Source organism: Pontibacillus sp. ABV4_188, from assembly GCF_056311905.1.
Window position 1 is genome coordinate 2306229 of sequence record NZ_CM149975.1, and the last position, 113557, is coordinate 2419785.

General features: G+C 40.2%; 123 protein-coding genes, 1 riboswitch and 1 other annotated feature (2 of these 125 only partly in view). Of the genes, 32 read left to right on the forward strand and 91 right to left on the reverse strand.

Annotated features, from left to right (window positions below; translation table 11 throughout):
* The 6 genes from ACYX4O_RS11830 to ACYX4O_RS11855 form a co-directional block, all read right to left on the reverse strand.
* A protein-coding gene (locus ACYX4O_RS11830) for an MFS transporter (protein ID WP_476351128.1) crosses the window boundary here: on the reverse strand, positions 1-860 show its 5' portion. Its footprint begins 346 nt before the window's first position; only the first 860 of its 1206 coding nucleotides appear in the window; its start codon is at positions 858-860; the stop codon falls past the left edge of the window.
* Positions 861-1209: 349 nt separating this feature from the next.
* The gene (locus ACYX4O_RS11835) at positions 1210-1824 is read right to left on the reverse strand and encodes a spore coat protein (RefSeq protein ID WP_476351130.1); all 615 of its coding nucleotides are present in this window, start codon (positions 1822-1824) and stop codon (positions 1210-1212) included.
* 196 nt (positions 1825-2020) lie between these two features.
* Positions 2021-3148 carry a M20/M25/M40 family metallo-hydrolase gene (locus tag ACYX4O_RS11840; RefSeq protein ID WP_476351132.1) on the reverse strand — a complete coding sequence of 376 codons (1128 nt, stop codon included), beginning with the start codon at positions 3146-3148 and terminating at the stop codon, positions 2021-2023.
* 88 nt (positions 3149-3236) lie between these two features.
* On the reverse strand, positions 3237-4784 hold the full coding sequence (locus ACYX4O_RS11845) for an acyl-CoA carboxylase subunit beta (RefSeq protein ID WP_476351134.1): 1548 nt from the start codon (positions 4782-4784) through the stop codon (positions 3237-3239).
* Complete coding sequence (gene mce, locus ACYX4O_RS11850; RefSeq protein WP_476351136.1) at positions 4784-5611, reverse strand: methylmalonyl-CoA epimerase; 828 nt, start codon at positions 5609-5611, stop codon at positions 4784-4786. The genes ACYX4O_RS11845 and mce overlap by 1 nt, the downstream gene beginning before the upstream one ends.
* Positions 5612-5632: 21 nt before the next feature.
* Positions 5633-7282 carry an acyl-CoA mutase large subunit family protein gene (locus ACYX4O_RS11855; protein WP_476351138.1) on the reverse strand — a complete coding sequence of 550 codons (1650 nt, stop codon included), beginning with the start codon at positions 7280-7282 and terminating at the stop codon, positions 5633-5635.
* Positions 7283-8107: 825 nt separating this feature from the next.
* Here ACYX4O_RS11855 and prli42 point away from each other — a divergent pair.
* Positions 8108-8260, forward strand: a complete 153-nt coding sequence (prli42, locus tag ACYX4O_RS11860) for a stressosome-associated protein Prli42 (protein ID WP_188655359.1) — start codon at positions 8108-8110, stop codon at positions 8258-8260.
* Between the two features lie 57 nt (positions 8261-8317).
* On the opposite strand, the gene ACYX4O_RS11865 is transcribed toward prli42, so the two are convergent.
* Positions 8318-10390 carry a thioredoxin domain-containing protein gene (locus tag ACYX4O_RS11865; RefSeq protein WP_476351140.1) on the reverse strand — a complete coding sequence of 691 codons (2073 nt, stop codon included), beginning with the start codon at positions 10388-10390 and terminating at the stop codon, positions 8318-8320.
* 165 nt (positions 10391-10555) lie between these two features.
* Here ACYX4O_RS11865 and ACYX4O_RS11870 point away from each other — a divergent pair, with 165 nt between their 5' ends.
* Complete coding sequence (locus tag ACYX4O_RS11870; RefSeq protein ID WP_476351142.1) at positions 10556-10882, forward strand: RNA-binding protein; 327 nt, start codon at positions 10556-10558, stop codon at positions 10880-10882.
* Between the two features lie 36 nt (positions 10883-10918).
* On the opposite strand, the gene ACYX4O_RS11875 is transcribed toward ACYX4O_RS11870, so the two are convergent.
* Complete coding sequence (locus tag ACYX4O_RS11875; protein WP_476351144.1) at positions 10919-11335, reverse strand: Lrp/AsnC family transcriptional regulator; 417 nt, start codon at positions 11333-11335, stop codon at positions 10919-10921.
* Positions 11336-11453: 118 nt separating this feature from the next.
* Here ACYX4O_RS11875 and ACYX4O_RS11880 point away from each other — a divergent pair, with 118 nt between their 5' ends.
* Positions 11454-12212, forward strand: coding sequence for an MBL fold metallo-hydrolase (locus tag ACYX4O_RS11880; RefSeq protein WP_476351146.1), 759 nt, complete (start codon positions 11454-11456; stop codon positions 12210-12212).
* Positions 12213-12271: 59 nt separating this feature from the next.
* Here ACYX4O_RS11880 and ACYX4O_RS11885 read toward each other — a convergent pair whose 3' ends face one another.
* Complete coding sequence (locus tag ACYX4O_RS11885) at positions 12272-12724, reverse strand: GNAT family N-acetyltransferase (RefSeq protein ID WP_476351148.1); 453 nt, start codon at positions 12722-12724, stop codon at positions 12272-12274.
* A 113-nt stretch (positions 12725-12837) separates the two neighbouring features.
* Positions 12838-13128, reverse strand: coding sequence for a hypothetical protein (locus ACYX4O_RS11890; RefSeq protein ID WP_476351150.1), 291 nt, complete (start codon positions 13126-13128; stop codon positions 12838-12840).
* A 248-nt stretch (positions 13129-13376) separates the two neighbouring features.
* Here ACYX4O_RS11890 and spoIIP point away from each other — a divergent pair, with 248 nt between their 5' ends.
* Positions 13377-14510: a stage II sporulation protein P gene (gene spoIIP, locus ACYX4O_RS11895; RefSeq protein WP_476351152.1), complete on the forward strand. Its 1134-nt coding sequence runs from the start codon at positions 13377-13379 to the stop codon at positions 14508-14510.
* 280 nt (positions 14511-14790) lie between these two features.
* Here spoIIP and ACYX4O_RS11900 read toward each other — a convergent pair whose 3' ends face one another.
* Positions 14791-15387 carry a membrane lipoprotein lipid attachment site-containing protein gene (locus tag ACYX4O_RS11900; protein WP_476351154.1) on the reverse strand — a complete coding sequence of 199 codons (597 nt, stop codon included), beginning with the start codon at positions 15385-15387 and terminating at the stop codon, positions 14791-14793.
* A 196-nt stretch (positions 15388-15583) separates the two neighbouring features.
* Between ACYX4O_RS11900 and ACYX4O_RS11905 the strand changes: the two genes are divergently transcribed.
* Positions 15584-15967 (forward strand): VOC family protein, encoded by a 384-nt coding sequence (locus ACYX4O_RS11905; protein ID WP_476351156.1) that lies wholly within the window; start codon positions 15584-15586, stop codon positions 15965-15967.
* Positions 15968-16400: 433 nt separating this feature from the next.
* Here ACYX4O_RS11905 and ACYX4O_RS11910 read toward each other — a convergent pair whose 3' ends face one another.
* The gene (locus ACYX4O_RS11910) at positions 16401-16955 is read right to left on the reverse strand and encodes a cysteine dioxygenase (RefSeq protein WP_476351158.1); all 555 of its coding nucleotides are present in this window, start codon (positions 16953-16955) and stop codon (positions 16401-16403) included.
* Position 16956: 1 nt separating this feature from the next.
* Complete coding sequence (locus ACYX4O_RS11915; RefSeq protein WP_476351160.1) at positions 16957-17871, reverse strand: DMT family transporter; 915 nt, start codon at positions 17869-17871, stop codon at positions 16957-16959.
* 221 nt (positions 17872-18092) lie between these two features.
* On the opposite strand from ACYX4O_RS11915, the gene ACYX4O_RS11920 reads away from it, so the two are divergent.
* The gene (locus tag ACYX4O_RS11920) at positions 18093-18845 is read left to right on the forward strand and encodes a class I SAM-dependent methyltransferase (protein ID WP_476351162.1); all 753 of its coding nucleotides are present in this window, start codon (positions 18093-18095) and stop codon (positions 18843-18845) included.
* 213 nt (positions 18846-19058) lie between these two features.
* Here the strand turns inward: ACYX4O_RS11920 and ACYX4O_RS11925 are convergent, their stop codons facing one another.
* Both ACYX4O_RS11925 and ACYX4O_RS11930 read right to left on the reverse strand, forming a co-directional pair.
* Complete coding sequence (locus ACYX4O_RS11925; protein WP_476351164.1) at positions 19059-19382, reverse strand: hypothetical protein; 324 nt, start codon at positions 19380-19382, stop codon at positions 19059-19061.
* 63 nt (positions 19383-19445) lie between these two features.
* Positions 19446-20645: a helix-turn-helix domain-containing protein gene (locus ACYX4O_RS11930; protein ID WP_476351166.1), complete on the reverse strand. Its 1200-nt coding sequence runs from the start codon at positions 20643-20645 to the stop codon at positions 19446-19448.
* A 122-nt stretch (positions 20646-20767) separates the two neighbouring features.
* Between ACYX4O_RS11930 and ACYX4O_RS11935 the strand changes: the two genes are divergently transcribed.
* From ACYX4O_RS11935 to ACYX4O_RS11950, 4 genes are all read left to right on the forward strand, one after another.
* The gene (locus tag ACYX4O_RS11935) at positions 20768-22018 is read left to right on the forward strand and encodes an MFS transporter (protein ID WP_476357107.1); all 1251 of its coding nucleotides are present in this window, start codon (positions 20768-20770) and stop codon (positions 22016-22018) included.
* A 61-nt stretch (positions 22019-22079) separates the two neighbouring features.
* Positions 22080-22700, forward strand: a complete 621-nt coding sequence (locus tag ACYX4O_RS11940) for a hypothetical protein (protein WP_476351168.1) — start codon at positions 22080-22082, stop codon at positions 22698-22700.
* A gap of 96 nt (positions 22701-22796) precedes the next feature.
* Positions 22797-23414, forward strand: coding sequence for a hypothetical protein (locus ACYX4O_RS11945; RefSeq protein WP_476351170.1), 618 nt, complete (start codon positions 22797-22799; stop codon positions 23412-23414).
* A gap of 211 nt (positions 23415-23625) precedes the next feature.
* On the forward strand, positions 23626-24480 hold the full coding sequence (locus tag ACYX4O_RS11950) for an STAS domain-containing protein (protein WP_476351172.1): 855 nt from the start codon (positions 23626-23628) through the stop codon (positions 24478-24480).
* Positions 24481-24522: 42 nt separating this feature from the next.
* Here ACYX4O_RS11950 and ACYX4O_RS11955 read toward each other — a convergent pair whose 3' ends face one another.
* Both ACYX4O_RS11955 and ACYX4O_RS11960 read right to left on the reverse strand, forming a co-directional pair.
* A complete protein-coding gene (locus ACYX4O_RS11955; protein ID WP_476351173.1) occupies positions 24523-24915 on the reverse strand; it encodes a ferritin family protein in 393 nt (130 codons plus the stop codon).
* Between the two features lie 244 nt (positions 24916-25159).
* Positions 25160-26542 carry a DUF2254 domain-containing protein gene (locus tag ACYX4O_RS11960; protein WP_476351175.1) on the reverse strand — a complete coding sequence of 461 codons (1383 nt, stop codon included), beginning with the start codon at positions 26540-26542 and terminating at the stop codon, positions 25160-25162.
* A gap of 193 nt (positions 26543-26735) precedes the next feature.
* Between ACYX4O_RS11960 and ACYX4O_RS11965 the strand changes: the two genes are divergently transcribed.
* Complete coding sequence (locus tag ACYX4O_RS11965) at positions 26736-27560, forward strand: restriction endonuclease (protein ID WP_476351177.1); 825 nt, start codon at positions 26736-26738, stop codon at positions 27558-27560.
* Positions 27561-27756: 196 nt separating this feature from the next.
* Here the strand turns inward: ACYX4O_RS11965 and ACYX4O_RS11970 are convergent, their stop codons facing one another.
* Positions 27757-28752 (reverse strand): hypothetical protein, encoded by a 996-nt coding sequence (locus ACYX4O_RS11970; protein WP_476351179.1) that lies wholly within the window; start codon positions 28750-28752, stop codon positions 27757-27759.
* On the reverse strand, positions 28739-29248 hold the full coding sequence (locus ACYX4O_RS11975; RefSeq protein WP_476351181.1) for an RNA polymerase sigma factor: 510 nt from the start codon (positions 29246-29248) through the stop codon (positions 28739-28741). The genes ACYX4O_RS11970 and ACYX4O_RS11975 overlap by 14 nt, the downstream gene beginning before the upstream one ends.
* A gap of 758 nt (positions 29249-30006) precedes the next feature.
* Here ACYX4O_RS11975 and ACYX4O_RS11980 point away from each other — a divergent pair.
* Positions 30007-31653, forward strand: coding sequence for an SLC13 family permease (locus ACYX4O_RS11980; protein WP_476351183.1), 1647 nt, complete (start codon positions 30007-30009; stop codon positions 31651-31653).
* Positions 31654-31746: 93 nt separating this feature from the next.
* Here the strand turns inward: ACYX4O_RS11980 and ACYX4O_RS11985 are convergent, their stop codons facing one another.
* The 17 genes from ACYX4O_RS11985 to ACYX4O_RS12065 form a co-directional block, all read right to left on the reverse strand.
* Positions 31747-33615, reverse strand: a complete 1869-nt coding sequence (locus tag ACYX4O_RS11985; protein WP_476351185.1) for an alpha/beta hydrolase family protein — start codon at positions 33613-33615, stop codon at positions 31747-31749.
* A gap of 218 nt (positions 33616-33833) precedes the next feature.
* Complete coding sequence (locus tag ACYX4O_RS11990; protein ID WP_476351187.1) at positions 33834-34649, reverse strand: alpha/beta fold hydrolase; 816 nt, start codon at positions 34647-34649, stop codon at positions 33834-33836.
* Between the two features lie 367 nt (positions 34650-35016).
* Complete coding sequence (locus ACYX4O_RS11995) at positions 35017-35790, reverse strand: class I SAM-dependent methyltransferase (RefSeq protein ID WP_476351189.1); 774 nt, start codon at positions 35788-35790, stop codon at positions 35017-35019.
* 256 nt (positions 35791-36046) lie between these two features.
* Positions 36047-37966, reverse strand: a complete 1920-nt coding sequence (gene thrS, locus ACYX4O_RS12000) for a threonine--tRNA ligase (protein WP_476351191.1) — start codon at positions 37964-37966, stop codon at positions 36047-36049.
* A 308-nt stretch (positions 37967-38274) separates the two neighbouring features.
* Positions 38275-38492 (reverse strand) — a binding site (T-box leader).
* 55 nt (positions 38493-38547) lie between these two features.
* On the reverse strand, positions 38548-38985 hold the full coding sequence (locus ACYX4O_RS12005) for a cell wall hydrolase (RefSeq protein ID WP_476351193.1): 438 nt from the start codon (positions 38983-38985) through the stop codon (positions 38548-38550).
* A gap of 246 nt (positions 38986-39231) precedes the next feature.
* A complete protein-coding gene (locus ACYX4O_RS12010) occupies positions 39232-40893 on the reverse strand; it encodes a long-chain fatty acid--CoA ligase (RefSeq protein ID WP_476351195.1) in 1662 nt (553 codons plus the stop codon).
* 47 nt (positions 40894-40940) lie between these two features.
* Positions 40941-41915, reverse strand: coding sequence for a quinone oxidoreductase family protein (locus ACYX4O_RS12015; RefSeq protein WP_476351197.1), 975 nt, complete (start codon positions 41913-41915; stop codon positions 40941-40943).
* A gap of 12 nt (positions 41916-41927) precedes the next feature.
* On the reverse strand, positions 41928-42713 hold the full coding sequence (locus ACYX4O_RS12020; RefSeq protein WP_476351199.1) for an enoyl-CoA hydratase/isomerase family protein: 786 nt from the start codon (positions 42711-42713) through the stop codon (positions 41928-41930).
* An 18-nt stretch (positions 42714-42731) separates the two neighbouring features.
* Complete coding sequence (locus ACYX4O_RS12025; protein ID WP_476351201.1) at positions 42732-44501, reverse strand: acyl-CoA dehydrogenase family protein; 1770 nt, start codon at positions 44499-44501, stop codon at positions 42732-42734.
* Positions 44485-44730, reverse strand: a complete 246-nt coding sequence (locus tag ACYX4O_RS12030) for a 2-phosphosulfolactate phosphatase (RefSeq protein WP_476351202.1) — start codon at positions 44728-44730, stop codon at positions 44485-44487. The genes ACYX4O_RS12025 and ACYX4O_RS12030 overlap by 17 nt, the downstream gene beginning before the upstream one ends.
* On the reverse strand, positions 44714-45214 hold the full coding sequence (locus tag ACYX4O_RS12035; protein WP_476351204.1) for a 2-phosphosulfolactate phosphatase: 501 nt from the start codon (positions 45212-45214) through the stop codon (positions 44714-44716). The genes ACYX4O_RS12030 and ACYX4O_RS12035 overlap by 17 nt, the downstream gene beginning before the upstream one ends.
* 23 nt (positions 45215-45237) lie before the next feature.
* Positions 45238-46290 (reverse strand): phosphotransferase family protein, encoded by a 1053-nt coding sequence (locus ACYX4O_RS12040; protein ID WP_476351206.1) that lies wholly within the window; start codon positions 46288-46290, stop codon positions 45238-45240.
* A gap of 15 nt (positions 46291-46305) precedes the next feature.
* A complete protein-coding gene (locus ACYX4O_RS12045) occupies positions 46306-46701 on the reverse strand; it encodes an acyl-CoA thioesterase (RefSeq protein WP_476351208.1) in 396 nt (131 codons plus the stop codon).
* 15 nt (positions 46702-46716) lie between these two features.
* A complete protein-coding gene (locus tag ACYX4O_RS12050; protein ID WP_476351210.1) occupies positions 46717-47595 on the reverse strand; it encodes a 3-hydroxyacyl-CoA dehydrogenase family protein in 879 nt (292 codons plus the stop codon).
* 13 nt (positions 47596-47608) lie between these two features.
* Positions 47609-48172, reverse strand: a complete 564-nt coding sequence (locus ACYX4O_RS12055) for a TetR/AcrR family transcriptional regulator (protein ID WP_476351212.1) — start codon at positions 48170-48172, stop codon at positions 47609-47611.
* Between the two features lie 36 nt (positions 48173-48208).
* Entirely contained in the window at positions 48209-48988 is a 780-nt protein-coding gene (locus ACYX4O_RS12060; RefSeq protein WP_476351214.1) for an SDR family oxidoreductase, read from the reverse strand.
* Positions 48989-49000: 12 nt separating this feature from the next.
* Positions 49001-50209 carry an acyl-CoA dehydrogenase gene (locus tag ACYX4O_RS12065; RefSeq protein ID WP_476351216.1) on the reverse strand — a complete coding sequence of 403 codons (1209 nt, stop codon included), beginning with the start codon at positions 50207-50209 and terminating at the stop codon, positions 49001-49003.
* A 230-nt stretch (positions 50210-50439) separates the two neighbouring features.
* On the opposite strand from ACYX4O_RS12065, the gene ACYX4O_RS12070 reads away from it, so the two are divergent.
* A complete protein-coding gene (locus ACYX4O_RS12070; protein WP_476351218.1) occupies positions 50440-50649 on the forward strand; it encodes a hypothetical protein in 210 nt (69 codons plus the stop codon).
* A 65-nt stretch (positions 50650-50714) separates the two neighbouring features.
* On the opposite strand, the gene ACYX4O_RS12075 is transcribed toward ACYX4O_RS12070, so the two are convergent.
* Positions 50715-51065, reverse strand: coding sequence for a hypothetical protein (locus ACYX4O_RS12075; RefSeq protein WP_476351220.1), 351 nt, complete (start codon positions 51063-51065; stop codon positions 50715-50717).
* A gap of 175 nt (positions 51066-51240) precedes the next feature.
* Positions 51241-52200 (reverse strand): alpha/beta hydrolase, encoded by a 960-nt coding sequence (locus ACYX4O_RS12080; RefSeq protein WP_476351222.1) that lies wholly within the window; start codon positions 52198-52200, stop codon positions 51241-51243.
* Positions 52201-52447: 247 nt separating this feature from the next.
* On the opposite strand from ACYX4O_RS12080, the gene ACYX4O_RS12085 reads away from it, so the two are divergent.
* Positions 52448-52825: a carbonic anhydrase gene (locus ACYX4O_RS12085; RefSeq protein ID WP_476351224.1), complete on the forward strand. Its 378-nt coding sequence runs from the start codon at positions 52448-52450 to the stop codon at positions 52823-52825.
* A gap of 8 nt (positions 52826-52833) precedes the next feature.
* Here the strand turns inward: ACYX4O_RS12085 and ACYX4O_RS12090 are convergent, their stop codons facing one another.
* The 4 genes from ACYX4O_RS12090 to ACYX4O_RS12105 all read right to left on the reverse strand — a co-directional run bounded on the left by ACYX4O_RS12090 (position 52834) and on the right by ACYX4O_RS12105 (position 57091).
* Positions 52834-53385: a GNAT family N-acetyltransferase gene (locus ACYX4O_RS12090; RefSeq protein WP_476351226.1), complete on the reverse strand. Its 552-nt coding sequence runs from the start codon at positions 53383-53385 to the stop codon at positions 52834-52836.
* A gap of 186 nt (positions 53386-53571) precedes the next feature.
* Complete coding sequence (locus ACYX4O_RS12095) at positions 53572-55152, reverse strand: BCCT family transporter (RefSeq protein ID WP_476351228.1); 1581 nt, start codon at positions 55150-55152, stop codon at positions 53572-53574.
* A gap of 279 nt (positions 55153-55431) precedes the next feature.
* On the reverse strand, positions 55432-56508 hold the full coding sequence (locus tag ACYX4O_RS12100) for an SDR family oxidoreductase (RefSeq protein WP_476351229.1): 1077 nt from the start codon (positions 56506-56508) through the stop codon (positions 55432-55434).
* A 154-nt stretch (positions 56509-56662) separates the two neighbouring features.
* Positions 56663-57091: a DUF1801 domain-containing protein gene (locus tag ACYX4O_RS12105; RefSeq protein ID WP_476351231.1), complete on the reverse strand. Its 429-nt coding sequence runs from the start codon at positions 57089-57091 to the stop codon at positions 56663-56665.
* A gap of 129 nt (positions 57092-57220) precedes the next feature.
* Here ACYX4O_RS12105 and ACYX4O_RS12110 point away from each other — a divergent pair, with 129 nt between their 5' ends.
* A complete protein-coding gene (locus ACYX4O_RS12110) occupies positions 57221-57784 on the forward strand; it encodes a glutathione peroxidase (RefSeq protein ID WP_476351233.1) in 564 nt (187 codons plus the stop codon).
* A 96-nt stretch (positions 57785-57880) separates the two neighbouring features.
* Here ACYX4O_RS12110 and ACYX4O_RS12115 read toward each other — a convergent pair whose 3' ends face one another.
* A complete protein-coding gene (locus tag ACYX4O_RS12115; RefSeq protein ID WP_476351235.1) occupies positions 57881-58606 on the reverse strand; it encodes a polyphosphate kinase 2 family protein in 726 nt (241 codons plus the stop codon).
* A gap of 288 nt (positions 58607-58894) precedes the next feature.
* Between ACYX4O_RS12115 and ACYX4O_RS12120 the strand changes: the two genes are divergently transcribed.
* Together ACYX4O_RS12120 and ACYX4O_RS12125 are read left to right on the forward strand one after the other, a co-directional pair.
* Positions 58895-59587 (forward strand): bacteriorhodopsin, encoded by a 693-nt coding sequence (locus tag ACYX4O_RS12120; protein WP_476351237.1) that lies wholly within the window; start codon positions 58895-58897, stop codon positions 59585-59587.
* Positions 59588-59697: 110 nt separating this feature from the next.
* On the forward strand, positions 59698-61254 hold the full coding sequence (locus ACYX4O_RS12125) for an ABC-F family ATP-binding cassette domain-containing protein (protein ID WP_345239216.1): 1557 nt from the start codon (positions 59698-59700) through the stop codon (positions 61252-61254).
* 147 nt (positions 61255-61401) lie between these two features.
* Here ACYX4O_RS12125 and ACYX4O_RS12130 read toward each other — a convergent pair whose 3' ends face one another.
* Positions 61402-62727 carry a short-chain fatty acid transporter gene (locus ACYX4O_RS12130; protein ID WP_476351239.1) on the reverse strand — a complete coding sequence of 442 codons (1326 nt, stop codon included), beginning with the start codon at positions 62725-62727 and terminating at the stop codon, positions 61402-61404.
* Positions 62728-62877: 150 nt separating this feature from the next.
* The gene (locus tag ACYX4O_RS12135; protein WP_476357109.1) at positions 62878-63390 is read right to left on the reverse strand and encodes a M15 family metallopeptidase; all 513 of its coding nucleotides are present in this window, start codon (positions 63388-63390) and stop codon (positions 62878-62880) included.
* Positions 63391-63653: 263 nt separating this feature from the next.
* On the opposite strand from ACYX4O_RS12135, the gene ACYX4O_RS12140 reads away from it, so the two are divergent.
* Positions 63654-63854, forward strand: a complete 201-nt coding sequence (locus ACYX4O_RS12140) for a hypothetical protein (protein ID WP_476351241.1) — start codon at positions 63654-63656, stop codon at positions 63852-63854.
* A gap of 461 nt (positions 63855-64315) precedes the next feature.
* Here the strand turns inward: ACYX4O_RS12140 and ACYX4O_RS12145 are convergent, their stop codons facing one another.
* Entirely contained in the window at positions 64316-64522 is a 207-nt protein-coding gene (locus ACYX4O_RS12145) for a hypothetical protein (RefSeq protein WP_476351243.1), read from the reverse strand.
* A gap of 204 nt (positions 64523-64726) precedes the next feature.
* On the opposite strand from ACYX4O_RS12145, the gene ACYX4O_RS12150 reads away from it, so the two are divergent.
* On the forward strand, positions 64727-66100 hold the full coding sequence (locus ACYX4O_RS12150) for a hypothetical protein (protein WP_476351245.1): 1374 nt from the start codon (positions 64727-64729) through the stop codon (positions 66098-66100).
* Positions 66101-66163: 63 nt separating this feature from the next.
* Here the strand turns inward: ACYX4O_RS12150 and ACYX4O_RS12155 are convergent, their stop codons facing one another.
* The 6 genes from ACYX4O_RS12155 to ACYX4O_RS12180 form a co-directional block, all read right to left on the reverse strand.
* Complete coding sequence (locus ACYX4O_RS12155) at positions 66164-66721, reverse strand: hypothetical protein (RefSeq protein WP_476351247.1); 558 nt, start codon at positions 66719-66721, stop codon at positions 66164-66166.
* A gap of 21 nt (positions 66722-66742) precedes the next feature.
* Positions 66743-67228 carry a PaaI family thioesterase gene (locus ACYX4O_RS12160; RefSeq protein WP_476351249.1) on the reverse strand — a complete coding sequence of 162 codons (486 nt, stop codon included), beginning with the start codon at positions 67226-67228 and terminating at the stop codon, positions 66743-66745.
* Positions 67229-67470: 242 nt separating this feature from the next.
* Positions 67471-67845, reverse strand: coding sequence for a nuclear transport factor 2 family protein (locus tag ACYX4O_RS12165; RefSeq protein WP_476351251.1), 375 nt, complete (start codon positions 67843-67845; stop codon positions 67471-67473).
* A gap of 57 nt (positions 67846-67902) precedes the next feature.
* The gene (locus tag ACYX4O_RS12170; RefSeq protein ID WP_476351252.1) at positions 67903-68841 is read right to left on the reverse strand and encodes an exonuclease domain-containing protein; all 939 of its coding nucleotides are present in this window, start codon (positions 68839-68841) and stop codon (positions 67903-67905) included.
* Positions 68842-68963: 122 nt separating this feature from the next.
* Positions 68964-70055 carry an ethanolamine utilization protein EutH gene (gene eutH, locus ACYX4O_RS12175; RefSeq protein ID WP_476351254.1) on the reverse strand — a complete coding sequence of 364 codons (1092 nt, stop codon included), beginning with the start codon at positions 70053-70055 and terminating at the stop codon, positions 68964-68966.
* Between the two features lie 138 nt (positions 70056-70193).
* The gene (locus ACYX4O_RS12180; RefSeq protein ID WP_476351256.1) at positions 70194-70922 is read right to left on the reverse strand and encodes a ZIP family metal transporter; all 729 of its coding nucleotides are present in this window, start codon (positions 70920-70922) and stop codon (positions 70194-70196) included.
* A 139-nt stretch (positions 70923-71061) separates the two neighbouring features.
* Here ACYX4O_RS12180 and ACYX4O_RS12185 point away from each other — a divergent pair, with 139 nt between their 5' ends.
* Positions 71062-71589 carry a hypothetical protein gene (locus tag ACYX4O_RS12185; protein ID WP_476351258.1) on the forward strand — a complete coding sequence of 176 codons (528 nt, stop codon included), beginning with the start codon at positions 71062-71064 and terminating at the stop codon, positions 71587-71589.
* Between the two features lie 51 nt (positions 71590-71640).
* On the opposite strand, the gene ACYX4O_RS12190 is transcribed toward ACYX4O_RS12185, so the two are convergent.
* From ACYX4O_RS12190 to ACYX4O_RS12200, 3 genes are all read right to left on the reverse strand, one after another.
* On the reverse strand, positions 71641-72147 hold the full coding sequence (locus tag ACYX4O_RS12190) for a L,D-transpeptidase (RefSeq protein WP_476351260.1): 507 nt from the start codon (positions 72145-72147) through the stop codon (positions 71641-71643).
* A gap of 51 nt (positions 72148-72198) precedes the next feature.
* Positions 72199-73149, reverse strand: a complete 951-nt coding sequence (locus tag ACYX4O_RS12195; RefSeq protein WP_476351262.1) for an aromatic acid exporter family protein — start codon at positions 73147-73149, stop codon at positions 72199-72201.
* A 77-nt stretch (positions 73150-73226) separates the two neighbouring features.
* Positions 73227-73658 (reverse strand): BrxA/BrxB family bacilliredoxin, encoded by a 432-nt coding sequence (locus tag ACYX4O_RS12200; RefSeq protein ID WP_036785285.1) that lies wholly within the window; start codon positions 73656-73658, stop codon positions 73227-73229.
* A 199-nt stretch (positions 73659-73857) separates the two neighbouring features.
* Here ACYX4O_RS12200 and ACYX4O_RS12205 point away from each other — a divergent pair, with 199 nt between their 5' ends.
* The gene (locus ACYX4O_RS12205) at positions 73858-74280 is read left to right on the forward strand and encodes a hypothetical protein (protein ID WP_476351264.1); all 423 of its coding nucleotides are present in this window, start codon (positions 73858-73860) and stop codon (positions 74278-74280) included.
* A gap of 99 nt (positions 74281-74379) precedes the next feature.
* Here ACYX4O_RS12205 and ACYX4O_RS12210 read toward each other — a convergent pair whose 3' ends face one another.
* The gene (locus ACYX4O_RS12210) at positions 74380-74505 is read right to left on the reverse strand and encodes a hypothetical protein (RefSeq protein ID WP_476351266.1); all 126 of its coding nucleotides are present in this window, start codon (positions 74503-74505) and stop codon (positions 74380-74382) included.
* An 84-nt stretch (positions 74506-74589) separates the two neighbouring features.
* Positions 74590-75111, reverse strand: coding sequence for a hypothetical protein (locus ACYX4O_RS12215; RefSeq protein WP_476351268.1), 522 nt, complete (start codon positions 75109-75111; stop codon positions 74590-74592).
* A gap of 106 nt (positions 75112-75217) precedes the next feature.
* Here ACYX4O_RS12215 and rarD point away from each other — a divergent pair, with 106 nt between their 5' ends.
* On the forward strand, positions 75218-76114 hold the full coding sequence (gene rarD / locus ACYX4O_RS12220) for an EamA family transporter RarD (RefSeq protein ID WP_476357111.1): 897 nt from the start codon (positions 75218-75220) through the stop codon (positions 76112-76114).
* Positions 76115-76249: 135 nt separating this feature from the next.
* Here the strand turns inward: rarD and ACYX4O_RS12225 are convergent, their stop codons facing one another.
* From ACYX4O_RS12225 to ACYX4O_RS12240, 4 genes are all read right to left on the reverse strand, one after another.
* Positions 76250-78004: an ABC transporter ATP-binding protein gene (locus ACYX4O_RS12225; protein ID WP_476357113.1), complete on the reverse strand. Its 1755-nt coding sequence runs from the start codon at positions 78002-78004 to the stop codon at positions 76250-76252.
* A 191-nt stretch (positions 78005-78195) separates the two neighbouring features.
* Positions 78196-78366: a hypothetical protein gene (locus tag ACYX4O_RS12230; RefSeq protein ID WP_476351270.1), complete on the reverse strand. Its 171-nt coding sequence runs from the start codon at positions 78364-78366 to the stop codon at positions 78196-78198.
* Positions 78367-78464: 98 nt separating this feature from the next.
* Positions 78465-79580: an NAD(P)/FAD-dependent oxidoreductase gene (locus ACYX4O_RS12235; RefSeq protein ID WP_476351272.1), complete on the reverse strand. Its 1116-nt coding sequence runs from the start codon at positions 79578-79580 to the stop codon at positions 78465-78467.
* 68 nt (positions 79581-79648) lie between these two features.
* The gene (locus ACYX4O_RS12240) at positions 79649-79813 is read right to left on the reverse strand and encodes a hypothetical protein (protein WP_188653964.1); all 165 of its coding nucleotides are present in this window, start codon (positions 79811-79813) and stop codon (positions 79649-79651) included.
* A 97-nt stretch (positions 79814-79910) separates the two neighbouring features.
* On the opposite strand from ACYX4O_RS12240, the gene ACYX4O_RS12245 reads away from it, so the two are divergent.
* Positions 79911-81098, forward strand: a complete 1188-nt coding sequence (locus tag ACYX4O_RS12245) for a cytochrome P450 family protein (protein WP_476351274.1) — start codon at positions 79911-79913, stop codon at positions 81096-81098.
* A 92-nt stretch (positions 81099-81190) separates the two neighbouring features.
* Here the strand turns inward: ACYX4O_RS12245 and ACYX4O_RS12250 are convergent, their stop codons facing one another.
* The 3 genes from ACYX4O_RS12250 to ACYX4O_RS12260 form a co-directional block, all read right to left on the reverse strand.
* Positions 81191-82099: a cupin domain-containing protein gene (locus ACYX4O_RS12250; protein WP_476351276.1), complete on the reverse strand. Its 909-nt coding sequence runs from the start codon at positions 82097-82099 to the stop codon at positions 81191-81193.
* A gap of 88 nt (positions 82100-82187) precedes the next feature.
* A complete protein-coding gene (nhaC, locus tag ACYX4O_RS12255) occupies positions 82188-83579 on the reverse strand; it encodes a Na+/H+ antiporter NhaC (RefSeq protein ID WP_476357115.1) in 1392 nt (463 codons plus the stop codon).
* 241 nt (positions 83580-83820) lie between these two features.
* Positions 83821-84261, reverse strand: coding sequence for a hypothetical protein (locus ACYX4O_RS12260; protein WP_476351278.1), 441 nt, complete (start codon positions 84259-84261; stop codon positions 83821-83823).
* Between the two features lie 161 nt (positions 84262-84422).
* Between ACYX4O_RS12260 and ACYX4O_RS12265 the strand changes: the two genes are divergently transcribed.
* Complete coding sequence (locus tag ACYX4O_RS12265; protein ID WP_476351280.1) at positions 84423-85061, forward strand: YczE/YyaS/YitT family protein; 639 nt, start codon at positions 84423-84425, stop codon at positions 85059-85061.
* A gap of 31 nt (positions 85062-85092) precedes the next feature.
* Here the strand turns inward: ACYX4O_RS12265 and ACYX4O_RS12270 are convergent, their stop codons facing one another.
* Positions 85093-85635 (reverse strand): GNAT family N-acetyltransferase, encoded by a 543-nt coding sequence (locus tag ACYX4O_RS12270; RefSeq protein ID WP_476351282.1) that lies wholly within the window; start codon positions 85633-85635, stop codon positions 85093-85095.
* 123 nt (positions 85636-85758) lie between these two features.
* A riboswitch (SAM riboswitch) is annotated at positions 85759-85874 on the forward strand.
* A gap of 95 nt (positions 85875-85969) precedes the next feature.
* Between ACYX4O_RS12270 and ACYX4O_RS12275 the strand changes: the two genes are divergently transcribed.
* Positions 85970-87019: a homocysteine S-methyltransferase family protein gene (locus ACYX4O_RS12275; RefSeq protein WP_476351284.1), complete on the forward strand. Its 1050-nt coding sequence runs from the start codon at positions 85970-85972 to the stop codon at positions 87017-87019.
* Between the two features lie 84 nt (positions 87020-87103).
* On the opposite strand, the gene ACYX4O_RS12280 is transcribed toward ACYX4O_RS12275, so the two are convergent.
* The 10 genes from ACYX4O_RS12280 to ACYX4O_RS12325 all read right to left on the reverse strand — a co-directional run bounded on the left by ACYX4O_RS12280 (position 87104) and on the right by ACYX4O_RS12325 (position 94811).
* On the reverse strand, positions 87104-87475 hold the full coding sequence (locus tag ACYX4O_RS12280; protein WP_476351286.1) for a VOC family protein: 372 nt from the start codon (positions 87473-87475) through the stop codon (positions 87104-87106).
* Positions 87476-87679: 204 nt separating this feature from the next.
* Positions 87680-87865, reverse strand: coding sequence for a hypothetical protein (locus tag ACYX4O_RS12285; protein WP_476351288.1), 186 nt, complete (start codon positions 87863-87865; stop codon positions 87680-87682).
* 132 nt (positions 87866-87997) lie between these two features.
* Positions 87998-88336: a hypothetical protein gene (locus ACYX4O_RS12290; RefSeq protein WP_476351290.1), complete on the reverse strand. Its 339-nt coding sequence runs from the start codon at positions 88334-88336 to the stop codon at positions 87998-88000.
* Positions 88337-88442: 106 nt separating this feature from the next.
* Complete coding sequence (locus ACYX4O_RS12295; RefSeq protein ID WP_476351292.1) at positions 88443-88883, reverse strand: hypothetical protein; 441 nt, start codon at positions 88881-88883, stop codon at positions 88443-88445.
* Positions 88884-89070: 187 nt separating this feature from the next.
* Complete coding sequence (locus ACYX4O_RS12300; RefSeq protein WP_345239247.1) at positions 89071-89340, reverse strand: 2Fe-2S iron-sulfur cluster-binding protein; 270 nt, start codon at positions 89338-89340, stop codon at positions 89071-89073.
* A gap of 97 nt (positions 89341-89437) precedes the next feature.
* Positions 89438-91363 (reverse strand): ATP-dependent DNA helicase, encoded by a 1926-nt coding sequence (locus tag ACYX4O_RS12305; protein WP_476351294.1) that lies wholly within the window; start codon positions 91361-91363, stop codon positions 89438-89440.
* Positions 91364-91438: 75 nt separating this feature from the next.
* Positions 91439-92242: a metallophosphoesterase gene (locus ACYX4O_RS12310; protein WP_476351296.1), complete on the reverse strand. Its 804-nt coding sequence runs from the start codon at positions 92240-92242 to the stop codon at positions 91439-91441.
* 151 nt (positions 92243-92393) lie between these two features.
* Positions 92394-93347 (reverse strand): LCP family protein, encoded by a 954-nt coding sequence (locus ACYX4O_RS12315; RefSeq protein ID WP_476351298.1) that lies wholly within the window; start codon positions 93345-93347, stop codon positions 92394-92396.
* Positions 93348-93627: 280 nt separating this feature from the next.
* Complete coding sequence (locus ACYX4O_RS12320; protein WP_476351300.1) at positions 93628-94518, reverse strand: RluA family pseudouridine synthase; 891 nt, start codon at positions 94516-94518, stop codon at positions 93628-93630.
* Between the two features lie 20 nt (positions 94519-94538).
* Positions 94539-94811, reverse strand: coding sequence for a hypothetical protein (locus ACYX4O_RS12325; protein ID WP_476351302.1), 273 nt, complete (start codon positions 94809-94811; stop codon positions 94539-94541).
* A gap of 147 nt (positions 94812-94958) precedes the next feature.
* Here ACYX4O_RS12325 and ACYX4O_RS12330 point away from each other — a divergent pair, with 147 nt between their 5' ends.
* Complete coding sequence (locus ACYX4O_RS12330; RefSeq protein WP_476351303.1) at positions 94959-95810, forward strand: STAS domain-containing protein; 852 nt, start codon at positions 94959-94961, stop codon at positions 95808-95810.
* Between the two features lie 107 nt (positions 95811-95917).
* On the opposite strand, the gene ACYX4O_RS12335 is transcribed toward ACYX4O_RS12330, so the two are convergent.
* The 10 genes from ACYX4O_RS12335 to ACYX4O_RS12380 form a co-directional block, all read right to left on the reverse strand.
* Entirely contained in the window at positions 95918-97327 is a 1410-nt protein-coding gene (locus tag ACYX4O_RS12335; protein ID WP_476351305.1) for a dihydrolipoyl dehydrogenase family protein, read from the reverse strand.
* Complete coding sequence (locus ACYX4O_RS12340) at positions 97328-98569, reverse strand: dihydrolipoamide acetyltransferase family protein (protein ID WP_476351307.1); 1242 nt, start codon at positions 98567-98569, stop codon at positions 97328-97330.
* A gap of 15 nt (positions 98570-98584) precedes the next feature.
* Entirely contained in the window at positions 98585-99580 is a 996-nt protein-coding gene (locus ACYX4O_RS12345; RefSeq protein ID WP_476351309.1) for an alpha-ketoacid dehydrogenase subunit beta, read from the reverse strand.
* Positions 99580-100650: a pyruvate dehydrogenase (acetyl-transferring) E1 component subunit alpha gene (gene pdhA, locus ACYX4O_RS12350; RefSeq protein WP_476351311.1), complete on the reverse strand. Its 1071-nt coding sequence runs from the start codon at positions 100648-100650 to the stop codon at positions 99580-99582. The genes ACYX4O_RS12345 and pdhA overlap by 1 nt, the downstream gene beginning before the upstream one ends.
* A gap of 13 nt (positions 100651-100663) precedes the next feature.
* Positions 100664-101770, reverse strand: coding sequence for a Leu/Phe/Val dehydrogenase (locus ACYX4O_RS12355; protein WP_476357117.1), 1107 nt, complete (start codon positions 101768-101770; stop codon positions 100664-100666).
* A 50-nt stretch (positions 101771-101820) separates the two neighbouring features.
* On the reverse strand, positions 101821-102225 hold the full coding sequence (locus tag ACYX4O_RS12360) for a thioesterase family protein (protein WP_476351313.1): 405 nt from the start codon (positions 102223-102225) through the stop codon (positions 101821-101823).
* A 16-nt stretch (positions 102226-102241) separates the two neighbouring features.
* The gene (locus ACYX4O_RS12365; protein ID WP_476351315.1) at positions 102242-103036 is read right to left on the reverse strand and encodes an ABC transporter ATP-binding protein; all 795 of its coding nucleotides are present in this window, start codon (positions 103034-103036) and stop codon (positions 102242-102244) included.
* Between the two features lie 2 nt (positions 103037-103038).
* A complete protein-coding gene (locus ACYX4O_RS12370) occupies positions 103039-103992 on the reverse strand; it encodes an ABC transporter permease (RefSeq protein ID WP_476357119.1) in 954 nt (317 codons plus the stop codon).
* Positions 103993-104126: 134 nt separating this feature from the next.
* Positions 104127-105167 carry an ABC transporter substrate-binding protein gene (locus ACYX4O_RS12375; RefSeq protein WP_476351317.1) on the reverse strand — a complete coding sequence of 347 codons (1041 nt, stop codon included), beginning with the start codon at positions 105165-105167 and terminating at the stop codon, positions 104127-104129.
* A gap of 358 nt (positions 105168-105525) precedes the next feature.
* Positions 105526-106497: an NAD(P)H-dependent flavin oxidoreductase gene (locus ACYX4O_RS12380; protein ID WP_476351319.1), complete on the reverse strand. Its 972-nt coding sequence runs from the start codon at positions 106495-106497 to the stop codon at positions 105526-105528.
* A 68-nt stretch (positions 106498-106565) separates the two neighbouring features.
* On the opposite strand from ACYX4O_RS12380, the gene ACYX4O_RS12385 reads away from it, so the two are divergent.
* The 3 genes from ACYX4O_RS12385 (at position 106566) to ACYX4O_RS12395 (ending at position 108018) form a co-directional block, all read left to right on the forward strand.
* Positions 106566-107075, forward strand: a complete 510-nt coding sequence (locus ACYX4O_RS12385) for a gamma carbonic anhydrase family protein (protein WP_476351321.1) — start codon at positions 106566-106568, stop codon at positions 107073-107075.
* Between the two features lie 401 nt (positions 107076-107476).
* Positions 107477-107665 (forward strand): YjzC family protein, encoded by a 189-nt coding sequence (locus ACYX4O_RS12390; RefSeq protein WP_207527502.1) that lies wholly within the window; start codon positions 107477-107479, stop codon positions 107663-107665.
* 164 nt (positions 107666-107829) lie between these two features.
* A complete protein-coding gene (locus ACYX4O_RS12395; RefSeq protein WP_036785372.1) occupies positions 107830-108018 on the forward strand; it encodes a YjzC family protein in 189 nt (62 codons plus the stop codon).
* A 419-nt stretch (positions 108019-108437) separates the two neighbouring features.
* Here the strand turns inward: ACYX4O_RS12395 and ACYX4O_RS12400 are convergent, their stop codons facing one another.
* The 3 genes from ACYX4O_RS12400 to ACYX4O_RS12410 form a co-directional block, all read right to left on the reverse strand.
* Positions 108438-108836: a VOC family protein gene (locus ACYX4O_RS12400; RefSeq protein WP_476351324.1), complete on the reverse strand. Its 399-nt coding sequence runs from the start codon at positions 108834-108836 to the stop codon at positions 108438-108440.
* A 1-nt stretch (position 108837) separates the two neighbouring features.
* Positions 108838-109194, reverse strand: coding sequence for a hypothetical protein (locus tag ACYX4O_RS12405; protein ID WP_476351326.1), 357 nt, complete (start codon positions 109192-109194; stop codon positions 108838-108840).
* Between the two features lie 134 nt (positions 109195-109328).
* A complete protein-coding gene (locus ACYX4O_RS12410) occupies positions 109329-109802 on the reverse strand; it encodes a hypothetical protein (RefSeq protein ID WP_476351328.1) in 474 nt (157 codons plus the stop codon).
* A 160-nt stretch (positions 109803-109962) separates the two neighbouring features.
* Here ACYX4O_RS12410 and ACYX4O_RS12415 point away from each other — a divergent pair, with 160 nt between their 5' ends.
* The gene (locus tag ACYX4O_RS12415; RefSeq protein ID WP_476351330.1) at positions 109963-110355 is read left to right on the forward strand and encodes a hypothetical protein; all 393 of its coding nucleotides are present in this window, start codon (positions 109963-109965) and stop codon (positions 110353-110355) included.
* 13 nt (positions 110356-110368) lie between these two features.
* Positions 110369-110836 carry a flavodoxin gene (locus ACYX4O_RS12420; protein WP_476351332.1) on the forward strand — a complete coding sequence of 156 codons (468 nt, stop codon included), beginning with the start codon at positions 110369-110371 and terminating at the stop codon, positions 110834-110836.
* Positions 110837-110904: 68 nt separating this feature from the next.
* Here ACYX4O_RS12420 and ACYX4O_RS12425 read toward each other — a convergent pair whose 3' ends face one another.
* Positions 110905-111123 (reverse strand): hypothetical protein, encoded by a 219-nt coding sequence (locus ACYX4O_RS12425; protein WP_476351334.1) that lies wholly within the window; start codon positions 111121-111123, stop codon positions 110905-110907.
* Positions 111124-111306: 183 nt separating this feature from the next.
* On the opposite strand from ACYX4O_RS12425, the gene ACYX4O_RS12430 reads away from it, so the two are divergent.
* Positions 111307-111939 (forward strand): hypothetical protein, encoded by a 633-nt coding sequence (locus ACYX4O_RS12430; RefSeq protein ID WP_476351336.1) that lies wholly within the window; start codon positions 111307-111309, stop codon positions 111937-111939.
* Between the two features lie 47 nt (positions 111940-111986).
* On the opposite strand, the gene ACYX4O_RS12435 is transcribed toward ACYX4O_RS12430, so the two are convergent.
* Together ACYX4O_RS12435 and ACYX4O_RS12440 are read right to left on the reverse strand one after the other, a co-directional pair.
* Entirely contained in the window at positions 111987-113006 is a 1020-nt protein-coding gene (locus tag ACYX4O_RS12435) for a S66 family peptidase (RefSeq protein ID WP_476351338.1), read from the reverse strand.
* Between the two features lie 65 nt (positions 113007-113071).
* A protein-coding gene (locus ACYX4O_RS12440; RefSeq protein WP_476351340.1) for a hypothetical protein crosses the window boundary here: on the reverse strand, positions 113072-113557 show its 3' portion. The gene runs 87 nt beyond the window's last position; only the last 486 of its 573 coding nucleotides appear in the window; the start codon falls outside the window, past its right edge; the stop codon is at positions 113072-113074.

Genomic DNA, 113557 nt, shown 5'->3' on the forward strand with positions numbered 1-113557 from the left:
AACATCCAAAATAGTGCTTTAAGTGGATTTTTGTTAGATGCTTTCCCACCAATTGTGTTACCTATTGCAACCGCAAGGCCATAAAGAACTAGGATCATACTTACCCAGTTTGCACTGAATCCAGTAATATCTTCTAATATTGGAGATAGATACGTGAACGCAACGAACGTACCTCCATATCCTAAACCTGTAATAACAAAAGCTAATATTAATTTACCATTTGTTAAGATCTTAAGCTGTTCACTAAATTTCGCCGGTGGTGCTTCTTTAAGGTCTTTAGGAACTAATATGGCACTAGATAGAACGCCAATGAGTCCAAGTAACGCTACCCCCCAGAATGTTGCTCTCCAACCAAAGGCTTGTCCAATAAATGTCCCAAGCGGAACACCTGTTACTGTCGCAACTGTCAGCCCTGTGAACATGAAGGCAATCGCACTAGCCCGCTTATGTTGCGGAACTAAATCGGCAGCAATTGTTGCCCCAATAGAGAAGAATATTCCGTGTGAGAAAGCTGTAATAAAACGAGCTATAAATAAGACTGTAAAACTCGTTGATAACGCTGCTACTGAATTACCAACTATAAACAAAACCATTAAAGACATGAGAAGCGTTTTTCGATTCATGTTCGACGTTAATGCGGTAAGAACCGGTGCACCAATAGATACACCAATAGCATAACCAGAAATCAATAAGCCTGCCAACGTAATCGATATTGATAAATCATCAGCAATCGATGAGAGAAGTCCTACTGGAACAAATTCTGTTGTTCCAATACCAAAAGCACTAATCGCTAGCGCTAAGAGCGCCAGAGTGCCTCCTTTATTTTGAGTTTGATTTGCAGATTGTGTGTTAGAACTCATGAAAGAGATCCTCCTTTAAAATGTTTTTCAACTAAAAGGTAAGGCGCCATTACCTTTTTTAATGTGTACATCACATTATGCAATGTACACTTTCATTAAGGAAGTACGTACTTTAAAGTATGGTAGGTACTAAAAAGTACCTGTAGTTGTTTCATAACTAGAGGTTTGCCTATTGGCTTACCTCTTTTGCAACAATTGTTATTATGCCGTGTAGGGGTAAAAGAAAAAAGTACGTACTTTCTTGTAGCATAGGTACTTCGAAGTAACAATTTAGAGCTGCCAAGGGGTGTAAGAGGTAATTTTTTTGGAACAAAAAAAAGACCACCTGTATGGTGGTCCTTTTTAATCGTTATTGCATTTGTTGTTGATTTGTTTGAGCATAGCTTTGTAGCATCTGGTTCATATCTTGTGGAGCTAATTGAGGGACTTGATAGTACCCGTGCTTGTTTTGGTATAGGAAGATTTCATAAGACATTTCGATTAAGTTCGGTACGCTGTCTGCAATAACACGTCTAAGCACTGGATTGGTCATTTCTAAAGCCGTCATGGAGAACAACGTGGCAAGTGATTTTGTCTGACCTAACATGTATGCGGATAACCCTTTATCTGATAGTTCTTGTACAGATTGATTTGGTTTTTTGGGCTGTCCAGGTTTTAATCCGTATACAGTTGTATGATCTTCTTCCATTTTATACACCTGCGTTGAAACCGAGGGCTTATTCCCCGTATTGAAGCTCTCAACGATTGTATTATACATGGTCTCGATAAACGTGTATTGCCGATTTAGAATATCCTTTAACCTCTGATCTTGAATATGCTGCTCATACATTTGGTATTGATCCATTAAACTAATAACAGAAGCTATTACTTCATGCGCGTCAAATAGTTCATGGCCTCCATGATTTGTAGATGGAGCCATTGTTTTTCCGCTATTATTTGGATTTGGCTGTTGTTGCTGTTGCATGAAACCCCTCCTGTAAATTGAATCAATTGTTAGTGTGCGCTTATAATAGAGTTCTATGTACAAATAGAGGGCGTAAATTCCCGTGAAATAGAGCAACTAAACCAGATACCTAACATGTCCAAACGTCACAATATGAAAAACATTTTATTTCCAGACAAAAAAAGACTTCCATCCTTAAGGACAGAAGTCTTTTGCATTAATTATTAGCCGTTTCTTGTACGATCGCTGCTACAAGTTCAGCTGTTTTCTCCAATTCATCAAGAGGCATACGTTCATTCGTCGTATGAATCTCTTCGTACCCTACGCAAAGGTTGACCGTAGGAATTCCGTGTCCTGCAATAATATTCGCATCACTGCCTCCGCCGCTAGTTAGAAGTTCCGTAGGACGTCCAATTGCTTTCGCTGCACGACGAGCAACCTCTACAACTTCTTCTCCTTCACTATGCTTAAAACCTGGGTACATGACTTCTGTTTCGATATCAACACTTCCACCCATTTCAGCTGCAGTTTCTTCAAGTGCTTTCTTCATCTTCTCTACTTGTGCTTCCATTTTTTCAGGCACAAGAGAACGTGCTTCTGCTAAGATCTCAACGTGGTCGCACACAATATTTGTCTTCTGACCACCCTCAAAACGTCCAATGTTAGCAGTTGTTTCTTCATCGATTCGACCTAAAGGCATTTTGGAAACAGCACGTGCTGCAAGTGTAATGGCAGAGATTCCTTTTTCAGGCGCAACTCCTGCGTGAGCTGTTTTCCCCTTCACGACGGCGTTCAGCTTCGCTTGTGTAGGTGCAGCCACTACAATATTACCGACTTTCCCATCACTATCAAGAGCGTAACCGTATTTCGCAGTTAAATGCTCAGGCTTTAGCGCTTTAGCTCCAACTAGACCAGATTCTTCTCCGACTGTGATAATAAATTGAATATCTCCATGTGCTACTTCATTTTCCTTAAGAGTTTTGATCGCTTCAAAAATGGCAGCTAGGCCTGTTTTATCATCCGCGCCAAGAATCGTGGTCCCGTCAGTAACAACATACCCATCTTTAATAGTTGGTTTTACGCCGTTGCCTGGAACGACTGTATCCATATGGGAAGTGAAATAAATAGTGTCAACGCCTTCTTTATTTCCTTTAAGCGTACAAATTAAGTTTCCTGCTCCATGACCCGTTACTTCTTTCGCATTATCTTCAACCACTTCGACACCAAGGTCTGTAAACTTGGTTTTTAATACTTCGTTTATTTTCGCTTCGTCTCCGGTTTCAGAGTCGATTTGTACCAATTCCAGAAATTCTTCAATCAAACGATCACGATTCACTGTAAGCATGTTTGTTGCCTCCTTCAATTATGTAAAAAAGAGATGACTCTCTATTAGTACGTTAGCGAAAGCCATCTCAAGTGTCAAACGATGTTTATTATAATGGAATATTTCCGTGCTTTTTCTTCGGACGATCTTCTTGTTTATTCTTTAGCATATCAAGAGCTTGGATAAGTGAGATTCGAGTTTCTCTTGGATCAATAACATCATCCACCATACCTAGTCCAGCTGCAACATAAGGATTTGCAAACTTTTCCCGGTATTCATTGATTTTAGCTTGCCGTGTTTCTTCAGGATTCTCGCTTCCTTTAATCTCTTTAGCAAATATAATATTCGCCGCTCCCTCTGGCCCCATGACGGCTATTTCAGCATTTGGCCATGCATAGACGAGATCAGCACCAATTGATTTACTATTTAATGCAACATACGCACCACCATATGCTTTCCGGGTAATGACCGTGATTTTAGGAACTGTTGCCTCTGAATAGGCATATAAAATTTTGGCGCCGTGTCTAATAATGCCCCCGTGTTCTTGTTTGACACCAGGGAAAAATCCAGTCACATCCTCAAAGGTAATGAGAGGGATATTAAACGAATCACAAAAACGTATGAATCTTGAGGCCTTATCAGACGAATCGATATCAAGTCCGCCAGCCATGACTTTTGGCTGGTTACACACAAGACCCACCGTTTTTCCTTTTATACGAGCAAACCCAACAACGATATTCTTGGCAAAGTCAGGATGAATTTCAAAGAAAGAGTCCTCATCCACCACTTCATTGAGTATGGTTCGGACGTCATATGGCCTTATTGGATCAAACGGTATTAAATCCGTTAAATTAGAACGATAGTGATTCTCGTCATCCATTTCGATTTGGCGTGTCTTCTCATTATTATTAGCAGGAAGGTAATCAATTAAGGATCGAACTTGATCTAACGCTTCTTCTTCAGTCTTTGCCTTTAAGTGCGCGTTCCCACTTTTACTATTATGTACATGCGCACCACCAAGGTCCTCAGAAGAGATTTGCTCGCCTGTTACGGTCTCAATTACTTTAGGCCCTGTAATAAACATTTGCGAGGTTTCTTCTACCATAATAACGAAATCTGTAATAGCAGGAGAGTACACAGCTCCTCCTGCACAAGGGCCCATTATAACGGATATTTGAGGAATGACACCAGAATAGATCGAGTTTCTGTAAAAAACTTGACCATAACCATCAAGAGAGGTGACTCCTTCTTGTATACGAGCTCCGCCTGAATCATTTAAGCCGATGAAAGGAACGCCATTCTTTACAGCTAAATCCATAGCCGCTGCTATTTTCTTAGCATGCATTTCTCCTAATGCGCCTCCAAAAACGGTAAAATCTTGAGCAAATAAATACACATCATTTCCTTTAATCTTACCAAACCCTGTTACAACGCCTTCCCCAGGAGCATCTTTCCCTCCCATGCCAAAGTCGGTCCCTCGATGTTCAATAAAAGGATTCAACTCTACAAAGCTTCCTTCATCGAGTAAGTAATCAATACGCTCACGAGCTGTCATTTTACCTTTATCGCGTTGCTTTTGGATTCGTTCGTCTCCCCCTCCCATCTCAACAGAACGTCGCTTATCATACAATTCATTGATCTTATCATAGATATCCATTACGACTTTTCACCTCCGTGTTGACATAACTCATATAAAACACCATGAGATGCTTTAGGGTGCAGAAACGCTACATCTGCATTATGGGCTCCTTTTTTTGGTTCTTCATTTAATAAAGGCACACCGTCTTCTTTATAATTCTTCAAACGGTCTTTAATATCTGAAACTTCAAAAGCAATATGATGAATCCCTTCTCCTTTCTTCTCAATAAACTTGTAGATAGGAGATTCTTCATTAAGAGGCTCTAATAGTTCGATCTGCGTTTCCCCAATTGGCAAAAACGCCACCTTTACTCCCTCGCTTTGCACTTCTTCCACATGTTTCAAAGATAGACCTAACGTATCTGTGTAAAAAGGAAGCGCTTGTTCAATATGATGAACCGCGATTCCTATATGAGCAATTTTCTCAGGAGGCTTCACACTTTCTGACTTGTCGGGATACACAAGGCGCCTAATGTACTTCGCTACCTCATCTGTTGAACTTCCAGGCGTAAAGATCTTCTTAATACCTTTCTCCTCTAAATATGGAATATCTTCAGGAGGAATAACCCCCCCTCCAAAGACAGGGATATCGGAGGCATTATATTTCTTTAGTGTTTCGACAATTTTAGGAAAAAGTGACCTGTGGGCTCCTGATAAAGAAGATAATCCGACAATATCCACATCTTCTTGTATGGCGGCCTGAGCTATTTGGTCAGGTGACTGACGCAACCCCGTATATATAACTTCCATGCCATGGTCTCGTAATGCTTGAGATATGACGAGTGCACCACGATCATGGCCATCAAGTCCAGGTTTTGCAATAAGTACGCGAATTTTTCGATTCATAACCTTTTCCCCCTATCGAGTTTAGCGTGCAATATACTCTCCAAATTCCCTTCGCAATGTATGGCAGATCTCACCTACAGTAGCATAGGCTTTCACCGCCTCTAAGATATGTGGCATTAGATTATCCGTTTGATCTTGAGTGGCTTCTTTAATTCGATTGAGCGCTTGTTCAACTCCTGCCTGATCTCGATTGTTTCGGATACTTCCTGTTTTCTGGACTTGCGCCTTTTCTAATGCTTCATCAACACGTAACAATTCTGGATTCACTTCTTCGTCAATTTTAAACTGATTCATACCAACGATGACTTCATCTCCGCTCTCAATTTTCTTCTGCGTTTCATAAGCCGCATGGTGGATCTCTCGCTGCATATATCCTTCTTCAACCGCTTGAACGGCGCCCCCCATGTCTTTAATTTGGTCTAAGTACTGATTGACTTGTTCTTCAATTTTGTCAGTCAGTTCCTCTACATAATAAGAGCCAGCTAGCGGATCCACTGTATCTGCAACGCCGCTTTCATTCGCTATAATCTGTTGTGTTCTTAGCGCAATCCGGGCAGACTCTTCGGTCGGTAAGGCCAACGCTTCATCACGTGAGTTTGTATGTAGACTCTGCGTTCCTCCCATAACCGCAGAAAGAGCTTGTAAGGCCACACGAACAATATTGTTATCAGGCTGTTGGGCTGTAAGGGTAGACCCTCCTGTTTGGGTATGGAACCTGAGCTTCCAGCTTTTTGGATCTTCTGCTTTATAGTGCTCTTTCATAATCTTTGCCCACACACGACGAGCAGCTCTGAACTTTGCTGCTTCTTCAAAAAATTGATTGTGTGCGTTAAAGAAGAATGCAAGACGTGGAGCAAATTGGTCAACTTTTAAACCTGATTCAATCGCAGCATCTACATACGCTAATCCATTTGCAATCGTAAAGGCCACCTCTTGTACAGCAGTCGAACCCGCTTCCCGAATGTGGTATCCAGATATACTAATTGTATTAAATTTAGGCAGATACTCCTGGCAATAACCAAAGATATCTGTAATGATACGCATGGATGGTTTCGGCGGAAAAATATATGTACCTCTGGCAATGTACTCTTTTAGGATATCGTTTTGGATCGTGCCTGTTAATTTCTCCTTAGGAACACCTTGCTTTTCACCCACAGCAATATACATACACAATAAAACTGATGCTGGTGCATTAATAGTCATGGATGTACTTACTTTATCAAGTGGAATTTGGTCAAATAGCGTTTCCATATCAGCCAAGCTATCAATGGCCACCCCTACTTTTCCCACTTCTCCTTCTGCCATCGGATCATCAGAGTCATACCCAATTTGCGTCGGCAGATCAAATGCTACTGATAAACCTGTTTGACCTTGGTCTAGTAAGTATCGAAATCGCTCATTCGTTTCCTGAGCAGAGCCAAAACCTGCGTACTGACGCATTGTCCAGAAACGACTTCTATACATCGTTGGTTGAATCCCTCGGGTGTATGGATATTGCCCGGGAAACCCTATATTTTCGACATACTTTTCATTTATTTCACCGCTGTACAAACGGTCGATTCCAATGTGGGAACTTGTTTCAAACAAATCCTTACGCTCCGGAAATCGTTCAATAGCCTTTTTGGTCTGCTCTTCCCACTTTTTCTTATGTTCATTATAAGTAGAACCCATACGAACGCCCTCCTTTTATCAAAATATTGTCATTTTGAATACTATTCGATAAATATCAAGAAAACCCTTTCAATTTTTCGACAATTTAATTGTACCATGAATAAAGGTGGAAAATGAATGGTTACTCATTATCTTTCTTAATATCTGCCTAGCCTCTAGGCTCACATTGTTTATATTATTTGTTCCATATAAGCCCGCTTATATGGAACACTTGAAGCTGAGACACTTTTGTCTAGATAGGTCCGTTACGTTTGTCGGGTGCTTAGGGTGTCTGGGGAACGACTCGCTTTCCGCGGGCGAGCTGTCGAGCCTCCTCGGGAAACCCACCCTGCGGGGTCTCGTCGACCTCTTTCTCGAGCAGGAGTCTCGCCGTTCCCCAGACACCCCTGCTATAGTTTTACTAACGGCCCACATCTAAAGGGGGGGTTAGACTTGCGAGGCATCCCCATATGGCATGTTTCCTTCACACCATATATGGCAGAGGTGGTTCGGGAAATTGCGAGACTCCTGCGGCAGTAGGAGCCTAGGGGAGACCCCGGAGGGAGCGAATGCGACCGAGGAGGCTCCCCAGCTCGCCGCGGAAAGCGAGTGATTTCCCGAACCACCTCCCTCTCTACCAACGGAAACGGAAACATTATCTTAGCTTCAAGTCCTCAACAATCCTGGCCTATTTTTGAACAAACTGGTTTAATAAAAACCTTAAACTTTAACAAAGCCTTCCTCAGCAGAAGAGAAAGCAACAAAAGTGTATGAAAAGGAGGCTTGTTCATTTTCAGAATTCGGGTTAAAATGGGACTAGTATCGGGGACGAAGGAGGTCAATCCTATGGCATCTAAAACTACACAAAAGAAACAATCAGAAGCAACACAACAACGTAAACCATCAAAACGTGAAAAGCGTCAAAAATTTGTTGTGTACCTAATGATTGTAACGATGTTATTAACATCACTACTTGCTGGAGCGGGTATGTTCTTATAATGAATAGATCAACAAAAAGCATTTGGCTATTGAAGCCAAATGCTTTTCTTTTTCTTCTTATACTTTTATATTGCAGATCGCTTCTTGGACTTCTGTAGTAGGTGGTAAACATGAAAAGTTTTCACAAATATAGGCTGTGGAACGATTATTGATTTTTTTATAATCTTTGGTAAAAGGAGCAAGGCTTAAGAGTTTTTCTACAGAATCGGCCACGAGATAGGTCAATTCAGGGTAAAAATCTTCTTGTAGAGAACGAAACAGTTCTTCCATCCCAGCATCCGCTTCACTGCTAAGGACCACCACTTCTTTAGCTTTACTTTGCATAAGCAAATACGTCTGCAAGAAATAGGCATGTCCATCTGAATACTTCTCTAAGTCCTCTGAGAAGGCAGTTAACGTATGATTGACTATATCTTCTTTCGTAGCGTCACCCGTTAACCGTGCCAGTCGTAAAAGTTGTAAGGAGGCCACACTATTTCCAGAAGGCACCGCTCCATCGGCTGCTTCTTTTGGTCGTGTGATAAGCTGTTCATGATCATTTCCATACAGATAGAAACCGCTCTGATCTTCATCTAAAAATAAAGCTATCATTTGCTCACTTAACTCATCTGCCTTTTGTAAATAAGTAAGATCTAAACTTGCTTCATACATTTCAATATAAGCCCATAATAAATACGCATAATCATCAATTAACCCTAAATGTTTTACTTCCCCATCTCTATAACGCACCATAAGACGGTCCTCTTTAAAAAGGTTTTGTTCTACAAAAAGAAGGGATTGCTTCGCTTCTTCAAAATAGTCTTTATTTCCAAACACTCTAGAAGCTTTTGCAAGAGCGGTGATCATCATTCCATTCCATGAGGTGATAACCTTATCATCTTTAAATGGACGAACCCTCTTCTCTCTTACTTTAAATAACTTCTTCCTAGCTACTTTAAGGGACTCTTTAAGGCTGCATTCTTCTAAGCCATTTCGTAATGCATAAGACTTGAGGTCAGATGGAATTAAATTTGGAATACTTCTTCCTTCAAAATTCCCCTGGTCCTTAATGTCATATACGTCACAAAACAAATCACCTAAAGGTTGTCCAAGAATTTCTTTCACTTCTTCTGGTGTCCAAACGTAAAACTTCCCTTCAACACCTTCTGAATCCGCATCTTCAGCAGAGTAAAAGCCTCCTTCTGGGTGCTTTAATTCGCGAAGAACATATGAGATCACTTCTTCTGCCACTTCCTTAAAACGTTCTTCTTTAGTTACTTGGTAGGCTTCCGTATAAGCAATCGTAAGGAGAGCTTGGTCATAAAGCATTTTCTCAAAATGCGGTACCAAAAATTTCTCATCAACACTATAGCGTGCAAATCCGTATCCGATATGGTCATAGATCCCTCCCGTCGCCAGTCCGTCTAAGGTTTTCTTGACCATGTTAAGAGCCTCTTCTTCTCCGGAATAACGATAATAACGCAACAAATACATCAACGTATGCGGTCTTGGAAATTTTGGAGCCCCACCAAAACCTCCATATGTTTCATTAAAGCTTTTTTGGAATGAATCATAAGTTTGATGAAGAATATCTGGTGATAGATCTACGGCATTTGTCATAGTAAATGCCTGTTTTAAAGCATTCTGAACATTTTTCTCAATGTTCTTCACTTTGTCAGGTTGCTCTTTAAAGTTGTGATAGAGCTGCAAGATTACATCACGAAACCCTGGCATTCCATAACGGCTTTCTTTTGGAAAATATGTACCTGAATAAAAGGGGATCTGATCAGGGGTGAGGAATACGTTAAGTGGCCAGCCTCCCATCCCGTTCATCATATGACAAACAGTCATGTAGATTGAATCAAGATCTGGTCGCTCTTCCCGGTCCACTTTTATCGATACAAACCGTTCGTTCAAAAGCGTCGCTATCTTCTCATCTTCAAAGGATTCTCGTTCCATTACGTGACACCAATGACAGGTTGAATACCCAATGCTTAGAAAGATCGGTTTCCCTTCTTCTTTTGATTTCTGAAAAGCTTCTTCTCCCCATGGATACCAATCAACTGGGTTGTATGCGTGCTGAAGCAAATATGGGGATTTCTCATGAATTAAACGATTGGGGTTATTATGTAGAGACTCTTTTGAATCCATTATTTTCTCACACCTCATTATTTTGGTTTATGCATGCCACTATAACATATCTTAAAGGAGATAAAGGTAGAATTTGTGGAGATTTGGATTGTTATTCCCCTCATAAAGCACCTTTTTATTGAAACACTAAGTAAGGAGTACCACGCATAAAGAGAGGATGTTTCGATGAAGAACAATCAATGGTGGTCCATGTTTAATACAAGAAAAAAGCCCATGTGGATGGGATTGTTTGGTAAGCGCAAGAGAAGTCGCGGTCCAATGGTTATGTCCGTTTTAGGTGTGATGGCTACAATGGTTAGCGCCGCCTTTTATGGTATTGCTCGCGGTCGCCAGGATGAAGACAGGAATCAGAATGAACCAATGAGTAAATATTCCGGCAAAATTCAGGAGTATATGAAGCGCGCAGACTCTCGTCCAACAGGAGCCGCATTTGCGGAATTTGCCGATGAGATTATGCCCGAAGCCAATCAAAAGTCAAAAGAAAATAATTAAATAAGGTAGACGGCTCACATGAGTCGTCCACCTTTACTATAGAACATCATTTATCACAATAGAAAGCTTATAATCAACTTGCTCACTTAGAGCAGTCAAAAAGGTATCTAAGGCATCATTAGATGGAAAGCGGCATTCAAGTAAATAACACCCTTCCCCGCTAATTTTAAAATTACTATATATGTAAGATTCATAACGCTCTAATATGGAAAAGTATGGATTATGATACGCCCCTCTCGTATATATATTCACAAAAGCATGAACAGGATACCCCAATCGATCATGGTTTACACGTGCGCTATACCCTTCAATAACACCTGCCTCCTCCAACTTTACCACTCTCGTTGAAACGGCCTGACCTGTAAGGTGAACTTTTTCACCTAACTCTCTCATCGTCAAACGCCCATTTTGTTGAAGTTCATTCAGTATATGTAGATCTGTTTGATCAAACAATTATGTCATTCCTTTCATTATTCAAGCTATATCCCCTATAGACTTGATTTCATCTATGTAGTTATTATGCTTTCTATATTATCCTAAATGTACATCACTATTAAAGGAGGATATTCAAATGAAGATCCATCACATTCGTAACGCAACGATAATTCTTGAATACGGTGGCAAAAACGTTTTAATTGACCCATTCTTTGCTGACAAGGGTTCTATGCCACCTTTTCCTAACACGCCTAATCAGGAGTTATCTAACCCACTTGTCCCTTTACCAGGTTCTGCAGGTAATTATACAGATGTAGATGCGGTATTTGTAACGCACCTTCATCCTGATCATTTTGATGATAAAGCAAAAGAATTACTACCACTGAACCTAAAAATTTATGCACAAAACGAAGAAGATGTAGAAGCCATCAAACAAGAAGGGTTTACAAACGTTCACTCGTTTGAAGATGGTATTGAGCTTGGAGAAGTGACCGTTCACAAAACAAAGGGGCAGCATGGAAGAGGAGAAATTACCAACATGACGGGAAAAGTATCAGGTATGGTCTTCTCCCATAAAAATGAAAACACTCTATACGTAGCCGGTGATACTGTTTGGTGCCAAGAAGTGGAAGAAGCTATTCTTACACACTCTCCTGAATTGATCATTGTGAACGGTGGGGCAGCTCAGTTCCTTGAAGGTGGACCCATTACAATGACAGAAGAGGATATCCATAAGACCCAACAAGCTGCACCTGAATCAAAAATTATTGTTGTTCATATGGAAACACTAAATCACTGTTTACTAACTAGAGACGACCTACAATCCTACCTAGAGGAGAACGATTTAAAAGAAAAAGTTACGATTCCAAGCGACGGTGAAACACTTACTTATTAACAACCAAAAGACTGTTACAATAGTTAAACTCAACCATTGTAACAGTCTTTTGGTTTTAATTAGTTCAGTCTTTTCTTCATCACAAGATCAGTCGTTTCATATCCCATTTTCTTATACAGCCCAAGGGCTGTTTTATTATGAGCGAAAACATGAAGTCCAATTTGACTAATCTCCATCGATTCAGCATACGCCTCAAGTGCTTTCATAGCTGCCGTGCCATACCCTTTGCCTTGTTGTTCTTGATATAGCTTTATATCATAAATAAAGATGTGGGTCTCTTCAAGACGATGTTGATGATGAAGCCAGATGATCCCCACCTCATCTCTCTCTTCATTTACAATCGTAAACAAAACATGTTCCTTCGTATTAAGACCATGGGGTAAAAGGCTCTCGAACTGCTCTTGTGCGTTAATGAGAGCTTCTGACTCTGTCCAATTCCCGGCTTTAACATGTTCCATTGCGTATTCATGTACTGATTCTAAATAATAATTCTCGAACGTTTCTTGTTTCATCGGTATAAAACGGACTTTCATATGATCCCCCTTTCAGCTCACCTCTGTATACCATATGTATGTTACTGCTAATCGTATACTCGAGTATGAAGAATAGGCAAGCAGGAAGATTGTTACTCACTAAAATGAGTTCTCTGACTAGCATCTACCTTGACGAGGTTTTCCCGAATCATTGCTATTGAGATGATAAGGGCAACTAGGCTTAAAATAAAGAACCCTACTGCATACGATGGCATTCTTTCTGATGGAAGTAGATCCGTAATCTCGATAAGAAAAAAATATATACCAATTCCTTCCCCATCCCCTTGGGTTCCAAGAGACCACAATTTCAAACCCTTACTTAACGAAAGGTATGCAAGTAAAACTAAAATAGCTACTCCTGTCCAACGGCGAAGAAAATCCATACACCTCTCCCTCCTTACTCACTTCTACTACAAATTCAAAATAAATCCTTCTAGAGAGAGATACTTTATCTATTAAATGACAAAACTTGTCATAAAAGTGTATTTTCCGACAAGTAGACGACAATTTAATTTACATGGGTTAGATATCCCTCATCTCTTTTATCTTTAAGAGATTTGATAGAAAACCTATTTTTATTTAATATTCTTGCCCCTTGTTTCATAAAGATAGAGTGAGGGAGGGGTCAAGTTTGCAACGAATATCAAAAGCTTCTATACAATCAAAGGTAACCTTTATAAGTCGATATCTAGTAATCTATGGATTACTATTTCTCCTAATCGCCATTATGACGGCTACCTCTTATAGCAAAACATTCTTATCATCTCAAACAATCGAAAATGCCTTAAAATCGTTTCAAAGCACGGAAGTATTATTAGCTGTAATGGGGAGAGAGATGCCCCCTCTTTTACAAGAATATGAAGAAGAGGTTCCAGATTTATCTACTTCTAAATTTGTAATCGATGCTTTAACTGATATTCGTCTTGGAGATGCACGCAGTCTACTCGGACGTGAAATTCCCGGATTAGATGCATACCATACAGAAATCTTAATAGCTGGAGAAGGAACGGATTACACTACACTTCCATACGAATCTCCACCACCTGACGACTTCTTTTCAAGCGCTGAGGATAAAAAGGAAACACCACCTGAAGAAGATACAGTACCAGAAGAAGCTTCTGTATTGATTTATCATACCCATACGTGGGAAGCGTTTTTACCTAATTTAAGCGGTGCAACAAAACCGAATGAAGCTGTCAGTCACGATGAAACGAAGAATATTGTCAATGTAGGTACCATGTTGAAAGAAGAGTTATTAAAATACAATATTCAATCTCAACATGTAAAAGATAACGTTGCAACCGAGTTAAAAGAAAGAAACTGGTCATATCCTGATTCCTATAAAGCCTCAAGAGAGATTGCCACAGAAGCCTTAGCGAAAAATGACAAAGTAGAATATATCTTTGACCTTCACCGTGATTCGGTTGATAAAAAGATCACGACAACAACTATAAACGGACAACCATACGCTCGTCTTTTCTTCATCGTAGGTAAGGAGAACAAATACTATGAAGAAAACCTTCGTTTTGTAACAGAATTAAATACAAAATTAAATAAAGAGTATCCTAGTATCAGCCGAGGAGTCTTCCAGAAAAGCAAAGCTCAAGGAAATGGTCTATATAATCAGGATTTATCTGAAAAAGCGTTGCTAATTGAGATCGGAGGCTACGCCAACAACAATGAAGAAATTAAAAATACTGTTGAAGCTTTCGCGAAAGTGTTTAGTGAAATGTATGAAGGTGACATGGAAGTAAATGCTCAATAAACCTTGGCTTTTATGGTTTTTATGGGCTGCTTTATCTACTTTCACTTCCTTCTTCTTCTTTCACTGGTTAATAACAGTTGGATGCTTTGTTGCCGGACTAACATTGACAGTCATTATGTTATTTCGTGAGTTTCAGGAGAAGAACTGAGCTTGTTAGCTCAGTTCTTTTTCTACGTGTGGAACAGGCTTAGGTCAATTTTCCAGATACTTTGGCTACCTCCACACCTCAACCATTTTGTGCACAGAAAAAAGCACCTTTTTAAGAAAGGTGCTTTTTCATTTAATGGTTTATATCCTCTTTGTTCTTAACCTCAACACTCATGACAATAGCAAAATCTTCCTCTTTGATCACTCTTGGAAGTTTAGTAGGATCTCCAATCCCACCACTACTCATCGAATTATCGCCAGATGCAACCCAATAGGCGATGTAAGCTTCTTCCCCTTTTACTAGAGTGTGTTTCTCTGATAGTCCACCAAAACTAGACATCCCGAGACCCTCAGGAATAGTTGCCTTACTACCTCCCAAACCGTTTGCATTTCCCATATAAAGGTGAGCTAAATCATCATCTGTTAACATGGCAAACGATAAAAGGTCTTCTTCATATCTCGTTTCTAATGCACCATACATTTTACTGCCGCCTTTTAAGTAATCACCATCTTTATAATAGGTGAATTTCGTAACTAGGTCCTCCCCTTCTCCTAAGCTGCCATCCATTTCAAAGTATTCTGTATGGGTAATTCCTGTTGCCGATACAAGGTCTTTCTCACGCTCTGTTAATTCAATCGGTGTAATGGTTAAAGATTCATTTCCTTTATCCTCTTCTGCACAAGCCGCTAGTATCACTAAAAGGAAAAGAAATACGATCATTCGCTTCATCTTTTCACTCCTTTATTTAGAGTAATATGTATAGATCCGCAGGTAAAAAGAACAATCCTTATTTTCAAGAGAAAAACAAACCTTACAATTTAGCCCTCCATTATCGTACCACAATTAACCAAAAACGAAATCTCCAAAAAGGGTTTTTTCCAATTTTCTAGAAAGGGTAGATAACAACCTATAAAGGAGCGATAAAATGAAAACGACTAAAAGCCCAATCCATAACACAGTAAACACCATGTTTGTACCCGTAAGTGACCTAAAAACTTCAGTCAAATGGTATTGTGAGCTACTGGGTCAGGAATATAACCCTTCAGAGGTATCAGAACCAGTCTACAACATGAACATTGATCACTATACAGGTGTCCTACTTGATGCCGGGACTCCTGGAGAGACACAAAAGGTAAACCCTTCAGCTCACCCATTATTTAATTTTCACACAGATGATATTGATGCAGCTTATCAATATGTAAACGATTTAGGTTACAACATTACCTCTACCATCACACGTTTTGAAGACCTTTCTTTCTTTACAATTAAAGACCCCGATGGCAATATTATTATGATCTGTACAGGCTAGTATTCAAAAGCGAAAGTGCCCGCTTAGCAACGTATAGACTGGACTGAACGTAGTGAGATCAAGGAAACACGATGAGCGTCAGCGAATCGATGTTGACTGATCGACCGGAGGTGAGGGAAGTCTACTAGTTGCTGGGCACTGGAGCTAGACGATCAAAAGCGAAAGTGCCCGTTAAGCAACGTATAGACTGGACTGAACGTAGTGAGATCAAGGAAACACGATGAGCACCAGCGAATCGATGTTGACTGATCGACCGGAGGTGAGGGAAGTCTATTAGTTGCTGGGCACTGGAGCTAGACGATCAAAAGCGAAAGTGCCCGTTAAGCCACGTATAGACTGGACTGAACCGCAGTGAGATCAAGGAAACACGATGAGCCTATGCGAATCGATGTTGACTGATTGATCTGGTCTAATAAAAAGGCTTGAGGGATCCTCAAGCCTTTAACTTTAATTCTTTTACACGTTGTCGCAAATCCTCCGGCCACCAAGCCCCACAATCCTCAGACACAACACAAGCCGCGCACGCCTCTAAGTCATACACCATCATGTCTTTTATTGGAGGAGCGTATAGATGTAAAGTGATTAACCCGCTCTTCTTATCATCTTTCATTGTATGAACCCCATTTACAGGAGCAAATAGAAACTCCCCCTTCTCTTTATGTTCCTCAAATAAGGCACGGGGAATTCGTCCGTCTTCTACCTCAAAAATCGTATGCTTAGTCGTACCGTTCAGTACATGTATCCACCCATACGAGTTGCCGTGGTCATGAGGGGCGCATTCAAGGTTTGACCAGTTCATGACGAGCAGTTCCACCTCTTCGTTATGAAACAATACCTTCCTGTAATAAGGCTTCCCTCCAGGGTCCATAAGGTGTTCTTCTACATCTTCCACTTTTGTATTAAGCTTACTGAGAGCATGCCTTAATTCTTCTTTTGAAGGTGATATTAGTGTTCCAAGCACATCTTCTAATCGATCTTTCCATTCCATATTAAGTCCTCCTCTTTCTAAGTAATCCGATAAGATTCCACACCTGACCATTTACAAAAACGACACCAATGATAATAATGAAGCCACCCACTACACTTTGAAAAAAGATTTTCTCATTAAGAAGCAAGATGGCTGCGAGCAACGTAGCCAGTGGTTCTAAGTACATAAAAGCAGACGCTTGAGAGGCTTCTAGCACTTCATGTGCTTTGCCCCAATACCAATAGGCAATGCCTGAGACGAATACTCCAAGAAAAATAAGGTGCCCCCACTCTGTGGCAGACAAGGTCGGTAAACTCTTCCATCCTTGATTTTTCACTAGAATGGGTAATGTGAGAAAGAATGACAATGCACTCATATAGAACGTAATGACAAGTGATGGCAATGGGATGGATAAACGCTTCAATAAAATTCCATATAACGCCCAGTTAAACGTACTAAGGAGCATAAGGAGATATCCAATATCGATAGCAAATGCAAGCCCCTGCCCACTTCTTGAGGTTGTAATTAATATGACCCCAGCTATGGCTGCTCCTATACCAACAGCTCTAGAAAGGGTTACTTTCTCGTGTAGAAAAATCATGGATAAAAAAACAGTAAACACAGGAGAAAACGAAATCATCCAGCCTGCATGAGAAGCATCAATTGTTAATAGCGCTGTTGCTTGAATGATCTGGTGAACAAATACCCCTAATATTCCGAGTACAATTAGAGAGGGTATATAGTTGAGAGATAATTTCATAGGATATCTCATAACAAGCAGCACACATAACAGGAAGATGGCACCGATCCCAAATCGAATGACCAGTACTGTGTAAGGATCAAGTTTATCTAAAACAGCCTTTGTCGAGACAAAAGAAATGCCCCAAAACGTAATGGATAAAGTCGCATAGAAAGAAGCAGCAATTTTCGATGGCATAAACGACGCTCCCCACTTCGAAAGATCTTCTTTCTTTCATCCTATGCCTGTCCAAAGGGTTCATGAGAGAATCATTTGGAAATTTTTGTTGAGAAGATATGGTTGTTACCCTACAATAGTAATAGAATTGTCGGAAAATTAGGAGGATGACTGTGCTCTTTTACTATTGATCTTTGTGAAGTTCTCATCCAATATCCATTTATTTAAAGGAGGACTTACACATGGAATGGGTTAAAGAATTTTATAATAGGCAGTATGAACTGTTAACAGATAGTCCGTTGGTTGACATACTAAGGGATGACTTAGTTGATAAGATGGAAGAACTATTTGAAGGAAAGCCAAACAATCTACTCGAATTAGGTGGAGGGACAGGACAGTTTGCTGTTGCTGCAGCCAAAAGAGGCTATGACGTAACCGTTATTGAACTTATTCCAAAAGCGGTTTTGAAAATAAAAGCCTTGGCTAGAGAGCATGAAGTTGAGGATAAGCTTCATATAACAGAAGGGGATTTCTATGAAGCAAAATTTAACAATCCTTTTGATTGTATTTGTTATTGGGATGGATTTGGTGTTGGCTCAGATGAGGATCAATCGAAACTTCTACGTCTAATAGAAGGATGGTTACGTCCAGGTGGATTAGCGCTCATTGATACCTATACACCCTGGTATTGGGCCTATACTGCCGGCATAGATATGAGCTTTGATGACATTATGAGACAGTATGACTTTGATCCTTATCACTGTCGCATGATTGATACATGGTGGTCCGTTAATGACGAAAGCCAAGCCGTGACTCAGTCTCTTCGTTGTTATTCTCCAGCCGATCTTGAACTTTTACTTGCAGAAAACAATCTTATATTAGATCACTCTATTCCAGGTGGAGCCATGGATTACGATAAAGGGGAATACGAGGAAAATGTCCCCCTCCATCAAGCTATGTCGTATACAGCTTGCTTGGTGAAGAGCAGACCTTAAAGAATTAAGGAGTATGAAATAACTGATTATTTCATACTCCTTTCTTATGTATGACTGAATTCTATTTTTATAATGAATCTCTCATGATTCCTTCCCTTCACCTTGCATTCCCCCCCTAAATTGTACCCCATACATTTTTCCGTTCCCTTAATCAAACTATAAAAAAAGATCCCATCTCATTTCGAAATGGGACCTTCTAAGAAAATGATTGTATTAATGTCCGCCACCATGGCCTTCTAGATCACCAATAGCTTTAACTGTGGGAGGATGAGCTTTTGAATATTCATATTCAATATCATAGGTCTCTCCGACTTCAACAAGGTTCCAGGTCATTTTGTCTTTAAATTTTAATTCTTTTTCCATGCCTTCTACCTTGATTATGTACTTATGAGACTTTTCCATCTCTTTATCATGCTTTTCAATAACTTTAACATCATGTAGCGTCTCGTGATGGGCAATTTTCGTATTCAAGTAAAACGATAGTCCCGTGATTACTATGATGCTGACAATAATGGTCGTGAGTAATTTTTTCTTCACGGCGTTTCCTCCTTCTGCTTTCTCGTTTCTATTTAATCACAGAACAAGTCTGTTGACCATTTTTTATAAAAATTGATTTAAAGTTTCGTACACAAAAGTTTGGTAAGGGGTTTCAGGTAATTGTTTGACCCCTTCGTAAGCTTCTTTTGCATACATTTCACCCTTTTCCCACTTTCCTAAATTCTTAAGACAGAGAGCTTGATAGGCTTTCACTTGGTGAATCATGGATCGATCAAATGGATGCACCCATTCTGGAATAATTGTAAATTTATTCAACAACTCTAACGCTCCCTCTATATCACCCATATGATATAGAGCTTTCCCCTTTTCCATTACATAATACGAATTCACTGAACCTCCTGTTATGTCTTTAAAAGCCTCAATGTTTTGGATCGCTTCTTCGTATTCCCCCGTAGCTTCATTATGATAATGGGACCGCAATAATAGAACCGCTGCTTTTGCGTCTGTACTATCTACAAACTTGCTGTATAAATCAAGCTTTTCTAAAAAATACGATACTTCCTCATTATTTCGCATCATAATCGAATAAAGACAAGCGATTCTATACAATTCTTCAATTTGATAAAAGACCTTCGTTGTTCTTGAATACGATATCGCAGAGTGCAGAACTTCCTCCGCTTCTTTGTTCTGGCCAATGGCAAAGAGTAAAGAAGCTTCATGAGTCTGGTATTTCAGAAAGGTTAACGTTTCAAGTTCCGCCCTATGGGATTGAATTACCGCATGCTTTTCCCTTAATAAATGAAGGGATTCTTCATATTGTCCACTTTTCAATTTATTCCATGATTGAAATAAAGTAATAGCAGCCGACTTTTCATAAAGGGCTAATGTCATATACTGATGATCGGCAAGATCTAAATAATTTTCCCAGTTTGTAGCTCCTGTTTTATATAAGCTTTTACCGTAGAGTTCTAAAACTTTTGCTGACTCATAGGACAAGGGTAAGTGCTCGGTTTGAACGAGAGAAACACAGTTTATGACTTTCTCATCATTTCCTTCTCTAAAGTAAGTTTCAATAGTAGCTAGAAGCTCCCGTATCTCCGTCGTGCTGACTTCCTCAAGTAACTCGTTTACAGTTACATCTAGTTGCTCTGCAATGTAATGGAGACTTTCCATTGAAGGCTTGGCTTTATCATTTTCAATTAAGCTAACCATCCCTTTAGTCATATGCTCACCAGCTAATTCTTGTAACGTTAACTTTTTCTTCTTTCTAAGCGTTTTAATACGTGCTCCTAAGGATCCCATAAGATTAACCCCCTCAATATGTTTAATTATATTAAACTTTCCCCTTTATTGAAAGAACGTTCTATGTTACAATAAGTTTAATTTAATTAAACTTATTGTTTGGAGGAGCGATCCTATTGGACGTGAATAAACGTGTAACCTATCATTTATGGACATTTTCATTCAGTAAGCTTCTATCATCTTTTGGAAGTAGCGTGTATGGGTTTGGAATTAGTTTGTATATCTTAACAGCAACAGGTTCAGCCATTGGATTTGCCGTCAATTTGATTTGTCTTACTCTCCCAAGAGCAATTCTAGCACCATTTGCCGGAACGCTTGCTGATCGACTATCAAAAAAGAAAATCGTCCTCTTCTCTCAAGGAGGGGCAACACTAATTGTCATAGCCTTACTAACCTTTACGTTTATTTCTGACCTCAATATTTATGCCATCTATACAGCCACGACATTACTCTCACTTTGTTCAACCTTTAATAGCGTCACTCTTACTTCAGCGATCACTCAACTATTTGATCAAGAAAGAATTCAAAAGGCAATGGCCTTACAACAAGCATCCATCTCTTTGTCGACAATCGGAGGACCTATTGTGGGAGGAGCCTTATACGGATTGGTTTCCATGCGAACATTCCTATTCATTTACATTTCAAGCTATATCGTTTCAATCTTATTACAATCTACCATGAACTTCTCCCTTTATAGAAAACACAATCACACTAAGCCTTCAACGTTAACCACCTCTCTTATACAAGGATTGCAATACGTAAAGAATAATCCAACGCTCTTTCATTTATTTCTTGCATCTTTACTTATAAATTTCTTCGCTGTAGCTCTGGCTATTGGTCTACCCTATATGGCGGTTGAGCGACTTGATATCCAACCTGGTCATTTTGGAATTATAGAAGGGACATTTGCGAGCGGTATGCTTCTAGCTTCACTATATTTTTCTATTCGAAAAACTTTTCGTAACCCTCTTCGATTAACAAAATGGGGAATAATTGTAGCAAGCTCTCTAATGGCACTGACCACTTTACCATTGATCATTTCGCTTAGTTATACAGCAAACGTGAGCTTTTATATTATAATAGGGCTTTTCTATGGTTTATCTATATCTTTTATTAACACCCCACTTGGTGTACTTTTGCAGAGGGTCATTGAAGAAGACGTAAAAGGAAGAGTGTTTGGCATTATGGAAATGATGGCGCAGGGTTTATCTCCTCTTGGAATGATGGCTTATGGATTTGCCTTAGATAAGTTTGGTGCTGTATGGAGCATTATTCCATCAAGTTTCTGTATGATTGCTTTCACACTACTTCTTTTAAATGAAAAACAGCTCAGAACCCATCCTATCGAAACTTCTTCTGCAACTAAAGCATAAAAGGACATGCTGCTCCACCTTTTTCCATGCTATAATGAACCCAAGAAATGGAGGGGTCGTTTTGCAAAGCTTACCTACATTTATAGTAAGTGTAATAGGATTTTTCTTTCTTTACTATTTTGAGATTACAAACCTATGGCTTATTGCTCTCTTCGGGGTGCTCCTGGTAGCCTTTCTGATCTTCCCGACTCTTAACATTTTGTTATGGGAAAAGGATATATCCAAAATCGAACGCTTTCTGGTAAAGAATAAGAAAAACGTTACCTTTTATACGGTATATGCTCTCGCCAATGGGCTAGACGAGGAAATTCAATCAACTACAGAAAAACTAGTCTCAAAATCAAAGCATCGTTCACGTCAAGCCCTTTACAAAATTGGCGAAGCCCTTCACTTTAAAGACCTAAAAGCTGCTAATGAAGAGCTGAATTATATTACAGCACCAGCTTATCGTTCGTATTATGAAGGTTTTATACGTCTTGAAGAGGGAGATATGGCTCAGGCTAATCGTATAATTGATGAGACTCAAACCACGTGGATGAAAAATGCACTAATGGCAGAACGAGAGAGGTTGGCAGGTCATTTAGATGAGGCAATCCTTTATGCGGAAGAGGCCAAAAAGAACTCGAAAGGACTTCAGTACTATACGTTACATAAGACATTCGAGCGAGAACTTGGCATCTAATACATAAAATATATCTTATTAGCCTTTATTTGAAACTTCCCCCTCCCTTCGTTCGTCTAACCTACTGAACCAACTTTACAAGGGGACCTAAATCAAATGAAATCAAAAGCTACTTATAAAGGGGCGCTTTCAATAGGTTTGTTGCTTAGTGCTTGGGGTGTGACTGGGAATATTGTAAGTGATGCTTCAAAAAACCACTCACAACTTGAGATTCAAGAACAAACCGAAAATACCCTCTCTACTTCTCTGAATGAATTTCAATACAATAATCAGATTAAACAAACGAACGATCTTCAATATCTTTATACCCATACATTAGCAAATCTTCAACAAGAGATGTTTGGGGATGAAAACGGTATAAACGAATACGGAATTACATATCTCGATCGAGAAAAACAAAAAATTGTAATCGGACTCATTGAACAAGAACATCGCACCCAAGAATTTAAACAGAAAGTGTTAAAAACCCTTCCTAATGAAACTGTACAATGGAAAACCGTGAATTATTCTATGAATACACTTATGAACAATGTACCTATGGTTTACGAAGAAACAGATACACTAATTGAAGACAAAGAAAACAATTACCAAATACGCTATGATATGGAAAATAATCGCTTAGAACTCCTCATCGATCACATCACTTCAGAACAGAGAAAAATACTCTTTCAAGAGTTCGGAAGTTTGCTTTCCATTCAAGTAAACAACATGTAAAAGGTTCAATTGTGCTATAACATAAACACTTCAATTCATATTCAGGGGCTACATACAACCACACAAATTCAGGCTCTTTTCCTCTGCTTTACCGTAGGTGTTATAATGAACCCTTTTCTAGTACATATTCTTTATTTTACTTAATAGGATTATAACCTTTACAATGGAAGGATAGGTGAAGTTAGTCACCAATAGAGGAGGAAACCAATTAATGGGGAAAGAGTACAATTTGAACTCAACGGACTTTCAATCTTTGAAAACCGCCTCTAAGAAGATGTTCAATATGATTAGCACTCGTTTAAATGTTAATACAGCTTATGTAGCCAAACGCGGAGAAACTGCGATGACTGTACTTAGCTCTCTTAATAAAGATGAGGAAATCATTCCAGAGGGGTACGAGGTAGAATATGGCGGTAGTTATTGCCGACATATTATTAACAATAAACAAAATGAGATGCACACACCAGATGTCAACAAATTCCGCGTGACTAAAGACTTAGTTATAACTCCAGAACTTGGAATTAAAGGCTACTTAGGAGTTACCCTCACAGATACCGAGGGAGCAGTATTTGGAACGTTATGTGTAATGGACAGGGAAGAAAAAGTCTTTAGCGACGAGGATGTAGAATACTTAAAGTCTATGGCTGATCTACTCTCACACATTATTGAACTCGACCAAACCAAGTTTAATATGGGTTTTCTAAACGTCCCTATCCTACCAATTACGAACGGCGTATCCATTTTAACGCTCCAAGGAGTAATTGACGATGATCGTGCAGACAAAATTATGGACACAGTATTGCGACATACTTCTGAGAAGCAAATTGATTACATTATTATTGATTTATCCGGACTCGTCATTATAGATGACGTATTTCCGACCTTACTTGTGAAACTTGTCCAGTCGCTCCAATTAATTGGCGCCGAAACGATTATTACAGGCATTACACCTGAAGCTGCACTCCATAACATCAGTAGTCAGCATATTCATGACCTAAAGGCAAAGACCGTCCAGAACCTAGAAGGAGCACTTGAATACATCGGTTTTTATTTACAAGAAAAATAAGCAGAAAAATCCCACATGCTAGATTCATGTGGGATTTTTGCTTTACACCTCTAATGTTCGCAACCGTTCACTATAATCTTCGTACACTTCAATTGCATCATTTAGTAGACCTGAATCCTTTTCACGCAGTTCTTTTGCAAGCGTGCTTAAATCTTCCCATAGAAAGGATTCATTTACTTCAATAGTTGAACGTTGGAACACGGTTTCAGATGACCCTACAGGCTCGTTCCCATTCCGTTTCAACCGCTCTGATAGCAACTCCATTTCATCAGATACATAATCCTTTAACTCCTCATATGGAAGTTGTTGTTCATCCCCTATCTTAAAAGTATCTAATTTCCCTCTAACAACAAACAAGTCAGCTAAATAATTATTTACGTTTTCAATTTCTTCCGGCAGTAATTCGATTCCTCTGTTCGGTACAAGATTATTCATATCGATCACCTCTGTTTATCTATTTTTCTTCCCCTATTATATGGATGATAAACTATCGATCATTATTCCTATTATCTTCAATTTTCTATAATATAATTCTAGGTTATTCTATTACAACCTCTTCATCAGTGACCTTCCCATTTCAAAATGTCCAAACTCTATATTCTTTATCGCCTAAAATTGTAACACACCCAAATAAAAGTAGACGCTACCTATAATATGAGGTAACGTCTCTTCGTATGATCTAGCCAAATTGTGGCTCTACACGAATGGTGCACAAGAGATTTTCTTTCACAGATTGGAAAGCATCAACCTCCCCCGTGTCTCTTGAGACTTTATATAGGGGGTCAAGTAACGTGTAACAATCTTGCCTATGCAGTTGACAGTCTTGAAGCCCTAACACGGTTTCGTATGCGAACTGCCAAAGGTCCTTATTCAGTTTCTCGGGAAGTACCTTTGCAAGCAGAGCCGTCATTCTTAAAATCTCTGCTAAGATAGCCGTGTTGTTATTCGCGTATTCCCTCACGTGAGCAAATCCTTTATGAAGATAAAAGCTGAAATCTTTCTGATCGAGTATAAACCGAAGTTTTCCCTCTTTATCTCCCAAGTATGGAGAGAAATTTGATTGTTTTCCAATGCTTTTTAATAAATCTGTAATCTGATGTAGCGTGTTTGATACGGTTAAAGGATCATTGTTACCGATCGCTTTAATGGCCACTTCCGCAAGCTTATTCACACCGTACTCAAGGTCCTGAATTTCTGTTTGCTTTTCACCTATCTCTATGAAACCTAAATACTTTTCATCATCAATTAGGTTATCTTCTGACCATACTGTTAATAATGGAGCCTCGCTCAGGACAAATTCCCCTATGCCTGCCTCAAGTTTTACAGTAACCCCATCACGTTCTGCTTGTTGGACGATTTGGGCAATATCAGCAAGCTGGACATAACCAGTTTCCTGAGCATAAAGACTACGACCTTCTTCATCAGGTAATTTTTGAACACGACCTTCCTCATAATCGAGTATGAAAGGTTCCTCTTCTTTTATGAGTGATTCTTGGACAGATTTTGATTTCTTATTCATATTAAAGCTAATATTGTGTACTTGCATCCATGTTGTCGTATGATTAATAAAGTAAACAAATGTTAATGCTGCAATAATCGCAGTCAGGATCGAAAGAATTGGAGTTGCAAATATATATTCTTCCTTCTCATGCGTAACATATAGGAAGTTTAATAACACATAGATAAAGCTACCGTTAAAAATCCCCAACACATGCTGGGTCATTTTATCACTCACAAAGTTCACAAGCATCTTTGAGGAGAATTGACCGCTAAAAGTTGTTAATGCAACTAGCAATGAGTTAATGGTAAAAGCACTAAGTGTCAACACCCCACCAACAAGTGCACTCAGTAACACTTGAAGGGTTGTTCCACTAAATCCTAGTCCAACAGGTAAATACGATCCGACATCTAATATATAGTCTAAATAAAACGTAAATATAGATAATAAAATAGCGCCAGCAATATACCATAAAGGCATAAACCAAAGAGTAGAGTTCAGTTCTGTTTTCCTCTGTCTTCTTGACATGGAACCATATTTCTTAATGTAACCAAAAAGGCTCATGATGGATCCCCTCACATTCTTAGAAAGTACTCTTCCCTCGTTCCCCCATCATAATGGATTTAACCCGTACCAACTACAAATTCATACAACCGTAAAATAATGATAGGAGATTGTAATATAATTGGCTGAAACCCCCTTATAACTATCCTATAAATGGAAAAGATAGCTCTATAACATAAATAAGGGTGATTGAATGAACGAACGTAAACCAAAGAGTTCTATTCTTAGTCCAGCTTTACAATCAAGATTGATCATCAGTTGCTTTATATTTATAGCACTATTACTAAGTGTCAGCATTAGCGAGGAAGACTTACAAACGAGGTGGATCTTAAGCGCCTTACTCCTTGGTATGAATAGTTACATTGCTAAAGCCTTAGCACTTCACCTAACCTATAAAAGATCAAGAAGGATACGTGCATGGTCTTTAATTGAGAAACTAAGGCTTAGCATATACCTTTTTGTAACGTTGATTACCATGGGAGCGAGTGGTTCATGGGAAGTGTATTATCTCTTCTCCATTGCTTTAGCTCTGTTGCTCATGCATAAGTATAGCGAAACTTTATTCTCTAAAAGTAAAACCACGCATAAAGCTTTTGCCATGAGTGAAATCGATCAAATGAGCGGGACTGAGTTTGAACAATTTGTCTCTAAACTATATGAGGGCCTCGGATATTCTACTCAACTTACTCCTGCAACAGGGGATTACGGCGCAGACATTCTAACCGTGAAAAAAAGAGTAAAAACAGCTATTCAAACAAAGTGCTACGGGAGCGATAAGAAGGTTGGGATTAACGCAATTAATGAAGTAGTCGGAGGAGCAGGGTATTGGAAAGCTGATCGTAAGGTGGTTCTTACAAATCGCACTTTCTCTAGTTCAGCCATAAAGTCAGCACAGCGAAATGGGGTAACCCTCATCGATCGAGACGGATTGCAAATTCTTTTAGATCACTATAAAAAGGAAGTGGAAAAAGGGAGGAAGGGAAGACTTTTTCCATTACAGAAACGTTCAAGCAAATAAGTTCGAAATATACACGTTGAAATCGATCTTCAACAATACGTATATATGCTTTCCCAATTGTCACTTAACACACCTACTTTTCACTATCTTATATAAGTGAAAAAAATGTAGAAAAGAGCAATAACTGAATTTCAACATAAATATTCAAACTGATGAAAAATTCCCTTCATATGAAGGAGACTAAGTCTCTACCGACCTAGTCTCCTTTCATTTTATATGGACTTTTAACTTTCGATAACTGCATGGTTTCTTTGCCATCTATACTAACTTCGATTTCTTCTTCTCCTTTTAATGAATCTGGTAATCTCAAATCTCCTTTATACCCTGCACTCCCAACAACCTTTATTGAAAATGGAGTGTGTGACTCCACTAAAGACAAAGATACTGTACCTATTTCTTCCTCATTCCATGCTTCCATGTCTAAAACACGAAGGATAGCTAAATGTTCCTCCCCGGATAAATTCTGAATAGTAAACTCAAAAGTCTCACTTTCCCCCTTATAAATAGAAGTATCACCTGCCGTGACATCAATTTCCCTGACGATGCCTGCTAACTCTTCCTTAACCTCACTATACGTTGCAAGGTTTTCAGAGATAGGATTTGAGTTATGAATATAAGAAATTTTTGTAATGAGATCAGATATTTGTTCTTTTAATTTAGGTTCTTTGATTAGCTGTTCTGCTGAACTTAAAAATACCCATGTTGTCTTTACGTTAGACTTCCATGTTTCTAACTTAGGCTCTATGTCCAAACTCTGCATCTCCTCATCGGTGGATTGGAAATAAGCAGAAACATCCTTACGATCGAGGAGGGGGTTAACTCTCTTAGCCTCGGGTGTATAAAATAGTGAAGCATTATAAAGATAGCCTAATGCGACCCTTCTATCTGGAAGATTAAAAGACGTCGATAGAATAAAATCAGAATAAATTGGCTCCACTCCTTCAAAGTATTCTTGAGTTGGCGTCCGTTCTTGTTCAGCTGGTATCGAGGGGCCTTCTTCCATTAATAGCAACGTTACACTTGTAATCATGAGAAGAAAAGCTACAACGGATAAGGGATATAAGAACCAATCACGCTTTCTCTTCTGTTTTATGGACTGTATACTCTCCCAATTTCTCTTCTTCTGATTCTCATCCATCTCAAATGCTGGAAGCTTCTTCATATTCTCTTTCATATTATTATGATCGTGCATATTTCATCCCCCTCTCATCCATTACACTCGCTAATTTCTCTTTAGCCCTATGAAAAGTGGTATCCACTTTAGAAGTACTCCACCTTAACACATCCGCTGTTTCTCGAGTACTTAACTCTAGAATCCCTCTACAAATAACGACTTCTCGATATTTCGTCTTTAAGCTATTAATCGCCTGATACAATCGCTGATCTTCTTCTTTATTTAATACTATTTCTTCTGGGGTCAAACCACCCTCATGACTTTCACCTCTATCTATCAACCTTTCCCATTTTTTCTTTCTGTATCGATCAACAGAAACGCGTCTCGCAATTGAGAAGAGCCATGTTTTTGGTGATGCTTTTCCTTTAAATGAAGGAGCATGTTTCCAAGCTCTTATAAACACTTCTTGAACTAAATCATCTACATCATCCGTTCGATTGTAATACACGAGAAACTGGTACACATGCTGACTGTATAATTCGTACCATTCCTTGAACTGATCTTCCTGATCCATACACCCTCCTCCTTTATTCTTTATCCATTGGCTCTGTTAATGTTTAGTGTTGATTTTATTTCATATAAGCCCCTTATATGGAACACTCTAAGCTGAGACACTTTTGTGTAGATAGGTCCGTTACGTTGTCGAGTGGTTGGGGTGTCTGGGGAACGACTCGCTTTCCGCGGGCGAGCTGTCGAGCCTCCTCGGGAAAACCACCCTGTGGGGTCTCGTCGACCTCTTTCTCCCGCAGGAGTCTCCCCGTTCCCCAAACACCCCTGCTAGAGTTTTTACGAACGGACCAACACCTAAAGGGTGGTGAGAGTTGAGCGGTTTCCTCATATGGAATGTTTCCGTTACACCATATATGGTAGAGGTGGTTCGGGAAATTGCGAGACTCCTGCGGCAGTAGGAGCCTAGGGGAGACCCCACAGAGAGCGTAGCGAACGAGGAGGCTTCCCAGCTAGCCGCGGAAAGCGAGTGATTTCCCGAACCACCTCATGCTTTATCAACGCAAACGGAAACATTCTCTCATTTTCTAGTCTTCAAAAATTCTGTCCGATTCTTGAACTAGCTTGGTATAAAGAATAACAACAGCAAACTTTAGCAGAGCCCTACCCATTAGACGATAGAGAAGCTATTAATCTTACAGTTTTATGTAAATCGAGTTACAGTATAATACAAAGATTACAACAATTTCGATGGAATTTCATAGTTTTACCACTTCCATACAAGGGAATTTGCTAACGAACATTATGTTATAGAGGAGAGATTTCATGATTACACAAGGATGGACTTGGCTATGGGAGAAACATGAGCAGGCTAAAGATTTGATGCGTTTTTTTGCAAAACCAGATGAAAGCGCCTCCTCTTCACACAAACAATCCTCACAACAATCTTCTGGCGGAGATGATGGTGGAGGAAGGAGTTTTAAGAAAGCACAAGTAATTGGGCTTTTCGCAGGGCCCTTGTTATTTGCACTGACTTTTATCTTTTTTCAACCTGAAGGCCTTTCCTATGAAGGAAAAGCAGTATTAGCTAGTACCATTTGGGTAGCTGTCTGGTGGATGACTGAAGCCGTACCTATTCCGGTTACTTCCCTGATCCCCATTGTGCTATTTCCATTAACCGGCGGTCTGAATATGGACCAGACAGCTTCATCTTATGGTGATGACACCATCTTTTTATTTATGGGCGGTTTTATGATTGCACTTGCTATGGAGAAGTGGAACCTACATAAACGCATAGCACTGACAATCATATTAGCAATCGGAACAAATACGAGACGGATCGTTCTAGGGTTTATGGTCGCGACAGGTTTCTTATCGATGTGGATATCCAACACTGCTACTGCAATGATGATGGTGCCCATTGGTCTCGCGATTATATATCAGGTGTCCGAACAGCTAAAAGATGATGACTCGATTGATACATCTAAAGAGAACTTCGGGTTCGGAAAGGCTCTGATGCTAGGAATTGCTTATTCTGCTTCGATTGGAGGTATTTCAACACTCATTGGAACACCACCAAATACAGCTTTGGCAGCTGCGATTAGCAACCTATATGGAGTTGAAATTTCCTTTGCTCGTTGGATGTTGTTTGGAGTCCCTATTGCCTGGGGATTTATATTTATCGCCTGGTTTTACCTTGTGAAAATCGCTTATCCTCCTAAGATCAGTGAACTTCCTGGTGGACGTGAGGTTATCAAAAATGAAAAAGACGATCTCGGCAAGGCATCTTTTGAAGAAAAAGTGATCTTACTCGTCTTTACACTAGCCGCTTTCTCTTGGGTAACCCGTTCCTTTCTCTTACAACCGTATGTAAATGAGAATATCGGAGACGCCATGATTGCATTAATTGCCTCTTTTATTCTTTTTGTCATCCCTTCAAGATCTACTAAAGGGGATAGGTTGCTTGATTGGGATACAGCAGTAAAGTTACCTTGGGGGATCTTGTTACTATTTGGCGGGGGACTTGCTATTGCGACTGGTTTTACTGAGTCTGGATTATCTGAGTGGATTGGGAATCGACTAACTGTTTTACAAGGAATTCATATATTTGTGGTTCTTCTTGTTGTTGCTGCAATGGTTATTTTCTTAACTGAAATTACATCTAATACAGCGACAGCCAATATGATGTACCCGATTATGGCTTCTTTAGCTGTGGCTCTAGGAGTTCACCCATATGCCGTTATGATTGCTGCAGGCGTGGCTTCTTCATCTGCTTTTATGCTCCCTGTAGCCACCCCACCCAATGCAGTCGTTTTCGGTTCTAATTACTTGCGAATACCCGATATGGCTAAAGCGGGATTTGCCCTTAACCTGACTGGTATTATTATTGTAACGCTTGCTGTTTATTTCTGGCTTCCGATTGCATGGGGGATCGACCTTACGGAAATTCCAGAAATGCTTAAGAAAGAATAATGAGAAGGCCAGGGTCTCTCCCTGGCCTTTTTTTAATGCACAATAGTATAAAAAAAGCCCCGAGGATAGGATCATCCACAGGGAGGTTCTTCATTACAACTGTGTCAGTGTATTTGAAACCATCATAACGGTCACAATAATCGCGTAAATGATCCCGCCAAGGTAAGGGTTTTTCGTTACTCTATAAATTTTACGTGTAATGATTGCTGCTAGTGGGATAATAACAATAATTGGGAACAACCAGATCCCTGCAATGTTTGAGATGTTTGTAAAGAATACATCTCCTTCTATAAAAAAGTGTGTATATTGAATAGCGACAATTACAATAGCGCTCAAGCCATTAAAAAGCGCCATTAATGCCGTGTTTATCCACTCTTTTTTCCCGTTTGAAACATAGTTGAAACAGTTAACCGCTATTGAATTCGTTACATAGAAAAGTAAGAAGAATGGTACATACTTAAGCGCAATCAATAGTTTATCTGGTGTAAATGCTTTAATAGTAAGTACCCAAATCCGGAAGTCTGTCATAAAGAAATAATCTGCTATAAAGACTAATCCAAACGCACTCGTCGTTACGAGCAAAGAGAGTAAAATCGTCTTCAACAATGTTCGCAAATTAATAAGGATTCCAGAGGCTCGAAGATCTAATCCCTCTTTTTTCGAGAAGAATATATAGGACACGAACAAAATCACAAGTGTTACCACGCCCATGACAGCCGACCAAACACCAATATAATAAACAGGTGCTTGTGGGAAAAATTCTGGACGATTTGTTGCACTCCACGTAAATAAAGCTAAATAAGACCAACCTGATAGGAGAGCACTAACGATTAGCCCACCCCAAAACCATGCTTTGCCTACTCCCCGAGGTACTGGACCTGCTACAGCAGTCTCGTTGGCTTTCAATGATGAAAATACGCTTGTATTTAACATCGCTTTAGTAAAGCTTACAACAAACATAAAGAATGCTACTAAACCTAGGAAGTTGAAGAATACTTTCCACTGCCAGATTTGATTAGTAGAATCAATCTCTTTAGGTGAACCTATAGATTCATCGAAGTAGTTTAATAAACTCCCCACGACACTCTTAGAGAAATGATTCCAGGGGTGAATCTGGTTTGGATTATAAATGACACGCATTGCCTCCGCCCCATCTACTTCCTGTTTATATACGGTGTAACTGTCACGCTCCTCATTTATCTCACTTGGATCCATCCCAAAATGAAGAAACGACTGAGCATACTTAGTATCGATATAATCCCTCGGTGGTGTAACCGTTCCAGCTTCCCCAATACTACGGAAGAAGAATTCATCATATTTTGCAGCTATAATCCCTACATCTCGTGTTCCATACATATTTGTATACTCTTGATCATCGTTCCTCATAGACCAGTACAAAGGTTCTCCTGGATCGTTCGTATACATCGCATCATTAGCAACGAGTAGGACAGTTGAAATCAATCGCTCTTCTTCGGGCTTCTTATTATCCTCAAGCACAGACCAGTTAGCAGCTCTTGCTCCGTTAGAGTGTCCCGTGACACCAATTTTATCTCGGTCTATATAAGGGAGGTCAGCCATTAATTCAACCGCATCATACATCCCCGTCCCTCGATTTGGCCATTCAGCAGGCTCGACCGGGTCAGAGTTTCCATGACCATACATATCAATGGAAATGACAACATAACCTCTTCTAGCAAGTTCAACATTGTTCAAATCCTGCATCTCACGGTTATTATACCACCCGTGACTCGTCACAATCCCTGGGGCTTTTGACTCTTCAGAAACGCCCTCAGGTTTAAATAGTAATGCACTCATTAAGTGACCGGATGGAGTTTCCCATCGTAAATCTTTAACTTCAACATCCGTTCCAGATGTTTGCACGAAATAGGCTCCCACCATACTAACCAAAGCTAGTACAAGTGAAAGAATCAAGTACTTTGGAGTTCGATTGCCACTTTTCATGATGTCTTTCCTCCTTTACTAGTACATGTATATGCTTGGTAACGCTTCCAAAATACTTGTATCAAACATTCTTTTATAGAAAATGTAGACTTCTAAAAAAATGATGCCACACAAAAAGGATTATTAAGAAAACCTTAATAATCCTTTAATACCTAGTCCATATTCTCATGTTTCAATAGGTGTACAAGATAAAAAAATCGCTACAATCTCCCTTTGACTTAAGTAAGAGAGCTCCCCCTTAACTCATGGTCTTGGATGTCCCCTTTTCCCTTCAAGAAAGAAAGAACGCAGTGATTAAACTCTTTGGGTTTATCAATATTTACTACATGTCCGCTACCAGGAATAAGAAGTAATGTCGAGTTCCCTGCTTTTTTAGCGTCTTCGCTAATATACCTCTTAAACATATGATCCTCTGCACCAGTTAAATACAGTTTAGGAATATGTGAGGCTACTTCTTTCACATTCTCAAATGTCTGCTCCACCGTGTGAAGGATTTTATACCATCCGAGAAACTCTTTACGCTCCATTTCTGTGGCTTCTTTGATAAAAGCGTCTCTGGAAGATTTATGGCTATTCTTAGGCATTAATATATAAGCAAATAAAGAGTAAATCCACATATGAGGCGCCATATTTTTTAACAACCCTCCAAGAGTAAGTAAGACTCTTGACAAAGGATTAATTCTTGTAATTGCACCTCCAAGTACAACGGTTTCGATCCGTTCCGGAGCAATAGACATAATGTTGTGTATGAGCACCGAACCTAAGGATAGACCAACAAAATGAGCTTTATCTATACTTAAGTAATCCAATACTCTTAGAACTTCTTTTGAAGCTAATTCAAACGAAAAATCCTCATTATAATCATCGATACTTGGTGAATTCTTATGTCCTGGTAGATTAATAGCAATGATATTAAAATTCTTTCTAAACTCCTTAATTTGCGGGAAGAAGATACTTGAATTTCCTCCAATCCCGTGTAAAAGAACAACATATTCCTTACTACTGTCTTGGCCCAATACTTTATGTTCTAACAAAACGACAATCCTTCCTCATATGCTTTATAGCTGATTGTGATGAACGTAACTTCAATCTGAGTTGTTATCCTTAAAGATACAGTATCAGATCATTTGCTCTCCAGGCAATTGAAATTAGAAAAAGGATTAACCATTAGAAGAGAAATTTTACAATTAACTCCCTTGTGTCTTAATCCTTCACCTTCTGCAAGGAGTATGTCCTGCTCATGCTGTTTGTCTGATATATCTAGAACGGATGCATATGCTGCGGCTAAAATAGGTCCTTGTTATCCACCTACTGAAGCAAGACATAGTACCTTATTCCCTTCTAACGAATCCGGAAACCATTAGATGCATTGCTATGTTCCCTCTTCTTATTATGAAATTACTATTTTCGGCATACATAAATCATCTCTTTGCTAGTAGAGGTAAGCAAACCTTCTTCCCAATCCCCATATAGATGAATAATAGATAGTCCATGCTTCTCTAGCAGTCTCTTCATTTCTTTTGGAAAAACAAATCGGAGGGCTATGTGAGATTTTTCTTCGTATATCATATCATCATACTCATTCTTGTATCGCCGTGTTGTGGTGTTATACTGGACCTGACTCAAAGCGTCATACTGACTCAAGTGATAAACATCGACTAAATCCCCCGTTTCTTCATCTTTGTAAGAATGCTCAAATACCTCTTCCAGTTCACTTAAGAGTTCATAGGCATTCGGAAAACGAGTACCAAAGATAAACACACCATTCTCTTTTAGGTTGCGAGTAACGGATGCCAGCAACCCATCCTGAGAGTCATTGGTAAGAAAATGTTGAAATGAATTTCCAACAGTAAAGATAAAATCCACTTTCTTATGGAGGTTCAAATCTGCACAGTCATCTAGGAGCCAGTTAATAGTGTCCCCTGCTCTTGTTTTTCGTTTGGCTTCCTCTAACATGCCCTGATGTACGTCTATACCAGTCACATCAAATCCCGCACGAGCTAGGGGGAACGTTGCTCGACCTGTGCCACAAGCCAGATCAAAAATAGGACCATCTTGTTTCTTCGCCCACTTCAAAAGAAGCGGAATATCACGCTTATACGTATGGTTCTGACCATCATAACGAGCCGGATCATCATATTCTTCTAAATTATATATTTTATCAAGGTTTTCCATAGATACCTCCTATCATCAAACTAAAAGATGTTAATTTAAAATAAAGAACATATCTTACATTATTTTATATAATTTTACTGAATCCAATATAAATACTGAATAATAGACGTACCCTGATAGAGTACGTCTATTCTTTATGAGTTAACGACTAATTCATGTTGATCATTAACCATAATTCGGTCACCTGTGTCCCTATCCTTTTATGGTCTACATAGGGTTGCCCTCTATTTTTCATCTATTACCTCTTCATCACCTCTTATTCTAGAACTCGATCCGACACCCTATTCAGCAAGTCTTTTTCAAATTGTTCTAATGAGACGTTGTAAGTTCCTTCTTGACCGTACCGCCTGACCTGCACAGCTCCGTGTTTTTCTTCATGATCTCCCACCACGAGTAGGTACGGTACTTTCTTCATCTGCACGTCACGAACCTTATACCCTAGCTTCTCATTTCGAAAATCAACTTCCACCCGCACCCCTTTGTGTTTTAAACGGTCTCTCACATCCTCGGCATACTGTTTATGAACATGGTTCGATACTGGAATGACTTTTACCTGAACAGGGGCAAGCCAGTCAGGAAAAGCTCCTCCAAAGTGTTCAATCAGAATACCTAAAAATCTGTCAATAGAACCAAACACCGCTCGGTGGAGAACAACAGGCCGAGCTTTATTGCCGTCTTGATCAATATAGGATAAATCAAATTTCTCAGGCATTTGGAAATCAAGCTGGACGGTAGCACATTGATGGCTTCTATTTAGAGCATCTTTAATATGCACATCAATCTTAGGCCCGTAAAAAGCACCATCTCCCTCATTTACACTGTACTTATAATCAAGGGAATCAAGGACTTTTTCTAATGCATTTTCGGCTTGGTCCCATAGAGCATCATCTCCCATTGAATCTTCAGGTCTCGTAGAAAGCTCAATCGAATACTCGAAGCCAAATGTCTCATACACATATTCAATCAGATTAAGGGCTGAGCGAATCTCATTTTCAATTTGCTCCGGAGTCACAAAGATATGAGCATCATCCTGACAAAAGGTCCTCACCCGAAGCATCCCATTCAATGCACCGCTAAATTCATGACGATGAACCTGACCGAATTCCGCCATTCGAATCGGAAGATCACGGTATGAGTGAAGCTGGTCCTTATAAATCAGCATATGACCCGGGCAGTTCATTGGCTTTAGAGCAAAGTGCTGGTTATCCACTTCGGAGAAATACATATTTTCTTTATAATGATTCCAGTGCCCAGATTGTTCCCATAGGCGCTGGTTCATCATCATTGGTGTCCGAACTTCTTCATAGTCAAAAGAATGTTGCAAGTCTCTTAGGAATTTTTCTAATTCATTCCGGATTGTCTGACCATTTCGTAAATAAAACGGCATTCCCGGAGCTTCTTCAGAGAACATAAATAAATCAAGCTCTTTCCCTAACTTGCGATGATTACGTTTCTCCGCTTCTTCTAAGAAGTGTACATACGCTTGTTTATCTTCTTTAGAAGGAAAAGCGATCCCATAAATACGCTGCAATACTTCACGGTTGCTGTCTCCTCTCCAATAAGCACCTGCTACATTCGTAATGGAAAACGATTTAATCCACTTTGTAGACGGAACATGTGGACCTCTGCACAAATCTACGAATTCCCCTTGGCGGTAAACGGATACAGGTTCATCACCAGGAATTGCTTGTAGTAACTCCATCTTATAAGGATCATGGGCGAAGAGCCGTTCCGCCTCCGCTCGTGTTAAGATTTCTCGCTTCACTTCCAAATTTTCATCAATTATTTTCTTCATTTCTTTTTCAATCATTGGAAGATCTTCTTTTTGTATAGAATCTTCTACATCTACGTCATAGTAGAATCCATTTTCAATGACTGGTCCTACTCCGAACCTCGCCTCCCCATATATTCGTTTTACGGCTTGCGCTAATACGTGGGCACTTGTATGGCGCATCAACTCTAAACCATCATCTGAATCCAATGAGACTAAAGAAATCTGTGCATGATCCTCAATAGGACGCTTGTAATCAAACAATTGCCCGTTCACTCGTCCTCCGACAGATTTCTTCTTCAAAGTAGTGCTAATAGAGCCTGCAATATCTTCTAACGTACTTCCTTGTGGATACATCTTTTCATTTCCGTCTGGAAAAATAATGTTAATCATGCTTTCATTCACTTTTCACCACTCCTTTTTATAAATAAAAAAACGCGCTACATCCCTATAAAAGGGACGAGCGCGCATACCCGTGGTTCCACCCCACTTCCCGGTAAAATAAACCGGCTTCGTGACCGCTGTATCGTAGCATCTACGGCGCAAGCTTACTAAACGTTCAGCCGCGCAAGCTCCCAGGGGGTAAGACCATTCACCTGCATTAGGAAGATCTCAGCACCCTTCCTTCTCTGTAAATCGGTATGAATCTCTCATGTCCTGTTCATTGCAAAATAACTATTAAAAATAGAAAACAAAAAACACACCCATCCCTAATAAGGGACGAGTGTGTTGCTCGTGGTTCCACCCAAGTTCTCATTACATCCATAATGACTCAAAGAGGCTGTAACGTAGCGGTTACGGTATAGATTACAATAAAGGTTCACCTATACAGCTCAAAGGGGGTAAGGCATTCTGCTGCGTTAGGAAGTCTCAGCACCCTTCCCTCTCTGAAAACCGTTCAGAAATCTCATGTCCTCGTCATAGCTTTTGTTATTTTTTACTACTATATTCCAAAATTCGTATGCAGTCAATACAATTCCTAAAATTTAGCGATAAACACTAGCGCACGAATTTGCCTGCGGTTCATAATAGCAATGATTCTTATATTGCCCTGCAAAAGGCTGACCGAACCATGTCGATGGACAAGAGCCTGATGGATTGAAGTACCAAAGGGAATACTTTGCTGGGAATTGTCTCCAGGATTTTAAATTCTTCTCTGCTAAACGCTTTTCAGCCGATCTAGCTCTGTTGTAAAATAGATTCCCTTTTTGTACAGCCTCGAATGAGTAATTGCCTCCTTGAACTTGATAAATAACATCAGAAATGGTTCTGAGATCTTTGAAATCTAAACAATCTGATGCAGCACGATTTACAATAACATTACCTACATATAACATTCCTTGTTTTCCTTCACTAACCGCTTCTGCTCTCATCATCCTCGCCATTAAAGCAACGTCTGAATCTGTATATTTTACTCTCGGCATACTTTCACCTCACAATTTTGTATGCAAAATTTCTTTCGTTGTTTAACTACTTGTGAAAACCCAATATTTATAAGTATGTAAGAGCAGCTTATCCTATTATTCATTCATTTTCTATTTACTCTTCAGTTGAAGAGTAAATAAAGATAAATCATTAGATTTTTTCGTTCATATCCAAATAAAAATAGGGCAAAATCTACTTGATTTCGCCCTTAAAGACATAACAGTTATACGATCTTCAGTTCTTTACTACACCTGACTTTTCTCTTCCTCCTGCAACTTCCTCCACAGAATCTTTCCGGAACTTGTTGTCGGAAGGGAATCCCGAAACTCTACGAGCCTAGGATACTTATAGGCAGCCATGTGTTCTTTCGCCCATTCAATGATCTCTTCCTCAGCTACTGTGCCTTTTGCCTCCTCGTTTAAAATCACGAAGGCTTTTACTGTTTCACCCCGTCGTGGATCAGGAACTCCGACTACACAGGCTTGTTGTATAGCAGGGTGGTTATAAAGGAGTGATTCGACTTCTGTTGGCCACACCTTATACCCTGAAGCGTTAATCATTCTCTTCACCCGATCGACAATAAAGAAGTATCCTTCTTCGTCCACTCTTCCTATGTCTCCTGTACGGAAAAATGTTTTCCCGTCAATCTCAAGAAATGATCCTTCATTGTCAGATTCATTGTAATACCCTACAAAGACTTGAGGGCCATTTACAACAATTTCCCCTGTCTCATTTACTCCAAGCTCAAGTTGAGTAGCAGGATCAACAATACGTGCATCAACATCGAATGAAGGGACACCAAGGCACTGAAGTTTCGGACGATCAGGTGGATTGAAGTGAGTATGGGATATCGTTTCAGATAAACCATATCCTTCAATAAACTTAAGCCCCGTCATCTCATATAGCTTGTTACCAACAGCCTCGGGCAATGCAGCTCCACCACCTGCTAGTACTTGAAGACTTGAGATGTCATAGGACGAAAGAGCAGGGTTTGCAAGAAAATCTATCAGCATTGTACTGATCATAACCCAGTGTGTTACTTGATTTTCTTCAATCAATTTAGCTGCCATCTCTCTGTCCCATCGAGTTACTATGACCATTGTACATCCGCCATATACCGGGGCGTGAAGACTATGGAGCATCCCAGTTACGTGGAACAGAGGTAAGGTAGTAAGGTGCACACTATCCATTGTAATGCTTACCCAGTTGTAAGCAGATACTGCATTCGCTTGAACAGTTGAATTTGTATGCAAACACCCTTTTGGTTTTCCTGTAGTACCAGAAGTATATGGCATAACACATAAGTCATCAGGACCTGCTTCAGATGGCTTAGGTGAAAAACCGGCTGCCAGGGCATCTTTCCAATAATACGTTCCGGCGTGATGGAATGATTGACGTGGTGCAAGCACTTCAGGCGGGAGGCCCTCCATGTGCTCTGCAGGCAGATAATCACTATAAGAAGCTACCACAATGGATTCAAGAGATGTCGATTTTATGAGCGGTTGTACTCGATCATACAACTCTTGTCCAACGATCGCGTTCTTAATTTGACTATCTTGAATGAAAAAGGCTAACTCCTCCGATGTGAGCATGGGATTGATCGGGACGACAAGGGCATCAGCACGATTAATGCCATAGAAGCTCACTGCATATTGAGGAGAGTTCTGCATAAAGATCAGAACAGGCTCTCCTCTTTCAACACTTAGTTTGTGCTGCAAATAACCAGCAAGTGCGTCTGCTTCTTCTTTAAACGTTCGATAAGAAATCTCACTTCCGTAATAAAGCATAGATGGATGATCAGGAAAACGTGCTGCGGCCACCTCCAAGTTATGATAGAGCGTCGTTTGCGGTACAGACAGACTTTTCGTTACACGATTCGGGTAGTACTGAAGATGATTCGTTAACATAAATCGCCATTCCCCTTTCCACTCTTAGGTATAGTCGTTAACCTACGTTACGGTACAAGCACTAGCTTCCCTTTCGTTTTTCTGCTCTGAAGTAATTCATGTACGTTTGCTGCCTCAGCAAGAGGATAGACTCCCCCGATTGTAAGTTTCAGCTCATCCTTTTGAACAAGAGCTAAGAGTTCCTGCAAACTTGAACTGAATAATTTAGGTTTTTTCATAATTTGTGGTAAAAAGAAGCCGACAACTGATAAGTTCCGGTTCATTAAACCTGAAGGATACATTTGAGCTGGGTTCCCACTCGCGACACCATACACCACGACACGTCCAAAGGAGCGCATACACTTAACCGTTTCATGGAAGATCTCGCCACCTGCCATCTCTAATGCAACATCAACTCCCTTTCCATCGTTTGCTTCTATTACCTTCTCCCGCCAATTATCTTCCGTGTAATTCACAATCGCATCTGCCCCGAGTGACTTGGCAAGTTCTAACTTCTCTTCTGTACTAGCGGTAGCAATAACCTTACCCGCTCCGAAAGTTTTAGCCAATTGTACGGCAAGAGATCCAACACCACCAGCTGCTGCGTGAACAAGAACCGTTTCTCCTGCTTCAAGCCGGCCCATCGTTTTTAAAATATGATAAGCAGTTAAGCCTTGAAGAGGGAGAGCAACAGCTGTTTCAGGCGTCACGCCTTCTGGTATTGGAATTAACGTCTGAGCATTAGCCACAGCATATTCAGCATATCCGCCCTTCTCAATGAGCGTAACGACACGGTCTCCCTTTTGGACGTTTGCTACACCTTCTCCAATCTCCTCCACGATTCCAGCAACTTCGGCTCCAGGGATAAAAGGTAGCGGAGTTGGAACAACATATGCCCCCTCACGGCGAGCGGTATCTGCATAATTCACGCCAATGGCTTCAACTTTAAGCAGGACCTCCCCAATAGATGGACTAGGATTGTTTAAATCTTTCATTTCTAAAACTTCCGGTCCTCCGTAGTTCTCAAATTGAACAACTTTCATGAAAACTCCTCCTTATTGACCTGTAAATACAGGCTTTCGTTTCTCAACAAATGCGCTAACGCCTTCCTGGTGATCCTCTGTTGAAACCATGACAGTCTGAGTAATTCGCTCTTGCTCAAGAATTGAAGCAAGATCAGCTGTTTCAGACTGGTTGACGAGCTTTTTCATCATACTGATTGCACGACCTGGTCCCATTGCAATTTTAGTAACGTATTCTCTTGCTGAAGCTTCAAGTTCGCTTTGCTCATATACTTTGTTGACTAAGCCAAGCTCCATGGCTTGTTGGGCTGATACGGGTTCAGCATTAAAGAGAAGCTCTTTAGCTTTATAAGGACCAAGCTTTTTCGTTAGGAAATAGCTGCCACCTCCATCTGAGACTAATCCCACTTGAGCAAAACTTAAGACGAACTGACTTTCTTTGGCTGCAATAATTTGATCGCACGCAAGTACTAGATTCCACCCTGCTCCAGCTGCGAAGCCGTGAACGATGGCAATGATTGGTTTTGAGCATTCTTTCATTGTTAGTATAAGTTCATTTAGATACCCTAAATGATCATACACATCTGTAGCTGTTGCTTGTCCCATCTCTTTTACATCACCACCTGCCGAGAAAGAACGTCCTGCACCTGCGATGGTAATCGCTTTAATAGAATCAGACCTTTCTGCTTCTTTGACAGCCCGGGTCAACCCAGTAATCATTTCTTCACTGAATGCATTGAGCCGATCTGGCCTATTTAACACACACGATAAAACAGGCCCTTCTTGAGTAACTTGTAAATGATCATTGCCTTGTATCAAATCATTTCCTCCTTTATATTAGCGAACGAAAAGCTTCGCTTCGATCATGTGAGACGCGATGACACGGTTACGTTCAATGCGATTCTCTGTAAGGAAGGTATTCAAATTCACGGAAACACCCATTAAGAATTGGGATCGAATTTCTCCTTTTAACAAGGAAGCCCCAAGATACTTCGCGTTCGTTTCAACTTGTGCTAAAGTATGTTCCACAAACGTCCCAGCAAGTTTCTCTTTTATACTGTAAGTACGATCCCCTTGTTCTTTTGCTTTCTCTGCCCGGACTACGCATGATTCTGCTTGATAAAGGGCAATCGCAATATTAGCAAGCTTCATCAGGGTTTCCTGTTCATTCTTCATAGCGTCCCCGTAGGCTTCGTAGGCAGCACCTGCACATACTAAGAAAATATTTCTGAAGGTATCAACAGCTTGATGCAGGGAAGGGAGAATGTCGTCTTCTTTCTGTACACCACTTTCAAGCTTTGCCTGTGCCTGCTCAATTAATGAACGTGCATCGATCTCTCCCTTCGCCACTCGTTTAAAGAACGCCCCAGGGATTAGTAACCGATTAATCTCGTTCGTGCCTTCAAATATTCGATTAATTCGTGCATCCCTATACGCTTGTTCAACAGGGTATTCTTTAATAAAGCCGGCTCCCCCATGAAGCTGAACGCCTTCATCTGCCATGTAATCAAGAGTCTCAGAACCCACAATTTTACAAATAGCCGATTCTAGAGCATGTTCATTCATTGCTTTAGCAATCGCTTTGTAATCGGCAGAATCCTCATAGCCTCCCAGAGCTGATTCTACAAGCCCTGCTGTACGGTACATAACCGACTCGGCTGCAAATAATTCACTCGCCATCGTTGCAATTTTTTCTTGTGTTGCGGGAAAATCTGCAATGCGCCGTTTAAATTGCTTTCGTTCCGTTACCTGCGTTAAGGTCGCATCAAAGACAGCACGTGAAGCGCCAGTGGTTGCAAAGCCAAGATTAAAGCGCCCTAAGTTCAGCACATTTAAAGCAATAACATGACCACGGCCAACTTCCCCTAACAGATTCTTTACAGGCACCTCGCAGTCTTCAAAAATGACTGAACACGTTGAAGAACCTTTGATCCCCATCTTCTGTTCTTCCGGTCCAATCGTGACCCCAGGAAAATCCTTTTCAACTATGAAAGCAGAGAAATGCTCCCCGTCGACTTTGGCGTAAACAATAAAGGTATCAGCAAATGCAGCATTCGTTATATAAAGTTTAGTTCCATTCAAAATATAGTGCGTGCCTGCTTCGTTCAAAGCGGCTGTCGTTTTAGCCGCTAACGCATCTGAACCCGCCTCTGGTTCAGTCAAGCAATAGGCTCCGATATATTCACCTGAGGCCAGTTTAGGAAGGTATGTCTCTTTTTGTTCTTTTGTTCCGAAGTACGTAATAGGTAGAGTCGCAATACAAGTATGATTACTGTGCGCTACAGAATATCCACTCGCACTCCCCAGGGCTTCACCAACAATCCCTTTGCTAATTTTGTCTAATCCCAATCCTCCATAAGCTTCTGGAATGCTGTGCCCAAGTAAACCAAGCTCCCCAGCTTGCTTCATAAGGGTTGCAACTAATTCAAAGTCTCCATTCTCGATGGTCTCCCTTTGAGGGTAGACTTCTCCTCTTAAGAACTTCTGAGCTGTTGTCTGAATCATCTTATGCTCATCTGATAAATCTTCTGGAGTAAACATATCTAGAGGCGTTATAGGATCCGTTAAAAACTGCCCACCTCTGATCACCTTATCGACTGGATTCATAATCCTTAACCTCCTTAATCGACCCGCTTCTCTTAGAAAACACGGGGACAATATTATGTTGGTTTTCATTCGCCACAAACGCTAGATCCTCTTCTAAACCATAAGCAGTCATCATTTCTCCAACTCTCGTTTCAGCTAAGACTTCTTTAGCGGCCCGCTTTTCGTTTCTATATACCATTAAGGCACCTTGAGCCGCATCAGATAATTCCCATTCATCTTTTAGTATCAATGAATGTATGAGCCCCCCCGGCACCATAATAGTCCTCTAGACAGAACGAGTTGGCTGATCCGGAGCACACAAGTACAATATTTGCTGTTCGGTGTTTTTGGTGGAGTCGGTGGGCTATTGGCTCTGTATTGAGAAGTGAACATAGATAGACCATTGAAGCTCCCTCTGAACGGCGAGTGGCAACTGTTCCATTTGTTGTCGACAATATGAGCAGACGATTACAAACAACTCGATTTAACGTTAGTGGATTAGGTGGAAGAAAGCCTTTAATCGTGATGCCTCCATACTCCCCTGCAATGAGTGGGTTTTCATGTTGCAATCTTTTTGATACTGCTATCGCTTCCTGTTCGTTTAGAACCGGTATTACTTCCCGTGCACCATTTGCTAAACTTGCCGCAATAGTAGAAGTAGCAAGGAGCACATCAAAGACAACGGCAACTGAGTTTTCCTGCCACCTAGAAGGATCAATATCTTCTTTTTTCATCACTACATGAATGCGTCCCACCTCTACACCCTCGCTGTTTCTTCTGCTAGGTCAATAAGGTGATTCACAAAATGATTCATATGCGCAAATCGTGGGTCGCTTGTCTGCCCCATTTTGTAACGGTAATAGATTTGTTGTACAATCCCAGCGAGCTTAAAATAAGCGAATGATAGATAGACGTCCATATTGGTTACGTCCCTACCGCTTTTCTTCGCATACCGTTCTATAAAGTCATCCCGGGAGAAGAAGCCTTCTTGTATGGTTAATGGTGGTTTCCCTAATCCTTTTCGTAACGACTCTGGGTCATCCTTCTGGATCCAGTATCCTAAAGCTACTCCAAGATCAGCCATTGGGTCACCAACCGTCGTCATCTCCCAGTCAAATAACCCCACCATCCTGCTATAGTTATTTCTGTTAAACATCGCGTTATTTAGTTTGTAATCATAATGGATGACTGAAGCTTCAGAAGAAGATGGTATGTGATCGACGAGCCACCTCTTAATTCGCTCACCTGATTTCACATCATCTGTCAGTGCTTTGTCATAACGCTTAATCCAACCGTGCACTTGGCGCTCCATAAATCCTTCTGGCTTCCCTATTGTTTCGAGTTCAGTTCCTTGATAGTCAAGATTGTGTAGTTCGACAAGCCTATCGACCATCTCTTTAGAAATCTCTTGTCCTAGTTGATGAGAACCTTCTACTCCCTCTGGCCATTCCGTATCAAGAACAATGCCCCTTTTCCTTTCCATTATAAAGAACGGTGCTCCTAAAAGAGATTCATCACCATACACAATAGGTCTAGGCGCAAGAGGGAACTTATCGTGAAGCGCTTTCAAAATTGTGTACTCTCGATTCATATCATGAGCTTTTGGAGCAACCGGTCCAAGAGGAGGGCGACGTAGTACCGCTTCAAAGTCCTCTTTCTTCAATTCATAAGTTAAATTCGAATGACCTGCACCGAATTGACGAACCTGAAGTTCTCCTGATGGAAAGGAAGACAAATGACGCTTAAGAAAATCATCGAGCGCTTTGCTATCAAGTTCTTCTCCGCTCCTTACGGGTTGTGTATCTTGCATGAACTCCCTCCCTTTTTAAACGTTCACTACAAACTGATCTAACTTCTCTCGAATAGGATCAGAGAGTGGTTTACTTTTCTCTGTTTCTACATCGAATGAAACAATGACCGACTCTCCTCTAGCGATTAGTGTATCTGTTTCGTCATCGTAAATCTCTTGCAGAGCCGTGAAACTACTATTACCAATACGAACGACTTTCGTCACAATAACAAGAACCTGCCTAAAATAAGCTTGCTTAATAAAGTCACATTTCGCCGATGCCAGAACATAATTCTGGTCTACATCAAAAATATCTGCATCATAGAAAAACTGAATTCTAGCATCTTCTAAATAGACAAAATAGTTACTATTATTTACATGCCCGAGTAGGTCTGTTTCACAAAACCGAACCATTACTTTATGTTGATGCACGTCGTCACCTCACCTTTATGAGCGGACTCTTTTGTTTTCACTATATTCATAAAATCCTTTACCTGTCTTACGACCAAGCTCTCCCGCTTCCACTTTATCCACGATCGTCTTAGGTGGCTGATCAAGCGGATTACCTGTCTCATTGTATTGTTGTTGCATAACGTAATACCCAACGTCAATACCAGATAAATCTAGTAATTCGAACGGTCCCAGTGGATGGCTGAGGGCTTTTTTCGTAATCGTATCGATATCTTTGAAATCAGCATAGCCATTTTCATAGAGACTCATGGCTTCCTTTTGAATAGCAAATAAAATGCGATTTGCTATAAAGCCAGAGATCTCCTTATGAAGAAGGACAGCCGTTCGATTCATCTGTTCACTAACTTCCATAGCAATTTGTGCTGTTTCTTCAGAAGTGTGGTCTCCTTTTACAACTTCTACACAATCCATGACTAAGGCAGGGAAGAAGAAGTGCATATTGCATACGCGGTCTGGACGTTCTGTCACGTCAGCAATTAAGGAGCTGACTATTGTAGAGCTGTTTGTCGCAAGAATTGTTTGCGGGGGAGCCATTTTATCAAGCTGTTGAAACACTTCACGCTTTACATCGAGCTTCTCAACCACGGCCTCAATAACAAAATCAGCATTCCCTGCTGCTTCCTCAAGACTTGGGGTGAATGTAAGGCGATTAAATGCTTCATTCTTATCTCCTTTTGAGATCTTCCCTTTCTTCACCCACTTATCCATAATCCCATCTAATGTTTCTTTTGCCTTCTCAAGAGCCTCTTCATTTAAGTCCTGAAGTACTGTTGAATACCCACCTAAAGCACCAAGCATCGCAATCTGATGACCCATTGACCCCGCTCCAATAACCGCTAACTTATTCACTCTCATATACATTACCTCCTTATAGTTGGATCCCTTCTAAGATCATTTTCATATAAAGCTCAGTCAGTTCGTCTTCTGATACCTCACCGTCAGGTTCATACCAAAAATAACTCCAGTTGGAAACGCCTAAAACAGCAAATGACAACATATCAGCCCGTAAATCATTTCGAAATTCACCATTGTCTATTCCAGCTTGGATAATATGCTGTAAGTTTCGCTGAAATTCGTCTCGCTTTGGAAGTACTTGTGATGTATGCTTCTCACTTAAGTGTCTCATTTCTCTGAAGAATACACGGGCACTTTGTGCACCTAACTTAATATTACCGATGATCATCTTTACATTAGCGTAAAGCTTCTCACGTTCTGTAAGCTCTTCATCTTGTAAAATGGATTCTTGTTGTTCTAGCAATCCTTCAATAAATCTAAGATGAATATGCATCAACACGTCTTCTTTATTAGTAAAATAGTAGTAAAAGGTTCCTTTCGTCACACCTAATTCTCTTGTGATATCCTGAATCGATGCTTCTCGGAAACCTCGTTCTCCGAATAGGGCTATGCTTGTATTGATGATTTTCTCTCTCATGTATAAGTTCCTCTCGTTAGTAAGATGTCTGTGTGATTAGCAATGGGCCTGCATGCCACCATCTACAACAAGCGTTTCGCCTGTTACGTAATTAGATGCAGCTGATGCAAGAAAAAGGGCAGCCCCCTTCAAATCCTCTTCACTACCAAAACGGTTAAGTGGAGTACGGTCTAAAATATATTGTCCTCCTTGCTCTAGGACTACTTTGGACATTTTCGTTGGGAAGAAGCCAGGTGCAATTGCGTTTACATTCACACCGTGTGCCCCCCACTTTACTGCAAGGTCTTTCGTTAGTGTTAAAATCGCTCCCTTACTTGCGTTATAGCCAACTGTATCCATAAAGCGTGGATCAGCTCCGCCTAATCCTGCTACGGATGCGATGTTAATGACTTTCCCAGATCCTTGTTCCACCATAACTTTACCTACAGCCTGAGCCATCAAGAAGGTTCCTGTCGCGTTCACGTTCATCACTTTCCGCCACGCTTCTAAAGGCATCTCAAGTGATGGGGCTCCCCACGTAGCACCGCTGTTGTTAACCAAGATATCAATCGTTCCAAATGTTTCTTTCGTTTGTACAACAACTTCATTCACTTGTTCTGGATTGGTTACGTCACATTGTAAGGCAATCGCCTTAATTCCATGCTTTGTTTCTAATTGTTCGGCAACTTCTAAACAAGCTTCCTTTTTACGTGAGCAGAGGACAAGGTTAGCTCCCGCTTCAGCAAAGGCTTCTGCCATCTGCGCACCAAGACCCCGACCTCCTCCTGTAATAACGGCCGTTTTCCCTGTTAAATCAAACAATTGTTGAATCCCCATTATTCTCCTCCTTCACTGATGTTTAGAGAGTTCGAGTTTTGCAATTTGGCGACGATGAACTTCATCAGGACCATCTGCTAAACGCAACGTTCTAGAGTTCGCCCATTGAGCTGCTAACGTGAAATCGTCACTAACACCTGCCCCACCATGAGCCTGAATGGCACGGTCAATTACATTCAAAGCCATTTGAGGAGCTACAACCTTAATCATAGCAATCTCAGACTTAGCTTCTTTGTTCCCGACTGTATCCATCATGTACGCCGCTTTTAATGTCAAAAGCCTCGCTTGTTCGATTTCAATTCGCGAGTTTGCAATCCACTCCCGCACTACCCCTTGTTCGGCGAGTGGTTTACGAAAGGCAACACGATTTTGGACACGTTCACACAAATCATCAAGTGCCCTCTCAGCCGCCCCAATTAATCTCATACAATGATGGATTCTACCTGGGCCAAGTCGCCCCTGTGCGATTTCAAATCCTCTGCCTTCTCCAAGAATAATATGATCTGCAGGAACCCGAACGTTTTCAAAATCAATCTCTGCGTGACCATGAGGTGCATGGTCATACCCAAATACCGGCAACATACGATTAATTTTAACCCCTGGTGTATTTAATGGAACTAGAATCATCGATTGCTGTTTATGACGCGGGGCATCAGGATTTGTTTTCCCCATAAAAATGGCAATCTTACAGCGGGGATCACCTGCCCCGGAGGACCACCACTTGCGACCGTTTAGAACATATTGATCCCCGTCACGTTCAATCCTCGCCTCAATATTCGTTGCATCAGAAGAAGCAATATCAGGCTCAGTCATAGAAAAACAAGACCGAATTTCACCATTTAATAAAGGGGTAAGCCATTGTTCCTTTTGGTGTTCACTCCCAAATCGTGCGAGTACTTCCATATTCCCTGTATCTGGTGCATTACAATTAAACACTTCTGGACCGATTAATGAGCGACCCATTTCTTCACATAGAGGAGCATATTCAAGGTTTGTTAACCCAGCCCCATATGTAGCATCAGGTAAAAAAAGATTCCACAACTTCTCTTTCTTAGCCTTTTGTTTCAATTCTTCTATAATAGGTGGAACTTGTTCAAAGCGAGATACTTGATTATTAAGCTGTTCTTCATACAACGATTCATTTGGATAAACGAAATCTTCCATAAATGAGCGGACTCGCCCTAGTAAATCGTTTACTTTGGTGGAGTAATCAAAATGCATGGTAGACCTCCTTCCGGCTAACATACTAACCGGTTAGTATGTATCCCCATTGTATGCTGATTATTCAGAAAATTCAAGAGAAAAGGTTTAACGAATACAGGTAGAGGCTACATAAGGTATAATCTGAACTCCCTCAATGATTAACCAACAACTACCAGTAACGTCGCATTGTAACACTTTGTAGCTAGATGCTACTATGGAAAGAAGACTGTACAGAAAGGTGATGTCTTTTGAATTTTGGCGATCAAGTTGTTTCGATTAAGAAATGGTTTCTCTATTTACTATTATTGGCGATTCCTGGTGTTAACATTGTCACCATTTTTATGTTGGCCTTTAAGAATAGAAATGAAACGGTTAGAAACTATGGCAAAGCCTCTCTCTTATTAATAGGAATCATTCTACTAATAACTTTAAGCATTGCTTTCTTAGGATCTTCATAGTAAAAGCCTCCATACTTACTCTGTATGGGGGCTTATGGTAACCACCATTTAGTAACTTACAGTCCTTAAGGTGCAATTGGTGTGAATAAAAATATACCAAACATAGTAATAACGCTTGTTAAAATAAGAGTAAGAAACAACCCTACTGATGGCATGAGTTTCTTTTCATCCTTTTTAAACAAGGTAACTATAGAGCAAATTAAACTTACAAATGTCCCAATCGGCAAACCAACTAGCAATACCCCAGTAGCTGATGTGGGGGTTAGGTACATGAATATGAATAGTAATATAGGAATGCCCAACGATAAATAGCTAAGCCACTTAATTTTTTTGTGTTTTATCTCTCGCCCCATATACCACGCCAAACCTACCAATAAAATGCCGATTGTAAAATTAATGATGACTACAGCAGTCATGTGCATCTCCCCTATCGTTATGATCGAAGCTTACGTTTATTGAGTCGAATTGTATGTATAGAAGTTTTTTCTTCAAACATATTTTCAATTGCTGAACGTACTTCACAACACCGGCTTAATATAGCTAGACCCCAAATAATGAAAAGGCGAATCCTAAATAGAATTCGCCATTTTATTATTTCTCTATCTCTTCTATAAACTTCTTGATCCGCTTCTGATATTCCTTCTCCGCAACCGTATAACCGTCCGTGTGAGTTGCATTTGGAACAATCCATAGCTCCTTTATACCAGGAGCTGTTTCATAGAGACGCTCTGCCATTTCAGTCGGAACTAGTTCGTCGTCCTCTCCGTGGATAATAAAGATGGGTACTTCTGACTTCTTCACCTGATCAATCGTTGAAGCTTCTTCAAACGTATATCCTGCCCGTAATTTCGTTACCATACTTGTAACTTGAAGAAGAGGGAAAGAAGGAAGGTTATACAGATGCTTCATTTGGTGCGCTAGCTCTTCATTTACCGAAGTATACCCACTATCAGCAATAACCCCTTTGACTTCTTTCGGCACATCTTCACCAGCAGTCATCAAAACCGTCGCAGCCCCCATGGAGAAACCATGCAAGATAATCGATTCAGTCCCCTTTTTTTCAACGAGAAAGTCAATCCATTGCAAATAATCAAAACGATCGTGCCAACCGTAACCAATGTAATCCCCTTCACTGTCTCCATGCCCTCTAGCATCAGGTTTTAAAATGTCATAACCTTGTTCATAATAAAATTTTGTAATGCCAGCCATTTGTTCTTTATTGCCTTTATAGCCATGAGAAAGAATAATGGTCTTCCCGTTCGGCATTTCATTTTCTAAGAACACAGCCTGAAGAGTTAACCCATCATCGGTCTGCAATGTAACATCCTGAAAATCCTGATTCTCAGTCCATTCCCTCACCATTTCTTCTCTACGCTGCTCTTCATCTAGTACACTAGCTGCTTTTGCAACATCTGCTTCTCCCCCGTGTAATTCAACTGCGCCACTACTGCTGTTGATTGCTACTCCATAAAAATAATTCCCAGCACCGACTAGACCAATAACTAAGAACAAAAACACAGTAATAAGAATCCAACCGATTCTCTTTTTCATATTTCGCTCTCCTTTTTCTAGTATCTCTTCATGTTCAGCTAACCAAATAAATCAGAAAGCGTTTTCTTAATCTCGTAATCTTCTATCGAAAAGTTAATTTTAAAGTATTATACATAGATTTGATTAATTGGTAAGAGAATAAACACAACTAAAGCCATCTGGTTATCCCTCTGCAAATGATTCTTTCGCTTTTTGCAAAATTTATATATAATAGATTTGTAAAGCTTATTATGCTAGGAGGACCATTATGTCTGAAAAAACTTTCTCAACTGTAATTACTTGTATGGACGGACGTGTCCAGCTACCCGTTAACGATTGGATGCAGAATCAATACAATACACCTTATGTTGATACGATCACAGCAGCTGGTCCTGAAAAGGTTATTCTCGCAGGAGCCGTTTCAGAAGTGGATTCCATGAAAGAGAAAGTCACCATTTCTTGCGATGCACACGGATCTGAAGTTGTAGCGGTAGCAGGCCACCATGACTGCGCCGGTAACCCAGTTGGCCGTGAACAAAAAATTGAAGAAATCAAACAAGCTGTTGAAGCTGTCCAATCTTGGGGCTTCCCTGTGCAAGTAGTAGGACTATACGTTAATGAAAATTGGGAAGTCGAAACGATATAAGAGAAAAATCAGCTCCTATCGAGCTGATTTTTCTTTTTCTTTTCTCTCCACTCCCTTTCTAATATAGCCATTTCATATAAACTCCAGTAATTTTCACCAATTCTACGATGATCTCGGAGAAGCCCCTCTTTTTTAAAGCCTACAGCCTCATAACAACGAATAGCAGATTCATTGAAATCAAACACACCAAGCGTAACACGATGTAATCCCATCTCCTCAAACGCTTGTCTTAACACCTTTTCTATAGCTACGTGAGCGACTTTCTTTCCCCTCATAGAATTATGGACAAATACTTTCCCTATACGAGCAGAACGATTATGATAATCAATTCTACCTAAAGATATATGACCAATCATACTGCCAGTTTCATCATCTATTATTTTATATATGAAGCGATCAGATCCATTTTGATTTGCACCAGCTATATAATTTTCAAGCTGACTTACACTTAATGGATAAGTGAACTGTGGGCCGCTCCATTGTAAAAGGGATTCTTCGGAGGGAATCCAACTAATCAGTTGTTCGAAATTTGATTGATTGAAGTATTGAAGAGTAATCAAGATATACCACCTTCATAAATTCATCTTTAAAAATAAATCCAAATTTTAATAGGAAAATTACTTTTCACTAGTTTAACATATTATCCCATTAGGGTAGTTGAACATTTCAATCCCTTGGAACAAATTCGTTTTATACTCCCAATAAAAGAGACCTAAATCGCGACAACGATTTAGGTCTCTTTTTATTTATGAAGATTTCTTTTCTAATTCTTGTGTTTGGTGTTGTTTCTCATCAAGTACGATACCTTGATCAACTGCCATCTCTTTAGCTACTTTAGGCGCTAACCATACAGGCGGTAGCATGAGAATGGATACGGGTACGGCCGTCACAACAATAAAGTTTTGTAGCGTTTGAATACTACTCTCACCTATACCGAGTAACGTTGAAGCAATAGCTCCAAATAATAATGCCCAAAACACACGCAACAAGCGAGGTGGATGCGCATGACCTGTAAGCGTTACAGCAACAGAATAAGACATCGAGTCTGCTGTAGTAGCAACAAATACAATAGTTACAACAAGGAACCCACTAGCCATCACGGTACCAAAAGGAACTTGCTCCATAATCGCCATAACAGCGGCTGGCATTCCTGAATTATTGAGCGCATCAGAAATAGCTCCTGGATTCTCCATTTCATAGAAAAGTCCCGATCCTCCAACAGCCGCAAACCAAAAATTACTAACGATTGGGGCTAATATTGCCACAGCCAAAATTAATTCTCTAATTGAACGACCTCTGGAGATACGGCTAATGAACATTGCCATTGCAGGTCCAAATCCAATGAACCAACCCCAGAAGAAGATCGTCCAGTAACCTAGCCAACCGTCATCCCCTCTGTAAAGACTCATACGCACAAAGTTCTGTATTTGGTAAGCCTCAGCTCCAATAAATGAATCTATAATAAAGAGGGTTGGTCCTAAAATAAGCATTCCTAACATCAGGATTAAAGCTAACCCAACATTAATACGACTTAAAAGCTGAATCCCTTTATCAACACCTGTAGCTGCTGAAATAGAGGCAACCACTACAAGAAAGATAATCACAATGGATTGGGTGAAAATCGTATCAGGGACATCAAATAAATACTGAAGGGCATATCCCACTTGAAGTCCTAAGAATCCAATCGGACCAATTGTTCCTGCTGCTACTGCAATAATCGATACAATATCAGCCACTGAACCCACTATGCTACTTTTACGAAAGATTTTCTCTCCAAACATCGGATATAGCATCGTACGTGGCTTAAGGGGATACCCTTTGTGATAATGCGCATACATCAGGACAATAGTCGTTACTGTCCCAAGACTCGCCCATGCAGTAAATCCCCAGTGGAAGAAGCTTTGTGCTAAACCAGGAACTACTGATTCAGCAGGGCTCATACCTTCCTCTGCGAATAAAGGTGGTGTCGTTAAATAATGGTACAACGGTTCTCCGGCTGCCCAGAAAACGCCTCCTGCTGCTAATAAGGTACACAAAATCATAGATACCCAACGGAAAAGTCCATATTGAGGTGTATCCAGCTTCCCTAATTTCACTTTCCCATATTTCGAAAGTGCTAGCGCAACTCCTACAACAAATGTAGCTAGTAATAATAGTTGCCAGAATGCTCCAAAGAATGTAACAGAAAAGTCGAACGCGCTTGTAATCCATTCTCCCATTAGTGTGTCATTAACAAGGGACATTACAAGAAATAGTATGAGGAATCCTCCACTAATGATGAATGTGACCCAATCAAGCCCCGTTCTTCTATTCGTTTCGTCTGTCATTGTTTTCCTCCTGGTTTTTGTTATATCTTTTGCTAGATATAGTTCGTATTTTGTTCTTAGTTGCTCTGGAATCTTTCAGTTCTTTTTATTAGAAAGCGTTTCTCCCCTTTATTTCCGACCTTTTTCACATAGTGTTTAATTATATAGATTGTGAATAAAGACGTCAAAATGAAAATTTCAATGATTTAAGAGGAATTCAGAGGATTTGGAAACGAATCAAATACGATACCAGCGAGGCTTTAAAATATGATGCGATTTGAAAAGTTTTGGCTTTTTTTATTAATTGACCTGGATTAGTTTTTCATGTTCATGTCGATGTTCTTTATAATAACTAACTTCTTGTTGTAGGTAGTCTCTTAGATTAGGACATTCAATACCAGATCCTCTCAGGTGCTCATAAGCTTGATTGCAATTATATTCTGCTCTTAATTGAAAATAGTCTAGGGTTTCTCGCTCCACCTGAACCCATTTACGGAATGAGCGGATAGATAGTGTCTTAGATATGATTGAGGCCGGTAAAGTATAGGAAGGCTCCTTCCCGAGGAGGATCTCACAAATTAATCGATAAGCTTCCCTCGCCGTTAAAGGGTTTGGATCTGTTAAGTGATAAACGCACCCTGCTGCCCTCTGATCATTGGCCAGAAAGACAGTAGCATTTACTACGAAATCGATGGGCACTAGGTTAATAAGAGCTGCTCCCTTACCGATATAGGGAATTGGAATTCGGGCGAACTTATCGAGAAATCTCATTACAAAATACGGACCATCAAATTTCGCCGTTTCCCCAGTTTTGGAATCACCCATTACAATACCTGGGCGAATAATAGTAATTGGCAGTTCCGAAATGTGCCTCTGTACCCGTCGTTCAGCTTCATATTTTGTAGCTTCATAATGATTCTTAAAAGATTGCCCGCAATCAAGTTCTGTCTCCAATATCTCTCCCGTCCGGTCCCCGGAAACAAAAGCTGTACTAAAATAGATAAACCGCTCCAACGAAGAGATCTGTCTGACAAACTGCAGCACATTTTCTGTGCCTGTTACATTTACTTTATAAGCTAGATCCTTAGGCACAGCCAAATCATAAATAGCAGCTAAATGAAACACATGTGTCACTTTATTGTATAATCGATTCTTAGTTTCTTCGTCGACACCTAAACCAGGAAGAGTAATATCCCCTTTAATAAGAGTGCATCTAGAATCCTTAACAAGTTTATCCATCTCAATAGTAGCTTTATGATATTGATCCTTGTAAACCAGCAATTCAAAGTGAGCGTTTGGGTCCTCCACCAAAAGCTTTTGAATTAATTTGGATGAAATAAATCCCGGGAACCCCGTTATAAAATAAGTTCGTTTCAAAACGTAACCTCCTTTTTATCTATGAACGTCTATTTATAAATCTATTCCTTGTTTACAACAAACAGACTAAAAGAGAGGGAGGAAGAGCTAGTAAAGGATATATTCAAGCGAGTGAAGACATTTATTCTATTCGAGAACACCTTGAAAGTTGAGGTTACTTCATTGTTGTAGGATATCGATCATTGATGAAAGTTATTGATTGTTGAATGAGTGAACGAAGCACCTCCACATCTATATCTCCTAGTTTGTTGACATAAACACAAGCCTTCCCTGTTTTATGCTTCCCTAATTGACTGAGGAGTTCTTCTCGGTTTGGTTCTCCTTGTGCTAAGTAGAGACTATGCTTGGCTTTCCTTGGAGAGAATCCAACAACAGGCGCATCCCCCTCATGACCGGAGTCATATTTATAATGATAAGATCCAAATCCAATAATCGATGCCCCCCACATCTTTGCCTCGCACCCTGTAGTTTCAGTAAAAAGATCAAGTAACCGGTAGGCATCTTCTCGCTTTTTCACACTTTCTATTTGCTCAATAAATTCTAGTACACTGTGATCGTTAGGTTGTGTTTTTAATGTATACAACGGTAAACCATCCTTTTCATTTTATTTACTCTGTGCGTATTATTTGCCAATACGACCATCTATTGCCATACTTACATTTGGGTCAAAAGACTTAATTCTTTTCTGTTAATCTATTAGGAGGTTATTTACATGAGCATTTATAATTATTCGGCTATTGCGATGAACGGACAAGAACAATCACTTGAACACTATAAAGGTAAAGTGCTATTGATCGTGAATACTGCCGGAAGGTGCGGCTTTACATATCAATACGAGGATCTACAACGCCTCCATGAACGTTATCAGGACAAAGGGCTTGTCATCTTAGGCTTCCCATGCAATCAATTCGACAACCAAGAACCTGATGAGAATGAGAAGATACAAACAACATGCTTATTAAACTACGGAGTTTCGTTCCCCCTGTTTCAAAAGATCGACGTAAGAGGCGAAAACGCCCATCCGCTCTTCGCTCATCTATCAGGTAAGAAAGCGTTCGAAGGATTTGATAAAACACACCCTGTTGCTAAAGTACTGATCCCCCTTCTAAACGAGAAACATCCCGAATATCTCACTGATGACTACTCCATTAAATGGAACTTCACCAAATTCTTAATCAATACTGACGGAGAGGTCGTCAATCGTTTTGAATGTACCACAGACACAATTGATATGGAGCAAGATATTGAAGCTCAGCTTTCAAAAATGACTGTTTAACTGAACTTCTTCTAAACCGCTCAGGAATTAGTTCCGAGCGGTTTACTTTTAGATCTACTTTCATTTGAGTTAACTTCTAAAGCTGCTCCTATTCTTTTATAACCCTGGTTCATTATTTAATCTTTCTTTAATAGCCTGCATAACCATTTTATTTGTTTTAACCCTCGCAAAATATTTATCTTCCCCTTCAATAACATGCCACTTGCATTGAGGAGGTGACGTCTTCTGTAGCATGTCCTCTACAGCTTCCTCATACAGTTTCCACTTCGATCGATTTCTCCAATCCTCTTGAGTAATCTTCCATCTTTTTAAGGGGTCTGCTTCTCTTTCCTGAAAACGCCTTAGTTGTTCTTCATTTGAAATATGGAACCATAACTTGATAATGATATATTGATCATGGAGAAGTTTACGTTCAAACTGGTTAATTTCCTCATACGCTCTGCTCCATTCTTCAACATTAGCAAACCCTTCTACTCGCTCTACCAGAACCCTTCCGTACCAGGAACGATCGAATATAGCAATTTTGCCGTATGGTGGCAACTTCGTCCAAAAGCGCTTTAGATAATGATGGCTCTTTTCTTTTGATGTAGGTGCCCCTATTGGATGCACTTCAAAGCCGCGTGGGTCAAGTCCGCTTGTCAATCGTTTAATGGCCCCTCCCTTACCAGCTGCATCCCACCCTTCACAAACAATCAGACATCCCATTTGGTGATCGACTAATAACCTTTGGAGCTGAAGCAACTCCAACTGGGTTTCTTTTAGCTCTTTTTTGTATTGCTTTTTGTCACTTATCTTCAAGGAAAGATCTATAGACTCAAGCATGCGTCCACCCCTTAATTCTCTTAAGTTTTTTTTACAATCATGAACAAGCTTATTTTGTCGTTTCATCACACTTAAAGCCTTCAAGACTAGCAGGGTTTATTACATTTGCCAAGCGAGGCATACACGGTAAGGTTTGGGATAACAAAATATTCTATACAAATAATCATGTACCTCCCTTTCTATTACATTCTCGACGGAACCAAGATTCCCCTTCAGATCCGTTTTATAGGTTTAAACGAACGAAGGATCGACCATAATCCTACTATATAAAGAAAGGCAGGAGTTGTTATGAGTTCATTTGTAACCGGCATGCATTTGGCCTATTTTGTCATCATGATGATCGGGGCTATTTACTTTTACATTTTAAGCCGAAACCCACAAGGCGTCCCTTCATACGAGTACGTACTTGCCATCACCATACCAGCTTGGTCTGGAGTTGCTTATTTATCGATCGCCCTAGGTCAGGGACTTCTCGAGGAAGCAGAAAAGACGATATATTTTGCTCGTTATCTCGACTGGGTCATCACCACCCCTCTACTTCTACTTGCACTGGGTTTGACGGCAATGATTGAACACAAGAAGAAAAACATTGCCCTTCTGTTTTCGCTTGTAGTTGCTGATGTATTCATGATTTTGACTGGTTTGATAGCAGATTTTTCTGATGGCACTGTAAAATATATATGGTATGTACTGGGGGTATTAGCACTTTGTCTAATCTTATATATCATATGGTACCCTTTAAAAAGAATGGCGGATCGTACAGGTGAAGAGTTATCTAGACATTACAAACGAATTGCCCTTTACCTTACTGTCTTTTGGGTTCTCTATCCGACTGCTTGGATACTCGGTTCGTCTGGATTAGATGTGACTCAAGAAACCATGGAGATCCTTGCTTTCATCATCCTCCCTATACTTTCAAAAATAGGGTTTAGTGTTCTGGATTTACACGGGTTAAGGCGCCTCCATTTGACCCAAATTTAAAAGAGAAACGCGCCTTTCTATTAAATTTTGCTCGCTCCTACTATCGGAAATAGGAAATGACCTTTATAATAGACAAGCATGAACTTATCGAAGGAAAAGGTGTGTAAAACATGAGCTTACTCACAGTAAAGAACTTAAGTCACGGCTTCGGAGATCGTGCGATCTTTGAAGACGTTTCTTTTCGTTTATTAAAAGGAGAACACATTGGACTTATCGGAGCCAACGGTGAAGGTAAGTCTACTTTTATGAATATTATTACAGGCAAACTAGAGCCTGACGCCGGTAAAGTCACCTGGTCAAAGCGAGTGCGGGTTGGGTATTTAGATCAACACGCAGACTTAGCACAAGGTATGTCGATTCGTGATGTCTTACGAACAGCGTTCCAATATTTATTTGATATTGAAACAGAAATGAATGGTTTATTTGCCAAAATGGGTGAGGTAGAGCCAGAGGAACTTGAACAGCTTCTTGAAGAGACGGGTCGAATGCAAGATGAATTAACAAACAATGACTTCTACACCATTGATGCCAAAGTAGAAGAAGTCGCAAACGGTCTTGGCCTGGATGATATTGGCTTAGAACGAGATGTGAACGATTTAAGTGGTGGACAGCGTACTAAGGTACTACTCGCTAAGCTACTTCTTGAAAAACCAGATATCCTGCTACTCGACGAACCAACAAACTACTTGGACGTAGAACACATTGAGTGGTTGCGTACGTTCCTTCAAAATTACGAGAACGCCTTTATCTTAATCTCACACGATATCCCATTCTTAAATAGCGTTGTGAACTTAATTTATCATATGGAAAACCAAGAGCTTACCCGGTACCCTGGGGATTATGATGAATTCTTACGTGTGTATGAAATGAAAAAGCAACAAGTTGAGGCTGCCTACAAGAAGCAGCAAAAAGAAATTGCCAACTTAAAAGATTTCGTGGCACGTAACAAGGCAAATGCTGCTACGAGTAAAATGGCGATGTCTCGTCAGAAGAAGCTTGATAAAATGGACGTTATTGAACTGGATTCTGAAAAGCCAAAACCAAGTTTCAATTTTAAACAAGCCCGTACACCAGGCAAATATTTATTTGAAACGAAGGATCTTGTCATTGGGTATGATGAGCCTCTTTCAAGACCATTGAACTTAGAGATGGAACGTAATCAGAAAATTGCCCTTTCAGGTGCGAACGGGATTGGTAAAACAACCTTGCTTAAAAGTATCTTAGGAGAAATTAAGCCTGTCTCAGGTTCTGTTGAGCTTGGTGATCACCTCCATATTGGGTACTTTGAACAAGAGTTGAAGGAAGAAAGTAATAATACTTGTATAGAAGAAATCTGGGAAGAGTTTCGTCACCTCACCCAATATGAAGTTCGTTCCTCCCTTGCAAAATGTGGCTTAACGCAAAAGCACATTGAAAGTAAGGTGAAAGTGTTAAGTGGTGGCGAGAAAGCCAAAGTTCGTCTATGTAAGCTAATTAACAAAGAAACTAACCTTCTTGTTCTCGACGAACCGACCAACCACCTTGACGTGGATGCGAAAGCAGAACTAAAACGAGCGTTAAAAGATTATAAAGGAAGCGTCTTAATCATCTCTCACGAACCAGACTTTTACCAGGATATCGTAACTGACGTGTGGAACTGTGAAGACTGGACAACAAAAGTATTCTAAAAAAACAGGCCCCAAATAAGGGCCTGTTTTTGTTTAAAGACCTCACTTCATCACTTCACAGCACTAATGCGTGTCTGGCACCCTTTACTACTGTACAGCAAGACCGCGTGCCAGACACCCTTCATCTCTTTATTGTGGTAAAGATCTTTAGAGGAGTAGTAAGCCTATTGAGATGAATATGCCGCTTACGATCAGTACGATTAGGCAAAAGCCCATGATGTCTTTAGCTTTTAAGCCAGCGATTGCTAAGGCTGGCAAAGCCCAGAATGGTTGAATCATATTTGTCCATGCATCCCCCCAGGCGACGGCCATGGCTGTTTTCGGAATCGAAACGCCTAATTCTTTTGCAGCTTCAAGCATAATCGGTGCTTGCACTGCCCACTGTCCTCCCCCTGAAGGGACGAAGAAGTTTACGATTCCAGCGCTAATGAACGCGAAAAACGGAAAAGTAAACTCATTTGATATGTTTACAAACCACGAAGACATCTCTTGTGCAAAGCCTGATGCCACCATCATCCCCATAATTCCAGCGTAAAACGGGAACTGAATAATAATCCCGCTTGCCCCACTTACCGCTTCTTTGACAGATTCAATAAATGCTTTCGGTGTTCCATGAAACAGAATACCAAGGAATAAGAACCCGAAGTTGACAATATTTAAGTTAAGCTGAAATCCATTACTCACAAAATAATAAATTAAAAAGGCAATACCAAGCACACCTGTAATCATGGCTAGAATTTTGCTGTTTTCTAACCGATCAGCTGGTGTAAGCTCACTCTTTTCCACAGAAGCAGCTTGATAATCACGACCTTCCTCTAAAATGGATCGATCAATCAAGACCCTTTCATCTTTAGATGGCATCATTCTATGGTTCAGAATAGGTAATACAATAAATAATGATGCGACAATTACTAAGTTAAATACTGAAAAAATGGTTTCATTAGTCGAAATAACACCTATGATATCTTGCGAGAAATGGTCTGGTGTCGCAATTGTTAACGGGATAGAACCAGCTAACCCACCGTGCCATACGATAAAACCTGAATAAGCACTAGCAATTAGTAAACGATAATCAACATCGCCCACTTGTTTAGCTAGCTCTTTCGCAAATAACGCTCCAATAACAAGTCCAAACCCCCAGTTCACCCAGCTTGCGAGTAATGATACCAGTGTGACAAACACGATCGCTTGCCCAGGTGATTTTGGTTTAGAAGCGAGTGCACTAAGCATTCTTTTAAAGAATGGACTACTTGCTAACACAAATCCCGTTACAAGAACTAACACCATTTGCATAGAAAAGGATAATAAGTTCCAAAATCCTTCACCCCAGTATTGGACCATAGCAACAGGTGTGCTGCCGGTAACCCCCATTCCGAGCAAGAATACAACAAGTGTAAGTATAATGACAAAAACAAATGGATCTGGTAAATATCGTTGCATTAGCCGATTTGATAAATGAATAGCTCGTTTCATACGTCATCCTCCCATTTAATAAAGCGCTTTCAAAATACCCCACATACTAAATTATCAAAACAAACGGCATAATTCAAAGAATTTTTTGATTATTACAAAATATATAAAAGAGTAGGACAATTTATACATAAGAAAAGAGCGAATCTCTACTTATGAGGATTCGCTCTCTGAAGCAGCTTTGTTATTATCTTTCTCTATGTTTGGTCTCTTTCCATATTGCAATTCCCGAATAGAAAGTCCGAAGTCCATTTGGAGGTGAGGGTAGTCTTTAAAGGAACTCCAATCTCCACCCCATTCAAACCCAAGATCTTTAGCAATGGATACGACTTCCATCCAATCAGCCTTTCCATTTCCATTTCCATCACGCGTTGTGTCCCATACCACGTCCCCACGGTTCGTTTTTAATGCAAAATCAATAGCAAGGCCGTAATTATGATACGATTCTCCTCCATCTGCATTCGTAACGACAGAACCTTCATTGGATCGTCCTTGTTCATAAAGCTCATTTTGCCTTTCAATAGAACGATGACCATCTGTAATGACTACAGTAATTCCTTTATCCTTAGCTCTATTAATTAACTCATTCTTAGCTTCTTCAACTTCTGGGTGCAGTTCAGTAGGCAGAGGGACGTCTTTCTTTTCTAAAGGTTGAAATACTCCCATTGAATTCCCTGAAGAGTCTGTATTAGCAATTAACCACAAAAGTAAAGCGCCTGTCCCCAAAATCAGTATTAGAAAAGCTACAAAATTCGCTAGTATTCTCAATTGCTTCTGCATTCCTCTCCGTGTAACTTTCTTTATATCCTTACAATATCACACAGAAGTTCTACGAAACATAAGATTACTTCTATTGATGTGCTCTTTTTGTTTAACTCAGTTACATAAGAGGAAATATATCCCTAAAGTATTAAATCGGAGGGTTAAACATGGCTAATAAAAAAAATCAACAGAATCGAAAGCTAACAGAAGACGATCAAAGCTTTAAGGAGAAAAAAGAAAAAGAAGGATTAATTGACGGCGTCCCAACAGAAGATCAACGTCAAGAACAAGTAGAAGAACGAAAGAAAACCAAGTCGAAAAATGACTCCTCTACAGAAGAGCACTACAGTGAAGATTTTCAAGAATAATATTTGCATGTTTATAATTATTAAGGTCAGGGTATTCTAATTATTAGTTCCTTTTCTAAAGGTAGTTATTGTAGCAGTATAAAACATATTGACTTTTCACAAGTAAGATACTATAATTAATTATTGTGCCTTCGCTAAAAGGTAACTATATCGGAAATTGAAAGAGTGATGTGTATGAGACTGGCATTCTGCTATGTTTTAATACGACTTAATCACACTGGATCAGCTTCGGAGCTGTGAGGATGCAATAGAGGTAGGGATTGCGTCGTTTAAGTTGAAAAACTACCTTGTAGAATTTATAAACCGCGGCAGTGTTTGAACATCTAATCAAACACGTACCTTGCAAATAAGCAAGCAAGATAAATGAGTAAAATCATTTTTTCCTAAGTACGATAACAAAGCGAGTCAGGTGACGACCTGGCTCGCTTTTCCAATTTAAACCCCCTATTAAATACATCTCCTCAAGAGCAACATGCAACTACTTTATCCATATCCCCTTCACTTACCCAAATCTCACCATTTCTTATTTTATACCTAATATTCGCCTTATTTAATCGCTGAATTTGCTCATCGGTCTTGTCAGTCCAATATGTATAAGTCTCTGTTGAACTACAAGCTGATAATGTAATGAATGTGATAAATAAGATAAGCAACCAAGATTTTTTCATTTATCGTCCCCCTTAAGTCATGCCGTAATCATAAACACAATTTTGATTATACACAAACTGATCTCTACTCCCTTTTCCTTATTACTAAATTTACCACATCTCCCACTCCTTTTCGTATCATTCCACAAAACTTTCCAATTTCACCCACAACTATTCGTGAATTTGATACGATACTGGTAATACATAAATAAAGGAGTTACATTGATGAGAAATAGATTAATGATGGGAATAGGTCTACTAGTGTTAATTGGGATTGGACTATATTCTGTTTTTGACTCTCCTGTAGAGGTAGAAAAAATTGACCTGCCCCAAGTCAAAATGGCTTCGTCAATGAGTGATGTAAAACAATACTTTTACCGAAACGTCTCTGCATTAGAGCGAGCAGATGAATTATCACTTATAGAGGAAATCAATCAAACGTACGAATTACCTGGCGTTCAAGCGGAAGTTACAATAGATGAAGCTTGGTATAATGGAAGAACGATTTACTTGTTCTACCACAGGGATGTCGCTTCAATTGGGAAGTCTTCAATAAATAATAAAGAAGAGATGCCAGTACCCCAGCTTTATATACCTAACGTACATAATCCATCTTTCATAGCAAAGGTTAATGACGAGTCCATCCCGCTTCTAGCAATGGCTTCAGACATAGAGGGTAAACATGGCATCCAACTAGGCAACAAATTCTATTCATTTGTACCATTAAGCGTCGACAGTAACGTTCCTCTTGAAGGAAATGCATTGACCATTAAAGGCTCCCCTATGATTAACGTAGACGGGCAAGTTGAGGAGATAGACCTCTCCGTTTCTTTCAAAGCTCAAGAAGATGTGATTAAAAGCAAAAGGATTAATGAGACGTTCTCATACAAAGATTACACCATTAGTTTTAATTCTATTAATTTTGGTACTTTTGAAACAGAACTCGGTGTAACCATTACACATCCTAAAGATGAACTCCCCAAAAATATGCATGTTTCTGCAACAACGAACCAAGGAGAAAGGCTACAATTTTCTGGCTGGTTCGTAGAAAATAAACAAACACAAGAAATTGATAACGATTATATTATCAAAGGGCATCAAGTAGTCCAGTCATTGCCAAAAGAGATGAAATTTACGTTGCAAACGGTTGGCTTTGAAAGTGATCAATCCATAACTTTCAAAATGGACACGACCAGACTTCCCAATGATTTAGAAGAGAAAGATACCTATGAAGAACAACCTGAAGAAACCATTGAAGTCTTCGATCAGGCAGAAGTGAGTCTCGAATCAATCCGATATGATTCTTCAAACTTAACGATCAGACTTAGAAAAGAGCTGACAAACGGGTTAGAGGAACCATTTCGCACAGTTAGCTTCAGAGTGGATCGCTCTAAATTTCAGCCAACTGCTTCCACAGCTCCAGAATCTGATACTACCATCCTTTACAGTGGAAGAGAATCACACTCTTTCGTTGAAATAGAAAAATTAAGCCTTTCGATCCCTTCTCCTGAAGTAAGAAACGAAGATTACGTTCAGATTTCCTTGAACAACCTTCCTATTTCGATTGTTTTTAAGGAAGCAAGAAACGTCGAGCTTTAACCATAATGAGGCAGAGCAATCCTCAATGTATGAATCTACAAGAATAACTAGCTCTTGAGCTAGTTATTCTTGTCTATACGTATAATATTGATAATCCAATTCCATTCTAATGTAATCTTCTACATCAACTAGGTAGTCCCGATTTAACGTTACCATATAGCGTTCATTAGGTCCTGACCTTTCATCTACCATGACCTGATCTATGCTGATTTGTTCCCCGTTTGAGGTATAAAATGCAACCTTCTCTTTCGGCTTAAAGGTTACCACTCCAACACCTCTATTGAAGCTAGTCAGGAAACCGCCCTTCTCTTCATTCGAGAAACTTTGACGAATATCAAGCGTTAGCGTGTAGTTGCTTTCTGAGTCAATACTTACGCTTTCCAAAATAACAGTAGAACTGCCCTTTTTCAGAACTTTTTCATCAACGTCTGTTTTCTCCTCGTTCATCCACTCTTTTTGAATGTCTACATCAGCTATGACAGTAGGGTCCTCTAGCTCCAACGTATATCCATCCTCTTGAAAAATCTCTTCTCGTATCCCTTCAGTAGATGAATAAAAATAAACCGTTGTAAACACAACGATTGCAACCATGCTGAGCAATATGGCTACAATTTGTTTCATATTACCTCTCCTTTTGTCCCTCTATGATGATTGACCAAATGACTCTGGCATTTTAACCGCTACCACTTCACCAGAAGCGCAGCAAATCTCCCTTGAGAAGACTTCTATATGTATCTTATATTTCTTAGGATGGATCTCCTCAATTGTACCAATTGCCTTTAAAGGTTGTCCTTGTGGTGTTGGCTTTGTGAAATTCACTTGCAGGGATGCGGTTACAAACCTAGGTGCCTCTACCCCATCCTCTGGCATATAGCCATTTTTCCTATGTAACGCTAAGGAAGCAGACCCAGTACCATGGCAGTCAATAAGAGATGCTAATAAACCTCCGTACACAAACCCAGGTATTGCTGTGTGTTCAGCCTTTGGCGTATAGATTGTAATGGTTTTGTCCCCGTCCCATCCAGTCCGAAACTGGTGTCCCTTCTCATTTAATCGCCCACAACCGTAACACCAGGAAAAATCATCTGGATACACATCCTGTATCGCAAACTTTACATCTGCACTCATGAGAACACTCCTCCCTCTCCCATTCATTTCCTACTTATCATAATATGAAATCGCTCTATTTTACAATGTATAGACAGTGTTTCCGGTTTCCTTGATCAATAGTAAAGTGATTTAACGAAGGACAACCATCACTCATTAATAGATAAACATCGTTCGAACTAGAAAAAGAAGCAGAATTACAAATGCAACCACTATAATGATCTTAAACACGAGCATTCTCTTTTGAAATGGTGAGGGTTTTTTCATAGTTCTCTCCGGTTTTCTTTATAGGTTTCCTTAGCAATTGTCCCCTGGTGGTAGACCATCATCCAATTTCCATTCATACGTTTCCAAATCGAACTTCTCAATGAGCGTTGCTGCTTTAAGAGATTATCAATAGTAAATGTCGTCAGCACCACCTCTTCAGAAAGAGGATGAATTTCGAAATCAAATAAGGTCATGTCCACAACCCCAATATTCTCTGGCGTTATACCTTCCTTATATAAAACTTCACCACTACTACCAACTTCAAAAAAAGAAGGTGCTAATAAGCGTTGCAAAGATTCTAGTGATTTTCTAGTTTCTGGTTGGAGTAACGTCTCTTCTAACTCTTTTAGGTGATTGTACAAATATTCCATAATAGGCCCCCTTATTGATAAAAAAATGCTCAAGGTCATCCCTAGAGCATTTTCCTCTTAAGCAGTTTCAAGTTGACGAATAAATTCATCCTCAGAAAGAACTTCAACGGAGTGTCCTTGAGCAATTAGTGTTTCTACACGCTCTAATTTACTGCTTTTCTTACCTTGTAAATAATTCTCGTAAGCTTGGTTGCCTACTACAACATAATTGGTTGTGGATTGGACAGAAGATTCCCAGTTACCACCAAGATCAACGACACGCTGAATAGCTTCGTCTCGTTTGAGTGCTTTCAGTCTACCAGTGAAGACAAACGTAGCATTATAAAACGGATGAGACGTGTTGAAATCACGAGTTGCTGCCATATACTGTTTAGCTTCTGCTCTTTGACCTCCCTTACTTGGACGTTTCTTCCGATTTAGACGCGCAGGCTCATAAGATGCATCAAACATCATCCCGTTAATGGTTTGGCTTTTTTCTACTACTTCTTTCTCATCACTTGCATCAAGATGTTTCCCTGCTTCTAAGAAGATCTGCGCAGCTGCCCGAGCGTCATCAAGAGCATGGTGGTGATTCAAATCTATATTTAAATGATGCGATAGCTCTTTTAAATTATACCTAGGGAATGACCACGTCTTCTTCGATATATTCATCGTACAATTGTAAGCAATCATTGGGTAAGGAATGTTATATTCATCCAACACCGCTCTCAAGACCCCCATATCAAATTGAGCGTTATGAGCAAGAAGAAACTTACCTTCAAGGAAAGGCTGAATGTCTTCGTGCCACAGCGTGTCAAACTCATATGCCTCTTCCACATCTTCTTTCGTAATCCCGTGAACGGATATATTAATTGGAGCAAAATAGTTCCGCTTTGGCTTTACTAATGAATAGTATTCTTGTTTGGGCTGACCATTTTCATATTCTACGAGACCAATTGAACAAACACTAGACCTAGAAGAATTAGCTGTTTCAAAATCAAGCGCTATAAAATTCATCTTTCCCCACCTATTCTAGTCTATTTCTTTCTATAATAGAGGGTATAGCCCCTTTTCGTCTATTGTCTTGTTTTGGTATGCTCTCCTACAAAGAGCCCGTCTTGGAGTAGAATGAAAAAGATTCATCCATTAGAGTCCTTCATATTCCTAGTCATGACTAAAGCAATCACAACAGCCAGAACACCAGCGGAGGCTTTGCCAATCATGACAGGAATCATCATATCCTTCTCTACGCCTGCTACAAAAGCGAGATGGCTTCCAATAACAAACGCTCCGCTGACGGCGAAAGCCGCGTTAACAACTTTCCCCCTGTCATTCATATCTTTCATCGTACCTAGCATCGGTAAGTGATGAGCCAAGGAGGCCATAAGCCCAGTCATCGCGGTCGCATTCAGCCCAATGCGTGCCCCAAGCCTTGTAAATAGCTTCTCTCCTATTCGATTTAAAAAAGCGACGAGTGGATAAGCTCCTGCAAGAGTAACAGTAATACGCCCAACAATTGTTATCCCTTCATTTAAAGGGGCCATCCCCGGAATGACAGTAAATCCTGTTAATGTTTCAATAATAATCGCTGCTAATCCTGTAATTACAATAAGCTCTACACCTTTTCCAAATATAGCGAAGAAACGAATGGTAGCACTCGTGAAAAGCCATAAACCAATCGCAATCATTCCAGCAAGTAAAATAGAAGGAACAAGGTTTTGTACCATCCACAATGGTTCATACCCTGCGATAAACCCTCCTGTAAAAACTCCAAGAGGAATAGTCATCATTCCAATTAAGATCCCCTTCGCAAAAAAGGGGCGATCATTTTTTTGGATAACAGTTAAAGCGATGGGAATGGTAAAAACAAGCGTCGGTCCCATCATCGTACCTAATAAGGACCAGGAGAAGATAGCTGCTTCTTCTGTAGCAGCAAGAGATGTAGCGAGCGAATATGCCCCCATATCAATAGCAAGAAGCATGGAAGCAAACATGGATGGGTCTGCTCCGAACCATTCAAATAGCGGAACAACAATCGGAGCGAGCCACTTTGCAAGAACAGGAGCCAATGAAATGATGCCCACCATAGAAAGGGCGAGTGGTCCCATCATCATAAAAGCTTCATAGAATCGCCAACCTAAATATAATTTATGATTCAGTACGTAATAATCTAGTGCCCCGAGCACCATAAATAAGCACATGACTGTTAATATTAGATCGTTAAGCCACAACCGCCTTCCTCCTTTGAAGATTCAACTATGTATTAGCGACTGATTCACCAACCTCATGTTAACATTAAATGTAAAGATGGGAACTATTTTTCTTCACAGTATAAATAAAAGAAGTTCCTCTACTTTAGAAGAACTCCCTCACCTCATTATATCCGTCAAAAAAATCATACTAATAAACCCAAAAATAAACGACAAAGTAGCTACCCGTTCATTCCCATCACCGTGACTTTCAGGTATCAATTCCTTATAGACAATAAAAAGCATCGCCCCCGCTGAAAAGGCAAGTCCATATGGAATAATATTGCTAAAAAATTGCCCAAACCACATCCCTACCATTGCCGCTAGTAATTCCACAAGAGCTGTCACACTAACAAGTATCATCAGTTTTAGTCGATGAACCTTTTGTAGTAATAAAAATAATGCTACCAGAAACCCCTCAGGCATATTTTGCAGTCCAATGACAAAGGCTACGATTGATCCTAAATCTCTATAGTCACTGGCAAAGCTAATGCCTACTGATAACCCTTCTGGAACATTATGAAGAGACATCGCGATAATAAACAATAAAATAGAAGAACGTGACACTTTTTCCACTTCATGTTCTAAGTCCTGATGAGGTAAAAGAATTTCTAGGAGCATCAGCACCACAGTTCCAACTAAAATTCCTGTTATTAAGACAGGCACATTCGATAGTTTTAAAGCTGAAGGAATAAGACCATACGTTGATGCTGCCACCATCACGCCAGCGGTGTAGGCAAGAAGCACATCACGCCCTTTATGAGAAAGGTTTTTTATGAGCAATACTGGCAAAGCACCAAGCACTGTACATAAAGAAGCTACTAGCATACTAATCATTTCTACTCCCATTGAAATTCCCCCTCCCACTACTCTATGAGGACGAGATTAGGTTCATGAATGCACTGTTTTTACATTTTTATGGAATATTCTGAAACCTCACTTCAGCTAAAACGTATATAAGAGTAACAAAGAATTTGGAGGGTTTTTAATGAATAGGAATAGCAACATGCTTTGGAAGTTAATCGCGATATGTGGAGCCTTATTCCTTGCGGTTGGGTGTTCTTCTGTGAATTCAGAAGAGAAAGAAGGAGACCGGGAAACAGCTGAAATTGTGGTCAAGAAGATGTTCTCTGGCCCAAGCGAAGAACTAGCAGAGAATTATGAGAATATACAACAATCACCTAGTGATATCGAGACTTATTATGACGAAGAGTTTAAGTCCTATTTCTCTGAAAGCTATTATGATGATGCTATAGCCAATCGTGCGATTACCTTATTTCACAGTAAGGTTCAAGGAATCGATGGAAAGATGAATGTGGAGGATTTAACAATAGAACCAGTAGAGTCCGTGGATGATGCCTATACGTATACCGCTAGCGTACAAATCACTACAGCTGAGGCAGGGGATGAAACCGTTGAACTATCAGGAAGAATCAACTTTAATGAGGACGGTGCTATTACAAGAATCACACACAATGATCTCGATACCTTTACAAAAGCTGTTAACACAAAGTAAATCTCTACAGAAAAGAGCTCAGAGACTGTTCTGAGCTCTTTTTCATATACTTTAATCAATAGCTTTGTACTCTTTACCTAGCTGCTGAAATGATTTTTTCGTAGAGGTGACAAGAATTTTAGTACCAATCGGAATCTTTTCATAAAGGGCTTCTACATCTTTATTATTCATTCTAATGCAGCCGTTTGATATATATTTTCCAATTGAATCAGGTCTGTTGGTACCATGGACCCCGTAAATTCGACCATCCGTATCTTTAGCATCGAATCCAATCCAACGAGTTCCAAGTGGATTCTTCGGATCCCCACCTGGAATGTTCAATTTTCGATAATAGGGATTTTTTGCTTTTACTGTAATCGTATGAAGTCCTTCTGGGGTTAGATCTGAAGTTTTCCCAGTGGCAACCGGGTAGACACCTTGTATTTTGCCATCATCCATAAAAGCTAATTCATTTGTTGTTTTATTTACAATGACAAACGGGTAGCCTCTTGAGGGATTTTCCCCAATCGGCCAAATTGGAGAAACGAGCAAAATAAAAACGAGCAAGCTTTTCACCACAACAACCTCCTGTTCGGTATGGTTTTAGTGGTAGCTTGCCCGCTAAAGTTACTAAATATCACTCTTTTTAAACGATCGCTTGATAATTAAATATTGTTCGATTTCATTTAATAGATTAAATAAACTTGCTCGCTCTTCAAACTCTTCTCGCGTTTGAGGGAGTTCTCCCTTTTTAAAGCCTTCTTTCATTTCTTTAATTTGCTTCAAAAATAGAACTGCTGTATTCCCCGGGTGAACGCTGTCTGATAGCTCATCAAAAAATTCAGCCATGATCATCGACTGCTGATAAGTATGGTTAACACGACTGATATGGGGCAACATGCGCTCGAGCAATTCAAATTGCTTCTGTCGCATCTGAAAGTAGTGATAATATTCATGGTGATTGCGAAGCAGATGGTTCTCTACATCTCGATAAGCCAAGCTCTTTGCGTCTTCAAGCATAAGAGCCGTTTCCGTTAACTCTTGACCAGACCATTTTTGGTCACCGGTTCTTAAGAATTCAGCGATTTCTTTTAGAATAATACTAAAATTATCCTCGATTTGTTTTTGTTTCTCTTTTAAATTGCTTTCAAGACTAGGCATGTACAAGTTAAGAATTAGGGCTACACCTATACCAACAACAATCAGTAAAAATTCATTAATAAGGGTTTCAAAGCCAATATTGTTTGAACCATATAAGTGCAGAATAATAACAGAGCTTGTTACGATTCCCTCTTTTACTTTTAATTTTACCGTTGCTGGAATAAATAAGATTAGCATGATTCCAATTGCAAGAGGATGATAGCCTATTGTTTCAAATACAGCGTAGGAAAAGGCCATTGCCAATAAACAAGCTGCAAACCTGGATGACGCACTCATAATAGAGCGTTTTCTCGTATTTTGTATACAAAGTATGGTAAGGATTCCAGCCGAAGCGAAATTCGTTAAGGCTAGGATTTGAGCAATCCAAATCGCTATAGGGGTTCCTACAGCGGTTTTAATCGTTCGATATCCAATCTTCACGTCTTAATCTCCTTTAATTTCGGTAACATATCCATTTAGATGAGTAAAAAGATGGCCAAGTATGACCATCTTCTCACTTAAATTTCTTCACAATGTTCGTCAAAGATTGCTTGTAGTTTATTTACGACCTGGATTGGATCAAATCCTTCAATGTCGTGGCGTTCTACCATCGTCACAATCTTACCGTCTTTTAAGAACGCGAAAGATGGTGAAGAAGGAGGGAAGCCTTCGAAATATTCACGAGCGCGATTGGTAGCTTCACGATCTTGGCCAGCAAAAACCGTCACCAAGTGATCTGGACGTTTATCGTAATGAACAGAGTGGGCCGCAGCTGGGCGTGCTACACCACCAGCACAACCACATACAGAATTAATCATAACGAGTGTCGTTCCTTTTCGCTGTAATGCTTCGTCTACTTCTTCAGGTGTTGTCAGCTGTTCGTAACCAACCGATTCAATTTCATTACGAGCCTGACCAACAGCGTCTTGCATGAAAATATTAAAGTCCATATGTGCATATCTCCTTTTTGTAGAGTGATCTACTAAGCCCATCATATCAAGATTTTCTAGGGCTTTCAACGAAATTACTCGCAAAATTCTAACGAGACTTCCCTAAATATTCCTATTGACGCAGATCCCCTCAACCCCTATATTACAAAATGAACACTTGGAAAAACTAAGCAGATTCTCATTTGGAGGAGGAACATCAATGGCTTATCTATTTGTCGCTCCAATTGCTATTATTCTCATAGTGATTGGTGGCATTAAGAGGAATAAAATTTTATTGGCTATAGGCGCTTGTTTAGCTATTTTTTTCGCCTATACAACCTACACATCAACACCCCCTTCCACTATTCCGGATGGATTTAAGAAAGCAGAAGCATTAGAGGGAGAGCCCGGCGTTGATCGATTAACTACCTATTTAAACGACAAATTCCCAGATGCAACATATCATTTAAAACCACAACAACAAGGTGACAATTCGTCTTCACTCATCACCGTCGCCTTCGAAGAAGAACCAGATTGGTTTTACAATTATCTCGTTAAAGAAGACGGGATTGCCCAAGTTGGAGTACTAGCTCCTAAAGACGAAACTCCAGAAGAAGGAGATTTTTTCGAAGAGGTGGAATAATAGCCAAGTGATAGAAGCGCTAATCTCAGTTACATAAAAAAGACTGGCCATAGGAAGTCCCTTTCAGACTTCTAGGCCAGTCTTTTTATTGTGTACATACTATTCATCATCACTTGAGTTCTTCTTGTTCCCTTTAGCGTATTTCCCCTGGCGGCCGTACTCTTTATTTTGTTCCTCTGTTCGGTTCTCGCCACTTTTACCTTGATCGTTATTGTTGTTAGCCATTGTACATACCTCCTTAGAAGTTCTTTTGTTGACTCCAATTGTCTATACCCGTCTTATTTCCAAAAGTAAACACAAGAACTGTTTTTATCCGCACCGACAACGTTCAATACAAGATTGGGCGATCTTATTAATGGATTCTCTCTCAAACAAAATCCCAACACCTGATTGCTCTTTCCTGGCTACTAATCCAACCTCTCGTCCATCCTCTAGATCAAATACGATCATTTCATCCACCATTAAGGTTATCTCATCTGTTTCTACTTCCTTTGCAAAAATGGAGATGCCTCTGATCTCTGTGACAAAAAGCTGATCAACAGAAATATGATACAGAATATTGTCTTCATCCTCTTCTTCGCGGTTTAATTCAGACGGATGCAGCTTAGTTACATCCCAATACCTAACAAACCCTTCCGATTCAAGTCTTGTATTATGAATCGAAATGTATTGATGATTTACTTCAATAAGGATTGAATCGTATTCATCCAAGGCTTCGTTTTGAACATGGAGACTCGTTGAAGTTGCAATAATGGAATCGAGTCGCTGACCGACTAAATAAGCAAGAGCTACAACATCTTTTTCAGATAGATGTGCTTTAAAGGGTTTCATTCCGATTTCTCCTTTCCCTATTAACCATCAAACATATCAGTAGCGATGTTTATCCTTCAGAATTATAATGGATGAGGTGATTCTAATAAGAAAGGACACATCTGACATGCAAACAGAAAGCAAACTGGGAATACTTTATACAGCTAGCGCTTATGTCCTGTGGGGAATTTTGCCGATTTACTGGAAATTGATTCAAGAAATGCCGGCTTTCGAAATTTTGGCCCATCGTATTATCTGGTCGTGTCTCTTTATGTTTGGAGTCATCGTTATACTTCGGAAAAACAAACCATTTAAACAGGAAGTTAAACGCATCTTCACGAATAAAAAGCAGCTTATTGGCATCAGTCTTGCTTCCATCACAATTAGTATTAATTGGGTTACCTATATTTGGGCTGTAAACACAGATCACGTAGTAGAAGCTAGTCTAGGCTATTATATTAATCCACTCGTGAGCATATTCTTAGGAATGCTTGTATTGAAAGAATCGTTTAATAAAGCTCAATGGCTTGCCATTCTTCTTGCAGCAATCGGTGTAACCTATATGACGTGGAACTTCGGGTCCTTCCCTTGGATTGCTCTATTACTTGCGTTTAGTTTTGGATCCTATGGTTTATTAAAGAAGATGGTGAACGTAGGAGCTGTGTTTGGATTGACGATCGAGACATTATTGGTCACTCCTATTGCGTTGCTATATTTATTCCGCCAACAAGCCGGAAGCTTTGGAGAAGTAGAATGGATTTCTATGACTTCTATCTATGTATTTGGGGCAGGAATCGTAACTGCAATCCCACTCCTTCTGTTCTCAAGCGGAGCAAAGCGTATTCCTTTATCCTTGGTTGGCTTTCTCCAGTACTTTGCTCCAACCATTATGCTAATTATTGGTGTCTTCTTATACAATGAACCCTTCACTCATGTACATATGATCGCTTTTTCATTCATCTGGTCCGGATTGGCCGTCTATACGATCACAAGACTCAAACGCCCCCGCACCTTAGCGCAGTAAAGCACTCCAGCGTGTCAGACACCCTGCACTTCACTAAAGCGCAGAAGCGTGTCTGGCACGCTGTTGTACTGCACAGTAATAAAGATTGAAGTTAACAATCATATAAAAAAGCAGGTAGGTGCGTAGCCTACCTGCTTATCCTTGCTTCATTTTAAGTTGTTGATCAGCGAATTGTTGGTAAGTTGTATGGTATTGGTAAAGCTCTTCATGACTACCGATCCCCGTTACTTTCCCTTGATCTAGAAACACAATTTGATCAGCATTTACAACGGTCGATAATCTATGAGCGATTACGATCGTCGTCCTGTCTTTCATCAGATTATCGAGTGCTTTTTGAACAACCATTTCTGCTTTACTGTCCAAACTAGAGGTGGCTTCATCTAATAACAGAATGCGTGGATCGCGTATTAACGCACGAGCAATGCCTATCCGCTGCCGTTGACCACCAGAAAGCTTAATCCCCCGTTCCCCTACTTCCGTATCGTACCCAGCCGGGAATGAGGATATAAATTCATCTGCATAAGCCATGCGTGCAGCCTTGCGGATCTCTTCCTCAGTAGGTTGTTGGTCTAGTCCATACATAATGTTTTCTCGAATGGTACCAGCTATAATCGGACTCTCTTGTGAAACGTACCCGATCTGACTTCTCCATTCTCTTAGTGAAAGCGAGTCAATCGGAGTGTCGTTATACATAATTTCACCCTTAGTAGGAGAGTAGAACCGTTCAAATAAAGAGAATAACGTAGTCTTTCCGCTCCCACTTGGACCTACTACTGCTGTGACAGCATTTGGAGAAACGGTAAACGAAACGTCCTTTAGAACAAGCTCTGAAGGATCGTATGCAAATTGAACCTCATTAAGCGTAATCGGAGCTTTCCCTGCTCCTAAACTTATGCCTTCCACAAGTGGCTCTTCATCTCGAGAAAGGATATCAACGATTCGTTCAGTAGCTCCAATAGCTTTCTGAAATTGAGTGAAGAAGTTCGTAAACTGACTCAAAGGAACCACAATTTGGAACAAATATAAGATAAAGGCGACAAGGTCACCTGCAGTAAGGGCACCTGAAGAAACGCGGAAGCCTCCGTATCCTAACACAATAACAAGCATAGCCATCATCACAAGGGTCATTAATGGACCAATAACTGCTTGAATTTTTGCTTCTTTCACCCCGTACTGAAATAAGTGGAGAATCCCCTTTTGTCCTTTGTTAAATTCTCTTTCTTCAGCATTAGAGGCCTTCACAAGACGGATCTCAGAAAGTGTCTGGCTTGTTGTGGATGTAAACGTAGCTGTCTCATCTTGCAAACTTCTAGAGATCTTATACATCTTCCGACCAAGAGGCAAAATGATCCCAACAGCTAAAGGAACCGCTATTAACATTACGATTGTCATCTTCCAGTCGAGATAAAGGAGGATAACGATTGAACCAATGATTGATATTAATCCAGTGAAAAAGTTTGTTACATGCTCAGTAATTAAGTTCTTTACAATACTTGTATCATTTATAATGCGAGATATCATTTCTCCAGTCTTTGTCTGATCATAAAAGGAGACTGGAAGCTTAATATGTTTATCCCACACTTTCGTGCGCAGGCTTGCAACAATTTGCTGACCTACATAATTTAACAGATAGATTGATACGCCACTTGCAATCGCTTGTAAAAGAAAAATCACAAATAACCCTGCTACATATACCCATTTGAAGGACTCAAGTGTGAAATCATCAATGAACCCTTTCGTAAGGAGTGGGATGATGAGCCCAACAATCGTAGAAAGTATACTAAATGCAACCGCAACAACCATACGACCCTTCGAAGGGTTTGTCCCACGAACCAAATGAAGAAAATCCTTCCACCCTATTCGTCTCTTATTATCTTCTCTCATCTCTATTGCCTCACTTCATTCAAACTTCACCTTAAGTTTACCATAACAACCTACACATCATCTTACTAAAGCCCTAAAGCGTGCCAGACACCCTTCATCGCTTTAATGCAAAGAAAGGTGTCTGGCACGCTTCATCCTGCTAAAGTGCTGTGACATAAGGAAACATCTAGCCATTCTGCTAGATGTTTTTAGAGAGGTTATTGAAGTCCTAGCATTTCTACTAGCTTGAGATAGCCAAAGGGCAGTATGGTAGCCATGACCAGTCCTGAAGCTATGGCAATGGTTACATATGTTTTATATTGATTATTTGTAATGTCACTTCGTTTTTTAGCAATCTTGAATACTCTTACCATCGAATAAACAGTCATCAAAATGATGATAGCTGAAAATATTGATAATAATGTTACCTCCACACTACTCACCTTACCTTCTACATCAGGACCACATTAACGCATAATGAGGATTCTTATTGAATGGCTATACTCGGGTCAAAATCATCCAGGTTAATCTTTGTATCCTTGCCCATCGCAATGTTCGCAAGTTCCATCCCAAAATACGGACCACTAGTTAACCCAGAAGCTCCTAATCCATTTGCAACAAACAGCCCTCCTACACCAGATACCTTACCAAGTACAGGGCGTGAACCTGGTGTAAATGGTCGAAAGCCGACTTTAGTCTGGACATAATGACTTTCTGAGAGCCCTGGAGCAACACGAAGAACTTTATCCAACAGCTCAGAGACACCACCAGCTGTGACGTCACTATTAAACCCTGCTTCATCTTCTTTAGTAGCCCCAACAACAATCCTTCCGTTTTCAAATGCTAAAATATAGTGATTGTATGGTGGCAAAACGACAGGCCATTCATTGGTATTCCTATTAGGTAGATCCAAATGAATAATTTGTGCTTTTTGAGGACGGGCTTCAAAATGTAGACTTAATGGTTTCAGAATCTCTTTAGCCCACGCACCACCTGTCACCAAAACTTGATCACTTTCATACACTTCTTCGTCTACTTTAACACCGGTTACAGAAGTTCCTTCATATATAAGAGAAGCAGCTCCGGAAACAAGTTCAGCACCATTCTTCTCAGCCGCACTCAGGAGAGCATCTCGAATGGCTCCCCCATTAACGCGAGCACCACCACTTATATGGACAGCACAGTACTCCTCTGATAGTACAGGGAACATCTTTTGTGTCTCTGCAACTGACAGCCTTGTAACTTCCCCCATTTCAGGAGTTGTTTCTTTACGCTTTAGGGCGACTTCCATTTTACGGTCTAGTTTCTCTTCAGTATCAAAAATATTTATAGCACCAACCTGTTTATATCCGGTTTCTGTCTCCCCGTCTTTTTCTAGCGCTTCGATCAGCTCAGGATAATAAGCAGCTCCGTTCTCAACGAGTTGGTACCAAGATTTATTTGAACGATTTGTTAACCAAGGACAAATAATACCCGCCCCTGCTTCAGTCGCTTGCCCACGATCTTGCCTGTCGACAAGCGTAACCTGCTCACCTCTTTTAGCCAGATGATAAGCTGTGGAGGCCCCGACGATGCCGCCTCCAATAACGATATGTTTTTTCATGATGACACCTATCCCTACTCAGTCTTATGTACTCTCGTCATTGTACAAGATCTAAGACCACAACTCAATTAGCCCTCTGTTCGCTTTTCACTAAAGAGAAGCAATAACGTCGCAATGGGACCTGTAAACAACGACAATAAGAACCAATTTAGCCCAGTCCGATTCTTCCCTTGAGCAAGTGCTGCATTAATTAAAGCAAGCGTCCCCCAACCTACATAATAGGACTCATCCATCGTAATCACCCCCACTAAAAGCTTAACATAACGTTGGTAAATAATGTTTGTTAGATTATGCTCACTCTTTTATACTGTAGGAAAGAGGAGGAATAATATGAGTACAAAAGAAAAAGTTTTTCAATCCCAGTTCAAAGAAGGCGCCTATCCGTTTTACGAAGAGCTTCGCCAAGAAAACCCGATCTTTAAAATGTCTGAAGTACATAACCAGAGGACCTGGATGGTGACACGCTTTAGTGATGTGAAAGAACTATTAAAGACACCGAGCTTCTTGAAAGACTTCTCTAAATTGTATCCAAATGAAGATGAGAAAAATGTTGAACAAACTATTTTTAGCAATATGATGCTAGACCTTGACCCACCTGACCACACACGCCTCCGGAAACTTGTCACACCTTACTTTAATCCCAAGACCATCTCTCAATTAAGTCCGCGAATCGATGAAATTGCTAAAGAATTAATCGAAGACATGAAAAATAAACAGGGCCCAGTCGATCTAATTGATGAATTTGCCTTCCCATTACCGATCATCGTCATTAGTGAACTTCTTGGCGTTCCACCGGAGGACCGTGACTCGTTCAGGAAGTGGTCGAACACGATTGTATCTGCCTCCGAAGGGGAAAACCCTCAATTCTCACAAGACGTCAAAGACTTTGTTGCTTATTTAGATGATCTGTTCGAACACCGTCGAACAGAACCTAAAGACGATCTCATATCGAACCTCATCCAAGCCGAAGAAGAAGGGGAGCAGTTAAGTCGTAATGAGCTCTATTCAATGGTTGTACTTCTTATCATCGCCGGTCATGAGACAACCGTGAATTTGATTGCCAATACGCTATACGCACTCTTACAACATCCTGATCAATTTAATCGATTAAAAGAAGACCACTCTTTGATTGAGAGCGCTATTGAAGAAGGGCTACGGTACTATAGTCCTGTCGACTTCTCAACGGCTCGCTGGGTAGAAGCTGATCGTGAGTTTCATGGTAAGACATTAAAACGAGGAGACGTAATCGTTGCTTCTTTAAGTTCAGCAAACAGGGATGAACAAAAGTTTGAAAACGCCAGCAACTTCGACATAACAAGAACCAATAATCAGCATGTAGCCTTTGGATTTGGGATTCACTTTTGCCTCGGTGCCCCTCTTGCCAGATTAGAAGGGAAAATTGCGATCCAACATCTATTAACCGCTTTTCCAAACTTAGAGCTCGCGCCACATACAACCCCATCATGGCGAAAGATATTTTTATTAAGGGGGTTAGTACAGCTTAACGTAACGTTATAAGCACTTAGAATAAAGTTCAGAGATTGCATGGACATTTGTGTTCTCGTGTTGCAAATGAAAATGGTGCAGTGAAACGTCACTGCACCTACCATTTACCCTTCTGCTTCTATTGCATCTGCCTTCGTCTTATGCACCGTACCAAACGGATGTTCAGGTGGCGCATAAATAACATAAACCTTCATCGGTATGTCTCCGATATTTTTCACGTTGTGCCACTTCCCTGCTGGTACCATGATGGCAAAGTCATCCCCAACCTTTTGTTCAAACGTAAGCTGGTCTTTTGTGTCTCCCATCTGTACCAAACCTTCACCTTGCTCAAGTCGAATGAATTGATCTACATTAGGGTGAACTTCTAATCCAATGTCGCTTCCTGGCTGAATACTCATCAGCGTAACTTGAAAATGTTCTCCCGTCCAAAGAGCTGTACGGAACGTATCGTTTTCAAGAGTTGCCTTATTAATATCAATCACAAAAGGCTCCCCACCGTAATCTTGTAACGTCATTCGTGCTTCATCAAATGATAGTGCATGAAAGCGTTCAGCATTTTCTACCTCGTCATTACAAGCCCTTAAGAATAAATCGTGAACAGGTGAAAGGTGTGACTGCTCATAATGGTCACGATACATCTCATAATTTTCAGCCTGAATGTCATAGGCTTTACTTAAACCTTCTTCATAGGTATTAAACGAAATACGATTAATTTGATAGGTTGGACGGTTTCCCGTAATCTCCGTATACAGGGCTGTAAATCGGTTTAAATGATCTTGCTCTTTCCTCAACGCTTGAACAATGTTTATATAATCCGTTTCGCTAGGCGCGGCTTGCGCTAAGCGATTATAGAAGTCAACCGCTGTTGCCTCACCTTTTATTCCTGTTAACAGTGCTTCCGCTACGCGCTGATTGCTCCGCATCATTTCATTTGTGCCGTATGAAGCATCATCTTGATATGGATCAATGTGAGAACCATAATACACATTCATCATCCCCTTCAAAAAATTCATCACCCCATCCTATGCAAAGTGCCCATAATTTGTACGACATTCGCATAAAAAAGGACTAAACCCTTAAATAGGCATAGTCCTTATTTCGCTAAATTGAAGTCGACTGACCTGACTTCGATTCAACCTTATTCTTTACAATGCTAAAACCAATAATCGCAAAAATAATCGACAAAATCGGTGTAATGATATTAAAGAAAGCGTAAGGTGCATAAGAAAGTGTTTGAACACCTAGCGTCCCCGCTACAAAAACCCCTCCTGTATTCCAAGGGACAAGCACACTTGTCACTGTCCCCCCATCCTCAACGGCTCGAGATAAATTCTTACGGTGAAGGTTATGCTTAGGATACACTTCTGCGTACATACGAGCTGGTATGATAATAGAGATGTATTGCTCTGCCATCGATACATTCGTAAGGAATGAGGTGAAAATTGTCGTCGGAATAAGCCCTCTGCCGGAGCGTATTAAATTGACAATGCCATCCATCATCCTCTCAAGCATTCCCATACCTTCTAATACCCCTCCAAAAATCATAGCTACTAGAGTAAGCGAGATCGTATACATCATGCTGCTTAATCCACCTTTATTAAGCAGTTCACGAATCATTTCATTATCTGTTTTTAATGAGAAACCATCGTAAAGTGTGGTCACAGCCGTTCCCACTTGGTCTCCCTGAATCACGATCTGACAAAGAAAACCTAGAATAACCCCTACACTTAAAGCCGGCAAGGCAGGAACTTTAAATAAAACAAGTATGATGACGACAAGAGGGACAAGAAGTAACCACGGAGATATAAAAAAATGACTCTCTATGCTCGTCATAATCTCCTGTATCCGTCCCTCCTCAAAGCCACTAACAGAGAACTGTCTTCCTAAAAAGAAAAAGATGCAAAACGCAATTAGATAAGCTGGAATCGTAGTATAAAGCATATGTTTAATGTGTTCGAACAAGTTCACGTCTGCGATACCAGAAGCTAGGTTAGTCGTATCTGATAATGGAGACATCTTATCTCCCATGTATGCCCCTGAAATAATAGCCCCAGCGGTCATCGGCTCAGGGATTCCCATACTAATTCCAATACCCATACCTGCAACGCCCACTGTCGCCATCGTTGACCAGGAGCTTCCGATTGATAAGGCAACGATTGTACAGAGAAGCATAATGGAGACGAGGAAAAATCCAGGTGATATTAGTTTAAGGCCATAATATATCAAACTTCCTACTATTCCACCACCGATCCATGAACCAATAATTAGGCCTACTAATATCAAAATGACGATGGCTGGTAATGATTTATGTATACCTTTATAATAACTATCTTCAATTGCTTCCCACGAATAACCATAAAGTAATGCGATAATGGAAGCTGAAAAAGCTCCTAACAATAAGGGTACATGAGGCGCCCCCTCATACTTAATGATCGTACACCCCATACCTACGATCATGATCAGCAACGGCAAAACCGCTACGAAAATCGGCATATCTTTCTTCCCATTTTCCAAACCACCAACTCCTTTCTATTGAATACAATTTCTGAACTTTCCCTCATTTTCCTTTTAGCTAAACTACCCATTTTCAAAATAAGGAAAAGGAACCACCTAAAAAACCATCATCCTTGCGAAAAGGAGATGGTCTGTAAGAATCGTTTATAAAGGGAGGTACAAAGAAGTTGAAAACAAATAAAAAAGGAGCGCAACAATTAAGTTACGAACTCCTATAAATCTAAAAATGAGTAGATTTAGGCCCTAGTTGGTCTACAAGAATTCCTTTTATTTGATTAAAAGAAACATCTGTTAATTTATCACGATAGATCGTCTCCTCTGACCCATCCACCATATTCAACGTCAGCATGTCATTGTTTATCATAACCACATTATGGATCTGATTGTAATTTATTTGTTTGCTTTTTATTAAAGGAATTTGCGCAACTTCAAGTCGATCTTCATGAAATTCGATGTATGACTTCTTCCTTAATGAATAATAGTAAAGGGCTTTTACGACACCAATAGTTAAAGTGCCCCCTAATAAAAGTTTATCGCTTGAAGTAAGGCCCGATTGGAACAGAAGCAACAGGAACAAACTTACCACACCTAGAGCAGCATAGTAGAACAACACGTTATTTCCTTTACGTTTCCACGCTACACTTGAACCATACGGAAACATGATAACTCCCCCAAATTCGTTCTTTTTGTTATTTTATCAGAAAATTCTATCAAAATCTATAAATCTTCATTTCTTTTTTGATTGACTCGACCTTCTTCTGCATACTAGAATAGCGCAAGGTTAAAAGAGCCCTGATACTAAAGGAAAGACGAGGGTCAAGTATGGGATATCGCGTGAGTATTTATCTGTTAGGGATGTTGGTTAACTTTTTTGGTGTGGCCCTACTTATTAAAGCCACTTTAGGCGCTGGATTTTGGACAGCTTTATTTGTAGGCTTATCAGATCAACTCGGATTCACTGTTGGTATATGGTATGCCCTCTTTCAGTTCTTATTTATCTTTGCCAACGGATGGCTTATGAAACAAACGCCTGAGCCCCGTGCTATTATACCGCTTGTATTAGAAAGCTTAATTCTCGATTTTTGGCTCGAAATCGTTTTTCACGATTTCACATTGCTTCATTCACCATTCTTAATACAAGTTGGAGCACTTATGCTCGGAATCACACTTAGCGCTGTCGGAGTCGGAATGTATATCCTGCCTGCGTTGCCAAGGGCTCCGGTGGACCAGCTCTTCCTAGCCATCGCAAGCAGATTTAAACTAAGCTTACGCCTTAGTCAAACTCTTGTAGCACTTACTACTTCGACTTCAGCCTTCTTTATTGGGGGACCTGTTGGACTAGGTACTGCTGCTGGTGTATTATTTGCAGGTCCAATTATTCAGCTAACGTACAGTAAAGCTTATCCTTATTATTATTTAATTCATCCTCACTATAAAAAACGATACGAACTTGCACTATAGAGAAAAGCGTCTGCAACATGAGCAGGCGCTTTTATAAGAGCTTTTCTAATTGAAGATCTAACGGTTCTTTCTGATAGATTTCATCGTTGACTTCTTGTGCTAATATACAGCCCACAGATTGGTAAAAGCATTGCGTTTCAACTGCAGGATGAGCGCCAATATAAATTTTCTCAGCACCCAAGTCTTTAGCGATCTCGCAACACTGATAAAATAATTGTTTCCCTATGCCTTCCCCCCGATAAAAATTTGAAACATGAATAAAGGGCAGTGGTACATATTGATTTGCTGATCCAAAGAAACGATTCTCTACATTTGCAAATCCTGCTACCTGACTTCCTTCAAAGGCAGCTGCTACACCTCCGCCTTCTTCGATGCATCTTTTTAAGTACAAGGAGATGCCATTCTTTTGCTCTAGGCTCCACTGATCGATAAAAGAATCATCTTTTGTCTTTACATTAGTTTGGTTTGTCGTATACCAGACGCTTTTTGTTTCCTGATATCGGTCGAAATCTATTAAAAATTTTTCATCAATCTCGTTAGCGCTTACATTCCTTACCTGTAGACTTCTCTTCATAATCCATCCCTCCTACTTTATCTTACACTAAAAATAGAATCTTAACATTTTTCTGAAAAAGGATTGACGCCATAAATATTAGCCGTTATAATCCATATCAAGCTTTATTAATTAAATATCAAACTCTTATCCAGAGTGGCGGAGGGACTAGGCCCTGTGACGCCCGGCAACCTTTCAAGGATCGTCCTTGAAAAAGGTGCTAATTCCTACAGATCAATTATTGATCTGGCAGATAAGAGGAGGCCTTGTTACATACACCCTCTTCTTATTTTAGGAAGAGGGTTTTCTTATACCCTCTTCCTCATTACTTACTCTCTCGAAAGGATTGATGAACATGAAACGAACACTTGAACAACGTTTACAAGATGGACCGGTTATTTGCGGAGAAGGCTACCTATTCGAATTGGAGCGTCGAGGCTACCTCCAAGCTGGATCCTTCGTTCCTGAAGTCGCTCTTGATAATCCACAAGCACTAAAGCAAACCTATCGTGATTATATGAATGCAGGTTCTGACGTTGTTTTAGCCTTCACCTATAATGCTCACCGTGAGAAGATGCGTATTATTGGGAAAGAAGAGCTATTAGAACCACTTAACCGACAAGCAATCCGTCTTGCTAAAGAAGTAGCTAAAGAAAATCCAGTTGAAGAAGCGCTTGTGGCTGGAAACATTTCGAATACGAACCTCTTTGACCCTGAAGATGAATCTTCAAAAGAGGCCGTTCGCTCAATGTTTGCCGAGATGATTTCTTGGTGTAAAGAGGAAGGGGTCGATTTCGTAAATGGGGAAACATTTTATTATTATGAAGAAGCACAAATTGCACTAGAAGAAGTGCTCAAGCAAGACCTTCCTGCTGTCATTACACTTGGCGTTATGGGTGAGAATAAAATGCGTGACGGTTATGAAGTTGAAGAAGCTTGTCGTTTGCTTCAAGAACAAGGAGCTTTAGTTGTTGGAATGAACTGCTTCCGTGGACCTGCTACAATGCAACCTTATGTAGAGAAAATTCGCCAGGCTTGTGATGGCTATGTAGCTGCACTCCCCGTTCCATACCGCACATCAGAAGAACATCCTACGTTCTTTAATCTACCAGATGGCGGTTGTGCATGTCACTTACCAACAGAAACGACATTCCCAACTTCTCTTGACCCACTTTACTGCAACCGTTACGAGATTGCTAGTTGGGCTAAAGATGCACTAGCTACAGGGGTCAATTACTTTGGTTTATGTTGCGGCGCTTCTCCAAGCATGCTTCGTGAAGTAGCAGAAACAGTAGGCCGTGAAGCAATTAACTCTAAATACTCCCCGGATATGGAGAAACACTTCCTATTTGGTTCAGACGACTCGTTGAAAAAGCATAATCAAGCGTACCGCGTGAAAGCTTAAGATTGTAAGAAAGGAGGAACAAACCACTTTAGAGTTTGTTCCTCCTTTTTATAAGCGCATTGGGATAAACGCTGCTCAATTCAATTATCTATGTTGATCAATGAGGATAGGGTTCCCATCAGGATCTTCAATTGTGAAACTCCCTGGCCCTTCACTCGTTTCATCTGCTTGTGAAAGAATTTTAACTCCATTTTCTTTCAACTGTTTTTGAAGTTCTCTAACATCTGTAAACGAATCAAGTTCTTTAGCATCTTGATCCCACCCAGGATTAAAAGTTAAGATGTTTTTCTCGAACATGCCTTGGAAAAGCCCAATCACACAGTCACCATTCTTCATAATAACCCAATTCTGATCTGGCACCCCTCCAAGGGAATCAAATCCTAACGTTTCATAAAAAGCAATAGATTTTTTAATATCCTTTACAGTTAAACTAATAGAAAATGCCCCAAGCTCCATACCATTCCTCCTATTAATAGACTTCCTCCTTAATTAATTTCGCCTTCACCCATACAAAACCCTCTTCCTCATGTTATCTAGCCATTGAAGGAATTCCCGTTCTCTATCCTATTGCCCTTCCATACATTAAGTAGTACCTTGCTTACAAGAAAAAACGATTGCTATTGTTAGCAATCGCCCACGTTAGTAGAAATGTTTTTTTGGTTATCCTTCAAGAAATAGCCTAGTTGCTGCCAAAAGCATAACAATGGCTCCAATAATGTATTTGTAGCCGCTCCTATCTTGGCGTCCTTTAATGATTTCAATTGCTGTAAGTGTAAATGCTACTGATGCAAGGGCTAGAATTATATAGAGCTCTATCTTAATCTCCAAAAATAAATAAAATACCACAAGACCAATTACAGCGATTAAAAGAAGATCATTTACCCTTCTTACAATATTGATTATTTCTCCCTCCTTAAAACTCTCTCTTATTACGATGCACTAATAGATTAAATGTAGTCACCACAAAGGATCGTGCTACTAAAAATTTTTCTTAAGAGTATCCAGCAACAAATAGCCTAAAACCACTCCAGCAACGGTTGTAAGCGTAGGATGACCTACTAAAATGAGGTCAGGCATTCGCATTCCTTCCCCATATGGGGTGAGAGGCAAAGTGGACCAAACAACGATCACTAGAGCAGGCACTCCAACAGCCAAGCCTCTAATCCAGTCAAACGTCCAAGGCGTTCGTGCCATAACTTCTAAAATAAATTTAGGAAGGCGTAAAAGAACACCGATCCCAACAGGAAAAAGTGCAGCAAATAGCAGTGATGCAGCAGGGCGTTCATACGTAACCTTAAACTCTTCCTGTAAAGCCATTTCATAACTCTTCCCTAAGTAAATAATCAACCCAATCGCAAGCGTCCAGACAAAATAATACCCAAAAAGCTGCTTATTCCGAATACATATCCCCCTCCTCTAACATTTACATCAAACTGGTTCCCCATAGATTATTTAAAAGAATGACATAAAGGGTGAATGCTCCCGTTATGACCATAAACGTACTCGGAATCACTCGTAACGTTTTATTCCTACGCAGGGCTATGACAAAAACTAGGAAGGCACATAAAGCAACCCCATAATAAACAAAAATGATTGAATAATAAGTAAAGGGACCTAGAAAAAGACTAAGAACGAAAAACTGTAAAATAAAAGCAAAAAACGAACCCGCAATCCATTTTCTCTCGTCTTTAATCTCCCAAATGGACTTAATAGACAGAACAAAAACACTTAACACAACTGTCCCAAGTAGCCATTCATAAATGAAAAACATCTCTTCGTAGCCCACAGAGAGAAAATAGCCCAATATGAACAAAGGAATCATCGCCACTAATAAGTAAGCCATTCCCTTGAAACTAGCAGTCATTCATAGCTCACCCCTTTATTATCCATATTTTAACACACGAAAATTATGAGCACATCTCATAACCCTTAACGGAAATAGTCTCTCGAATCTTTCATTACCCGTCTCTCTATTCTTGAATAAACAAAAAAGAGCACCAGATCTTCTACAATCTGATACTCCCCCGCTTAAACCTATTGTAGTTATGTACCTATTTAAGCGGAACAGTTTGACAAGCTAAGCGATAGCCTTCTTCAAGCTCACCCTCTAGCTTCTCATGTTCCTTCGGCGTTGGCTTGTTTACAACTTCTTCACCGTTAAGTAACTCCACACGGCAACGGGTGCAGTTTCCTTTTTGGCATTTGTAGTCTAGAGGCACATCCTGTTCAAAAGCTGATGCTAAAAGGGATTGCCCCTTTACAGGTTGAATAGAAAATTCCTCATCTTGCTGTTTTACACGAATCATCATTTGATCCATCATAACCTTCCTTTCTATAACACATGTCTCTATTATTGTACGCATAAAAAGAGAGCATAACAAGAAAAGGAGGGAGAGATTGACTCCCTCCCTCTTTCACTTAGCTCCACTGTATTGGTGTTGGTGCTATACCTTCAATTTCTTTACCGATTGCTTCATACTGCTCTGGGGTTAGCCATACGTGGACAGAACCTTGATCTTCATGTCCGCGAATTAAGCGACCGATTCCCTGGCGCATACGTAAAAGCATATACGGAAGATCGACTTCTTGCATCGCATCCTCTGCATGGTTACGCTTCGCATCAAAGACAGGGTCTTTTGGTGGGAATGGCAAGGAAGAGATCATCACCTGTGACAGCGCCTCGCCTGGTACATCAAGACCTTCCCAAAGGTGGTAAGAGCATAAGACTGTCGCATGATCTTGTTGGAAGGTCTGGACCGTTTCACTAATCTCTCTGTCTCCTTCATAAAGCATAGGGAAGGAGAAGGATTGATGATCTGCCCAAATTCTGAAACGATTCATTTCTTCTAGAGAAGAGAACAAGATTAACGTCTTTCCTGCCTGGTGCTCTAAATGAGCCTTCATGCTCTCCCACTTCTCTTCTTCCCCTTGGTCAAGATGGCCATTCATCTTCATTTGTTCCTCATAATCAAACGGTGATTCAACCGTGAAGGAGAGATAATTCTTTATACCAAGACTACCTGCAATATACGAGAAGTCTTTCTGACGAGAAAGAGTGGCAGATGAAAATAGGAATGGAATGTTCTGACTAAACACTTCTTTCTCTAATACATCTTCGACAAGTCGTGGCATAATAACAAGGGAACTGTCCTCATTGTTTGTTTCAAGCCAGAAAATCCCTTTATCATCTTTTAACAGAATAGCCAATCCATAAGAGAAGAACTCCAAGTATTCTTCTATAATCTTCACATTATAGTCATCCATTAAGAATAGTTCAGAATCAAAGACGAGTTGTTCAAGCAAGCTGTGCACTTTCTTGTTCATCTGTCCTGCCAAATCGATCATTTCTTTCGAGCGAGGAACTTCATGGCGATTTGAACCTTCTACTTCAGAACTCGTATTGCGAAGAATGTCAAACCAGTTGTCGTGCATTTCTAAAATATCTTCAATTAAAAGAAGGGATTCTTCTCGAATATCCTGATTTAGGTATTCGGTTAAAACACTTGTTAGAGTCTTAGAGTTAAAGCGATACGTTAATGCCTTTTGTGCAGCGAATTCAAGCAAGTGCCCTTCGTCGAAGATAACGCTACTTGCTTCTGGTAAGAGCGGAAGTTGCCCTTCCCGTTTCCTCGAATCCTTCGTCCATACGTGCTCCATGTAAAAATCGTGTGAACAAATAATTAAATCAGACGAATGGCGATAGTATTGACGATTTAATGTTTGACCACAGCGGTGACGCCAATCACACGTTGAGCACTGTTGAAGTGGATCCCAAGAAATAGCTTCCCACTTTTCATTTGATACCCACGGATATTCTTTTCGATCCCCGTAACGTTCGAACTTCTGCATAGAAGCGTCGCCACCGAAAACAAACTCAGGAATAGAATCATACACATCTAGTATATCTTCATCTTCTGTTGTTTCCTCAAGCTTATCTAGCTTTTTCACACAAACGTATTGTTCGCGCGCTTTAGCAAGGCGTACGTCTACGTTTAAGCCTAGCGCTTTTTCAAGCTTTTCAATGTCTCCGCCTTTTTTCACGAGCTGTTCAATAAGCGTTTCGTCTGCACATGAAATAATAGCGGGTTTATTCATATAACGGGCATAACAAATTGCATAAAGCAAGTATACAAACGTTTTCCCCGTTCCTACACCCGCTTCTGCGAATATGGTTTGCTTATTCTTGAAGGCCTGTTCTACCTGGAAGGCCATATAAATTTGTTCGTCCCGAAGCTCATAACCTTGTTCTGGCAATATGTCGTAAAAGACATCTCCAATATAATCACCTAATACATCAAAAAATGTATCTTCCTTGGAGATTTCAAATGGAAGGGTTTGTGTCATCGTATTCTCCTCTTACCCTTTTTAGAGGGTGAAAATTTATTGCAGCATTCCTTATCATATCAGTTTTTTTGCTGCTCATGAATGTTTTTTTATTGAACGGAGTGTATGAATTGTCACTTCGCTCCTTACAAAGAACCGAATGTTCCATCTTGATTGACCCACTCCTTTAGAAATATAAAAGGGTCCATGCTCATGGTCGTGCTTCCCTTTATAAATCCCCTGCTTAGCTAGCTGACCCATATTCTTAATTTTAAAGAAGTAAGGGATATTGACTTGTTTCCCGTGTAAGTGTCCACACACAAGCATTGTAAACGGGTGCTTTACTTCAAGCAACACATCAGGATCATGGGTAAGCACTAGCACATCTTTCTTATCATCTCCTAAAAAGGAAAAACTCTTCTCAGGATCGTGGTACCCTTGAGCATGATCATCCACTCCGACAATCACGGCGTCATCTTTTTCTACGAATTCATTCTTTAATAGGTGAATTCCGTATTGGTTAATTAGATCCTCAAGACCTTTAACATCATCTATGTCACGGTCGTGATTACCAAGGACGGCATACGTTTCAACACCTGACTCTTCAATAAGTTGCAAGAACGGTTTAAGAGTTTCGAATTCTTTCTCAGATTGATCAATATAATCTCCTGTTAAGAATATATAATCAGGTTTTTCAGCGTGAATGAGAGCCTTAATATTAGCAAGAGAAATACGCATGTGTCGAATATGTAAATCACTTATTTGCAATATCTTCTTATTGGTCTGCCCTTCCCATTCTACCCGCTCCACTTTCAACCATTTCGTTGGTAAGATGAAAAAAAACTCCCATACAAGAAGAAAGAAGATTACACCAACCAGTATCCAGATTACCAAAATCATTTTCCGCACCTCTTTTGCTTTAAGATTACTAATTCCCTATACATCCCCTCATTTCCTTTTTGCTATAGAATATTTTATGGAGGAAGTTAAGAGAAATCACGAAAAAGATGCCCGCCAGGAACGGACATCTTCTTTCTATACCCTATTTAAGTTATTCCAAAAACGACTGTAATGCTTCTCTCGTTTTCTCTTCATCATGGGACAAAACAGCACCTTCTCCTGGCACACGTAAATTTGAGTAGCCTACATCTTTTGGAATGGTCAGCGTGTCAATATCATCCGGAGTGTTCAATAGAAAATCTGTTCCAAACCCTAATATTGCAGGTGTACCCATATTCGTCTTCACGTAAGGTTGAATCGCCCCAAGTGCTCGTGGCAAGCGTGCTAGGCCGGTGAACGAAACAAATTCCTCCTTGAGGGCTTTCAAAACCTTCTGCTGTCGTTCAACTCTCATTAAATCCCCATAAGAGTCATTACGGAACCGAGCGTAGCCGAGCAATTCTTTCCCATCCAGGGTTTGTTCGCCCGCTTTAAGGTCAATTGTCTGGACACCGTCTTTATAATACATATCCTTCTCAACAGTAATCGGCACACCATCAGGAGCAATTGTATTAACGATGCTGACAAATCCGTTGAAATCAATGATGGAATAGTATTCCAGATCGACTCCAAAATTCTCTTGAATCGTCTGCCTCATTAATTCAGGACCACCCAATGCAAAGGCTGCATTAAGCTTTTTATATCCATAACCTGGAATATTTACGTATGTGTCCCGCATTAAAGAGACAAGCTTTAACTGATTTTGGTCTGTATCATATTGGCCAATCATAATGGTATCTGAACGAGTTGTTTCTTCTCCACGTTGATCAATGCCTAATAAAAGCACATTCGTCTTTCCTTCTGGACTCTCTGTTCCTTCAAAGGGCTCATCACCATAACTCTCATTCATACCAGGAGCATTCTCATTCGCTCCCCTCAGCCCAGCTGTATATTCATATAAGATGTAAGCACCTATTAGGACGAAGAAGATAAAAAAACCTAAAACGATTCTTCTTGTCCGTTTTCTGCGCTGCGCTCTTCTTGTAGTAAAACGTCTCTCTTCCACCCATGACTCCCCTTCCGCCCATTCAGCAGAATAGTATAGTAGGATTGATGACTAAAATATACAAGTTCTCTCATTATCCTATTTTCTATCTAGTGGCATTATATCATAACGAAAAAAATCACAAATGAAATATTTCATCATTATGTGAGTACTCCTCACATTTATGGAAGACAGTCATCATTTAACGATATCATTGAAACAAAAAAGTATGTATTGTAAGTTACTAAAAAATTACAATACATACTTTATTTAAATACTTTTTCCTTATCCCATCAAAAGGTTATTCAAAGATAGGCGGTTCATCTATATATGGCGCTTCACATGTAATCGTTTCGCCAGTAAATGGATGAGGGAACGTAAGGGAAGCTGCATGCAATGCCTGGCGCGGTGCTGCATTCTTCTTCCCTCCATAAAGGGAATCACCTAAGAGCGGATGACCAATGTGACTCATATGAACACGGATTTGGTGTGTTCTTCCCGTTTTTAAGAAAAGCTTTACAAGTGTTGCTTTCTTTTCTTTTAAATAACCATGCACTTCGTAATCTGTAACCGCTGACTGACCCTTAGGAGAAACGCGCTTTCTAGTTGCATGGTGACGGTCTTTTCCAATTGCTTGATCAATCGTCCCTTTTTTCTTAGAAACAAAGTCATGAACAAGAGCAAGATATGCACGTTTAACTTTACGTTCCTCTAGCAAACGATCCATAATGGATCCTGCTAATCTGTGCTTCGCAAACAATACCGCACCCGTAGTGTCACGATCTAAACGGTGAATATGACGAACGTTGGTATGTGGACCACAGTGATGAGTAACCGCGTTTAACAAGGTACCTGTCTGCCCCTTTTCATTAGGATGAGTATCCATCCCTGCTGGTTTGTTAGCTACTAAGATATGGTCATCTTCAAACAAGATCTGTACATTCTTCTTGTCCGGGATTACATCGGATTGTTCAGGGATGAACACTTTAGCCTCTAAATAATCGCCTTCTGCGAGTGTCTCACTCCAACGTTTTTGCTCGTTATTAACGAGGACCCCTTTGTCCATACGAATCTGATGAAACTGCTTCTTTGGAATTTGCCATACGTCTCTTAATAAGGCTTCAATTGTGTAACCGTTCCATTTTGATGGAACTTCAAGTCCCATCCAATTCTCTCTTTTGTCTAGTTGCATTCTATATTCCTCGCAATAATTTATTTTAACGAATGAAAGGTTTGTATCAATTCGTCAGGTGCACGCTTCACGTTATAAGAGAAGACTCCTTTGTTCGTGTGTAAATATAAAAACCCATATAACTCAGCCGTACCTCTGTAAGACATATCGAAAACATGTTGTAAGTCAAACACATTTTGATCCGTTATAATCTTGTCTTCTGATAGAACAAGGTGACACTCTTCTTCCTGATAGAGCTGTTGTCCATTTTGAATAGACCGGGTCACGCAATAATAGGGATGACGATAGAGCATAATTCCTCCTCTTGAAACTGCACTTTGCACCGATTGTACCACAATAAGAACGCCCACCCTAATTTCCTTATATTAAGAGAGTTTAAAATTGCGTATAACCACCTGTTGAATTACGATTAAGATAATAAGCTTTAGGAGATGATGAAGATGAGACAAGAGCTTGAATATATTAGAGAGAAAATTATAAACAATAAAACAGAGCTCGCTCACGCTATTGAATCATTAGAATCAGATGACTTTGTAAATTCCATGAAATCAGTAGATTTACCATATGAAGAATTTATGAAAATGCGAGAGGAATTATTTGAAATTATTGCTGATTCCCTTATAGAAGATTCGGAGCATTCATTAAAACGATCAAAAGAATGGGCAGAAAGAGTCGGACAACAATGTCTTGAAATTGGTGTGCCTCTCAATGAGTCGATACGTAGCATGGCCTTTTTCCGCACAGTCATTTGGAACGCGTTTGATAAAGATCTGGAAGAACAAAAATTCTCGGCTATCACAATACTTGATGTAAGCAAATACATTAACCCCTTATTAGACGAAGTAAGCTATACCTTTAGCAGATTAATCGTCCAAGATCACCAAAAAACAATGAATATAGCTCAACTTGCAATGGAAGAACTCTCAGTTCCTGTCGTACCTATAACTAAGGGCGTAGCCATACTTCCCTTAATAGGCGAAATCGATACGCACCGGGCTAAGTTAATCATGGAGTCCACATTGAGACATAGTACAGACGACCAGCTCGATTACTTAATTATTGATGTATCTGGTGTCCCGATGATTGATACAATGGTAGCCAATAACATTTTTAGTATCATTCAGGCGTTAACAATTATGGGGGTTGAAGCTAGTATAACGGGAATGAGACCAGAGATTGCTCAAACTGTTATTAGCCTCGGTATTAACTTTAAAGACATTAACAGCTATGCCAATATGCAACAAGCACTTGAGAAGATCGGATTCACCCACGAAAGCCAATTACAAACGTAAACAGAATAATCTCAGTAATAAAAACGGGTACCTGCCTTCCTTTCCTCAATAAACGAAAGAAGGCAAATACCCGTTTTATTTTTCTGTAACAAGAGTAGAGAATATAGCTATTTAACATTCGCTTCCTTTGCTTGTTTAATCTCCGTTTCAATCATGGATATAGATTCATTGTAGCTAGGATGCGGATAATGAGGAAAAGAAAGGTCTTCATCACGAGCCGCCATCTCTAATGCCACCGTTCCCGTTGAAATTAACTCCACTGCACCAGCACCAAAAGCATGAAAACCTAAAACCACATCGGTCTCATCCTGTATGATGAGTTTAATGAAGCCCTCACGTTTTCCATGGATCGTTGCATACCCATTTCCTCCATATCCAAATTGACCAACACGAACATTAAAATCCTTTTCCACCGCTTCTTGTTCTGTCATCCCTACTGAAGCAATTGGTGGTATGGTATGGGCTACTAAAGGAATGAACGTAGGATCAAACTCAGCAGGGATCCCTCCCATTGTCTTAGCTACCACCTCCGCTTGCTTTATGGCTTTGACAGCAAGAGACGGACCCGTTGTTACATCACCAATCGCATAGATATTTTCTATAGATGTACGCATTTCGGCATCTGTAGCAAGAAAACCATTTTCCATTTTCATTCTCAGGCGGTCTATACCTAAATCAGTCACATTCGGCTCAATTCCAACAGAAATGAACGCATGGGTTGCTTCAATGTGAACGTCTTCACCTTTTTGTCGAAGGATCCCGTTTACCTTGTCACCATCAGTGCTTATGCTATTTAAAGAAGCCTCCGTGTATACTTTGATCTTCTGTTTCTTAAGAACCCGTTTTAACTCTCGATTAATAGAAGAATCATATCCGCAGTCAGATTTCTCTCCATCTAGAACAAGGGATACGCTGGCTCCAAACTGCCGAAACGTCATCGCAGCTTCAAGAGCAATGTAATCACTCCCATATACGAGGATATGTTCAGGCACTTCTTCTAACCGATATAGGGAGTGGCCTGTCAGGATACGCTTTCCGTCAGCTTTTATTTCATTAGGGATAAAAGGACGACCACCTGTCGCAATGACAGCGTGATTAAAATGATAGACATCGAATTGGTGACCATGGTCAACCCCAATACGGTCCTCTGATAAGAAAGAAGCATGCCCTTCTATTATCTCAACTTTGTTGGCTTTACATAAAGCTTCTACCCCTTTACGTAGATTGCCAACAACCTTCTCCCTATAAGATTGAAGCCCATTCAGATCGAAGGACGCCTCTTTCATTTGTATACCGTAGTCACTCATATTATCAACTTCTGCTAGCTTCGTTGCACTAGTGGAGAACAGCTTAGAAGGAATGCAACCTTCGTTCAGGCAGATCCCTCCAAGATTCCCTTTTTCAATTAATGTTACGTGGAAGCCATGTTTAGCCGCATGAATGGCAGCATTATATCCACCTGGACCTCCCCCGATAATAACAACATCTCGTTGTTCTGCAATTTCCCCGACTACCATTTATACCAGCTCCAACATTAGTGTATTCGGATGCTCCATTAGCTGCACCAGACGGTTTGAAAAAGCTACAGCTGTGCCTCCATCTGCCACACGATGGTCAAATGTAAACGAAAGGTTCATCATAGAACGAATAACGATCTCGTCATTCACAACAGCAGGACGCTTCTTCGTCTTATGAAGGGCAAGTAAACCTGTTTCAGGATGATTTATAATAGGGGTAGCACCCGTGCTTCCTTTAAGTGGCCCTACATTACTAATCGTAAACGTACCACCAGAAATGTCAGCCATCGTTAACTGATTCGATAGAGCCTTTTCTGTTAATTCTTTCATTTCCCTATGGATCTCTGTAATCGATTTTGACTCAACGTTACGCAATACAGGTACGATTAATCCATCCTCTGTATCTACTGCAAGTCCAATATTGTGAGTATCTTTCAATTCAATTACTTCTTCTTGTTCGTTTAGCGTCGCGTTAAAGATTGGAAAATCCTTAAGCGCGACCGACACAGCCTTAATATAGAACGCAGCGATAGAGAACGACTCTCCTTGCGCTTTACACTCCGCTCTCCATTCCATTGCATTTGTCACATCTACTTCCTCAAACTGTGTACAATGAGCAATAGTATGCAAAGAGTGAGTCATCTTCTTAGCAATTTGCTTACGGCGGCCTTTAAATGGAATGGTTTGCTGTGAAGAAGGTGTAGCCATTTTTTCTGACTGCACCTCTTTTACTTCTTTCTCCGGTGTAGCATCAGCTACTGCTAAAGCTTGTTTAGAAGTCTCTCCGTTCATATAACTCATCACATCTTCATCCATTATACGACCACCTGGTCCTGTACCTTCTACCTGAGCAATATCCACCCCATTATCCCGAGCGATCTTTCTCGTATAAGGAGCAGCCAAGACACGATCACTGTGTTTTGGTAGGTGGAATGTATGTGTTTCTTGTGTATTTGCTTCTTCAGATTTCTCTATTCTATTTTCCTTTCTACCATTAGCCGGGGCTCCTGCTAACTCTATTTCCAAAACCGTTGTTCCAACTTTAATGGTTTCCCCTAACTCAACAAGAATCTTACCAACTGTTCCAGCACCAGGAGATGGTATTTCAGCAGTCATCTTATCGGTTTGAACTTCTACAAGCGGCTCATCTGCAGCCACTGTATCACCTGGCTTAACAAAGAAGTGAAGGACCTCTGCTTCTGTCATTCCTTCACCAATATCGTGTAACTTTACTTCGACCATGCATAGTCCCTCCTTTTAGAACGAAATCACGTTTTCGATAGATTTGATAACACGTTCCGGTGTAGGTAAGTAATGATCTTCATAAGCAAAAAATGGTACAGGTGTGTCAAAACCTGTCACTCGTTCAATCGGTGCTTTCTGATAAAGAAAAGAGGTATCATTAATAACAGATATGATATCATTAGCTACACCACTCGTGGCATGTGCTTCTTGAACAATTACAGTGCGTCCTGTTTTTTGTACGGATTCTGCAATAAGATCTTGATCAAGAGGATAAAGGGTTCTGAGATCGATCAAATCACAGTTCACACCCTTCTCCTCCATCTTTTTCACAGCTTTTTCTGCCACAGGAACCATGGCTCCCCAGGCGATGACAGTCACATCCTCACCTTCTGCTAGACGCTTTCCTTTCCCAATTTCCACCGTATATTTATCTTCTGGCACTTCTTCACGGGACGAACGGTAATTTCGCATTGGCTCCATAAATAAAACCGGGTCAGGGTCTTCGATGCTCGCAATTAAAAGGCCTTTCGCATCATAAGGGGAGGAAGGACAAACAACTTTAATGCCTGGCATATGAGTAAATAAAGCTTCAACCGAGTCAGAGTGGATCTCAGGCGCCCTTACACCTGCCCCGTACGGAGCACGTATGACCATTGGCACGGAGTAGTGACCCATTGTACGAGCCCTTATCCTTGAAGCATGCGTCATAATTTGTTCATAAGCAGGGTAAACAAAGCCAAGGAATTGAATTTCTACTATTGGAAGGAAACCGTTAATGGCCATGCCGATTGCTGCCCCTGTAAAACCCGCTTCACTTAGAGGGGTATCTATGACACGATCCTCACCAAATTCAGCTTGCAAACCATCTGTCGCTCGGAATACACCGCCATTCTTCCCTACGTCTTCTCCCATGACAAGGACTTCTTCTTTCTCACGAAGCATGGTACGCATACCATCCGTAACCGCTTGAACAAGTGTTAACGTATTCGTTCCTACTGTTGTCTGCATTAACGATCCCCTCTTTCCATATGTGCGACATAGTCCTTCTTCTGCTTCTCGATAGTCCACGTCGGACTTTCAAATACGTAATCAAAAATAACGTTCACATCAGCCGGAGGAAGGTTTTCCATATCCTCAATAGCTTGATCAATCTCCTGTGCCACCTCTTCTTTAATACCTCTCACCCATTCCTCATCCCAAAGACCAGCTTGCTTCATATACAATTCAAGCCTTGCAACAGGGTCGTTCGAAGCCCTGCGATCTTCACTTTCCTGTTGTTCTCGATATTTCGTCGGATCATCAGCAGTTGTATGTGCACCATAACGCCATGTCACCGCTTCGATTAGCGTTGGACCTTCTCCCTTTCTAGCTCGGTCAATGGCACGGTTCATTTCTGTGTAGACGGCGATAATATCATTTCCATCTACACGAACTCCTGGGATATCATAGCTCACTGATTTTTGAGCAATGGTTTTTGAGTTCATTTGTTTGTGTATCGGAACAGAGATAGCATAATTATTATTTTGATTAAAGAACACTACTGGCGACTTCAGGACACTCGCCACATTTAAGCCTTCATGAAAGTCACCTTCAGAGGTAGCTCCGTCTCCGAAATAGGCAACGGCAATGTTATCCGTTCCTTTTCGTTTCTCGGCATAAGCGGCTCCAGCTGCATGAGGTAAATGTGTAGCAATGGGGACACTTGGTGGAAAGATATGCAACCCTTCAGGTGGCACACATCCTTCATTTCGACCATTCCAATACGTTAGAATCGTCTTCAATGAATGACCGAACGTCATCGTAGCCCCGTGGTCCCGGTAGGTTGGGAATAACCAATCCGTCTTTCGTAAAGACATGGCACTCCCTACTTGAGCAGCTTCCTGACCTTCAAATGGAGCATAAGTACCGATTCGCCCCTGTCGCTGTAAACTGATAGCTTTTCGGTCAAAGGTTCTGATCCTGACCATGTTTCTGTACATGTCTCGTATGACATCTTCCGTTATAAGTTCTTGGTCCATGTCCTCTACAAGATTTCCTTTCTCATCAATCCATTGAATCATTGGAAATTGCTCTTCCATGTCTCTCTCCTCCTTATGTACGTACATTCCATTTTGGACGTTTAGCATGTGAGAAAAAGCTGTTTCTCCTAGTCCTTGATTCCATTCGTTCCCTGCAGAATAAGTCGGCTGCTTCTGAGGTTGGTATGTGATGAAGTTCAGCGTTCTGGTAGATGGATAGCAATGAATCATAGATACTCTTCGTCTTCTGTAAAACTCGATCTTTATTTGGTTCATACAACTCATCGGCTACTTGTATTAAACCGCCACTATTCACAATGTAATCCGGTGCATAGAGAATCCCTTTTTGATGTAACACTTGGCCATGCCGTTCTTCTAAAAGCTGATTGTTAGCAGAACCCACAATTCCTTTAAATTTAAAGCTTTCAATGGTTGAGTCATTAATTATTCCACCGAACGCGCAAGGTACAAAGAGGTCAGCATCTACACGATAGATGTCTTCTCCCCTCACAACTTGAACGGTTGCATTATGTTTGTTCGCTTTCTCAACTAAATCAGCAATGGCTTGTTGATTAATATCAGATACGTATAGATGAGCACCTTCTTCTATGAGGCGAGCAGCTACTTTGCCACCTACTTTACCAAGCCCTTGAATGGCGTATGTTTTACCAGTTAAATCCTCTGTGCCAAAGAGCGCTCGATTCGTAGCCTGAAGTCCGTATATTACTCCAAGAGCTGTTGGTACAGAAGAGTCACCGCTCCCACCATACTCCTCTGGCACTCCTACAATGCAATTCGTTTCTTTTAAGGAATGGATAAAATCTTCCGGCAATGTTCCCATATCAGTTCCGGTGTAGAACCTACCATTCAACGACTCTACAAACTGACCAAATGCTCGGAACAGTTCAGGTGACTTATCTTTCTCAGGATCACCAATTATGACGGACTTTCCTCCACCAAAATCTACGTCTGAAGCTGCACATTTATAGGTCATGCCTTTTGATAGACGAAGAACATCTTGAAGGGCATCATCGACACTTTCGTATGGTTGCATGCGGCATCCTCCAAGCGCTGGACCAAGCGTTGTGTCGTGAATGGCGATAATGGCTTTTAAGCCCGTTGCGGGATCATTACAAAAGACGACTTGTTCATGCTCAGTGAATTTCTCAAACAAATCCATCTCTCCCACCCCTTTTTCTCTCTTATCTAATTCAGAAAACGTTTTCATTTTTATGCGTTCGACACTAGGCTTGCTTCTATTCGCTCCTCTATTTGTTCTTTAGGTAGAATCGCCTGTGTCACTTCCCCCTTTCCGATTAATCCTTTTTTATTACGTGCTTCAACCTCTGTGATTACTAAATGATTCTTTAGTGCCGTAACGGTTGCTTTTACAGTAATTGTAGTATCTACTGCGGTAGGCGCAATGTGCTTCACTGTTACAGAGGCCCCAATTCCTTCTTCATGATCTTCTAAGTATGGTAGAATAATCTGCCTTGCAGCCAATTCCATGTGATAAACCATGGAGACTGTGGAATAGGCAGGGTGCACAACGCTCCCTTCAAATTGAGCTACCATATCCGATGTAACAGTGTCTGTTATTTCAGCTGTTTGCCCAATGGCTAAACCTTCCTTCATAGTCCTCCCCCCTTTCTTAAGATAGTAAAGCGCGGTCGTTCACCATTTGTTCTCCGCGAATCTTCTGGAATTCCTCAAGGAGCGTCTCAATGGTTAACTCTTTCTTCTCTTCCTCTGAAACTTCTAAAATGATTTGCCCTTTATCCATCATGATAAGACGATTGCCAAGATCAAGAGCTTGTTGCATGTTATGGGTTACCATTAATGTAGTTAGTTGATATTTATCAACGATTTCACTGGTCAAATTGGTAATGAGTTCAGCTCTTGATGGATCCAAAGCAGCTGTATGCTCATCAAGGAGAAGGATAGATGGTTCTGTAAACGTAGCCATAAGTAAAGACAACGCCTGCCGTTCCCCACCTGATAGAAGGCCTACTTTTGCATTTAAACGATCTTCAAGACCTAGATGAAGACTCTCAAGAGATTCTTTAAAAAAAGCCTTACGCTTCTTCGTCACACCCCTCTTTAACGTTCGCTTCTTGTTCCTGGCATAGGCAATAGCCAAATTCTCCTCAATCGTCATTTCAGGTGCTGTTCCAGCCATTGGATCCTGAAAAACTCGGCCGATCAGTTTGGATCGTTTGTATTCTGGTAAAGGAGTCACATTTTTATCTTGTATGGTTACTGTTCCGATATCAGGTGAAAGAGCGCCAGAGATCACATTCATTAGTGTCGATTTTCCAGCACCGTTACTTCCAATTACAGTGACAAAATCCCCAGGTTTTAAGGACAAATCAATATGTTCTAGAGCTATTTTCTCGTCAAGAGTCCCCTCATTAAAAACTTTATGGACATGGTTTAATTCAAGCAACGTTACTCATCCTTTCCGGCTGATGCCATTTGGACTGTGGCCATACGCTCGGCATTTTTCTTTTTCTTAAGCTGTCGCGCTTTCTGATTATCTATGACCTTAGGTAATACAAGCGCAATGATTACAATACTTGCTGTAATAAGCTTCATATCACTAGTTTTTAAGAAATCAGCACGTAGAGCGAGGGTAACGACAATACGATATACAATAGCTCCACCAATAACAGCTAGAGTCGTTCTAGCAATTGACTTTGTACCAAATAGCGCTTCTCCGATAATAACGGATGCAAGTCCGATAATAATCATGCCTATTCCCATACCGACATCAGCAAAAGAAGTCAATTGAGCAATTAATGCTCCTGAAAAAGCAACGAGAGCGTTTGATAGACCAAGTCCTAAAATGATGAACAAATCCGTATTTGCTGAGAAACTTCGAATCATTTTCTTGTTGTTACCTGTAGCGCGAATGGCAAGACCTACTTCTGTTTTTAAGAAGCGATCCGTTAACCATTTAATAAAGAACGTGACCACAATCATAAAGAAGAAAATGCCCCACGTTTTTGGTAAGAACTCTCCCCAACCAATCATAGTAAAGAATGCATTAAACGGAGCATTTAAACCAAGGCTATCCCACCATCCTGAGACAATATCTAGCCCCGATTCTTGATTTAATAAAGCGACGTTTGATTTACCCATGATACGGATATTGATTGAATAAAGCGCAATCATCATTAAGATTCCTGATAGTAGTGGATTAATCTTTCCTTTTGTATGTAACAACCCTGTTACACAACCAGCAAGGAACCCAGCTATAAACGCTATAATTGTTGCCAAGAATGGGTTATATCCGTTAAAAATTAGAATGGCAGCTACTGCAGCCCCCGTTACAAAACTTCCATCGACAGTCAGATCAGGAAAGTCTAATACGCGGAAGGATAAGTACACTCCAAGCGCCATAATCGCATAAATTATTCCAGATTCAAACGCACCAAATATCGCAAATGGCACAACCTTCACCCTCTCTCCATTTTCATAAAAGGGCCCAGTGCGCTAGTTTAAGTTAGTTCACTGGGCCCATCCCAAATCAAATGTTACTCTACAAATTCAGCCTTCTCTTCCCATTCTGATTTAATCTCAACACCTTGTTCCTCTGCTGCTGTTTTGTTCATAACAAGCTTTAAGTTCCCAGGTACTTCAGGTGCGATTGAGGATATATCAGCTTCACCTTTAAGCACTTTAGCTGCCATTTCACCTGACTGGTAGCCAATGTCGTAATAATCAAACCCATAGGCTGCAAGAGCTCCACGTTCAACAGAGTCAAACTCTCCAGCCACTACAGGAATATCCTGGTCGTTTGCGACAGAGATAACGGACTCAAGGGCAGATACAACGGTGTTATCCGTAATGATATAGAACACGTCTGCTTTTCCTACAAGCGCTTCAGCTGCTTGCTGGACTTCAGCTGATGTAGAAACAGATCGCTCAACAATTTCAAGGTCTGTACCTTCCATAGCTTTCTTAACAAGGTCAATTTGGGCAATGGAGTTTTGCTCTCCAGAGTTATAAATCATTCCAACTTTCTTAGCACCAAGCTCATTACTAATAAAGTCAACAGTGCTAGGAATGGCTTCAGGATGATTATCGGTTGTCCCCGTGATATTCCCTCCTGATTCATCCATAGATGGGACGAGTTCAGCACCCACTGGATCAGAAACAGATGTAAAGATGATCGGAATATCAGATGTAGCATTTAGCGCTCCTTGAGCACTTGGAGTAGAGTTCGCAAAAATCAAGTCCATTTGATCCCCAACAAAATTTGTCGCGATCGTTTGGTTATTGGACTGATCTCCTTGAGCTATTTGAACGTCATATTCTGCATTTACGCCAGCGTCATCCATTGCTGTCTTAAATCCTTCAAAAGCTGCATCAAGAGATGGATGTTCTACAATTTGTGTAACACCAATCTGATACGTCTCTCCATCAGATGTCGTATCACCGGAAGTTTCTTCTGTATCTGTTGTGTCTTCCGTTTCTCCAGAATCACTTTCAGTCTCTTCATCTGACCCGCAAGCGGCTAAAACGAGTAAACTCCCTAAGATCATGAGCATCAACAACCAACTTATCTTTTTCATTGAACTCCCCTTCCCATTAATCCCTTAGTATTTATGTAAGACTTAGATGTTTTGAAACCGTTTACATTTTGTCACGAAAAAAGTTGCCTTAGAATTATATGATAAACAACAAAGACAACGTATTTATATCGTAATAGTATCGGACCCCTGCGAATTTGTCAATAAATTTTCAAAAAATTAAAATTACTCTCATAATTCAACGTAATAAAGGATTATTTTCCTTCACGAAAAAGTTTTAGAGTCTAATTTTATAACCTTCAATAAACGCTAAAACTATCATTTGTAATACCATTTTAATCTCCCCTATTCTTGAAGATTACTATAAGCCAAAAAAAGATGAGCTAATGGCTCATCTTTATTACGTCGTTTCTCGTTTAGATAGGGGATAAGCGGCAGAGAGATTGTGAAAGTGGGAAGTTGCTTCTTCCATCATAGTTACAAAGAGTTCCTGTACAGTCGGAAGGTTGTGAATCATCCCTGATACTTGCCCCCCATTAATAAACCCTTGATCAAGCTTCCCTTCTAAGGCTCCGACTTTATGATAATGTTCGGAGGTGAGACGATTAAAGTCGCCCTCTTCAATACCTTTCTCCTCAAGAGAAAGTAATTGACCAGCGTACGGCGTTTTCATTACACGTCGAATCTTTCCAATACTCCGTCCTACAATTACTGTCTGTAAATCATCGGCACCTAAAAGCGTCTCTTTATAGGCTTTATGCATAGGAGAGTCAGCAGTGGCAATGAGTCTTGTCCCCATTTGCACCCCACTAGCCCCAAGAGTAAGCATAGCTGCTAACCCACGTCCATCCCCTATGCCTCCTGCTGCTACCACCGGGACAGAAACCGCGTCAACGATTTGAGGAATTAAGGTAAGTGTAGTCGTTTCAAAATTTGAGTTAATGCCCGCAGCTTCGTAGCCTTCTGCCACAATGACATCTGCTCCTGCTGCTTCTGCTTTACGAGCTTGCCGCACAGACGCAACCACTGCGATCACCTTCACACCATGTTCATGAAAGTAAGGGATAAAAGGAGCAGGGTTTCCAGCTGAGAGTGATACTACAGGGAGATCCTCTTTAACAACTAGCTCAATCATTTCATCTCTATAAGGGGTTACATTTAAGGGGATATTTAAAGCCACCGGCCACTTCGTAATCGTCTTCAATTCTTGCAAGATCTTCTTAACTTCTGACTGCTCCATCGTACCAACCCCAACAGTGCCTAACCCACCTGCTTCACTTACCGCAGCTGATAGCGGAGCATTACTTACATTGCCCATCCCTCCTTGAAGAATAGGAAATTGAATATTTAACAAGCGACAAAGATCATTCATTACATTTTCACCTCGTTATAAAAATGTTATACTTTTCATAAAGTTAACACAATTCAAGGAGGATTGGAATGCTTTATAAATACCTAAACGATTTCCCTAAAGTTGATCGTAGTGTATTTGTAGCCCCTGGCGCTCACATTATAGGAGATGTAGAAATTGAAGAAGAGTCAAGCATTTGGTTTAATGCAGTCTTAAGAGGAGATGAAGCTCCTATTCGCATTGGAAAGCGAACGAGTATACAAGACAATTCTACATGTCACCTATATGAAGGTTTCCCCTTAACGGTTGGGGATGAAGTTACAGTTGGTCATAATGTCGTCCTTCATGGTTGTACCATTGGCAATCGATCAATTGTTGGAATGGGCTCTACCATCTTAGATGGTGCAAAGATTGAAGAAGAATGTATTATTGGAGCGAATTCCTTAGTACCTCCCGGCAAAACCTACCCTCCCCGTTCGCTAATTATAGGCTCACCCGCTAAAGTTATCCGCGAGCTAAATGAAGAAGACCTTAAACTCATCCAGCTCTCGATTGATTCGTATGTTGAAAAAGGGAAGCAATTTAAGTCTCATATGTAAATAGTTACCATAAAACCCTTATGAGGTAAGTAGTGTCCCACTATTAAACTGTTTACCTCAAGGGTAGTTGGTTTTGGTGAGGTAAGTTAGGTTAGTCACTACCTTCCCTCATATAAACGTTGACCTTTCATTTACACCCCTCTACATTAAGAATAAATAAAACTTCTCTATCCTTCATATCCAGACTGACCATCTATTAATTTGTGAACCTTATAAATCATGTTTTACTCCTCTATATGTAAACTTCATAAATATCGCTAAGGTACTGTACCCCTATACGTTCCTTATTTCCTATATTTTATAAAAATAGCAATTAAATGTGTTTTTCTTGTTTATAGTTGGATGATTCTGGCTATATACTAGTGTAAACATAATTACCAATAAAAAGGAGATGAAAATGAATGGCTGATCGTTACAAGACAGGCGAAAAGGTACCAGAGAACGGTACTTACGAATTTGATGGACTTGCTGACACGAACGGAAACGGGACTCCTACTGAAGACGAAAAGCATGTTAGTCTAGAAAGTGGAGAAACATTTCCACCATTACGTTCTAGTAAAGAAGCTGCTTACTGGAAGAAATCTAACTAAGGAATAGTTGTTCGTTTGCAGATTTGAGAAGACTTGCCTATTTTGTTTAAAGCATATGGATATTATTCTGGAATATTAAACCACACCTTCAACTGTAAGGAGTGTTCTAAGTAAGATGGAGCATCCTATGGTTGCAATAAATATTCTTAAAGGAGAGGATTCAAATGGCTAACCGTTACAAGACAGGAGAAAAAGTACCTGAGAATGGAACTTACAAATTCGACGGACTGACAGATGGTCGTAAGAGCGCAAACCCAACTGAGGATGAGAAACATATCAGTTTAGAGAGCGGACAAACATTCCCTCCACTAAGCTCAAGCAACGCTGCAGCTTACTGGACAAAATCTAACTAAACTAGCATACACAAGAGACCCAGCCTCCTATGAGGCTGGGTCTTATCTTTTATCCTATCCTTAGTTTTTGTCTATCTTCGATTTTTAGTATATAAATAGTCAGTATTTTTATGTGTGAAGAACTCTGAAACGTTGTAGAAGATAAATAGAAAAAGGACTCCCAATACTCCAGCTATTTTATAATATCCCGTATATAAAAGGACTAAAGTCGTTAGTAGAAGCCCTACCAATAAGCTCCAAAATGCGATCCTTACGGCTTTATGCATGTAAAACTCCCCTTCTTCAGGTTAGAACTGGGTAACTTCATCTTTTGAGAAGCAGCCGAACAACGCTTGGCTATCCTTGTCTTCAATCTCTCTTAACCGAAGTCGGTCTGTTTCAATTGCAGGGAACATCCCTTCACCTCATATTAGATTATTCTATTCTGGAGCAACTAACTCTACTTTTATCCGATCCGGGTCTTCAAAGTAAACCGCATAATAATCTTCTCCCCCAGCATAAGGATGTTGGTCTTCATAGAGAATCGAAATACCCTTATCACGCAAATTCATTGTCATTCGATCTACTTGTTCTTTAGAAGTAGCATGAAAAGCAAGGTGATTTAGTCCTACTCGGCACCTGTGGTAAGGAATATCCTCGTAACGCTCTTCCACCTGTACAAACACAAGGTATGTATCACCGAGTGTATAGCTCTGTCCACTGTCCCACTTTTGAAAAACTTCATAACCTAATTCTCCAAGGAACCATCCCCAGAACTTTTTAGACTCTTCGAGGTTCGATACATAGAGTTCAATATGATGGAGCAATCCCTTTTTCAAATCACATCACCTCCCGTTCTCGTTTGGCATGCCAAAATGTATCAATGAGTGAGACCACAATCACAATCCACAAAAAGGGATTATAGAATGATAATCCGCTTGCTGATTGTCCACCTATAATAGTGAAACATGCTAGGAGGACCACAATGTATATCGTAAGCCCAACTCCCCACACAATATTGCTCCTTTTATTCCGTTCCCCTTTCCTCATGAAGAGGCTAGTCACAATTAACATGCCATAACTTACAAGTAGCAACCACTTAACCCATAGGAATCCAACCTCATTCGACAGGAAGAAATCATAGGTGAGTAACCCGGTTAGAATGAAAATACACGTCAACTCGATTACTCGATTCACTATCCAATCCCCCCTATACTAAATAAGCTACTTTACTACTTTCTACTGTTCCAGCTAAAACACCTTCCAAACTATGACAATTTTAGATAAAAATGAAGTCACCCTATGTTTAGAGTGACTTCGTTTTATTTCATTTAGGCAACATGTAAAATATGGTGCTCTCCTGTTGTTAGATTTACGTATTCCACACTTGTGGGTTTGGCCTGAAACATGTGCTCACTGCACAAAATGGCTTTCTGAGCATAGTCTTCAAGAGCATGAGAACTACATTCTACGAAGAATTTCCTAAACCTCACCTGTTTATTCTCATGGCTGATGACGGTATGATCCAATCGAAACACCTTTCTATTGCTTGGATTTACCCCTTTCCACAAAGGACAATACCAAGCATGTTTATCCTGGTATAGATCTATTTGCTGCAATAAATGATCAATAATTTGAGCAAAAGCAATATAATCACAGCCAGACTTAAAGAACACATTCTTTCCTATTTCTTGCTGCTTTTCATGCACTATATGTAATATCGAAGAAGTTGTTCTTTGATTCACAGGAAGCAGGTAAATTTCATAGATGATGTGGTTAACAAATTTCTGGTACTCCAGTGTCATTCGTCCCACTCCTCTCATTTTTAGCTTTATCATGTCATAATTGAAAATAATTATCAATATCAATTAAGTGTTGACGATGAGAATTGTTTTCATTTATACTCAGTGTAATGAGTGATAACCATTATCATTTAACTACACCCTTTTTGAAAGGAGTTCCAATATGGAATCTACATTTCTTGTAACGAAGTCATTTAAACATACAGTAGATTGTTTTTGCTCCTCCAAACATCACACGAATACAATCCCCTTTCAGCGTGGTGATCGTATAGAACTCACAGAAGATGTTAAAAACGTGGAACCGCTTGGTTGGTATGTGCGCATCGTTGTAAATGAATCTTACCAAGTTTATGTACATATTGATGATCTTGAACAGTTTCACGACCATAAGCTGATCCGTTCTGAAATGGATCTTGAACTAGAATATAACTACTACTCATATAAAGTGAATGCATCCTTGGACCATAAAGATCAAGAACGGTTCATGTACTATGTCCAAAAACTAGAAGACGTAAATGATGTGCTAACCAAAACGTTAGCCAAAACTTCATCTTAAAGGAGCTGTGAATATGGCATCCATTTTAATTGCATATGCCAGTATGTCTGGTAACACCGAAGAAATAGCTGATCATCTTATGAGCGTATTCGAGGATTATGAACACACCGTAACGCTCGATGAAATGGAAGAACTTGAACCTCAAGATCTATTAAATTATGATGCGGTCTTGTTAGGTTCTTACACATGGGGAGATGGTGACCTTCCTTATGAAGTAGAAGAATTCTATGAAGAGATGGAAGAACTTGATTTAGCAGGCCTCCCTGCTGCATCTTTCGGATCTGGGGATACCTCTTATCCTAAGTTCTGTGAGGCTGTAAATTTATTTGAAAACAGACTTCAGGAATGTGGTGCAACCATCGTTCAAGAAGGATTTAAAATAGAAATGGCGTTAAACGTTAAAGAGGATTATGAACGGTGTACAGCTTTTGCTCGTTCATTTTTAGATAACATGAATGGTCAAAATCGTATAGCTACCTAAAAAAAGCGCAATGCTTCTTGGTAAATAACCTTTCTAAAGGCATATTACAATGTAGCATTGCGCTTTTATTAGAAGTATTTCTTACATGCTGCACAGTAAGGGTCACCATTTCCGCGCTTTTGTTTCCCAGAGCATGTCGGACACTGAATGTAAAAACTATTATCATTGGCTACACTAGCAAAGCCACCTCGAAAAAAATTCTTCATCCCACCCTCTATTTTCCCGAAAAGCAAAAATGGAATTCCAATCGAACAACCTAACAAGATACATATAAGTAAGATCGTCATGCTTTCATCTTCCTCCCACATTATGTAATCGCATTCTTAGATCTTAATCATACCATCTAAATTCCATTTTTTACTATGTATTAGTTTCGATAAATCCTATAACACTTCAAAAACAAAAGAAAGTAAAAGACATGTTTTCCTCTTCTACGTTTGTGAAACACCTATTAATAAAGGAGGAAAAATATGAAAAAGGTAGTAGCTTTATTGTTGCTTGCGCTTCCGTTGATAGGGTGTGCAGCAAACGAAGATGAAGGAGGACAGAAGGAAAGCACACAAATGTCAGAAGAACACCAGGCAAATAAGGAGAAGAAAGAAACTCTTAGCTCACAAGACGATACGGAAAATAATAGTAAAAAGAACGCATCAAATACAAACGATAGCGACTCATCAGAAAGTAAGACTAGTGCTCAGCCTACCCTTTCTAAAGAGGAAGCTAAACAAGTAGCACTAGATTATGAAGAAGCCATTACACATACGATTCAGGTCATGGAAGATGACAAAGAAGAGAACGACTATACATCTACATCAGAAATTACATCCTATTATAAAGAAACGATGGCAGAAGAATTAGCTTCGTCTAATGCAGAGGAGCTATTTTGGACCAGGGATGGGGAGTTCCAAGTAAAACCCAGAGACGGAGGGTTAACACTGCAACCCGAACAACCATTTACGCTCAATCAACTTGGAGATCAAACGTATGAAATTGTGCAAGAAAGGAATAATGAACTAATCGGCCATATAAAGGCGCACTTCAAAGTAACCCACAATGGGAATCAGTGGGTCATGCAAGAAATTACTCGAGAAGAACTCCAATAAAGCTAGCACAAGGTGTGCTAGCTTTTGTAAACATGAGGAATGTAAGGCTATGGTTTGAATGTCTGAACAATAGTGCCCGCTCCACTCTGAACGCTAACTTTCGCATAGGCTCCATTCACAAGGGTCAATTGAGGCGGAACGTGCCCACAGTCTATATCATAGATAATAGGAACGTCTAACTCCTCAGCCAACTCCTGATACACATCTAGGACCTCATAATTCCCTACAGGGTGATTAGCAGGACTTCTCCCAAAAAGAATACCAGATATATGATTAAACCATCCTGCTAGCTTCATTTGAGTAAGCGTTCTGCGCAGATCTGTCGTGGAAAGCTGGCAATTCTCAAAATACCAAAGAACCGGCTCAGAACCGATGTACTCCTGTTGGAAATTATCTACTCTATCAAATGGAGTTCCCACTAAGTGACGTACAACATCGATACAGCCACCTAGTAACCGCCCCTCCACTTGGACCGGAGCACCTGTTACTGTTTTCCATTCTGTAGATTCTGTTAAATGGAAGATATGTGGAGTTGGATTTTCGAAATCCCACTCTTTCTGATAATAATCAGAAGAATACTGTGTAACGCACCCTCCCTTTTCAGTCGTTAACACATCAATCCATCTGCTAGTGGTAGGGTCTGACTCTTCCCCTCGCAAATCAACAAGATTCGTTCCATGAGCTGTTGCGACCCCTGTTTTTAACGTAATCGCTAATAAAAGAAGACTTGTGTCTGAATAGCCAAGCACCCATTTTGCTGGTAAACCCTCAAATTGAATGTACTCTAGCGCTTCAATTAACAGTTCCCCTCCCCAAGGCGGGATCATCACATCCACGCTATCGTTTCTAATCATAGTATTAAATTCTTGCGCTCTTTCTTCTGCAGAGGCTGCTCGCGCCTTATCCTGTTTCCAGGCCGTTTGGCCAAAGACCGTTGCTTTACCGGTTCTCTTCATCTTCTCTTCTACTTGTTGTAAAAGGGGATGAAGCTCTAGTGGCACACCAGAAGATGGTGCAGTCACTCCAATTGTATATGTATCCTCGGTTAGATGCGGATATGAAATCATGCGGAACCCCCACTTCCATTTTTAGCTAATACTAACAGAAGATTGATAGAGGATCTAGTAAAAACTTATAGGGAAACAGGATGCTCATTTCCTGGGACTTCTTTGTGATACTTCCTTAACACTCCTAAGAAGAAAAGGTCGCCTATAATAATTAACAGTAAGGCACCAACCCCAATAGGAAGTACCAAATTTTCCGGAATATTCATAAGAAAAGGGGTTACAAATAAATAGACTAGTTTAATAGAAATAACCCCTTTAAAAAGATGCTGCGTTTGTAAATGTAATGGTAAATGATCTTTATGTCTTATGATTTCAAGCAAACATTTAAATATGAAAAAGACGAGAGTGATATCCAATAGACTAATTATATGGGAATACATCCCCCACCAAAAATTAATATGAACGCCTGAAGCCAAAGAGGTGGTCTGGAAACTCATAATTTGAGGAATGGCAACCAGAGCTAACATTATGGCTACCCCTTTTGCCCTTTGAACATAAGGGCTGTTAAGTGGTAGGTTCGATAATCCATTTACCATCATAAGATACCCAAT

Excerpts from the sequence above, each read along its gene's own strand:
- ACYX4O_RS12345 (WP_476351309.1), bottom strand. The coding sequence starts at position 99,580 with ATGCAGACAACAGTAGGAACGAATACGTTAACACTTGTTCAAGCGGTT.
- ACYX4O_RS12380 (WP_476351319.1), bottom strand. The coding sequence starts at position 106,497 with ATGAATGATCTTTGTCGCTTGTTAAATATTCAATTTCCTATTCTTCAA.
- ACYX4O_RS12375 (WP_476351317.1), bottom strand. The coding sequence starts at position 105,167 with ATGAAAAAGATAAGTTGGTTGTTGATGCTCATGATCTTAGGGAGTTTA.
- ACYX4O_RS12320 (WP_476351300.1), bottom strand. The coding sequence starts at position 94,518 with ATGCAACTAGACAAAAGAGAGAATTGGATGGGACTTGAAGTTCCATCA.
- ACYX4O_RS11930 (WP_476351166.1), bottom strand. The coding sequence starts at position 20,645 with ATGGGATCCTTAGGAGCACGTATTAAAACGCTTAGAAAGAAGAAAAAG.
- ACYX4O_RS12300 (WP_345239247.1), bottom strand. The coding sequence starts at position 89,340 with ATGATGGATCAAATGATGATTCGTGTAAAACAGCAAGATGAGGAATTT.
- ACYX4O_RS12055 (WP_476351212.1), bottom strand. The coding sequence starts at position 48,172 with ATGAGAGAGAAAATCATCAATACAAGCATAGCCCTATTCGGAGAACGA.
- ACYX4O_RS12260 (WP_476351278.1), bottom strand. The coding sequence starts at position 84,261 with ATGTTTCCGTATGGTTCAAGTGTAGCGTGGAAACGTAAAGGAAATAAC.
- ACYX4O_RS12110 (WP_476351233.1), top strand. The coding sequence starts at position 57,221 with ATGAGCATTTATAATTATTCGGCTATTGCGATGAACGGACAAGAACAA.
- ACYX4O_RS11950 (WP_476351172.1), top strand. The coding sequence starts at position 23,626 with ATGGGGAAAGAGTACAATTTGAACTCAACGGACTTTCAATCTTTGAAA.
- ACYX4O_RS12390 (WP_207527502.1), top strand. The coding sequence starts at position 107,477 with ATGGCTGATCGTTACAAGACAGGCGAAAAGGTACCAGAGAACGGTACT.
- ACYX4O_RS11985 (WP_476351185.1), bottom strand. The coding sequence starts at position 33,615 with ATGAAAAGTGGCAATCGAACTCCAAAGTACTTGATTCTTTCACTTGTA.
- ACYX4O_RS12245 (WP_476351274.1), top strand. The coding sequence starts at position 79,911 with ATGAGTACAAAAGAAAAAGTTTTTCAATCCCAGTTCAAAGAAGGCGCC.
- ACYX4O_RS11965 (WP_476351177.1), top strand. The coding sequence starts at position 26,736 with ATGAACGAACGTAAACCAAAGAGTTCTATTCTTAGTCCAGCTTTACAA.
- ACYX4O_RS12005 (WP_476351193.1), bottom strand. The coding sequence starts at position 38,985 with ATGCCGAGAGTAAAATATACAGATTCAGACGTTGCTTTAATGGCGAGG.
- rarD (WP_476357111.1), top strand. The coding sequence starts at position 75,218 with ATGCAAACAGAAAGCAAACTGGGAATACTTTATACAGCTAGCGCTTAT.
- ACYX4O_RS12095 (WP_476351228.1), bottom strand. The coding sequence starts at position 55,152 with ATGACAGACGAAACGAATAGAAGAACGGGGCTTGATTGGGTCACATTC.
- ACYX4O_RS11890 (WP_476351150.1), bottom strand. The coding sequence starts at position 13,128 with ATGGATTTTCTTCGCCGTTGGACAGGAGTAGCTATTTTAGTTTTACTT.
- ACYX4O_RS12145 (WP_476351243.1), bottom strand. The coding sequence starts at position 64,522 with ATGAAAAAATCTTGGTTGCTTATCTTATTTATCACATTCATTACATTA.
- ACYX4O_RS12185 (WP_476351258.1), top strand. The coding sequence starts at position 71,062 with ATGAATAGGAATAGCAACATGCTTTGGAAGTTAATCGCGATATGTGGA.
- ACYX4O_RS12165 (WP_476351251.1), bottom strand. The coding sequence starts at position 67,845 with ATGGAATATTTGTACAATCACCTAAAAGAGTTAGAAGAGACGTTACTC.
- ACYX4O_RS12215 (WP_476351268.1), bottom strand. The coding sequence starts at position 75,111 with ATGAAACCCTTTAAAGCACATCTATCTGAAAAAGATGTTGTAGCTCTT.
- ACYX4O_RS11955 (WP_476351173.1), bottom strand. The coding sequence starts at position 24,915 with ATGAATAATCTTGTACCGAACAGAGGAATCGAATTACTGCCGGAAGAA.
- nhaC (WP_476357115.1), bottom strand. The coding sequence starts at position 83,579 with ATGCCGATTTTCGTAGCGGTTTTGCCGTTGCTGATCATGATCGTAGGT.
- ACYX4O_RS11945 (WP_476351170.1), top strand. The coding sequence starts at position 22,797 with ATGAAATCAAAAGCTACTTATAAAGGGGCGCTTTCAATAGGTTTGTTG.
- ACYX4O_RS12075 (WP_476351220.1), bottom strand. The coding sequence starts at position 51,065 with ATGACTGCTGTAGTCATCATTAATTTTACAATCGGCATTTTATTGGTA.
- ACYX4O_RS11845 (WP_476351134.1), bottom strand. The coding sequence starts at position 4,784 with ATGGATATCTATGATAAGATCAATGAATTGTATGATAAGCGACGTTCT.
- ACYX4O_RS12420 (WP_476351332.1), top strand. The coding sequence starts at position 110,369 with ATGGCATCCATTTTAATTGCATATGCCAGTATGTCTGGTAACACCGAA.
- ACYX4O_RS11905 (WP_476351156.1), top strand. The coding sequence starts at position 15,584 with ATGAAAACGACTAAAAGCCCAATCCATAACACAGTAAACACCATGTTT.
- ACYX4O_RS12170 (WP_476351252.1), bottom strand. The coding sequence starts at position 68,841 with ATGAATTTTATAGCGCTTGATTTTGAAACAGCTAATTCTTCTAGGTCT.
- ACYX4O_RS12230 (WP_476351270.1), bottom strand. The coding sequence starts at position 78,366 with ATGACTGTTTATTCGATGGTAAGAGTATTCAAGATTGCTAAAAAACGA.
- ACYX4O_RS11975 (WP_476351181.1), bottom strand. The coding sequence starts at position 29,248 with ATGGATCAGGAAGATCAGTTCAAGGAATGGTACGAATTATACAGTCAG.
- ACYX4O_RS12160 (WP_476351249.1), bottom strand. The coding sequence starts at position 67,228 with ATGAGTGCAGATGTAAAGTTTGCGATACAGGATGTGTATCCAGATGAT.
- ACYX4O_RS12060 (WP_476351214.1), bottom strand. The coding sequence starts at position 48,988 with ATGGGGATTCAACAATTGTTTGATTTAACAGGGAAAACGGCCGTTATT.
- ACYX4O_RS11920 (WP_476351162.1), top strand. The coding sequence starts at position 18,093 with ATGGAATGGGTTAAAGAATTTTATAATAGGCAGTATGAACTGTTAACA.
- ACYX4O_RS11880 (WP_476351146.1), top strand. The coding sequence starts at position 11,454 with ATGAAGATCCATCACATTCGTAACGCAACGATAATTCTTGAATACGGT.
- ACYX4O_RS11970 (WP_476351179.1), bottom strand. The coding sequence starts at position 28,752 with ATGCACGATCATAATAATATGAAAGAGAATATGAAGAAGCTTCCAGCA.
- ACYX4O_RS12120 (WP_476351237.1), top strand. The coding sequence starts at position 58,895 with ATGAGTTCATTTGTAACCGGCATGCATTTGGCCTATTTTGTCATCATG.
- ACYX4O_RS11865 (WP_476351140.1), bottom strand. The coding sequence starts at position 10,390 with ATGGATTCAAAAGAGTCTCTACATAATAACCCCAATCGTTTAATTCAT.
- ACYX4O_RS12015 (WP_476351197.1), bottom strand. The coding sequence starts at position 41,915 with ATGAAAGTTGTTCAATTTGAGAACTACGGAGGACCGGAAGTTTTAGAA.
- ACYX4O_RS11980 (WP_476351183.1), top strand. The coding sequence starts at position 30,007 with ATGATTACACAAGGATGGACTTGGCTATGGGAGAAACATGAGCAGGCT.
- ACYX4O_RS12085 (WP_476351224.1), top strand. The coding sequence starts at position 52,448 with ATGTCTGAAAAAACTTTCTCAACTGTAATTACTTGTATGGACGGACGT.
- ACYX4O_RS12305 (WP_476351294.1), bottom strand. The coding sequence starts at position 91,363 with ATGACACAAACCCTTCCATTTGAAATCTCCAAGGAAGATACATTTTTT.
- ACYX4O_RS12035 (WP_476351204.1), bottom strand. The coding sequence starts at position 45,214 with ATGAAAAAAGAAGATATTGATCCTTCTAGGTGGCAGGAAAACTCAGTT.
- ACYX4O_RS12330 (WP_476351303.1), top strand. The coding sequence starts at position 94,959 with ATGAGACAAGAGCTTGAATATATTAGAGAGAAAATTATAAACAATAAA.
- ACYX4O_RS11835 (WP_476351130.1), bottom strand. The coding sequence starts at position 1,824 with ATGCAACAGCAACAACAGCCAAATCCAAATAATAGCGGAAAAACAATG.
- ACYX4O_RS12435 (WP_476351338.1), bottom strand. The coding sequence starts at position 113,006 with ATGATTTCATATCCGCATCTAACCGAGGATACATATACAATTGGAGTG.
- ACYX4O_RS12290 (WP_476351290.1), bottom strand. The coding sequence starts at position 88,336 with ATGGCTTTACAGGAAGAGTTTAAGGTTACGTATGAACGCCCTGCTGCA.
- ACYX4O_RS11915 (WP_476351160.1), bottom strand. The coding sequence starts at position 17,871 with ATGCCATCGAAAATTGCTGCTTCTTTCTATGCGACTTTATCCATTACG.
- mce (WP_476351136.1), bottom strand. The coding sequence starts at position 5,611 with ATGAATCGAAAAATTCGCGTACTTATTGCAAAACCTGGACTTGATGGC.
- ACYX4O_RS12180 (WP_476351256.1), bottom strand. The coding sequence starts at position 70,922 with ATGGGAGTAGAAATGATTAGTATGCTAGTAGCTTCTTTATGTACAGTG.
- ACYX4O_RS12140 (WP_476351241.1), top strand. The coding sequence starts at position 63,654 with ATGGCTAATAAAAAAAATCAACAGAATCGAAAGCTAACAGAAGACGAT.
- ACYX4O_RS12200 (WP_036785285.1), bottom strand. The coding sequence starts at position 73,658 with ATGGACTTTAATATTTTCATGCAAGACGCTGTTGGTCAGGCTCGTAAT.
- ACYX4O_RS12240 (WP_188653964.1), bottom strand. The coding sequence starts at position 79,813 with ATGGATGAGTCCTATTATGTAGGTTGGGGGACGCTTGCTTTAATTAAT.
- ACYX4O_RS11995 (WP_476351189.1), bottom strand. The coding sequence starts at position 35,790 with ATGGAAAACCTTGATAAAATATATAATTTAGAAGAATATGATGATCCG.
- ACYX4O_RS12065 (WP_476351216.1), bottom strand. The coding sequence starts at position 50,209 with ATGCATTTTGATTACTCCACCAAAGTAAACGATTTACTAGGGCGAGTC.
- ACYX4O_RS12135 (WP_476357109.1), bottom strand. The coding sequence starts at position 63,390 with ATGGGAGTATTTCAACCTTTAGAAAAGAAAGACGTCCCTCTGCCTACT.
- ACYX4O_RS12395 (WP_036785372.1), top strand. The coding sequence starts at position 107,830 with ATGGCTAACCGTTACAAGACAGGAGAAAAAGTACCTGAGAATGGAACT.
- ACYX4O_RS12370 (WP_476357119.1), bottom strand. The coding sequence starts at position 103,992 with ATGGCGCTTGGAGTGTACTTATCCTTCCGCGTATTAGACTTTCCTGAT.
- ACYX4O_RS12410 (WP_476351328.1), bottom strand. The coding sequence starts at position 109,802 with ATGACACTGGAGTACCAGAAATTTGTTAACCACATCATCTATGAAATT.
- ACYX4O_RS12385 (WP_476351321.1), top strand. The coding sequence starts at position 106,566 with ATGCTTTATAAATACCTAAACGATTTCCCTAAAGTTGATCGTAGTGTA.
- ACYX4O_RS11885 (WP_476351148.1), bottom strand. The coding sequence starts at position 12,724 with ATGAAACAAGAAACGTTCGAGAATTATTATTTAGAATCAGTACATGAA.
- prli42 (WP_188655359.1), top strand. The coding sequence starts at position 8,108 with ATGGCATCTAAAACTACACAAAAGAAACAATCAGAAGCAACACAACAA.
- ACYX4O_RS12205 (WP_476351264.1), top strand. The coding sequence starts at position 73,858 with ATGGCTTATCTATTTGTCGCTCCAATTGCTATTATTCTCATAGTGATT.
- ACYX4O_RS12325 (WP_476351302.1), bottom strand. The coding sequence starts at position 94,811 with ATGCTCTATCGTCATCCCTATTATTGCGTGACCCGGTCTATTCAAAAT.
- ACYX4O_RS12430 (WP_476351336.1), top strand. The coding sequence starts at position 111,307 with ATGAAAAAGGTAGTAGCTTTATTGTTGCTTGCGCTTCCGTTGATAGGG.
- ACYX4O_RS12235 (WP_476351272.1), bottom strand. The coding sequence starts at position 79,580 with ATGAAAAAACATATCGTTATTGGAGGCGGCATCGTCGGGGCCTCCACA.
- ACYX4O_RS11855 (WP_476351138.1), bottom strand. The coding sequence starts at position 7,282 with ATGGGTTCTACTTATAATGAACATAAGAAAAAGTGGGAAGAGCAGACC.
- ACYX4O_RS11960 (WP_476351175.1), bottom strand. The coding sequence starts at position 26,542 with ATGAGCCTTTTTGGTTACATTAAGAAATATGGTTCCATGTCAAGAAGA.
- ACYX4O_RS11900 (WP_476351154.1), bottom strand. The coding sequence starts at position 15,387 with ATGAAGCGAATGATCGTATTTCTTTTCCTTTTAGTGATACTAGCGGCT.
- ACYX4O_RS12295 (WP_476351292.1), bottom strand. The coding sequence starts at position 88,883 with ATGACTGCTAGTTTCAAGGGAATGGCTTACTTATTAGTGGCGATGATT.
- ACYX4O_RS12040 (WP_476351206.1), bottom strand. The coding sequence starts at position 46,290 with ATGCAAGATACACAACCCGTAAGGAGCGGAGAAGAACTTGATAGCAAA.
- ACYX4O_RS12265 (WP_476351280.1), top strand. The coding sequence starts at position 84,423 with ATGGGATATCGCGTGAGTATTTATCTGTTAGGGATGTTGGTTAACTTT.
- ACYX4O_RS12125 (WP_345239216.1), top strand. The coding sequence starts at position 59,698 with ATGAGCTTACTCACAGTAAAGAACTTAAGTCACGGCTTCGGAGATCGT.
- ACYX4O_RS12355 (WP_476357117.1), bottom strand. The coding sequence starts at position 101,770 with ATGGATTTGTTTGAGAAATTCACTGAGCATGAACAAGTCGTCTTTTGT.
- ACYX4O_RS12360 (WP_476351313.1), bottom strand. The coding sequence starts at position 102,225 with ATGAAGGAAGGTTTAGCCATTGGGCAAACAGCTGAAATAACAGACACT.
- ACYX4O_RS11870 (WP_476351142.1), top strand. The coding sequence starts at position 10,556 with ATGAAGAACAATCAATGGTGGTCCATGTTTAATACAAGAAAAAAGCCC.
- ACYX4O_RS12010 (WP_476351195.1), bottom strand. The coding sequence starts at position 40,893 with ATGTTAACGAATCATCTTCAGTACTACCCGAATCGTGTAACGAAAAGT.
- ACYX4O_RS12130 (WP_476351239.1), bottom strand. The coding sequence starts at position 62,727 with ATGAAACGAGCTATTCATTTATCAAATCGGCTAATGCAACGATATTTA.
- ACYX4O_RS12115 (WP_476351235.1), bottom strand. The coding sequence starts at position 58,606 with ATGCTTGAGTCTATAGATCTTTCCTTGAAGATAAGTGACAAAAAGCAA.
- ACYX4O_RS11840 (WP_476351132.1), bottom strand. The coding sequence starts at position 3,148 with ATGCTTACAGTGAATCGTGATCGTTTGATTGAAGAATTTCTGGAATTG.
- ACYX4O_RS11910 (WP_476351158.1), bottom strand. The coding sequence starts at position 16,955 with ATGGAATGGAAAGATCGATTAGAAGATGTGCTTGGAACACTAATATCA.
- ACYX4O_RS12310 (WP_476351296.1), bottom strand. The coding sequence starts at position 92,242 with ATGATTTTGGTAATCTGGATACTGGTTGGTGTAATCTTCTTTCTTCTT.
- ACYX4O_RS12270 (WP_476351282.1), bottom strand. The coding sequence starts at position 85,635 with ATGAAGAGAAGTCTACAGGTAAGGAATGTAAGCGCTAACGAGATTGAT.
- ACYX4O_RS12415 (WP_476351330.1), top strand. The coding sequence starts at position 109,963 with ATGGAATCTACATTTCTTGTAACGAAGTCATTTAAACATACAGTAGAT.
- ACYX4O_RS12050 (WP_476351210.1), bottom strand. The coding sequence starts at position 47,595 with ATGAGAGTGAATAAGTTAGCGGTTATTGGAGCGGGGTCAATGGGTCAT.
- pdhA (WP_476351311.1), bottom strand. The coding sequence starts at position 100,650 with ATGGAAGAGCAATTTCCAATGATTCAATGGATTGATGAGAAAGGAAAT.
- ACYX4O_RS12425 (WP_476351334.1), bottom strand. The coding sequence starts at position 111,123 with ATGACGATCTTACTTATATGTATCTTGTTAGGTTGTTCGATTGGAATT.
- ACYX4O_RS12080 (WP_476351222.1), bottom strand. The coding sequence starts at position 52,200 with ATGAAAAAGAGAATCGGTTGGATTCTTATTACTGTGTTTTTGTTCTTA.
- ACYX4O_RS12275 (WP_476351284.1), top strand. The coding sequence starts at position 85,970 with ATGAAACGAACACTTGAACAACGTTTACAAGATGGACCGGTTATTTGC.
- ACYX4O_RS12155 (WP_476351247.1), bottom strand. The coding sequence starts at position 66,721 with ATGAAACAAATTGTAGCCATATTGCTCAGCATGGTTGCAATCGTTGTG.
- ACYX4O_RS12280 (WP_476351286.1), bottom strand. The coding sequence starts at position 87,475 with ATGGAGCTTGGGGCATTTTCTATTAGTTTAACTGTAAAGGATATTAAA.
- ACYX4O_RS12340 (WP_476351307.1), bottom strand. The coding sequence starts at position 98,569 with ATGGTCGAAGTAAAGTTACACGATATTGGTGAAGGAATGACAGAAGCA.
- ACYX4O_RS12210 (WP_476351266.1), bottom strand. The coding sequence starts at position 74,505 with ATGGCTAACAACAATAACGATCAAGGTAAAAGTGGCGAGAACCGAACA.
- ACYX4O_RS12335 (WP_476351305.1), bottom strand. The coding sequence starts at position 97,327 with ATGGTAGTCGGGGAAATTGCAGAACAACGAGATGTTGTTATTATCGGG.
- ACYX4O_RS12150 (WP_476351245.1), top strand. The coding sequence starts at position 64,727 with ATGAGAAATAGATTAATGATGGGAATAGGTCTACTAGTGTTAATTGGG.
- ACYX4O_RS12025 (WP_476351201.1), bottom strand. The coding sequence starts at position 44,501 with ATGAATCCAGTCGATAAGGTGATCAGAGGTGGGCAGTTTTTAACGGAT.
- ACYX4O_RS12250 (WP_476351276.1), bottom strand. The coding sequence starts at position 82,099 with ATGAATTTTTTGAAGGGGATGATGAATGTGTATTATGGTTCTCACATT.